The 115343-nt window shown below is 67.5% G+C and carries 101 protein-coding genes, 1 tRNA gene and 9 pseudogenes (2 of these 111 cut by a window edge); 60 read left to right on the top strand and 51 right to left on the bottom strand.

What is annotated here, in order from left to right; genetic code table 11:
- From JL100_RS14760 to JL100_RS14770, 3 genes are all read right to left on the bottom strand, one after another.
- Positions 1–942, bottom strand: partial view of a methyl-accepting chemotaxis protein gene (locus JL100_RS14760; RefSeq protein ID WP_228420717.1) — the start only. Its footprint begins 1038 nt before the window's first position; only the first 942 of its 1980 coding nucleotides appear in the window; the start codon lies at positions 940–942; its stop codon lies off the left edge, out of view.
- Between the two features lie 108 nt (positions 943–1050).
- Positions 1051–2037 (bottom strand): DctP family TRAP transporter solute-binding subunit, encoded by a 987-nt coding sequence (locus JL100_RS14765; RefSeq protein WP_202680435.1) that lies wholly within the window; start codon positions 2035–2037, stop codon positions 1051–1053.
- Between the two features lie 120 nt (positions 2038–2157).
- Positions 2158–2862, bottom strand: coding sequence for a FadR/GntR family transcriptional regulator (locus tag JL100_RS14770; RefSeq protein ID WP_202680436.1), 705 nt, complete (start codon positions 2860–2862; stop codon positions 2158–2160).
- A gap of 155 nt (positions 2863–3017) precedes the next feature.
- Between JL100_RS14770 and JL100_RS14775 the strand changes: the two genes are divergently transcribed.
- From JL100_RS14775 to hydA, 5 genes are read left to right on the top strand one after another with little or no spacing between them, the layout of a single operon-like run.
- Positions 3018–3821 (top strand): transporter substrate-binding domain-containing protein, encoded by an 804-nt coding sequence (locus JL100_RS14775; protein WP_228420718.1) that lies wholly within the window; start codon positions 3018–3020, stop codon positions 3819–3821.
- Positions 3822–3838: 17 nt separating this feature from the next.
- The gene (locus JL100_RS14780; RefSeq protein WP_202680437.1) at positions 3839–4513 is read left to right on the top strand and encodes an amino acid ABC transporter permease; all 675 of its coding nucleotides are present in this window, start codon (positions 3839–3841) and stop codon (positions 4511–4513) included.
- The gene (locus tag JL100_RS14785; protein ID WP_202680438.1) at positions 4510–5025 is read left to right on the top strand and encodes an ureidoglycolate lyase; all 516 of its coding nucleotides are present in this window, start codon (positions 4510–4512) and stop codon (positions 5023–5025) included. The genes JL100_RS14780 and JL100_RS14785 overlap by 4 nt, the downstream gene beginning before the upstream one ends.
- Positions 5026–5040: 15 nt before the next feature.
- Positions 5041–6270 carry a cysteine desulfurase-like protein gene (locus JL100_RS14790; protein ID WP_202680439.1) on the top strand — a complete coding sequence of 410 codons (1230 nt, stop codon included), beginning with the start codon at positions 5041–5043 and terminating at the stop codon, positions 6268–6270.
- Between the two features lie 17 nt (positions 6271–6287).
- Complete coding sequence (gene hydA / locus JL100_RS14795; RefSeq protein ID WP_202680440.1) at positions 6288–7721, top strand: dihydropyrimidinase; 1434 nt, start codon at positions 6288–6290, stop codon at positions 7719–7721.
- A gap of 19 nt (positions 7722–7740) precedes the next feature.
- Here the strand turns inward: hydA and JL100_RS14800 are convergent, their stop codons facing one another.
- Together JL100_RS14800 and JL100_RS14805 are read right to left on the bottom strand one after the other, a co-directional pair.
- On the bottom strand, positions 7741–8658 hold the full coding sequence (locus JL100_RS14800; RefSeq protein ID WP_202680441.1) for a polysaccharide deacetylase family protein: 918 nt from the start codon (positions 8656–8658) through the stop codon (positions 7741–7743).
- Positions 8655–8837 carry a hypothetical protein gene (locus tag JL100_RS14805; protein WP_202680442.1) on the bottom strand — a complete coding sequence of 61 codons (183 nt, stop codon included), beginning with the start codon at positions 8835–8837 and terminating at the stop codon, positions 8655–8657. Before JL100_RS14805 ends, JL100_RS14800 begins: the two co-directional genes overlap by 4 nt.
- Positions 8838–9016: 179 nt before the next feature.
- On the opposite strand from JL100_RS14805, the gene JL100_RS14810 reads away from it, so the two are divergent.
- The 3 genes from JL100_RS14810 (at position 9017) to JL100_RS14820 (ending at position 13860) form a co-directional block, all read left to right on the top strand.
- Positions 9017–9421 (top strand): hypothetical protein, encoded by a 405-nt coding sequence (locus tag JL100_RS14810; RefSeq protein WP_202680443.1) that lies wholly within the window; start codon positions 9017–9019, stop codon positions 9419–9421.
- 152 nt (positions 9422–9573) lie between these two features.
- Entirely contained in the window at positions 9574–12162 is a 2589-nt protein-coding gene (locus JL100_RS14815; protein WP_202680444.1) for a methyl-accepting chemotaxis protein, read from the top strand.
- Between the two features lie 81 nt (positions 12163–12243).
- Positions 12244–13860 carry an MHYT domain-containing protein gene (locus tag JL100_RS14820; RefSeq protein ID WP_202680445.1) on the top strand — a complete coding sequence of 539 codons (1617 nt, stop codon included), beginning with the start codon at positions 12244–12246 and terminating at the stop codon, positions 13858–13860.
- A gap of 9 nt (positions 13861–13869) precedes the next feature.
- On the opposite strand, the gene JL100_RS14825 is transcribed toward JL100_RS14820, so the two are convergent.
- The gene (locus JL100_RS14825; protein ID WP_202680446.1) at positions 13870–14187 is read right to left on the bottom strand and encodes a hypothetical protein; all 318 of its coding nucleotides are present in this window, start codon (positions 14185–14187) and stop codon (positions 13870–13872) included.
- A 218-nt stretch (positions 14188–14405) separates the two neighbouring features.
- On the opposite strand from JL100_RS14825, the gene serA reads away from it, so the two are divergent.
- Positions 14406–15650, top strand: a complete 1245-nt coding sequence (serA, locus tag JL100_RS14830; protein ID WP_202680447.1) for a phosphoglycerate dehydrogenase — start codon at positions 14406–14408, stop codon at positions 15648–15650.
- 18 nt (positions 15651–15668) lie between these two features.
- Here the strand turns inward: serA and JL100_RS14835 are convergent, their stop codons facing one another.
- Entirely contained in the window at positions 15669–17039 is a 1371-nt protein-coding gene (locus JL100_RS14835) for a cation:proton antiporter (RefSeq protein ID WP_202680448.1), read from the bottom strand.
- 189 nt (positions 17040–17228) lie between these two features.
- Here JL100_RS14835 and JL100_RS14840 point away from each other — a divergent pair, with 189 nt between their 5' ends.
- From JL100_RS14840 to JL100_RS14850, 3 genes are all read left to right on the top strand, one after another.
- Entirely contained in the window at positions 17229–19067 is a 1839-nt protein-coding gene (locus JL100_RS14840; protein ID WP_202680449.1) for a DEAD/DEAH box helicase, read from the top strand.
- Between the two features lie 109 nt (positions 19068–19176).
- On the top strand, positions 19177–21792 hold the full coding sequence (locus JL100_RS14845) for an MMPL family transporter (RefSeq protein ID WP_228420719.1): 2616 nt from the start codon (positions 19177–19179) through the stop codon (positions 21790–21792).
- On the top strand, positions 21789–22388 hold the full coding sequence (locus JL100_RS14850; RefSeq protein WP_202680450.1) for an ABC transporter substrate-binding protein: 600 nt from the start codon (positions 21789–21791) through the stop codon (positions 22386–22388). Before JL100_RS14845 ends, JL100_RS14850 begins: the two co-directional genes overlap by 4 nt.
- 17 nt (positions 22389–22405) lie before the next feature.
- On the opposite strand, the gene JL100_RS14855 is transcribed toward JL100_RS14850, so the two are convergent.
- Together JL100_RS14855 and JL100_RS14860 are read right to left on the bottom strand one after the other, a co-directional pair.
- The gene (locus JL100_RS14855; RefSeq protein WP_202680451.1) at positions 22406–22891 is read right to left on the bottom strand and encodes a DUF2442 domain-containing protein; all 486 of its coding nucleotides are present in this window, start codon (positions 22889–22891) and stop codon (positions 22406–22408) included.
- Positions 22888–23160, bottom strand: coding sequence for a DUF4160 domain-containing protein (locus JL100_RS14860; protein ID WP_202680452.1), 273 nt, complete (start codon positions 23158–23160; stop codon positions 22888–22890). The genes JL100_RS14855 and JL100_RS14860 overlap by 4 nt, the downstream gene beginning before the upstream one ends.
- 137 nt (positions 23161–23297) lie before the next feature.
- Between JL100_RS14860 and JL100_RS14865 the strand changes: the two genes are divergently transcribed.
- A complete protein-coding gene (locus JL100_RS14865; RefSeq protein WP_202680453.1) occupies positions 23298–24269 on the top strand; it encodes an NAD-dependent epimerase/dehydratase family protein in 972 nt (323 codons plus the stop codon).
- Here the strand turns inward: JL100_RS14865 and JL100_RS14870 are convergent, their stop codons facing one another.
- Positions 24270–25262 carry a hypothetical protein gene (locus tag JL100_RS14870; protein ID WP_202680454.1) on the bottom strand — a complete coding sequence of 331 codons (993 nt, stop codon included), beginning with the start codon at positions 25260–25262 and terminating at the stop codon, positions 24270–24272.
- The gene (locus tag JL100_RS14875; protein WP_228420720.1) at positions 25259–26380 is read right to left on the bottom strand and encodes a sulfotransferase family protein; all 1122 of its coding nucleotides are present in this window, start codon (positions 26378–26380) and stop codon (positions 25259–25261) included. The genes JL100_RS14870 and JL100_RS14875 overlap by 4 nt, the downstream gene beginning before the upstream one ends.
- A gap of 251 nt (positions 26381–26631) precedes the next feature.
- Between JL100_RS14875 and JL100_RS14880 the strand changes: the two genes are divergently transcribed.
- The 6 genes from JL100_RS14880 (at position 26632) to JL100_RS14905 (ending at position 39541) form a co-directional block, all read left to right on the top strand.
- Positions 26632–27159 (top strand): Uma2 family endonuclease, encoded by a 528-nt coding sequence (locus JL100_RS14880; protein WP_202680455.1) that lies wholly within the window; start codon positions 26632–26634, stop codon positions 27157–27159.
- 73 nt (positions 27160–27232) lie between these two features.
- A complete protein-coding gene (locus JL100_RS14885; RefSeq protein ID WP_202680456.1) occupies positions 27233–28822 on the top strand; it encodes an ABC transporter substrate-binding protein in 1590 nt (529 codons plus the stop codon).
- 12 nt (positions 28823–28834) lie between these two features.
- Entirely contained in the window at positions 28835–29782 is a 948-nt protein-coding gene (locus JL100_RS14890) for an ABC transporter permease (RefSeq protein WP_202680457.1), read from the top strand.
- A complete protein-coding gene (locus JL100_RS14895; RefSeq protein ID WP_202680458.1) occupies positions 29779–31713 on the top strand; it encodes a dipeptide/oligopeptide/nickel ABC transporter permease/ATP-binding protein in 1935 nt (644 codons plus the stop codon). Before JL100_RS14890 ends, JL100_RS14895 begins: the two co-directional genes overlap by 4 nt.
- Positions 31710–32480, top strand: coding sequence for an ATP-binding cassette domain-containing protein (locus tag JL100_RS14900; RefSeq protein WP_202680459.1), 771 nt, complete (start codon positions 31710–31712; stop codon positions 32478–32480). The genes JL100_RS14895 and JL100_RS14900 overlap by 4 nt, the downstream gene beginning before the upstream one ends.
- A 353-nt stretch (positions 32481–32833) precedes the next feature.
- On the top strand, positions 32834–39541 hold the full coding sequence (locus JL100_RS14905; RefSeq protein WP_202680460.1) for an autotransporter outer membrane beta-barrel domain-containing protein: 6708 nt from the start codon (positions 32834–32836) through the stop codon (positions 39539–39541).
- Positions 39542–39607: 66 nt separating this feature from the next.
- Here the strand turns inward: JL100_RS14905 and guaD are convergent, their stop codons facing one another.
- Together guaD and JL100_RS14915 are read right to left on the bottom strand one after the other, a co-directional pair.
- A complete protein-coding gene (gene guaD / locus JL100_RS14910) occupies positions 39608–40948 on the bottom strand; it encodes a guanine deaminase (RefSeq protein ID WP_323378190.1) in 1341 nt (446 codons plus the stop codon).
- A 45-nt stretch (positions 40949–40993) separates the two neighbouring features.
- Complete coding sequence (locus JL100_RS14915) at positions 40994–42190, bottom strand: urate hydroxylase PuuD (protein WP_202680462.1); 1197 nt, start codon at positions 42188–42190, stop codon at positions 40994–40996.
- A 173-nt stretch (positions 42191–42363) separates the two neighbouring features.
- On the opposite strand from JL100_RS14915, the gene JL100_RS14920 reads away from it, so the two are divergent.
- Positions 42364–43287, top strand: coding sequence for a LysR family transcriptional regulator (locus JL100_RS14920; protein WP_202680463.1), 924 nt, complete (start codon positions 42364–42366; stop codon positions 43285–43287).
- Here the strand turns inward: JL100_RS14920 and JL100_RS14925 are convergent.
- The 3 genes from JL100_RS14925 to JL100_RS14935 form a co-directional block, all read right to left on the bottom strand.
- Complete coding sequence (locus tag JL100_RS14925; RefSeq protein ID WP_228420721.1) at positions 43269–44426, bottom strand: cysteine desulfurase family protein; 1158 nt, start codon at positions 44424–44426, stop codon at positions 43269–43271. The genes JL100_RS14920 and JL100_RS14925 overlap by 19 nt on opposite strands.
- Before the next feature lie 8 nt (positions 44427–44434).
- Complete coding sequence (locus tag JL100_RS14930) at positions 44435–45175, bottom strand: RlmE family RNA methyltransferase (RefSeq protein ID WP_202680464.1); 741 nt, start codon at positions 45173–45175, stop codon at positions 44435–44437.
- A gap of 73 nt (positions 45176–45248) precedes the next feature.
- Complete coding sequence (locus JL100_RS14935) at positions 45249–46274, bottom strand: Ppx/GppA phosphatase family protein (RefSeq protein WP_228420722.1); 1026 nt, start codon at positions 46272–46274, stop codon at positions 45249–45251.
- A 483-nt stretch (positions 46275–46757) separates the two neighbouring features.
- On the opposite strand from JL100_RS14935, the gene JL100_RS14940 reads away from it, so the two are divergent.
- From JL100_RS14940 to JL100_RS14950, 3 genes are all read left to right on the top strand, one after another.
- Positions 46758–46831: transfer RNA gene (locus tag JL100_RS14940), tRNA-Gln, on the top strand.
- Positions 46832–46976: 145 nt separating this feature from the next.
- A complete protein-coding gene (locus tag JL100_RS14945; protein ID WP_202680465.1) occupies positions 46977–49133 on the top strand; it encodes a tyrosine-type recombinase/integrase in 2157 nt (718 codons plus the stop codon).
- A 183-nt stretch (positions 49134–49316) separates the two neighbouring features.
- Positions 49317–49748 carry a hypothetical protein gene (locus tag JL100_RS14950; protein ID WP_202680466.1) on the top strand — a complete coding sequence of 144 codons (432 nt, stop codon included), beginning with the start codon at positions 49317–49319 and terminating at the stop codon, positions 49746–49748.
- Here JL100_RS14950 and JL100_RS14955 read toward each other — a convergent pair whose 3' ends face one another.
- A complete protein-coding gene (locus JL100_RS14955) occupies positions 49749–50753 on the bottom strand; it encodes an IS1595 family transposase (RefSeq protein ID WP_202680467.1) in 1005 nt (334 codons plus the stop codon).
- Between the two features lie 205 nt (positions 50754–50958).
- Between JL100_RS14955 and JL100_RS14960 the strand changes: the two are divergent.
- A pseudogene (locus JL100_RS14960) lies at positions 50959–51405 on the top strand (IS6 family transposase); the annotation flags it as partial.
- A 343-nt stretch (positions 51406–51748) separates the two neighbouring features.
- Here the strand turns inward: JL100_RS14960 and JL100_RS14965 are convergent.
- A complete protein-coding gene (locus JL100_RS14965; RefSeq protein WP_202680469.1) occupies positions 51749–52141 on the bottom strand; it encodes a hypothetical protein in 393 nt (130 codons plus the stop codon).
- Between the two features lie 171 nt (positions 52142–52312).
- Between JL100_RS14965 and JL100_RS14970 the strand changes: the two genes are divergently transcribed.
- Both JL100_RS14970 and JL100_RS14975 read left to right on the top strand, forming a co-directional pair.
- Complete coding sequence (locus tag JL100_RS14970) at positions 52313–54931, top strand: restriction endonuclease subunit M (protein WP_202680470.1); 2619 nt, start codon at positions 52313–52315, stop codon at positions 54929–54931.
- Positions 54928–56475: a restriction endonuclease subunit S domain-containing protein gene (locus tag JL100_RS14975; protein WP_202680471.1), complete on the top strand. Its 1548-nt coding sequence runs from the start codon at positions 54928–54930 to the stop codon at positions 56473–56475. The genes JL100_RS14970 and JL100_RS14975 overlap by 4 nt, the downstream gene beginning before the upstream one ends.
- Positions 56476–56808: 333 nt before the next feature.
- Here the strand turns inward: JL100_RS14975 and JL100_RS14980 are convergent, their stop codons facing one another.
- Entirely contained in the window at positions 56809–57030 is a 222-nt protein-coding gene (locus JL100_RS14980; protein ID WP_202685887.1) for a hypothetical protein, read from the bottom strand.
- Between the two features lies 1 nt (position 57031).
- Positions 57032–57223 (bottom strand): annotated as a pseudogene (locus JL100_RS14985) (transposase domain-containing protein); the annotation flags it as partial.
- Positions 57224–57518: 295 nt separating this feature from the next.
- On the opposite strand from JL100_RS14985, the gene tnpA (JL100_RS14990) reads away from it, so the two are divergent.
- The 7 genes from tnpA (JL100_RS14990) (at position 57519) to tnpC (JL100_RS15020) (ending at position 62478) form a co-directional block, all read left to right on the top strand.
- Entirely contained in the window at positions 57519–57845 is a 327-nt protein-coding gene (gene tnpA / locus JL100_RS14990; RefSeq protein WP_202685886.1) for an IS66-like element accessory protein TnpA, read from the top strand.
- Positions 57842–58189 carry an IS66 family insertion sequence element accessory protein TnpB gene (tnpB, locus tag JL100_RS14995; RefSeq protein ID WP_228420724.1) on the top strand — a complete coding sequence of 116 codons (348 nt, stop codon included), beginning with the start codon at positions 57842–57844 and terminating at the stop codon, positions 58187–58189. Before tnpA (JL100_RS14990) ends, tnpB (JL100_RS14995) begins: the two co-directional genes overlap by 4 nt.
- Before the next feature lie 63 nt (positions 58190–58252).
- Positions 58253–59878, top strand: coding sequence for an IS66 family transposase (gene tnpC / locus JL100_RS15000; protein WP_228420725.1), 1626 nt, complete (start codon positions 58253–58255; stop codon positions 59876–59878).
- A gap of 1 nt (position 59879) precedes the next feature.
- On the top strand, positions 59880–60101 hold the full coding sequence (locus JL100_RS15005) for a hypothetical protein (RefSeq protein ID WP_228420726.1): 222 nt from the start codon (positions 59880–59882) through the stop codon (positions 60099–60101).
- A gap of 17 nt (positions 60102–60118) precedes the next feature.
- Positions 60119–60445, top strand: coding sequence for an IS66-like element accessory protein TnpA (gene tnpA / locus JL100_RS15010; RefSeq protein WP_228420727.1), 327 nt, complete (start codon positions 60119–60121; stop codon positions 60443–60445).
- Positions 60442–60789: an IS66 family insertion sequence element accessory protein TnpB gene (gene tnpB, locus JL100_RS15015; protein WP_228420724.1), complete on the top strand. Its 348-nt coding sequence runs from the start codon at positions 60442–60444 to the stop codon at positions 60787–60789. Before tnpA (JL100_RS15010) ends, tnpB (JL100_RS15015) begins: the two co-directional genes overlap by 4 nt.
- Before the next feature lie 63 nt (positions 60790–60852).
- Positions 60853–62478, top strand: a complete 1626-nt coding sequence (tnpC, locus tag JL100_RS15020) for an IS66 family transposase (protein WP_228420728.1) — start codon at positions 60853–60855, stop codon at positions 62476–62478.
- 193 nt (positions 62479–62671) lie between these two features.
- Here the strand turns inward: tnpC (JL100_RS15020) and tnpC (JL100_RS15025) are convergent.
- A pseudogene (gene tnpC, locus JL100_RS15025) lies at positions 62672–63265 on the bottom strand (IS66 family transposase); the annotation flags it as partial.
- Positions 63266–63347: 82 nt separating this feature from the next.
- On the opposite strand from tnpC (JL100_RS15025), the pseudogene tnpA (JL100_RS36815) reads away from it, so the two are divergent.
- The 5 genes and pseudogenes from tnpA (JL100_RS36815) to JL100_RS15045 all read left to right on the top strand — a co-directional run.
- Positions 63348–63455 (top strand): annotated as a pseudogene (tnpA, locus tag JL100_RS36815) (IS66 family insertion sequence element accessory protein TnpA); the annotation flags it as partial.
- A gap of 105 nt (positions 63456–63560) precedes the next feature.
- Positions 63561–63935, top strand: a complete 375-nt coding sequence (gene tnpA / locus JL100_RS36820) for an IS66-like element accessory protein TnpA (RefSeq protein ID WP_407697018.1) — start codon at positions 63561–63563, stop codon at positions 63933–63935.
- Positions 63936–64091: 156 nt separating this feature from the next.
- Positions 64092–65705, top strand: coding sequence for an ISL3 family transposase (locus tag JL100_RS15035; protein ID WP_202685818.1), 1614 nt, complete (start codon positions 64092–64094; stop codon positions 65703–65705).
- Between the two features lie 78 nt (positions 65706–65783).
- Positions 65784–65936, top strand: coding sequence for an IS66 family insertion sequence element accessory protein TnpB (gene tnpB / locus JL100_RS15040; RefSeq protein ID WP_407696851.1), 153 nt, complete (start codon positions 65784–65786; stop codon positions 65934–65936).
- Between the two features lie 198 nt (positions 65937–66134).
- Entirely contained in the window at positions 66135–68219 is a 2085-nt protein-coding gene (locus JL100_RS15045) for a recombinase family protein (RefSeq protein ID WP_202681597.1), read from the top strand.
- Positions 68220–68249: 30 nt separating this feature from the next.
- On the opposite strand, the gene tnpB (JL100_RS15050) is transcribed toward JL100_RS15045, so the two are convergent.
- Positions 68250–68459 (bottom strand): IS66 family insertion sequence element accessory protein TnpB, encoded by a 210-nt coding sequence (tnpB, locus tag JL100_RS15050; RefSeq protein ID WP_202681596.1) that lies wholly within the window; start codon positions 68457–68459, stop codon positions 68250–68252.
- On the bottom strand, positions 68456–68845 hold the full coding sequence (tnpA, locus tag JL100_RS15055; protein WP_202681595.1) for an IS66-like element accessory protein TnpA: 390 nt from the start codon (positions 68843–68845) through the stop codon (positions 68456–68458). The genes tnpB (JL100_RS15050) and tnpA (JL100_RS15055) overlap by 4 nt, the downstream gene beginning before the upstream one ends.
- Positions 68846–69102: 257 nt before the next feature.
- Between tnpA (JL100_RS15055) and JL100_RS15060 the strand changes: the two genes are divergently transcribed.
- Positions 69103–69294 carry a hypothetical protein gene (locus JL100_RS15060; RefSeq protein WP_202681594.1) on the top strand — a complete coding sequence of 64 codons (192 nt, stop codon included), beginning with the start codon at positions 69103–69105 and terminating at the stop codon, positions 69292–69294.
- 48 nt (positions 69295–69342) lie between these two features.
- On the opposite strand, the gene JL100_RS15065 is transcribed toward JL100_RS15060, so the two are convergent.
- The 4 genes from JL100_RS15065 to JL100_RS15080 all read right to left on the bottom strand — a co-directional run bounded on the left by JL100_RS15065 (position 69343) and on the right by JL100_RS15080 (position 73831).
- Entirely contained in the window at positions 69343–69648 is a 306-nt protein-coding gene (locus tag JL100_RS15065) for a hypothetical protein (protein ID WP_202681593.1), read from the bottom strand.
- A gap of 500 nt (positions 69649–70148) precedes the next feature.
- Positions 70149–71219 (bottom strand): site-specific integrase, encoded by a 1071-nt coding sequence (locus tag JL100_RS15070; RefSeq protein ID WP_202681592.1) that lies wholly within the window; start codon positions 71217–71219, stop codon positions 70149–70151.
- Positions 71216–73366, bottom strand: coding sequence for a site-specific integrase (locus JL100_RS15075; protein ID WP_202681591.1), 2151 nt, complete (start codon positions 73364–73366; stop codon positions 71216–71218). Before JL100_RS15075 ends, JL100_RS15070 begins: the two co-directional genes overlap by 4 nt.
- A gap of 273 nt (positions 73367–73639) precedes the next feature.
- Entirely contained in the window at positions 73640–73831 is a 192-nt protein-coding gene (locus tag JL100_RS15080) for a helix-turn-helix domain-containing protein (RefSeq protein WP_202681590.1), read from the bottom strand.
- Positions 73832–74436: 605 nt separating this feature from the next.
- On the opposite strand from JL100_RS15080, the gene JL100_RS15085 reads away from it, so the two are divergent.
- The gene (locus tag JL100_RS15085; RefSeq protein WP_202681589.1) at positions 74437–74586 is read left to right on the top strand and encodes a hypothetical protein; all 150 of its coding nucleotides are present in this window, start codon (positions 74437–74439) and stop codon (positions 74584–74586) included.
- Between the two features lie 398 nt (positions 74587–74984).
- Positions 74985–75476: pseudogene (locus JL100_RS15090) on the top strand (transposase); the annotation flags it as partial.
- A gap of 49 nt (positions 75477–75525) precedes the next feature.
- On the opposite strand, the pseudogene JL100_RS15095 reads toward JL100_RS15090, so the two are convergent.
- The 9 genes and pseudogenes from JL100_RS15095 to JL100_RS15130 all read right to left on the bottom strand — a co-directional run.
- Positions 75526–75894: pseudogene (locus JL100_RS15095) on the bottom strand (transposase); the annotation flags it as partial.
- Positions 75858–76067: pseudogene (locus tag JL100_RS15100) on the bottom strand (IS5/IS1182 family transposase); the annotation flags it as partial. The pseudogenes JL100_RS15100 and JL100_RS15095, both read right to left, overlap by 37 nt.
- A 120-nt stretch (positions 76068–76187) precedes the next feature.
- Complete coding sequence (locus tag JL100_RS15105) at positions 76188–76748, bottom strand: transposase (protein ID WP_202681587.1); 561 nt, start codon at positions 76746–76748, stop codon at positions 76188–76190.
- 104 nt (positions 76749–76852) lie between these two features.
- A pseudogene (locus JL100_RS36825) lies at positions 76853–76972 on the bottom strand (hypothetical protein); the annotation flags it as partial.
- 499 nt (positions 76973–77471) lie between these two features.
- Positions 77472–77576 (bottom strand): transposase, encoded by a 105-nt coding sequence (locus JL100_RS36830; RefSeq protein ID WP_202681586.1) that lies wholly within the window; start codon positions 77574–77576, stop codon positions 77472–77474.
- A gap of 228 nt (positions 77577–77804) precedes the next feature.
- Positions 77805–78131 (bottom strand): hypothetical protein, encoded by a 327-nt coding sequence (locus JL100_RS15115; RefSeq protein WP_202681585.1) that lies wholly within the window; start codon positions 78129–78131, stop codon positions 77805–77807.
- 379 nt (positions 78132–78510) lie between these two features.
- Positions 78511–79220: pseudogene (locus tag JL100_RS15120) on the bottom strand (IS6 family transposase).
- A 112-nt stretch (positions 79221–79332) separates the two neighbouring features.
- Positions 79333–80568 (bottom strand): hypothetical protein, encoded by a 1236-nt coding sequence (locus JL100_RS15125; RefSeq protein ID WP_202681584.1) that lies wholly within the window; start codon positions 80566–80568, stop codon positions 79333–79335.
- Between the two features lie 253 nt (positions 80569–80821).
- Entirely contained in the window at positions 80822–81721 is a 900-nt protein-coding gene (locus JL100_RS15130; protein ID WP_202681583.1) for a 3'-5' exonuclease, read from the bottom strand.
- 449 nt (positions 81722–82170) lie between these two features.
- Between JL100_RS15130 and JL100_RS15135 the strand changes: the two genes are divergently transcribed.
- Both JL100_RS15135 and JL100_RS15140 read left to right on the top strand, forming a co-directional pair.
- Positions 82171–82506 carry a hypothetical protein gene (locus JL100_RS15135; RefSeq protein WP_202681609.1) on the top strand — a complete coding sequence of 112 codons (336 nt, stop codon included), beginning with the start codon at positions 82171–82173 and terminating at the stop codon, positions 82504–82506.
- A gap of 6 nt (positions 82507–82512) precedes the next feature.
- Positions 82513–83919: a DUF6745 domain-containing protein gene (locus JL100_RS15140; protein WP_202681582.1), complete on the top strand. Its 1407-nt coding sequence runs from the start codon at positions 82513–82515 to the stop codon at positions 83917–83919.
- 199 nt (positions 83920–84118) lie between these two features.
- On the opposite strand, the gene JL100_RS15145 is transcribed toward JL100_RS15140, so the two are convergent.
- Both JL100_RS15145 and JL100_RS15150 read right to left on the bottom strand, forming a co-directional pair.
- Complete coding sequence (locus JL100_RS15145) at positions 84119–84463, bottom strand: hypothetical protein (protein WP_202681581.1); 345 nt, start codon at positions 84461–84463, stop codon at positions 84119–84121.
- A gap of 420 nt (positions 84464–84883) precedes the next feature.
- Entirely contained in the window at positions 84884–85330 is a 447-nt protein-coding gene (locus JL100_RS15150; protein ID WP_202681580.1) for a hypothetical protein, read from the bottom strand.
- Between the two features lie 756 nt (positions 85331–86086).
- On the opposite strand from JL100_RS15150, the gene JL100_RS15155 reads away from it, so the two are divergent.
- Positions 86087–87046, top strand: coding sequence for a hypothetical protein (locus JL100_RS15155; RefSeq protein WP_202681579.1), 960 nt, complete (start codon positions 86087–86089; stop codon positions 87044–87046).
- A 461-nt stretch (positions 87047–87507) separates the two neighbouring features.
- Here the strand turns inward: JL100_RS15155 and JL100_RS15160 are convergent, their stop codons facing one another.
- The 4 genes from JL100_RS15160 to JL100_RS15175 all read right to left on the bottom strand — a co-directional run bounded on the left by JL100_RS15160 (position 87508) and on the right by JL100_RS15175 (position 89383).
- The gene (locus JL100_RS15160; RefSeq protein WP_202681578.1) at positions 87508–87747 is read right to left on the bottom strand and encodes a hypothetical protein; all 240 of its coding nucleotides are present in this window, start codon (positions 87745–87747) and stop codon (positions 87508–87510) included.
- Between the two features lie 11 nt (positions 87748–87758).
- Positions 87759–88301: a hypothetical protein gene (locus JL100_RS15165; protein WP_202681577.1), complete on the bottom strand. Its 543-nt coding sequence runs from the start codon at positions 88299–88301 to the stop codon at positions 87759–87761.
- On the bottom strand, positions 88288–88494 hold the full coding sequence (locus JL100_RS15170) for a hypothetical protein (RefSeq protein ID WP_202681576.1): 207 nt from the start codon (positions 88492–88494) through the stop codon (positions 88288–88290). The genes JL100_RS15165 and JL100_RS15170 overlap by 14 nt, the downstream gene beginning before the upstream one ends.
- 472 nt (positions 88495–88966) lie before the next feature.
- Entirely contained in the window at positions 88967–89383 is a 417-nt protein-coding gene (locus tag JL100_RS15175; RefSeq protein WP_202681575.1) for a hypothetical protein, read from the bottom strand.
- Positions 89384–90171: 788 nt separating this feature from the next.
- On the opposite strand from JL100_RS15175, the gene JL100_RS15180 reads away from it, so the two are divergent.
- From JL100_RS15180 to JL100_RS15190, 3 genes are all read left to right on the top strand, one after another.
- Positions 90172–90408 (top strand): hypothetical protein, encoded by a 237-nt coding sequence (locus JL100_RS15180; RefSeq protein WP_202681574.1) that lies wholly within the window; start codon positions 90172–90174, stop codon positions 90406–90408.
- A 355-nt stretch (positions 90409–90763) separates the two neighbouring features.
- Positions 90764–91063: a hypothetical protein gene (locus JL100_RS15185; protein ID WP_202681573.1), complete on the top strand. Its 300-nt coding sequence runs from the start codon at positions 90764–90766 to the stop codon at positions 91061–91063.
- Between the two features lie 106 nt (positions 91064–91169).
- Positions 91170–92144, top strand: a complete 975-nt coding sequence (locus JL100_RS15190; RefSeq protein WP_202681572.1) for a 5'-nucleotidase — start codon at positions 91170–91172, stop codon at positions 92142–92144.
- 127 nt (positions 92145–92271) lie between these two features.
- Here the strand turns inward: JL100_RS15190 and JL100_RS15195 are convergent, their stop codons facing one another.
- The 4 genes from JL100_RS15195 to JL100_RS15210 form a co-directional block, all read right to left on the bottom strand.
- Positions 92272–92442 (bottom strand): hypothetical protein, encoded by a 171-nt coding sequence (locus tag JL100_RS15195; RefSeq protein WP_202681571.1) that lies wholly within the window; start codon positions 92440–92442, stop codon positions 92272–92274.
- A gap of 189 nt (positions 92443–92631) precedes the next feature.
- Positions 92632–93222 (bottom strand): hypothetical protein, encoded by a 591-nt coding sequence (locus JL100_RS15200; RefSeq protein ID WP_202681570.1) that lies wholly within the window; start codon positions 93220–93222, stop codon positions 92632–92634.
- Between the two features lie 42 nt (positions 93223–93264).
- On the bottom strand, positions 93265–93432 hold the full coding sequence (locus JL100_RS15205) for a hypothetical protein (protein WP_202681569.1): 168 nt from the start codon (positions 93430–93432) through the stop codon (positions 93265–93267).
- Between the two features lie 432 nt (positions 93433–93864).
- Positions 93865–94056: an antitoxin MazE-like protein gene (locus JL100_RS15210; protein ID WP_202681607.1), complete on the bottom strand. Its 192-nt coding sequence runs from the start codon at positions 94054–94056 to the stop codon at positions 93865–93867.
- A 380-nt stretch (positions 94057–94436) separates the two neighbouring features.
- Between JL100_RS15210 and JL100_RS15215 the strand changes: the two genes are divergently transcribed.
- Genes JL100_RS15215 through JL100_RS15230 form a run of 4 tightly spaced genes read left to right on the top strand, consistent with a single transcriptional unit; the run spans position 94437 to position 99582 of the window.
- On the top strand, positions 94437–95792 hold the full coding sequence (locus JL100_RS15215) for a 3' terminal RNA ribose 2'-O-methyltransferase Hen1 (RefSeq protein ID WP_202681568.1): 1356 nt from the start codon (positions 94437–94439) through the stop codon (positions 95790–95792).
- Positions 95783–98302 (top strand): polynucleotide kinase-phosphatase, encoded by a 2520-nt coding sequence (locus JL100_RS15220; RefSeq protein WP_202681567.1) that lies wholly within the window; start codon positions 95783–95785, stop codon positions 98300–98302. Before JL100_RS15215 ends, JL100_RS15220 begins: the two co-directional genes overlap by 10 nt.
- Before the next feature lie 13 nt (positions 98303–98315).
- Entirely contained in the window at positions 98316–98711 is a 396-nt protein-coding gene (locus JL100_RS15225; protein ID WP_202681561.1) for a hypothetical protein, read from the top strand.
- On the top strand, positions 98704–99582 hold the full coding sequence (locus JL100_RS15230) for a hypothetical protein (protein WP_202681560.1): 879 nt from the start codon (positions 98704–98706) through the stop codon (positions 99580–99582). The genes JL100_RS15225 and JL100_RS15230 overlap by 8 nt, the downstream gene beginning before the upstream one ends.
- Before the next feature lie 287 nt (positions 99583–99869).
- Here JL100_RS15230 and JL100_RS15235 read toward each other — a convergent pair whose 3' ends face one another.
- Positions 99870–100112, bottom strand: coding sequence for a hypothetical protein (locus JL100_RS15235; RefSeq protein WP_202681559.1), 243 nt, complete (start codon positions 100110–100112; stop codon positions 99870–99872).
- Positions 100113–100503: 391 nt separating this feature from the next.
- Here JL100_RS15235 and JL100_RS15240 point away from each other — a divergent pair, with 391 nt between their 5' ends.
- The 6 genes from JL100_RS15240 (at position 100504) to JL100_RS15265 (ending at position 108192) form a co-directional block, all read left to right on the top strand.
- Complete coding sequence (locus tag JL100_RS15240) at positions 100504–101718, top strand: RNA ligase RtcB family protein (RefSeq protein WP_228420729.1); 1215 nt, start codon at positions 100504–100506, stop codon at positions 101716–101718.
- On the top strand, positions 101715–102338 hold the full coding sequence (prfH, locus tag JL100_RS15245; protein WP_228420730.1) for a peptide chain release factor H: 624 nt from the start codon (positions 101715–101717) through the stop codon (positions 102336–102338). Before JL100_RS15240 ends, prfH begins: the two co-directional genes overlap by 4 nt.
- Positions 102339–102445: 107 nt before the next feature.
- The gene (locus tag JL100_RS15250) at positions 102446–102967 is read left to right on the top strand and encodes a hypothetical protein (RefSeq protein ID WP_202681555.1); all 522 of its coding nucleotides are present in this window, start codon (positions 102446–102448) and stop codon (positions 102965–102967) included.
- Between the two features lie 286 nt (positions 102968–103253).
- Positions 103254–106682, top strand: coding sequence for a TM0106 family RecB-like putative nuclease (locus JL100_RS15255; RefSeq protein WP_202681554.1), 3429 nt, complete (start codon positions 103254–103256; stop codon positions 106680–106682).
- Between the two features lie 35 nt (positions 106683–106717).
- A complete protein-coding gene (locus JL100_RS15260; RefSeq protein WP_202681549.1) occupies positions 106718–107269 on the top strand; it encodes a hypothetical protein in 552 nt (183 codons plus the stop codon).
- A gap of 566 nt (positions 107270–107835) precedes the next feature.
- Complete coding sequence (locus JL100_RS15265; protein WP_202681543.1) at positions 107836–108192, top strand: hypothetical protein; 357 nt, start codon at positions 107836–107838, stop codon at positions 108190–108192.
- Positions 108193–108310: 118 nt separating this feature from the next.
- Here JL100_RS15265 and JL100_RS15270 read toward each other — a convergent pair whose 3' ends face one another.
- The 3 genes from JL100_RS15270 to JL100_RS15280 all read right to left on the bottom strand — a co-directional run bounded on the left by JL100_RS15270 (position 108311) and on the right by JL100_RS15280 (position 109752).
- Positions 108311–108853: a 3'-5' exonuclease gene (locus JL100_RS15270; RefSeq protein ID WP_202681542.1), complete on the bottom strand. Its 543-nt coding sequence runs from the start codon at positions 108851–108853 to the stop codon at positions 108311–108313.
- Positions 108854–109177: 324 nt separating this feature from the next.
- A complete protein-coding gene (locus JL100_RS15275) occupies positions 109178–109411 on the bottom strand; it encodes a hypothetical protein (RefSeq protein WP_202681541.1) in 234 nt (77 codons plus the stop codon).
- Positions 109408–109752 (bottom strand): hypothetical protein, encoded by a 345-nt coding sequence (locus tag JL100_RS15280; RefSeq protein ID WP_202681540.1) that lies wholly within the window; start codon positions 109750–109752, stop codon positions 109408–109410. Before JL100_RS15280 ends, JL100_RS15275 begins: the two co-directional genes overlap by 4 nt.
- Before the next feature lie 884 nt (positions 109753–110636).
- Between JL100_RS15280 and JL100_RS15285 the strand changes: the two genes are divergently transcribed.
- Complete coding sequence (locus tag JL100_RS15285) at positions 110637–110852, top strand: hypothetical protein (protein WP_202681539.1); 216 nt, start codon at positions 110637–110639, stop codon at positions 110850–110852.
- A gap of 1350 nt (positions 110853–112202) precedes the next feature.
- The gene (locus tag JL100_RS15290; RefSeq protein ID WP_202681538.1) at positions 112203–112631 is read left to right on the top strand and encodes a DUF1810 domain-containing protein; all 429 of its coding nucleotides are present in this window, start codon (positions 112203–112205) and stop codon (positions 112629–112631) included.
- Positions 112632–112809: 178 nt separating this feature from the next.
- On the opposite strand, the gene JL100_RS15295 is transcribed toward JL100_RS15290, so the two are convergent.
- Positions 112810–113802, bottom strand: a complete 993-nt coding sequence (locus tag JL100_RS15295; RefSeq protein WP_202681537.1) for a helix-turn-helix transcriptional regulator — start codon at positions 113800–113802, stop codon at positions 112810–112812.
- Positions 113803–113934: 132 nt separating this feature from the next.
- Here JL100_RS15295 and JL100_RS36685 point away from each other — a divergent pair, with 132 nt between their 5' ends.
- Positions 113935–115343 carry the 5' portion of an AAA family ATPase gene (locus JL100_RS36685; protein WP_202681536.1) on the top strand. 331 nt of this gene lie beyond the right edge of the window, so only the first 1409 of its 1740 coding nucleotides appear in the window; it begins with the start codon at positions 113935–113937; its stop codon lies off the right edge, out of view.

Here is a 115343-nt window from a genome sequence, read left to right on the forward strand (position 1 = left end):
CGGCCGGGTGATACTGCGGGCGATCAGGAAGGCCATGACGATCCCGATCAGAAGCGCGCCCGCCGCCACGGCCAGCCCCAACGCCCGCGCCTGCTCCGCAGCACCCGTCATGTCGGAGAAGGTCCGGTTCTGGTCTTCGGTGCTGGTTTGGCGCAGTTGCTCGACGGCGGCTCCCAGCGCCTCGGCGGCTCGGATCCGCTCGGCGCCAGCCGTCGAGAACTGGTCGGTCGCCGAGACGACGCCGTCGAGCGCCTTGCGGTACTCGTCCAGGATCGCCGGCAAGGCCGCGGCGAAACGCTGGAGCCGGCGGCTGTCGGCGGTCGAGGCCGCGAAGCCTGCCAGCGTCTCGGAGAACCGTTCGGCCTCCTTGATGGCGATCCCCACATCGGCAGGATTGCGCGACGAGATATAGCGCGTCGCCGCCTGGGCGCTCGCCTGCCCCGCCGCATCGAGCCGCACCGCCAGCTCCGTCACCTCCGACTTTCCGTCCCGAACCGCCGTCCCGATGATCGCGGACGTGGTGGTGCCCAGGCTGGTGGAAGCCTTGACCAGGGAGGAGACGCCGATGCGCCGATCGGACACCGCGCCGACCACTCCCCTGGCCGCGGCGTCGTGGGCTTCCGCGGCCTTGGCGATGCGATCGACCAGGGCCGTATCCGCATCCAGCACCTCCGCGTCAAGCTTCGCGATGGCGGCGCCAAGCGCCTCAAGCGCTTGATTGGCGGCCGTCAGGTCGCCGTCGGTCTCCGTCAACGCATACTGCGCGAGGGCACCGCGGGCATTCTCCATGTCGATGGACAAGGTCCCCGACACGGTGGCCGCATCGCTGACCGAGCGCAGCCTGCCGATACCGGCGATCGTTTCAGCCGCGTTCCGGTCGGCGACGAACGACAATGCTCCCAGCAGCACGAGCAGAAGGGCGAAGCCGCCCGAGATACGCAATGCTATCGGAATGTTAGAAAGTCTTGCCCAGGCTGTCATTCAAATTCCCCCAAACCCGGCCCCGCTGCGGATCCGCACGGAACACCCCTGCCCATGCGGATGCCGAAGTTACTGGACGTTCCTGATCCGCTCGACCTGAGCCGCGCCGAACTTCTTCTCGAGGTCCGGCATCGCGGGTGCGACGGCCTTGGCGAAGGCCGCACGGTCGATCTCGGTCACGACTTGCAGGCCCTGCTGCTGGAGTATCTTCACGCCGTTGGCCTGGGCGTCGGCCGCCGCCTTGCGCGACGCCTTGCCGCCGGCCTTCGCTGCTTCGACGAACGCGGTCTTGTCTTCGTCCGACATGTCCTCGAACGCGTCGATGCTCATCAGGAAGGCGGCGGGGTCATAGCTGTGGGCCGACAGGGTCAGGTGCTTCTGCACCTGGGCGAACTTGGCCGACAGGATCGTGGCGATCGGGTTCTCCTGCCCGTCGAACTGGCCGCTCTGCAGCGCGCTGTACAGTTCCGGGAACGCCAGCGGGGCCACGTCGGCGCCCAGCGCCTTGAAGCCAGCCACCATCACCTCGCTCTGCGGCACCCGGAGCTTCAGGCCCTTGACGTCCTCCGGAGCGGAGATCGGGCGCTTGGCGTTGGTGATGTGGCGCATCCCGTTCTCGCCCCAGGCGAGGGCCACCATGTCCTGCGCGCGGAACTTCTCCAGGTATTCATGGCCGATCTCGCTGTCGAACACCCGGTGGGCATGGCCGGCGTCACGGAACAGGAACGGAATGCCGAAGACACCCACTTCGGGGACGAAGTTCAGCATGGGGGCGCCGGTCACGAAGGTCAGCTCGATGGTGCCGAGTTGGACGGCCTTGATCGCCTCGACCTCCCCGCCCAGGGCGGCGTTGGGATACAGCTCGATCTTGTACCGGCCGGAGGTGCGCTTGGCGACCTCCTCCGCGAAGGCGGCCGCCCCGGCGCCGAGCTGGGAGTCGGAACCCAGGATATGCCCGAGCTTGAGCGTGCGGGCCTGCTGCGCCTGGGCACTGCCGACACCAAGGAATAGTAGAGCGCTCGCGGCCATGGCGGCCACGCGAATATTCATGAACATACTGAAGATCCCTTATTAGGCGATCCTCGGATCATACGCCCATATCGGTACTCCGAAAAATCCTTCCAAATGTAATATAATGGATTTGTTCCATATGCAATTAGTCAGTCGCCACCTTTATCATGATTCGAGTTTCACGCCGATGCGCCCTGCGGCAGCGTTGATGTGCCGGGCCATCGCCGCAGATGCCCCGGCCCCGTCGCGACCGTTCAGGGCGGTCAGGATCGCTTCGTGCTCGCTGACGGTCTCCCAAATCCGGTCATGATGGATGAAAGGCAGGCGCTGGATCTCGTCCAACACGCCGTTCACCGTGCGGAACAATTCCACGAACATGCGATTGCCGCTGCACTCCACGATGGTTCGATGGAAAAAGCTGTCGCACTCCGCCAACGCGATCAGGTCGCCGGATTCAACGGCGCGGCGCATTCCCTCGACCGAGCGCCCGATCTCCTCCAGTGGCCCGGCGGCTGATTTCACGGCGGCCAAGCCGGCCGCGCGCGGCTCCAGCATCAATCGGGTCTCGTAGACCTCGTACGGTGAGTAACGATCGGCGAACCGCCATTTGGGTTCCGGAGCCCTGTCCGCGGGGTTGCCGCCGGGCTCTACGACGAAGACGCCCCGCCCGACTTCCACCCGGACAAGCCCCAGGGTCTCCAGGACCGACAGGGCCTCGCGCAACGACGCCCGGCTGATGCCGAGCTGCTCGGCAAGCTCGCGCTGGGCCGGCAGCCGCTCCCCCGGCGCCAGCGGTCCCTCCAGGATCATCGCCTGGATTCGCTGAACCGCCGATTGGGGCACCAGCATCCTGCCGCCGACCTTGTTCATTCCCAGGCTCCCGCGCATCCATTTGTCTGCTTGACCCTACCCCGAAAAACAGGTCCAATCCACTGGTCTGGCCGGTCAGACCAGTTGCGGTGAACGACGACGGGCACGCCGGCCCCGGGGATAGCCAACGTCAAAATTCGATGTGAGGAGACGACATGCGCAGGACTTTCCTGAAGACGGCCCTGGTGGCCGTCATCGCCACCGCCGCGACCACCATGACCGGCCCCGCCAATGCTGCGGACCTGACGGTCGGCGCCAATATCGGCAACGTCCCCTGGGAGTTCCAGGACGCCACCGGCAAGAATGTCGGGTTCGAGATCGACCTGATCGACGAGATCGCCAAGCGCATGGGCAAGTCGGTCGAGATCGTCAACATCCCGTTCAACGGCCTGTTCTCCGCCGTGCAGTCCGCACGGATCGACATGGCGATCTCGTCCATCACCATCACCGAGAAGCGGCTGGAATCGGTCAGCTTCGCCCAGCCCTACTATGACAGCGACCAGTCGCTGACGGTGCTTGCCAAGAGCGGCATCGCCAAGGTGGAGGACCTGAAGGGCAAGGCGGTCGGCGTCGATACCGGCTCCACCGGCGACATGTGGGCGACCCAGAACCAGGCCAAGTACGGCTTCGGGGACATCCGCCGGTTCGAGGGGCTCCAACCCGCCATGCTCGATCTGGCGGCCGGCCGGCTCGACGGCTATGTCAGCGACATCCCTGCCCTGCTCTACTTCACCAAGGATAAGCCGCAGTTCAAGGTGGCCCAGCGCATCCAGACGGGCGAACGCTATTCGATCATGTTCGCCAAGGACAGCCCGCTGGCGGCCCAGGTGAACGAGCAGATCACCGCCATGAAGAAGGACGGCACGGTCGCCGCCCTGCACGAGAAGTGGTTCGGCGCCAAGCCGGAAGCGGGCACCAGCACCGCCGAGGTCATGGACATGCCCAAGCCCAAGTCCTGAACCCCGACGCCTGACGCATGGACATCGTCGATACTTTCTTCAACTGGAGCGTGCTGCAAAGCTCGCTCCCCCTCCTGTTGCTCGGGCTGGGCACCACGCTCAGCCTGGGCGTTACCAGCATCCTGATCGGTCTGGTCGCCGGCCTGTTCATGGCCCTCCTCCGGATGTACGGTCCGAAGCCGCTGGCGGTGCTGGCGATCGCCTATATCGACCTGTTCCGCGCGATCCCGATCCTCGTCCTGCTGGTGTTGATCTACTACGCCCTGCCTTTCGTCGGGCTGCGCCTGTCGCCCTTCGCGGCGGCCACGTCGGCGCTGTCGCTGGTCAGTTGCGCCTACGCGGCGGAGATCTTCCGCGCCGGCATCCAGGCGGTCCCGCGCGGACAATTCGAGGCGAGCCGTGCGCTCGGCCTGAAGTTCGGGGGCATGATGTGGCACGTGGTGCTGCCCCAGGCCTTCCGCCTGGTCATCCCGCCGATCACCAACAACTGCATCAACGTGATGAAGGACACGGCCCTGGCCTCGGTCGTCGCCATGCCGGACCTGCTGAAGCAGGCGACCCAGGCGCAGGCCCTGGCCGCCAACCCGACGCCGCTGATCGGCGCCGCCGTCATCTATGTCCTGCTGCTGCTCCCGCTGGTAAGGATCGTCGGCACGCTGGAGAAGCGCTTCGCGATCGGGCGAAGCCGGTGACCGGCATCCCGATCTTTCCCCGACCGCTGGACCCGGCCGGCTTCGCCCCGTTCGGCGACGTGGTCCAGGCCGGCCCGGGATCGGTCACGCGGGTCAACGACGGGCGCGCCGACCGGTTCGACGGCATCGGCCGGCTGGAGCGGGTCATGGGCGAAACGACACCGACCGTCGCCGTCTACCGCATCGACGCCTCGAACCTGCCCCACCGGATCCCCCGGCTCGAACGCCATCCCTTGAGCAGCCAGCTGTTCGTGCCGATGGACGCGGCACGCTACCTCGTGGTCGCGGTGCCGTCCGATGAGGATGGCATGCCGGTCCCGGAGGGAGCCGCGGCCTTCCTCGCCGCTGCGAACCAGGCGATCAACTACCGTCCCGGCGTCTGGCACTGCCCGCTCGTGGCGCTCGACCGGCCGGCCGACTTCATCATGGTCATGGGCCAGGCCTTCGACGCCTCCGCCGATTGTGAATTCTTCGACCTGCCCGAGCCGTTCACGGTCGGGCCGGCCCCCTGACAGGAGTGTAGAGGCATGCTGCCCGCCCTCGATCTCGATTTCGTCCGTTCCCAGTTCCCGGCGCTGGCCGGCGACTGGGTCTTCTTCGACAATGCCGGCGGCTCGCAGACGCTGCGTGGCGTCGCCGAACGGATTTCCGACTATCTGCTGACCAGCAACGTGCAGCTCGGCGCCAGCTACGGCGTGTCGCAGCGGTCCGGCGCACGGGTCCGGGACGCCCACGCCGTGATCGCCGAACTGATCGGCGCCTCGCGCCCTGAAGAGGTGGTGATGGGGCCGTCCACGACGGCGCTGATGTACACCCTCGCGGCGGCCCTGGCCGAGGGGATCGAACCCGGCGACGAGATCGTCGTCACCGACACCGACCACGAGGCCAATATCGGCCCCTGGCTGAAGCTGAAGGACCGAGGCGCCGTCATCAAGGTCTGGGCGGTCGATCCGGAGACGCTGGAACTGGACCTCGCCGACCTGGACGCGCTGATGACCCCACGCACCCGGCTGGTCTGCTTCACCCACGCTTCCAACATCCTCGGCACCATCAACCCGGTCGCCGAGATCACCCGCTTCGTCCACGAGCGCGGCGCGCGCGTCGTGGTGGACGCGGTGGCGCTCGCCCCCCACAGGGCCGTCGAGGTGACGGCCTGGGACGTCGATTTCTACGTCTTCAGCTTCTACAAGGTGTACGGCCCGCATCATGCGGTGCTGTACGGCAAGTACGACCAGCTGCTGGCGCTGCCCAGCCTCAACCATTTCTTCATCGGCCGGGAGGTCGTGCCCTACAAGCTCCAGCAGGGCAACGTGAATTACGAGCTGTCGGTCGGCTGCACCGCCATCGCCGACTATCTGGCGGAGCTGGGCGGCCGCACCGGCGCCCGGACCGACCGGCGCGGCCAGATCCTGGCCGCCTTCGACGCGATCGCCGCGCAGGAGGAGGCCCTGGCCGAACGCCTGCTCTCCTATCTGCGCGGCCGCGACGACATCGGCATCATCGGCCACGCCGCCGCCGACCGGGCCAAGCGGGTCCCGACAATCAGCTTCGTCGCCCGCGGGCGGCAGTCGGACGAGATCGTCACCGGCGTGGACCGCAGCAACATCGGCATCCGGTTCGGCGACTTCTATGCCCGGCGGCTGATCGACCGGCTGGGCCTGACACCAACCAAGGGCGTGGTCCGGGTCTCGATGGTCCATTACAACACCGTGGACGAGGTCGACCGGCTGGTCGAAGCTCTCGACGGAATCCTGTAAGCGGAAAGGGAAACGCCATGGACAGCTTCGACCTGGTGATTCGCGGGGGCACGGTGGTCACCGCTTCCGAGACCTCGCGCTGCGACGTGGGCATCCGCGACGGCCGGATCGCGGCGCTGGCCGACCGCCTGCCCGCCGGCAGCCGGGAAATCGACGCCGGGGGTCGCCTCGTGATGCCGGGCGGGATCGACAGCCATGTGCATATCGACCAGCCCTCGGGCGACGAGACGGTGATGGCGGACGACTTCCTCAGCGGCACACGCTCCGCCGCGGCAGGCGGCAACACGACGGTCATCCCGTTTGCGCTCCAGCACAAGGGCCAGAGCCTGCGGGCCGCCGTGTCCGACTATCACGCCCGCGCCGACGGCAAGTGCCTGATCGACTACAGCTTCCACCTCATCGTCTCCGATCCCAACGAGCAGACGCTGGGCCAGGACCTGCCGGCCCTGGTCAACGACGGCTATACCTCGTTCAAGGTCTTCATGACCTATGACGACCTGAAGCTGAACGACCGCGAGATGCTGGAGGTGTTCGACGTCGCCCGGCGCGAGGGTGCCCTGGTGATGGTCCATGCCGAGAACTACGACGCCATCCGCTACATGACCGAACGGCTGGAGCGCGCCGGCCACACCGAGCCCTATTTCCACGGCACCTCCCGCCCAGCCCCGGTCGAGCGAGAGGCGACCCACCGGGCCATCACCTTCGCCGAGCTGGTGGACGTGCCGATCATGATCGTCCATGTCTCGTCCGGCGACGCGGTCGAGCAGATCCGCTGGGCCCAGTCGCGCGGCCTGAAGATCTACGGGGAGACCTGCCCCCAGTACCTCGTGCTGACCGCCGAGGACCTGCGCGGCCTCAACATGGAGGGGGCGAAATATGTCTGCAGCCCGCCGCCACGCGATCCGGAAAGCCAGGACGCCTGCTGGCAGGGGCTGGTCAACGGCACCTTCGCCACATACTCCTCCGACCACTGCCCGTTCCGCTACGACAGCCCGGCCGGCAAGAAGCGCAAGGGCGAGCGGACGGCCTTCCGCTGGGTGCCCAACGGCATCCCCGGCGTCGAGACCCGGCTGCCCATCCTGTTCTCCGAAGGGGTGGTGAAGGGAAAGATCGATCTCCAGCAATTCGTGGCCCTGACCTCCACCAACCACGCCCGGATCTACGGGCTGGCGGGACGCAAGGGGACGATCTCGGTCGGAGCGGACGCCGACATCGCGATCTGGGATCCCGAGCTGCGCCGCCCGATCCGCCAGGAGAACCTGCACCACGGGGCCGACTACACGCCCTACGAAGGAATGGAGATCACCGGCTGGCCGACCACCGTGATCGTGCGCGGCGGCATCGTGGTGGAGGACGGCACCGTGGTCGGCCAACCCGGCCACGGCGCCTTCCTGAAGCGCGACCTGTCGCCCTTCGCCAAGCCCCGCGGCAGGACCTGGCTACCCGCCTGATCCCGGGCGGGAACAGCGGTCAGGGAACAACTCCCTCCGGCAGACCCCGGCAGTGCTCCGCGATGGCGCCGGCCGTGGTCAGCCAGATACGGTCGCGGTGAGCCTTGATGTGGGACAGCGCCCGGCGGAGGTGGCGCAACCGATGGGGTTGGCCGACCAGATAGGCATGCAGGGCGATGCCCATAACCAGCGGTCCCTGTTCCGCCTGCTCCAGCATCTCGTCGAACTGGTCCACGATCATGTCGGCGAACTCCGGCGCTCCCATGCGGCGCCCGACGATCGCCGGGATGTCGTTCAGCTCTTGGGGATAGGGAACCGCCAGCAGCCGGCCGGCGCGGGTATTCATCCAGACCGGCTGGTCGTCCATGCACCAGTCCAGCACATAGCGGTACCCCTGCTCCGCCAGCAGGTCGGGCGTGACGCGGCTCTCGGAAATCCAGGGACCGAGCCAGCCCGCAGGCTCCCTGCCCTCGTGCCGGGCGATGGCTTGCGTGCTGTCGGCGATCAGGGCGGCCTCGTCGGCTTCGTCCAGGATGCCCTGCCGCTCCGCGTTGGTCCAGCCATGGCCGACGATCTCGTCGCCGCGCTCGCGGAAGGCAGCGACCAGTTCCGGGCAGTAGCCGTAGAGCGCGCCGTTGACCAGGACCGAGGCCGGCCAGCCCAGCTGGTCGAACAGATCCAGCATCCGCCACGCGCCGACCCGGTTGCCGTAGTCGCGCCAGGCATAGTTCAGCACGTCGGGTTGCGGACCGCCCGGGCACAGCTCGGCCCCCATCCCCTCCCCGAACGCGAAATGTTCCAGGTTGAGCCCGACATAAACCGCCAGGCGCCGCCCTCCCGGCCAATCGTAGGGCTTCCTTCCCCGTATCGGCGAGTAGGCGTAGCGGCCATGGCCCGCGGGCGGCTTCCGCTCGGCGGCTCCCCTGTCGCCGGTCAAGACCGCAGCCTCGCGATGCAGTCGGTTCCGATCTGGCCGCCGCCAATCAACGACGCCGCCCCGGTGCAGGTGCGCGCCGGCAGGTGAGCCCACGCGAAGTAGCTCGCGTGCCCGTACGGCGAGAACGGTTTGCCGATCTCCCGGATGTCGTGATGCTTCAGATGCGGGCTTCCGTCCATGGGACCTCCTCGATGCAGCGCCCCCTGACAGTAACCCGGCGCCATCCCCGGCAGCAGGCGGGCAAATCGGCACCCCTGTGACGCGTTAGCTCAGGCGATCCTTCCGAACATCGCGCCGATTGACAGTCCATACCACAATCGGTTTCTCTTATGACAAAACAGCAACAGGAGGGTTCGCCATGAAGAAATCCGTCCGCATTCCCGCAGTGGAAGTTCCAACTGCAAGGCTCGCACGGTTGTCCTTCGCGGCGCTGGCGGTCGCAAGCATCGCCGCCGGCGGTTACCCCGCTTTCGCCCAGCCTGCCGACGCCGCCCCACCGGCCGCGGAAGCGGCGCCCATCGCGGAGCCGGCCCCCGCGCCGGAGCCGAAGAAGGCGGAGGTCGCCAAGGCCGTGACCTGCCAAGTCCTCATCAGCCAGTTCGACGACAGCGTGGCCGCCGCCAAGATCGACGATGCCGCCAAGTCCGGCGCGCGCGCGTTGCGCGGCGACGGCAACAAGGCTTGCAATGCCTGGGATTATGACTCCGGCATCGGCACGCTGCGGGTCGCGCTGGAGACCATCGGCAAGAAGCCGATCCGGTGAGCCCTGCTTAATATCCGGATATACCAAATCCTTATCTGTCTTTTAGCCTGCTGGTTACCACTTCAGTCGCAATCTCGCGGCGACAACAGGGATGGTGCGGTGCCGGTCCGGCGGAACCGCATCAGCCAAGGCATCTACCACGCAGGGACATCATGAAGCTCAAGACCACCATCGCCGCTGGATATTTCACGGTCATCGGCCTTGTGGCGGTGGTCGGTGTGGTGGGATTGCTCGGCCTTTACCGCTATGCCGAGTCGGTCGAGCACGGGACATCCGCGACGCGGCTTTCCCTCGCCCTTGGGGAGGTCAGGGCGCTGGAATGGAGCGCGCTGCGGGGCGATCTCTCGGCATCGGACGAGGCGAAGCGGCGGCTGGTGTCGATCATCGAGCAGTTCGCCCAGGGCGGCATGTTGGCCGAGCAGGCCTCGGCCGACCGGTACGCGCAGGCGTTCCGCGCCTTCGTCGATGTCGAGGAGAAGCTGCTCCAGGGCGACGCGGCGATCGGGCGGTCCGTCCAGCAGCTCGGGATGCTGTCGGACCAGATCGTCACCGCCCAGGTCAAGCTCGCCCGAGCGGCCGGGAACGACCTGGACGAGGCGGAGACGGCGGCCCGGCAGGCGAGCACGATGGCCGACCTCGTCCTGACGATCCGCGACGGCGTGATCGAGGCCCAACTGGCCGAGATGGCTTTCCTCAACCATCCCGATAGCAGCGAGATCACCCCGGCGCTGGAAGCGCTCAGCCTCGCCGCCGAACGGACGTCCGCCATGCCGCCGGAAGATGCCGGCCCCGCCTTCTCGATCATCGAGGCCTACGCGATCTCGATCGGCGAGACCTCGGCGGCCTATGCCGGTTACGAGAGCTACCGGGAGGTGATCTTCCGCCTGCTGAAGGAGATGGACGACATCCATGCCGGCCTGCCCGCCGATACGGAACCCTCGATCCGGGCGGAAGCGGGCGACCTGACCGCCTGGGCTTGGCGCGCCCGTGCCACCGGGGTAATCGAAGACGGCGCGGCGGTGCCCGTGATCACCCACCCCGAACTCGACGAAATGAAGACCCTGGCGCTTGAGGTGATCGACCTGACCCGCCAGATGGCGGTCGCCCGCGCCGAACTGCTTCAGCTTTCCGCGATCGACGAGGCCCAGTCGCGCGGCATCGCCTCGACCATGGAATCGATCAAGGAGCGCTACGTCGGCATCCGGACCGCGGCCGAAACCCGGGCGATCCAGGCCCGGTCCGCATTCGCCAACGCCATGACCGCCGCCGACCGCGGCCGGCAGATCCGGACCGCGGCGCTTCAGATAGCCCTCGCCCTGTCCGACCTTTCTTCCGGCAAGCGGGAGGTGCTGCGGGAAGAGATCGCGGGAACGCTCGCGCGGGTCGTAGGACATCTCGACGAGATCGCCCGGCTGACCGGCGACAGCGACCTGATCTCCAGGATGCGCAGCCTGCTGCCCCCCCTCGAACAGAGCTTCGTGTCCCAGATCGAACTTCAGGCAAGCGCCGTGCGCTTGGCGCGCGACATGAACGCCGCCGCCGTGGAGGCATCGAGCCAATCGCGAGCCCTGTCCGAGACCGGATTGGCGGCGGCCGAGGAAGGCAAGCGGAATTCGGTCGCGATCATCATGACGACCTTGGCGATCGCCATCGCCGCCGCCCTCGCCTTCGCCCTGATCCTCGGCCGCTACGTCTCGGGCGGCATCTCGCGCATGAGCGGGGCGATGGATGCGATCGCCCACGGAATGCTGGAGACCGAGATCCCCAACCAGGGTGAAAAGGGCGAGCTGGGGCAGATGGCCAACTCGCTGGTCGCCTTCAAGGACAATGCGCGCCGGAGGATCCAGGCCGAAGCCAGTGCCGAAAGTGCCCGCATGCAGGCCGACTCCGAACGGCGCCAAGTGCTCGGCGACCTGGCCCAGACCTGCGAGAGCCGGCTGCTGCCCTTGGCCCAGCAGGTATCCACCGCGTCGCGTCAGCAGCTCGACGACGCCCGCCAGTTGCTCGAGGTCGCCGAACAGGCGATGAAGCGGTCCGAGACCGTGGCCGACGAAGCCGGCATGACGGGGCGCAACCTGGGGGCGGTCGCGTCGGCGACGGAGGAGATGGCCGCGTCCATCGCGGGCATCGCCGAGAACATGCTGTCCACCGCCGGCCTCGCGCGCCGCAGCGTCACCGAGGCGGACCGGGTCCGCGCCGACCTGGAGAGCCTGGTGAGGGTCGCCCAGGGGGTCGGTGACGTGGTGCTGCTGATCCGCGACATTTCCGAGCAGACCAACCTGCTGGCTCTCAACGCCACGATCGAGGCGGCGCGGGCCGGGGAGGCCGGCAAGGGCTTCGCCGTCGTCGCCAACGAGGTGAAGAACCTGGCCTCCCAGGCGGCCCGCGCGACAGAGGAAATCTCCGCCCGGATCGACGGCATCCGCCATGAAACCCTGAACGCGACCGAAGCGATCCGGGGCATCTCCTCGATCATCGAGCAGATGGATGTCGCGACCGGGTCGGTCGCCGGTGCCGTCGAGCAGCAGCGCAGCGCCACGCGCGAGATCGCCCAGACCACCCAGAACGTCTCGGGCAGCGTCGACCGAATCGGCAGCGACATCGCGATGGTCAGCGACCATGCCCGCGAGACGGAGACGGTCGCCCGCGAACTGCAGCGGGCTGCCGAACGTCTGGGCGGCGAGGCGACGGAAATGGAACGTACCGTTAACGATTTCATCGCCTCTATCAGGTCAATCTGATGCCGCATGGAGTGTCGGGGCGTTGATCGTCCCGACGCGACGTGGCGAAGCGTCGGATTTCCTTTGGCAGCACTCTTCAGCATGACTTCAGCACTTCTGTCGAACCATCCTCCGGGCCATGACTTCATGGTGATGGGTCATGATCCCTATCTCGTGATCCTCGCCGGCGTGATCTCCCTTTTCTCCTGCTATACCGCGTTGACCCTGCTGGCCCATGCACGGGGCGCCGCGGACGCAAAGCCGGGCAATCGGCCAGCCTTCCGGTGGCCGCAGAGATGGGCATGGTGCGCCGCCGCTGGTTCGGTCGCCGGTTGCGGAGCATGGGCTACGCATTTCGTCGCCATGCTGGCCTGGCTGCCCGGCGTCCAGATCGGATACGACCTGAAGCTGACGCTGCTGTCGATCGTCGTCGCGATCGCCGGCGCGGGGCTGGGCTTCTCCCTTGCTCTGCCTCGGCATGCATTCGCCATGCGGGGCGGTGCCATCACGGGCGCCGCCGTGGCCGCCATGCATTTCATCGGCATGGCGGCGATCCATGCGCCGGCCCGGCTCTCCTACGGCTTCCTGGAAGTCGGCGTCTCGGTGGCGCTGAGCGTCGGCCTCGGCATGGCGGCGTTCCACCTTATCGCCCGTCCGGGAGCGTCGCGTCGGTACCTTGGCACGCTGACCTTGGCCGCCGCGATCTGCAGCCTGCATTTCACGGCGATGCTGGGCGTCACGGTCGAACCGGATTCTTCCACGGCAATACCGGACTATGTGATCGCGCCGCGGTCCCTGGCCATAGCCGTGGCGGCGGTGACCATCACCATCATCACCTTCGGCCTCGCCGGCTCGCTCCTCGACCAGCATCTCGCGTCCCGGGCCGAGCGTGAGGCAAGGCGCCTGCGCCGCTACGTCGCGGAACTGGAGGCGACCCAGCGGGAGCTGCGGTCCACCGCCCGCGACCTGACCGAGGCGCTCGATGCCGCCGCCGCCGCGAGCCAGGCGAAGTCGCAATTCCTCGCCACCATGAGCCACGAGTTGCGCACGCCGCTGAACGCGGTGATCGGCTTCGCCGACCTGATGGTCAAGGAAGCATACGGGCCGCTGGGAGACGAACGATACCGTGACTACTCGGGCATCATCCGGGACAGCGGCTCCCATCTTCTCAGCCTGATCAACGATGTGCTCGACATATCCAAGCTCGACGCCAACCGGCTCGAACTGGTCGAAGACACGGTGGATGTCCGCCGGATGCTGACCGACGCCGTGCAGATGATCAGCGGGCAGGCCGACAAGGCGCAGCTGACTCTTTCCTGCCGACCGCCGTCGCCCGGCGTCCGGCTCCGCGCCGATGCCCGCCGGATGCGGCAGATCCTGTTGAACCTGCTGTCGAACGCCGTCAAGTTCACGCCGTCCGGCGGGTCCATCAGCATCACCGCGGAATCCTGCGGCGAAGGTTTCGAGATCGCCATCCGGGACACGGGGATCGGCATCGCCTCGGACGACATCCCGATCGCCCTGGAGCGGTTCGGCCAGATCGACAGCCGGTTCTGCCGCCGATACGAGGGTACGGGCCTGGGGCTGCCGCTGGCGAAGCGCCTGATGGAGCTCCACGGCGGAACGCTGGACCTGGTCAGCGAAGTCGGATCGGGCACGCGGGTATCCTGCCGTTTCCCGGCGGAGCGGATCGTCGCCCTGGCTGAGGCCGGCTACTGACGGCCGGCCCTATCCGACACTGAAGAAGCGACGTTTGGGCAGCCGCAGCACATGGTCCGGTGCCGTCGCGTGGAAGGCCCGCACGGCTTCGGCGATGCGGCGCGCGAGGATATCGGTCATGTCCAGATGGTTGGCCGCCTTGTCCGGCAGGACGATGTCGATGTTGTGGTCGCGGCCGAACGCGGTCGTCTTCACCACCACATGCTCGAGCCGAGGCTGAAGATGGAGGGCGAGCTTCTGGGCATAGTCCAGGGGATCGAACTGGTCGTCCCGGTGTCGATCCGCATTCAGCTTGGCCGTGCTGAGGGTTATTTCGATCTTGATCATGTCGTTCTCGACATCAGGTGCCGCGGGGTGCCCACCATCCCTGGATTATCGACCCGATCCCTCAACAAATCCTTTCCCGCCGGCCCAAGTCCCCCTTCTGCCATGCCCAGGAGTCGCAGCAGCCAACCACCGTTTGATTCGACGCCTGAAATAAGCAGAATGACGCGCCCGTGGCGCACCCCTTCCGCCCCGATCCGGCCCATCGCGTGGAAACTGAAATGTCCAGACTGTCGTTCCCCAAGGAAAAGATCTCGATCCTGCTGCTGGAAGGGATCCACGAGAATGCCGTCGCCGATCTGGCGGAGCACGGCTACACCAACGTGACCCGGCTCCCCAAGGCGCTGGACGAGGCCGACCTGATCGAGCGCCTGTCCGGCGTCCACATGGTCGGGATCCGGTCGCGCTCGCAACTGACGGAGACGGTGCTGCGCCAGGCCGACAAGCTGATGGCGATCGGCTGCTTCTGCATCGGCACCAACCAGGTGGACCTCAACACCGCCCGGCGGCTCGGCATACCCGTCTTCAACGCCCCGCACAGCAACACCCGCAGCGTCGCCGAACTGGTGATGGGCGAGATCATCATGCTGATGCGCGGGATCTGGGACAAGTCGCGGATCGTCCACGAGGGCGGCTGGGTCAAGTCGGCGAAGGACAGCTACGAGATCCGCGGCAAGGTGCTGGGCATCGTCGGCTACGGCCACATCGGCACGCAGCTCTCGATCATCGCCGAGGCGCTCGGCATGCGCGTCCGCTTCTTCGACATCCAGAAGAAGCTGGCCCTGGGCAACGCCCAGCAGTGCCGCACCCTGGACGAGCTGCTGACCCTCTCGGACGTGGTCAGCCTGCATGTTCCCGACACCCCGCAGACCCGCGACATGATCGGGCCGGAACAGCTCCGCGCCATGAAGAAGGGTGCCTACCTGATCAACGCGGCGCGCGGCAGCATCATCGACATCGACGCGCTGGCCTCCGCGCTGAAGTCGGGCCATCTGCGCGGCGCCGCAATCGACGTCTTCCCGGTCGAGCCGGCGAGCGACGCCGAGGAGTTCGCCAGCCCGCTCCGCGGCCTGCCCAACGTGATTCTGACCCCGCATATCGGCGGATCGACCATGGAGGCGCAGGCCAACATCGGGAACGAGGTGGCGCGCAAGCTGATCGAGTATTCGGACAACGGTTCCACCATGGGCGCCGTCAACTTCCCGGAAGTCCAGCTGCCCGTCCGCGAAAGCGGGGTCCGCTTCCTGCACATCCACGCAAACGTTCCCGGCGTTCTGCGGAAGCTGAACGAGGTCTTCGCGTCGCGCGGCCTCAACATGGCGGCCCAGTATCTCCAGACCGATCCGTCCATCGGTTACGTCGTGTTCGACGTCGACGGCGAAGTGGACGACCAGGAGATCCTGGCCGACATGCGCACCATCGACGGCACGCTGCGCAGCCGCGTGCTCTACGACCGGCGGCGCTGAACCAGCCCGGGATCGTTCCTAAAGCAGCCGCTCCGCCGTTCCGACCCGCTCATCTTTCCCGGCCTCGACCTCGTCCTCGGGTTCGTGCAGCGGGCTCCGCACCGACACGCCGTCGGGGTTGGCCCCGGTGCCGACCCGACGGGGATCGCGCCGGCGCCAGCGGGCTTCCAATCGGTTCATCACCGGGGTCACGGAAACACCGTGGACCAGGATGGACACGGCGACGACGAACCCGGTCACCGCCCACAGCAGTTCCTGTTCGGCCAGTTCCGTGTGGTTGACCGCATAGGCCAGATAATAGAACGACCCGATGCCCCGGATGCCGAAGAACCCGATGACGGCACGTTCCGACAGGGGCATGTGGGTTCCGGCAAGGCCGATCAGGCCGGCCACGGGGCGGACCACGAACAGGAACGCCAGCCCCGCGACCACGGCCTGCCATGTCAGGGCACTGAGCAACCCCCCGGCGATCGCCCCGCCGAACAGGACCAGCACGACCATCATCAGCAACTTCTCGATCTGTTCGGAGAAGGTGTGCAGCGACTCATTGAAGTCGTGAGACCGCTCGGTGTGCCGGAGCGTGGTGGCGGCGACGAAGACCGCCAGGAACCCGTAGCCGTGGACCAGCTCGGTCACGCCATATGACACCAGCGTGATCCCGAGTGCCGCCAGCCCTTCACGCGTATCGGCGATCCGCGCCTGGTCGGGCAGCCTGAACACCAGGAAACCCAGGAAACGGCCGACCGCCCATCCGACCGCCACGCCGGCGGCGAGCTTCCACAGGACATCGTCCAGCAACCATTCCACGGTCCACCAGCCGGGCCCGGCACTGCCCGCGGCGGAGGCGGCGGCCATGGCGATCGCGAGATGGGTGAAGGGAAAGGCCAGCCCGTCGTTCAACCCTGCCTCGGATGTCAGGCTGAAGCGAATCTCGTCCTCGCCGCCCGACCGGGGAGGCCCGACCTGGATATCGGAGGCCAGTACCGGATCGGTCGGAGCGAGCACCGCTCCCAGCAGGATGGCCGCCGGCAGCGAAAGCCCCAGCGTCCAGACGCCGATCAGCGCGATGCCCGCGATCGACAGCGGCATGGTTACCGCGAGCAGCAGCCAGGTCGTGCGCCAGCGCCTCCAGCCTACCGGCCTGTCGAGCTTCAGCCCGGCGCCGAGCAAGGCGATGATAACCACCAGTTCGGTGATGCGTTCGATGAAGGTGGACTGGGCGACGAAGTCGGGATCCGAATTGACGCCGGGAGCGATGAACAATCCCAGTCCGAGCAGTACGCAGAAGATCGGCAGCGACAGGGGCAGGCCACGCAGCAGCATCGGCAACCACGCGATGCCGAGGATGACCAGGCCCAGGCCGGTCAGCAGGGTGATGTAGGGATCCATGAACCTTTTTGCGCATTCCGGTGATGTACCACTTCCAACACATGGCGCGCCGCTCTGTGCCGCGAGATGCCACCGTGCCCGTACTCCCGGCACTTCCCCACAACAGTTAGTGTACCGCAACCTTGAATAATACTATGTTCATGGTATGTTGCAGCCTGCCCTCGCCTTCCGGGAGCCAGTCCGAAGCGCATGACCCGGCCCTTCCGCCGTCATCAGGAAATGGTCAGCAACATCGTCCGCGCCATCGCCGGGCGCCAGACCGATGTGCGCGACATCCTCGCGGCGGTAACGCCGGGCGGCGGGAAGAGCCTGCTGCCGGTCATCGCCGCGGCCCGCCTGATCGAGGCGGGCGTCGCCGAGCGGGTCTGCTGGATCGTCCCCCGCGACAGCCTAAGGCTTCAGGCGGAAGAGGCGTTCATCGACCCGGTATGGCGTACGGCCCTGGGACACCGCCTGACCGTGCGGGCGGCCGAGAACGCTCCCGATCCCTGCCGCGGCTTGCAGGGCTACGTCACCACGTACCAGGCGGTCGCGGCCGCGCCCGAGCTTCACCTGGCCGAGTTCCAGCGCCACAAGTACCTGCTGGCGATCGACGAGCTCCACCATCTGCCGGCCCTTTCGGACCACGACAACCTGATCAATGCCGCCGACGAAACGGCATGGAGCCACAGCATCCTGCCGCTGCTGGAGCTGTCGGCGGTACGCCTCCTTATGTCCGGCACCTTGCAGAGGACGGACGGCAAGGCGATCCTGTGGTTGCCGTACAAGCAACCCCAGGGAGCACGGCGGACGCGCGAGATCGACTTCAACGCCGAAAGCTGGGCGATCGTCGGATACAGTCGTCGGCAAGCCCTGGCCGAGCGCGCCGTCCTGCCGGTCACCTTCGGGGCCCTGGACGGCGATGCGGAATGGCGCGACCCGCTGTCCCAGCAGCGCACCGTCGACTCCCTGTCCCAGTCGGGGGAACTTGCCCATGACGCGCTTTTCACGGTGCTTCGGACGGAGTTCGCGGACTCCCTGTTGCGGGTCGCCTACCGGGCCTGCCGCGACCATCGCGCCGCCCGTCGTAAGGCCATGGGCGCCGGCCCGGGCGACGATACCCGCGGGCTCGGCAAGCTGCTGGTCGTTGCCCCCGACCAGGCGACCGCCTGGCGCTATGTCGAAAGCCTGCGGTCCCGGTTTCCGATAGACCTGCGAGAGATCATGGTGCGGGCCGCCATGAGCGACGTCGCGGACTCCCAGGAGGCCATCGCGGAGTTCCGCATGCGCCCTTTCCCGGCCATCCTGGTCACGGTATCGATGGCCTACGAGGGGATGGACTGCCCCGAGATCACGCACATCGCCTGCCTGACCCACATCCGGTCGCGGCCCTGGCTTGAACAGATGATCGCCCGCGCGACGCGGGTGGATCCCCATGCCGGTGACTATGACGGCCAGTCCGCCCTGGTATACCACCCCGACGACCCGATGTTCCGCAGCTTCCGCCACCAGATCGAGACGGAACAGGGCACCAAGGCCCGGGTGCCCAAGCGCCGCGCCCAGCATGCCCTGCCGCTCGAAGGCCTCGACCGCGAGCGGGTGCCGGCGATCACGCCGCTGCACTCCAACGCCACGGCGCTGCGGTTCGACACGGTGGCGCCCGGCCCCGATTTCGGCTCGCCCAGCCCTTCGACACCGGCGGACGGCCTCCACGCCCAGCCCGGCCTGCCGCTGATCGAGCCGCCTTCGATCGCCGAGCACCGGCTGCGCCAGCGCATCGGGCAGATGGTCGCCGCCCAGGTGATCGAGGACGAGGACGCCCACCTGATCCGCCGAAACTCCGGCTATCACGCCTACAACGCGATCCTGAAGCGGGTATTGGGCAAAAGCCGCGCCGAAATGACGCTGGCCGAGCTGGAGGCTGCTGTCGGCTGGCTGGAACGCAACCGGCTGAGCGACCACTCCGCCCTGATCGACAACGACCCGCAATACCGCTGGTCCTCCTCCAAGCGGGGTGGCACGATCCGCCTCGGCCCCCACAAGTTCTGATCCCCTCCATTTACGGGGCACTCCGCCGCATCGACTTGTTTTAGCAGCCGTGGGCGGCATCTTTGCGCCGTGATCCCGGCCCCGCCATTTCCTTGCCTGGAGCGAGTTCGTGCAAGCAGGACGATTGCAGACCTTCGGCCGCCACATGCTGGAACGCTGGGTGACGCTGGTCTGCCGCTGGCCGGCCGCAACCGTCCTGCTCTCCCTGGTCCTCGCGGGGGCAGCCGGCTGGTACGCCTCCACCCACCTGGGGATCAATACCAGCACGACGGACATGATCTCCCCGGACGTCCCGTTCCGGCAGCATACCGAGACCTACCGCAAGGCCTTTCCCTTCGGCGACGACCAGATCGTCGTGGTGGTCGATGCCGACGGGCCGGAAAGGGCGGACGCCGCGGCGCTTCGGCTGGCGGATCTCCTGCGGCAGCGCACCGACGTCCTGCACGGGGTCGAGGTGCCCTCGGCAGATCCCTATTTCGACCGCTACGGCCTGATGTTTCTCAAACCCGAAGCGCTCCAGGACCTGGTCACCCGCCTGGCCGGCGCCCAGGCCGCTCTCGGCCTGCTGAGCGCCGATCCGTCGCTGGACGGGGTCGCGAAGATGCTCGACCTGGTCCTTGGACATGCCGACGAAGGGACGCCGGCCGAGTTGGGCCGTCTGCTGGACTCCATGGCTGCCGCCACGGAACAGGTCGCCCAAGGACAGCCGGCCCATCTGTCGTGGACCGGGCTGGTCGCGGGCGACGGCCTGGGCAGGCTCGGCAACCGGCGCTTCGTGCTCGTGCGGTCGGTGGTGGACAATTCCACCCTGGCGCGCGGCCGTCCCGCCCTGGACGCGGTGCGCGCCGCCATCGCGGACCTGCGCGGGGAGGAGGTGGGCCAGGGCGTCACCGCACGGGTGACCGGAAGCGTGGCGCTGCGCCAGACCGAGCTGGACACGGTCGCGGCCGGCGCAACCACCGCCAGCGTGCTGTCCTTCATCCTCGTCTCGCTGGTGCTGATCGTCGGCATCAGATCCGCGCGGATGATCTGCGCCATCCTCGTGACGCTGGTGATCGGCCTGCTCTGGACGTCGGGGCTCGCGGCCCTGACGGTCGGTCAGCTCAACCTGATCTCGGTGACCTTCGCCGTGATGTTCTTCGGCCTGGGCGACGATTTCGGCGGCCATCTCGGCCTGCGTTACCAGGAGGAACTGGTCGCGGGCGGCACGCCGGCGCGGCGCGGCGCCGAACGCGCCGCGGTCGCGGTCGGCCCTGCCCTGACCCTCAGCACCCTGTGCGCCGCCATCGGGTTCGTCTCGTTCGTGCCGACCGACTACAGGGGATTGGCGGAATTCGGCATCATCTCGGGCATGGGCATGGGGGTCGCGTTGTTCACCAGCGTGACGGTGCTGCCGGCACTGCTGACGCTGCTGCGCCCGGGGCCGGGTACCCGCTCGGAGGCCCGCGAGAACATCGCCTTCGCCGATTGGATCGACCGCAACAGCCGGGGAGTCCTCGCCGTCGGCGGCTTGGCGTTCCTGGCCGCGGCCGCTTTGGTGCCGCAGGCCCGGCTGGACGCCAACCCGTTGAATCTCCAGGACGGGACGGCCGAGGCCGTCCGGACCTACCGGGATCTGGCGAACTCCCCCGACACGTCGCCTTATGGCGTCAACATCCTGGCGGACGACCTCGATTCCGCCAATGCCGCGGCGGAACGGCTGCGCGGCCTGCCCGGCGTCGGTCAGGTCCGAACCGCCTCCAGCTACATCCCAGCGCAACAGGAGGAGAAGCTGGCGGCCATCGGCGACCTCGCCCTGATCCTGGCCCCCAGCCTCTCGGCGGCAGGCGCCCCGCCTCCCGGGGATCCCGTCCGGGCACTGGAACGCCTGCGCGCGATCCTGTCGCAGCACACGGACCTGCCTGAAGCCAGCCGCTTCGCCGAAGCGGTCGCGCGTTTGCCGGCGGAACCGGAGGCGGCGGCCGCCCTGGACCACGCGCTGACCGGCAGCCTGCCCGCCCTTCTCGACAGGCTCGCCCGTGGTCTGGAGGCGGAGCGTCCAGCTACCCTGGAAGATCTGCCGCCGTCGCTGCTGCGCCGCTGGATCGCCGACGACGGGCGGGCGCGGATCGAGGTCCTGCCCGACCGGGACATCTCCGACGGCAGGGCCATGGCGGACTTCGCCGGGCCGATCCTGGCGATCGAGCCGGCCGCCGTAGGCGCCCCCGTGACGGTCACGGAGGCCAGCCGGATCATCCTGGCCTCCTTCGGCGAAGCGGTCGCGGTAACGCTCGGCGCGATCGTGCTGCTGCTGATCGTGGTCCAGCGCAGCGCCACCGGCATCGCGCTGATCCTGGCGCCGCTGATCGTCGCGTCGGTCTACACCCTCGCGGCGTCGGTCCTGTTGGGGATGCCGTTCAATTTCGCCAACATCATCGTGATCCCGCTGCTGTTCGGCCTTGGCGTCTCCAGCAGCATCCACATGGTTCTGCGCGGGCAGGATCTGCTGGGCGAGCGGGCGCCCGGCCGGCGGTTTGGGGTCGACCTGCTGGTCACCAGCACGCCCAGGGCCGTCCTGCTGACCGCGCTGACCACCAGCACCGCCTTCGCCACGCTCGCGGTGTCGAGCCACCAAGGCTTGGCGAGCATGGGCATCCTGCTCGCGGTCGCCATACTCGCCACGGTCGTCTGTGCCTTGGTCCTGCTGCCGGCGCTGATGATCCAACTGGAACGGATGAGACGATGATCGCCTTCATCACCCGAACCGCCCTTTGCCTCCTGCTCATCGTGACCGCCGGCGCGGCGCATGCGGACCGGCCGGGCGACCCGGTCAGCCGGCTCAACGACGGCATCCTGACCCTCATGCGCGCCGCCGAGTCCGGCGTCCCGGCCGAGGCGCGCCTGCGCGACGTCGAGAGTGTCATCCGGGAGAGCTTCGATCTGGAAACGTCGCTCCGCGTCGCCGCTCCCGGCTACGACCGGGCGCCGGAGCCCGAGCGCCGCGCGCTGCTCGACGCCTTCGCGCGCCGAAGTGCTGCCCAGTATGTCAGCCGCTTCGACGGCTACTCCGGCGAAACCATCGAGATCACCGGGGAGCGGACCGGCCCACGCAACACCACCCTGGTGGAAACTCGCCTGCTGCGTCCGGGAGGGAACCCCGTCGTCCTGACATACGTCCTGCGCGAGACGGAAGGCCGCTGGGGCATCGTGGACGTCCTTCTGAACGGCAGCGTCAGCCAGTTGGCGGTCCAGCGCTCCGACTTCGCCGCGACCCTCCGCTCCGGCGGCATCCCCGCCCTGACCCGGGAGCTCAATGCATATGCGGATGGCGTGACAGGGTGACTTGGACGGGGCAGGTTTCAGCCGGCCGGCTGCTTTCTCGGCCGCCCGGCCAACCTCGGCCGAAAATGGGCGAGGAACGTCTCCCGATCCTTCCGCATCGCGCGGCAGGCGATCTGCCACGCTATCGGCAGCCGCTGGGCCTTCCGGTACTCTTTGACCGTGCTCGGCGCGACGCCGAACAGATCGGCTGTTTCCTGGATCGACAGGCCCATCTCTTCCTGCCACTCCCTCAAATCTGGACCGGCCATATCGCGCTGTTCCTCGGCGAGATGGGCCAATGAATCCGAAGAGTAGTCCAGGCCGTTCCGCCATTCGATCCCGCTGCCCCAGTCAACTACTTCCACCGTCGCGAAAAGCTCAGGGTCTTTTAAGGGAGCGAAGATGTCGAGGCCATTGACGACACCGGTCATGTCCACCTCGTCGTCTCCTCCATCCCGCCAAGTGACATGCAGCAGATAAGGCGCCGAAGCGGATATCTTGTCGATTCTGCGCAAGGTGTTCATGGCGTCCTCACCGGTATCGTCGGATTTCCTATATTCCAGGCATCGATCAGGCGTTGCAGGTTCTCCGTTGCCCAGTCCAGGACCCGGTCCCTGTCTTTCGAAGCAATGCTACCCTCGATGATGTCCAGCAACGGCAATCCGACGACGATGTTATCGTCCGGTCCCACGGCATGAAAATGAGGCCGCCTGTGTTTTTTCGTATCGTCCGGATAGACGCGTATGACGACATTTCCAACCTGCCCCATTCTCATTTCGAGCGTCCAAAACATCAGCCGGATTCCGGCTCGAGTCAATAACTAGGGCGATGATCGGCCCGGATTTGCTAAGACCAAGTGAAGCATCGGCACGCTGTCAGCCAACGGGAAAGGGACGGGATGACGAGCATTCACATCCTTGATATCCCATCATGACCGCCTCGCTGGTCACCGGAGGATGCGGCTTCCTTGGCCGGCATCTCGTGGCCTTGTTGGTGGCCCGGGGTGAGCGCGTCCGCGTGCTCGATATCGCCGAATCCGCTCCCCTGCCCCCCGACGTCGATATGGTCGCCGGGTCCGTCACGGACGCGGCGGCGGTCGCCCGGGCGCTGGACGGCATGGACCGTCTCTATCATCTGGCAGGAATCCCCGACCTCTGGCTGCCCGACAAGTCAAGGTTCGACACGGTGAACCGCGTCGGCACGGAGATCGTGCTGGAGCAGGCCGCGCGCCGCGATCTGCAACGTATCGTCCATTGTTCGACCGAAGCCGTCCTGATCCCGTGGCCCGCCAGGGGATCGCGGATGGTCGATGAAGCTATCCGCACCGGTCCCGACGACATGGCCGGCCCCTACTGCCGCTCGAAGTTCCTCGCGGAACAGGCGGTGCTGGAAGCGGCCCGCGGCGGGCTGCCGGTGGTGGTCGTCAATCCTACCGCCCTGGTCGGTCCCGGCGACCCCAATGGTACGCCGCCGACCCGGATGATCCGGATGCTCGCCGCCGGCGCGATGCCGTTCCACCTGCCCTGCCGGCTGAACCTGGTCGATGCGCGGGACGCCGCGCTGGGCCACATCCTGGCCGCCGAGCAGGGGCGCATCGGCGAACGCTACATCCTGGGCGGCGAGACCGTCGCCATGGACGACCTGATCCACCGCGTGGCGGCACTCACCGGGCGCTCCCGCAAAAGCCGCGCGATCCCGGGATGGCTTGCCCTGGCCGCGGGCCACTTTTCCGAATGGCTGGCCGACCACGTGACCCATCGTCCGCCCCAGGCACCCTTGACGGGCGTGAGGCTGGCCCTGGCCGGGGCAGAACTGGACACGTCGAAAGCCAGACGCGATCTCGGCTTCGCGCCGCGCCCGCTGGCCGAGACCCTCGCCGACACGCTCCGCGACCCGGCCTGATCAGCGGCACAGCCACAGGTGGTCGCCCAGCACCGACCCGATCAGCAGCCTGTCCCGCCAAGCGACCGCCACCGTCGCGGCCGACAAGCGGGTGCCGTCGTCCTCGAACACGCGTCGCGCACCTCCAGCCATGTCCAGGGACTCGATCCGCGACGGCGCATGCTCCCCCCCGGGCAGCCCGTAGCGGTGCAGCGCCAGACGCCACAGCGCCGGATGGAGAGCCACGAGAATGCGGCCATCATCCGTCACGGACAGATTGTCCGGCGCACCGTCAAGCGGAAGCCTGCGCCGGGCCGGCGCGCCCGCCAACAGCTCCGCCTGCCCATAGACCAGCAGTTCCCGGCCGCGCGTGGCGGCCACCACGACTTCGTCTCGCCGCCGGTTCACCGCGATGCCGTTGGGGAAGTCCAGGCCGGAGGCGACCGCGCGCACGGTCTCGCCGTCGAAATACCCGACGAAGCCCCGCGCCAGTCCCAGGATGTTCTCGACCGCGACGCCGATGCGTCCGCATGCACCGTGGTCGGCGGTGAACAGGAATCGGGTGCTGTCCAGGGCCGCGATGTCGTTGGCCCGGCAGAGCAACGGGTTCTCCACGCGGCGCCTGCCTCCGCCGGCCAGATCGATGATCCACACCGCCGTGGAGCCGATCTCCCCATCCCCCCGATCGACCACGAAAAGGGTCTTTCCCTCGTACAGGTCGATCCCGTGGGGCCGCCGGACCGTCCCGTCCGCCAGGTCGCGCACCCGCACCCCACCTGTTGCGAGGTGCCCGAGGTCCAGTCCATACAGCCCGCCCCCGGGATCGGCCCCGGCGAGCCGGTCGTGGGCGGACACCACGAGCCGGCCGCTGTCCTGATCGAGCGCGATATCCTCCGCCCCGACCACCGACCGCCCGGTCGCCTCGTCCACCAGGGTCACCGGCTCGCACGGCCCGGCGCCCGCCGCCGGCCCGGTCGCCAGCATCATCACCAGGGCGACGGCCGCGAGCCTCAACCGGCAAGCCCAGCCGTCTCGCGACCGAAACGCTCCACGAAGGGCGCCCAAGCCTGCCGGACCCGCTGCCGGACGGCATCGTCCTGCCGGTAGCTGTTCTTCGAATAATTCTTCACGGTGCCCAGGTAAGCCTCGAACAACGGCCGGTCCTCGTCATATCCAGGCAGGTCGAGCGTCCCGTAGATCCGTCCGACCTCGCCCAGCGGATCGCGCTCGAACCGGTCGAAGGCGACCTCGACGAACCGGTCGGACGGCAGGTCGCGGGTCTGCTCGATCAGGGCGGACATCATCCGCGGGTAGGTTTCCAGCACGACGCGCTCGACATCCACATGATCGTATGGCTGCAACGCGAACTGGGCCAGCAGCTTCCGATAGAAGCCGACGGTGGAGACGAAGACCTCGTGCGGATCGCGGTGGATGTGGATGAACTTCGCGTCGGGCCAGATCGCCCGCAGCAGATCGACCCGCGCCGTATGGACGGGGTTCTTGATCAGCAGCCAGTCCCGCCCCTGTTGGAGCGCCACCTTGCGCAGGAAGTAGACGAAGGCGTCCCGCCAACGCCGGATATCCTCCTCGCCGCACCCGTCGAGGAAGATCCCGGCCCCGTGGTTCTCCTCGAACCGCCGCGGGAAATAGATCCCGTGGTAGAAGGACAGCGGGATCATGTTGGCCAGCCCGATCTCGTCCTCCTGGGGACTGTCCGGGTTCACGGCGACATTGTCGATATAGCGGCGCTCGGGCAGCGCCCGCTCCAGCCAGGGCCGAAGCAGCCTGCCGAGCGTCAGGACGTCCCAGGGCAGCCCCACCGCCAGCGGCGGCACGAAGCCGAACCGGGGCGACCGGCTCATCACGTTGTACAGATGGGTGGTGCCGCTCCGCCAATGCCCCAGGATGAACAGGGGCGGCGGAAGGTCCCGTTCCCGGCGGAGCCGCACGGCCGTCCAGGCCCGCTCGACCGCCGTGAACGGCAGCCGTCCCAGCGCCGATCCGAGGATCGCCGCGATCTGCGGCATGCTGGCGGCCGGTACGGGACCGTTGCGCGTCAGCACGGTCGCCAGCGTCCGAAGATCGGCACCGCACAGCGGATGCTTCATCAGGGCATGTTCGCGAGTCGCCACGCTGCCTTCCCGGTCTTTCTGGTAGCTGCATACGGGCGAAGAACAGGAACCGCCCACTCAAGCATACGAGGGTATCGATAGCGTTTTATCAAATCATTCGTGGTTCATAGAAGTCTAAAGGATCATTGTCATCCCGTTCGATACGTGCCACGTTACTTGTCCCCTGCCGCCCCGTAAGCACCATAGACACGATGGATGGGCGGCACGGTCCGCGCACGCGGATTTCACGTACAGCAATGGATTCAAGTACCATGCCGGGAAGCCTCATTCCCAGTCGCTCCGCCATGCGAGGGAGCGGCACCTTTCACTTCGACAACGGCCAAGGCGACGACGGCGGCCGGCTGTCGCACGCGGCGGTGTCGGCCAACCTGCTGGTCGCCATCCATCGGGCCTGCCCGATCCGACAGGATTTCCACGTGCTGAGCGGCGGCATCGTCATCCACGGCCCGGCGGGCGAGGAACTGTGGCCCGACGTGGTGGTCGTGCAGGGGCACTGCTCGCTCGGCCGCAGCCGGCCCGCCGCCCCGATCCTGGCCGTCGACGTGGACGAGGGAGACCCGAGCGACCTGCGCTGGCGCGCCCGGCGCGATGCCTACCTCAAGGTCCCGTCTCTCCAGGCCTATTTCGCCGCGTCCTGCTCGGACAAGCTGGTCGAGGTCCACCGGCGCTTCTCCGGCTCATGGACCAGCCTCCGCTTCGAGGGGCATGGGCTGGTCGGCTTGCCCTCGCTCGGCTGCTCGGTGGACCTGAAGGCGATCTATTCCGGCCTGACCTCCTGACACCCTCGCCGCCCGGAACAACCGCCAGTTCCAGTCGTTCCCGAAGGGACGGCTGGATGAAGGGAGGTCCGGGATGGCAGGAAAGACGTGGACGGCGGCAGCCACCGGCATGGCCCTGGCGGCCCTCTTGCTGATGGGGGGAGCCATCCGGAACCCGGCGGCGTCCCAGATCCCCGACGAGGTCCTGGTCGTCGGCCAGATCGCCGAACCGAAGTCGCTGGACCCGCACGCCGTGACCGCGACCAACGATTTCCGCATCCTGATGAACCTGTATGACGGGCTGGTGCGGTTCCGGAGCGGCACCCTGGAGGTCGAGCCTGCCCTGGCCCGCTCGTGGGAGGTTTCGGAGGACGGCAAGACCTACACCTTCCACCTGCGCGATAGCGTCTCGTTCCACGACGGAACCCCGTTCGACGCCGAGGCGGTCAAGTTCAACTTCGACCGCATGCTCGACGACAAGCACCCGCAGCACGATACCGGCCCGTTCCCGCTGGCCTTCTTCTTCAGCGCGGTGGAGCGGACCGAGGCGGTCGATCCGCTGACCGTCCGCTTCCACCTGACGGAACCCTACGCCCCGCTGCTGTCCAACCTGGCCTACCCGACCGGCCTGCTGGTTTCCCCCGCCGCGGTCCGCGCCGCCGGCAAGGAGTTCGGCCGCCAGCCCGTCGGGACCGGCCCCTACAGGTTCGCCCAGTGGGAGAGCAACGCCAAGGTGGTGCTGGAGCGCAACGCCGACTACTGGGACGGCCCGCCGACGCTCCAGGCCGTGATCTTCCGCCCGCTGACCGACGCCAATACCCGGCTGACCGAACTGCTCGCCGGCGGCCTGGACCTGATGGTCGAGGTGCCGCCCGACGCCGTGGACCTGCTCCAGAAGGCGGGCGGCTTCACCCTTTACGAGCAGGCCGGCCCGCACCTCTGGTTCCTGATCCTCAATACCCGGGAAGGCCCCTTCAAGGACCCGCGCGCCCGCCAAGCAGTCAATTACGCGATCGACAAGCAGGCGCTGGTCGACCAGGTGCTCCAGGGGACCGCGACGGTCGCCGACAGCATCGTGCCCGCCGCTTTCGACTGGGCCCACGACGACACCCTGGAACCCTATCCCCACGACCCCGACCGCGCCCGCCGGCTGCTGCGAGAGGCCGGGGCGGAGGGGGCCGAGCTGACCTTCCTGGTCGCGGAGGGCGGTTCCGGCATGCTGGCGCCCATTCCCATGGCGACCGCGATCCAGGCCGACTTGGCCAAGGTGGGCCTGAAGGTGAACATCCAGACGTACGAGTGGAACACCTATCTGGGGCTGGTCAACCAGGGCCTCGCCGGCAAGGCCGACATGGCCCAGATGGCCTGGATGACCAACGACCCGGACACCCTGCCCTTCCTGACCCTGCGGACCGATGCCTTGCCCGAGAGCGGCGGCTTCAATTCCGGCTACTATTCCAACCCGGAAGTGGACCGCCTGCTGACGGAAGCCCGCCGTTCGACCGACCGGAACGAGCGGGCCGACCTCTACCGGCGGATACAGCGGATCGTGCGGGAAGAAGCCCCCTGGGCCTTCGTCGCGAACTGGAAGCAGAACGCGGTCACGACGGACCGGGTCAAGGGCTTCGAACTCCAGCCCTCGTTCCTGCTCAACCTCGCCCATGTCTCCAAATCCGGCGGATAGGGGACGGGGCCGATGCTGTCCTATGCGCTGCGCCGGCTGGCGATGATCGTCCCGGTCCTCTTCGGGATATCGGTGATCGTGTTCCTGATCATGGCGCTGATTCCCGGCGACCCGGCGCTCGCCATCCTGGGAAGCTTCGCCACGCCGGAGAACGTCGCAGGATTGCGCCAGGAACTGGGGCTCGACCGGTCCCTGGTCGAGCAGTACGGAATCTGGCTCGGCAACCTGCTGCACGGGGATTTCGGCCGGTCCTACAGCCTCAACCGTCCGGTCCTGGACGAGATCGGCGACCGGCTCGGCCCCACGCTGCTTCTCGCCGGCGCCTCCCTGGTCCTGTGTACCGTCCTCGGTCTGGCGGCGGGCGTGGTCTCCGCCGTCCGGCAATATGGCTGGCAGGACAAAATTCTTACATTGCTGGTGCTGGTCGGCCTGTCCACGCCGTCCTTCTGGCTCGGCCTGATCCTGGTGCTGGTATTCTCGGTCCAGCTCGGCTGGTTTCCGGTCAGCGGCATGTACGCGATCTATGGCGGCGGCGACCTGGCCGATCTGCTCCATCATCTGGCGCTGCCCGCGATCACCCTGGCGGTGGTCGCGACCGGCGTGATCGCGCGCCTGACCCGTTCCACCATGCTGGAGGTGCTGCGCCAGGACTTCGTCCGCACCGCGCGCGCCAAGGGCCTTGATGAAGGAATAATAACCTATAAGCACGCGCTCCGCAACGCCCTCGTCAACATCGTCCCGGTGATCGGCATCCAGACCGGCTTCGTGCTGGGCGGCGCAGTCTATATCGAGACGGTGTTCCAATGGCCGGGCATCGGCAGGATGCTGGTCACCGCCATCTCGACCCGCGACATCCTGCTGGTCCAGGGCGGCGTCCTGGTGGTCGCCGCCTGCTACGTCCTGATCAATCTGGCGGCCGACCTGGTTCAGCACATGCTCGACCCGAGGATCGGCACATGACCGCGGCGGAAGCCCCCGCGGCAGCCGATACCGCCGGCGGCGGCCGTATTCGGCGGCCCGGCTGGTGGGCGCGGCTCCGGCGGAACCACCTGGCCGTGCTTGGGTTGGCGATCCTGGCGGCGATCGTGCTGGTCGCCGTCGCGGCGCCGATCCTGCCCCTGCCCGACCCTAACGCCACCGACCTGCCGGCCCGGCTGGCGGCCCCCTTCAGCCCCGGCCATCCGCTCGGCGCGGACCAGCTCGGCCGGGACATGCTGTCGCGCATCGTCTGGGGCACCCGGGTCAGCCTCGCCGTCGGCGCGGTCGCGGCCCTGGCCGCCGCCCTGGTCGGCTCCCTGATCGGCATCGTCGCCGGCTTCTACGGCCGCTGGGTCGACACGGTGCTGATGCGGGCGATCGACATGCTGATGGCCTTCCCGTACCTGCTGCTGGCCCTCGCCATCGTCGCGGCGCTGGGTCCGGGCCTGCTCAACGCGCTGTTCGCGATCTCCATCGTCAATATCCCGTTCTTCGCCCGTTCGGTGCGGGGAGTCACCCTGGGCCTCGTCCGCCGGGACTATGTGGACGCGGCGCGCCTGGGCGGACAGGGCGACTTCTCCATCCTGACAGGCGAGATCCTGCCCAACCTGCTGCCGGTCGTCGTGATCACCCTATCCACCACGCTCGGCTGGATGATCCTGGAGACCGCCGGCCTCAGCTTCCTCGGCCTGGGCGCGCAGCCGCCGCAGGCGGACCTGGGCTCCATGCTGGGGGAGGCGCGCAGCCTCGTGCTGGTGGCGCCGCACGTGGCGCTGATCCCCGGGCTGGTGATCCTGCTGCTGGTGATCGGCATCAACCTGGTGGGCGACGGCATCCGCGACATGCTGGACCCCCGCCTCCGATCGGGCGGGCTGGTCCGGCCCGGCGCCGCGACCGAAGCGGCCTCCGATGCGGGATCGCTCGCGGGCGACCCGCCCGATCCCGCGGCACTGCTGAGCGTGCGCAACCTCAGCACACACTTCCTGCTGGGGGAGGAGCGCTTCAAGGCGGCCGACGACGTCAGCTTCGACCTCGCCCCCGGCGAATGCCTCGGCATCGTGGGCGAGTCCGGATCGGGCAAGTCGGTCACCGCCCTCTCGCTCCTCGGGCTGGTCCCGACGCCGCCGGGCCGCATCGTCAAGGGCCGCATTCTCTATCGCGGCCGGGACCTGCTCGGCCTGAAGCTCGCCGAACTCCAGGAGCTGCGCGGCAACCGCATCGCCTATATCTTCCAGGACCCGCTGGGAACGCTCAACCCGCTGATGACCGTGGGCGAGCAGATCGCCGAGACGATCCGGCGCCACCAGGGCAAGACCCGGGCGGAAGCCATGGCCCGCGCGGTCGGGCTGATGGACAGGGTCCGCATCCCCGACGCCGCCGGGCGGGCCTCCTCGTACCCGCACGAGCTGTCGGGCGGGCAGCGCCAGCGCATCGGCATCGCCATGGCGCTGGCCAACGACCCCGACATCATCATCGCGGACGAGCCGACCACGGCGCTGGACGTGACGATCCAGGCGGAGGTGCTGGACCTGCTGCGCGACCTCCGCCGCGAGCGCGACACCGCCCTGCTGTTCATCACCCACGACTTCGGCGTGGTGTCGGACCTGTGCGACCGAGTGATGGTGATGTATGCCGGCCGCGTCGTGGAGACCGGCACGGTCGCCGAGGTGCTGCGCGACCCGCGCCACCCCTATACCCGCCGCCTGCTGTCCTGCGTGCCGGTCCTGGGCCGGCCCGAACGCGCGCTGGACGCGATCCCCGGACTGCCCCCGGCGGTCAACCGCCTGCCCCGCGGCTGCCATTTCGCCGACCGCTGCGACCGGGTCGTCGACCGCTGCCGGGCCGCCGACATCCGGCTCGACCATCTGGCTCCCGGCCGGGCCTCCCGTTGCATCAGGGCGCGCGAGGAATGAACGCCCCCCTGCTGGAAGCGCGCGACCTGCACAAGAGCTTCGGCGGCGGCGGCTGGTCCCGCAAGCCGGCGATCCGGGCGGTGGACGGCGTCGGCCTGACCGTCCGCCCCGGCGAGACGCTGGGCATCGTCGGCGAATCCGGGTCCGGCAAATCGACGCTCGCCCGCATGCTGGTCGGCCTGGAGGAACCCACCGCGGGCACCGTCCTGATCGATGACGCCGAGGTCGGCCGGCGCCGTTCCAGAGAAATCCACCGCAAGGTCCAGTTCGTCTTCCAGGACCCGTCCGGCGCGCTCAACCCGCGCAAGACGATCTCCCGCATCCTGGAAGCGCCGCTGATCCACCTGCTGGGCACGCCCAAGCCCGACCGGCGCCGCCGCGTCGAGGAGCTGATGGACCTCGTCAACCTGCGCCCCGAGTTCCTGGACCGCTATCCCCACGAGCTCTCCGGCGGGCAGGCCCAGCGCATCGGCATCGCCCGGGCGCTTGCCGCCGATCCCCGCCTGATCGTGCTGGACGAGCCGGTCTCCGCCCTGGACGTGTCGATCCAGGCCCAGATCCTGAACCTGCTGAACCAGCTGAAGACGGACCTGGGCCTCGCCTATGTCTTCATCAGCCACGACCTCGCCGTCGTCGAATCCCTGTGCGACACCGTCGCCGTGATGCATCGAGGCCGGATCGTCGAGCAGGCCCCGCGCCGTACCCTGTTCGGCGCCCCGAAGCATCCCTATACCCGCACCCTGCTGGCCAGCGTGCCGAAGTTCTGACGCCCCCCGCCGCCCCGGCGATCCGGTCAGTCCAGCAGCTCCACGGCCGGCTGCCCAAGGGCATCCCTCGAAGCCGTTGCTGTCCGAGCGCTGGATCGGTGCAGTCGGCTCCGTCGCCAGCACGACTCTCGTGACCGTGCAGGCGGCCCGACCTGCCCGCCACCCTGATGTCCCTCATCCTGCGCAGCAACGCCCTGCTCGGCGTCGGGCTCGTGGCCCTGGACGTCCATCCCGTCCTCACGCTCAATTTTATTGACCGGAAGCCCGCATTTTATATCCTCAAGATAATACTACTATTATTCAGTACAATTCCAAGAAGCATAATCGGCATATTCTGCGATGGAGAGTTTCAGGTGATCGACGCCAAGCTACCTTCCGCGCTTACCCTCCATGTAGCAGTCGGTTTCGCCATCGGGGAACTGGTCGCGCCCTCGCCGGTCCTGGCGCAATCGGTCGGTTGCGTGAACAGCGGGACGCCCGTCACGTGCCTTACCGACAATCAGAGCTGGACCACGATCGACACCAGCGGCGGCGCCGGTTGGGACAGCGACGACAACGATGATGCCGGCGGCACCGGCTCGACCGGTGGCACGGCCCTCATCACCAATCCCGCCGGCAGCACGTCGGCCTTTGCCCTTTATGCCGTCTCCTACGGCGGTGCGGGCGGCACCGGCGCCCCCGCCGGTGAGGACGGCGGGCATTTCTTCAACGGTCCATCCGCGGGCGGCGCCGGAGGCCAGGGCGGCACGGCAACGGCGACCAACGACGGCGTTGTGTCGATTCCGAACATTTCCGCCACCGCCAGTCGGGCCGCCCTGAATGCGCTGGTGGATGGCGGTGCGGGCGGCGCGTCGGGAAACGGGTCAGGCCTGAACGGCGGGCAGGCCGGCGGTGCCGGCGGCGATGGCGGCACCGCTTCCGGGACCAACGGCGGTCAGATTACCACGGTGGTCGATTATGCCGCCGGCATCTTTGTCCACGCCGCGGGTGGAGCCGGCGGCGCCGGCGGTGGGGCCGGTGATTTCTCCAGTGCCGGAAACAGCGGCGCCGGTGGAAACGGCGGTTCGGCGACGGGAACGAACAATGCCGGCGCGACGATATCGACATCGGGCAGTTACTCCGCAGCTCTCGTCATACAGGCCGATGGCGGTGCCGGGGCCGACGGCATCGGCAGCGGGAATCTCGACTCCTCCGGGAACGCCGGCAGCGGCGGAAACGGTGGCACGACCCAAGCCTCCAACGCCGGATCCCTTACCGTTACCGGCGATACGTCGGGCGGCATTTGGGCGACCGCGGTCGGAGCGGCAGGCGGGACCGGCGCCTCCAACGGTAACCAGGGATCGGCGGCCGGCGACGGCGGCAACGGCGGCACCGTGACGGCGCAGAATTCCGGCACCGCTTCGACTGCGGGGACATGGTCCTACGGGGTCGGCATCACCTCCGCCGGCGGGGCGGGCGGGGCCGGGGGGACCAGTGACTTCGAAGGGGAGACCGGCTTCGGCGGCAACGGCGGCAATGGCGGGGCCGGCGGCTCCTCCACCATCAGCATCAACGCCGGCTCCTCCATCACCGCCACGGGCGCGAATTCCTTCGGCGTCTACGCCGACGCCAACGGCGGGGCCGGCGGGGCCGGCGGCACCGGCATGACCACCCCTGGAAACAGCGGCAACGGCGGCTCCGGCGGCACCGTGCTCATCAATGCGGTCGGCAGCGTCACGACGAGCGGTTCCAATGCCGCCGGGATCATCGCGTTCAGCAATGGCGGGGCCGGCGGCACCACCAGCAGCGGCAACGGCCAGACCGGCGGCGCCGGGGGAGCGGGCTATTACGCCGCGGTCACCTTCGGCACGTCGCAGGGAGCCCAGGCGTCGGTGACCACGTCCGGTTCCGGTTCGCCCGGCGTCGCCGCCAGCGGGACCGGCGGAGCCGGCGGCGACGGCAGCCTGCCCTCGACCTTCAACACCGGGAAAGGCTCCGGCGGTGCCGGCGGCTATGGTGCGGGCGCCAACGTGACCACCTATGGCGGGACCACGATCACGACCAGCGGAAGCAATTCGCCCGGCGTCTCCGTCTACAGTTCGGGAGGTGCCGGGGGCGACGGCGCGGACCAGAGCGGGGTCGCCAACGGCAGCGACGGCTCGGCCGGCAACGGCGGCGACGGCGGCACCGGCGGCATCGTGGGTGCCGTTTCGGCATCGACGATCACCACGTCGGGCACGAACTCGGACGGACTCTACGTCGCCAGCTTCGGCGGCAACGGCGGCGACGGCGGAGTTTCGAACGAATGGGTGAATGCCGACGGCGGCAGCGGGGGCATCGGCGGCTCCAACGTTTCCTGGAACTATAGCATCGATCCCTATATCGCCGCCGCGACCAACAACGGATCGATCTCCACCTCCGGCACCCAGTCTTCCGGCATCGACGTGGAAAGCTGGGGCGGCACCGGCGGCACCGGGGGCGGCGCGAACGGCTTGGTCTACACCACCGGCGGCAATGCCGGAAGCGGCGGCACCGCCGGGGACGTCCTGGGCGTCAACAACGGGACGATCAACACCTCCGGCGACGAATCCTACGGCATCTTCGGCGTTTCCGTCGGCGGCGGCGGGGCCAACGGCGGCAACACCAGCGCCGGCGGCCTGATCACCATCTCGACCGGCGGCAACGCCAGCGGCGGCGGCGACGGCAATGCCGTCGTCCTGACCAATGCCGGCACCATCCTCACCAGCGGCGACACCGCCGCCGGCATCTTCGGGGAAAGCATCGGCGGCGGCGGCGGCAACGGCGGCACCGTCGCCAGCTATTCAGGCTCCTTCGCCATTCCCAGCGTCTCCGTCTCGATCGGGGGCACTGCCGGCAACGGCGGCGGCGCGGGCGACATCACCCTCACCAACAACGGGGCGCTGACCACCCTCGGCCTCAACGCCTACGGCATGGAGGCGCTCAGCGTCGGCGGGGGCGGCGGCGCCGGCGGCGGCGCGAGCTCGACCTCCTACAGCGCCGGCTACGGCGATATTCCGAGCATCTCGGTCGCGGTCGCCATCGGCGGAACGGGCGGAACGGGCGGCGACGGCGGCACCATCGCCGTCACCAACGGAGGCACGGTCGCGACGGCCGGCGATCAGTCCATGGCGATCGCCGCCTACAGCATCGGCGGCGGCGGCGGCGACGGCGCGAACGCCGCCACCCAGACCTACACCTTCGGCACCGCGCCCGAGATCAGCGTCGGCGCCAGCGTCGGCGGAACCGGCGGCAGCGGCGGAACCGGCGGCGCGATCACCGTCGCCAACACCGGAAACCTGTTCACGGCCGGCTTCGCCGCCGACGCGGTCTATGCGCTGAGCGTCGGCGGCGGCGGCGGCAACGGCGGCACCGGCACCGCCCAATCATCGACCAGCCTGCCTTTCTCCAACGACCTCAAATACATCCCGGTATCCTTCGGCACTGCCCTGTCGGCCAACGTTTCGGTCGGCGGCGGCGGCGGATCGGGCAATACCGGGGGCGACATCGTCGTCACGAACTCGGCGAACATCAGCACCTACGGCGTCGATTCCCGCGGCGTCTTCGCCCAGAGCATCGGCGGCGGCGGCGGTATCGCGGCGAGTGGAAACAGTTCCGGAGCCACCAAATTCACCGTCAACGTCGCGGTGGGGGGCACCGGAGGTACCGGTGGCGACGGCGGCACCGTCACCCTCACGAACAGCGGTGGCGCGATCGCCACGGCCGCGGACGGCGCCCACGGCATCCATGCCCAGTCCATCGGCGGCGGCGGCGGAAGCGGGGGAACGGCCTCGGCCGACTCCGGCGGCCTGCAGATCGAAAGCGTCCTGAAGTATGTCGGCGTGAACGAGGCCAAGATCCTCGCCCAGTCCCTGTCGAAGCAGATCTCGACCCTATTGAACGCGGTAAGTTCGAAATATGGGCCGAGCCTGGTCAGCAAGCTCGAAAAATCCACCACCCCGAACTGGACGCCATCGATCTCGGCCAGCGTCGCGATCGGCGGCAACGGCGGCCTGAGCGGCGACGGCGGCGTGGTCGAAACCACGAACGGCGCGGTGATCGCGACGGGCGGTGACGTAGCCTTCGGGATCTTCGCACAGTCGGTCGGCGGCGGCGGCGGCAACGGCGGCGCGGCAACGATCGCGGGCGGCAACGTCATCAACACCGGTGTCGCCGTCGGCGGGTCCGGCGGCGCTTCCGGCGATGGGAACACGGTGACGGTCACCAACAACGGGCAGATCACCACGGCGGGCGATGCCGCCTTCGGCATTGCCGCGCAGAGCGGCGGCGGCGGCGGCGGCCTGGGTGCCCTCGGCCTCAACGACTCGATCTTCTCGCTGAACGCCATGCTGACCCTGGGCGGCTCCAGCGGCACCTCCGGCAATCCCTCCGGCCAAGGCGACACCGTGACGGTCACGAATGCCGGCTCGATCATGACGTCCGGTTCGGAATCGCACGGCATCGTCGCGCAGTCGCTCGGCGCGGGCGGCGGTCTGGCGCTGCTCAATCCGGGCGGCACGACCTCCCCGTCGGACGACCCGGATGTCCAGGCTATTCTTCAGGATCTGGCCTCGCAGGTGTCCAACCTGTCCGACGTGGCGACCGCCTACCAGCAGGCGTTGTCCAGCGCCTCGGGCACGGTCGCTCTCAACCTCGGCGGTTCATCCTCGGCGAGCGGCGACGGCGGTCCGGCGATCGTCAACGCGTCCGGGCTGATCTCCACGTCCGGCGACAACGCCTTCGGCATTGTCGCGCAGTCGCTCGGGGGCGGGGGCGGCCTGGCGGCCGACGGCGCGGGACTCGACATGAGCCTGGCGGTGAGCGGGACCCTGGGCGGCGGATCCGGCGACGGCGGCAACACCGCGGCCACCCTCACCGGCGGTTCGATCGCGACCACGGGCATCGGGTCGGTCGGCATCTTCGCCCAGAGTATCGGCGGCGGCGGCGGCTATACCGGCGCCTTCGCGGCGAGCGGCACCGATTTCCAGACCTTCCTGTCGAACGGCAGCGTGTCCGACGGCGTCGGCGGTGCGGTGACCGTCACGACGGCATCGGGCACCAGCATCACGACGACCGGCTCCAACGCCCACGGCATCTTCGCCCAGAGCCTCGACGGCGGCGGCGGCGCGGTCGGCTCGTCCAACGGCATCGTCATTCCAAACGCATCGGGCAATGCGGGGCGAGCCGGTTCGAACGCCTCGACGAGCCTTCCCGGCAGCATCACGCTCGATCTTTCCGGCATCATCTCGGCGACCGGAGCCAACTCGGTGGGCGTCTACGCCCAGAGCGGCACGCAGGGGACCAGCGGCGCCATCATTTCACCGCAGTCCTCGAACGGAAACATCTCGATCACCGCTTCGGGCACCCTGTCCGGCGGCAGCGGTACCGGCGCGGCGATCCAAATCGACGGCGGCAACCTCAACACGGTCACCATCGCCAGGGGAGGCGCGGTCAGCGCGTTGTCGGGCACGGCCATCATGGGCTCGCTCGGTTCCGAGGCGGTCACCAACAACGGCACCTTGTCGGGCAGCCTTTTGCTCGGCGGCGGCGGCAACGCCCTGGGCAACTACGGAACCTTCAATGCCGGCGCCATCGTCGATCTCGGGGGCGGCGCGCTGACCAACGCCGGCATCCTCAATCCGGGCGGAGCCGGCGCCATCGCCATTACCGCGGTGAACGGGACGTTCGCCCAGACCGGCGGGGGCATCTATGCCCCGGACATCGATGCCACCACCGGCGCCGGCGACCTGCTGGTCGTTTCCGGGAACGCGGCCGTCGCCGGCACCATCGCCCCGGTCGTCACCGATCCGCTGCCCGGAAAGTCGTTCATGGTGCTCCAGAGCACCGGGGGCACGGTGGACGCCTCGGCCGCGCAGGTTTTATCCGGCCAGGCGGTCTATTCCTTTTCCCTTGTACCGGCAGCCAGCAGCCTTTCGGTCGGGCTCGACGCCAACTTCCTGCCGGCATCCGCCAATCTCAATCCCAAGCAGACCCAGGTCGCCCAGCACATCCAGTCGCTGTGGAGCGGCAATGCCACTGATCCGGCATCGGCCGCGCTCTACGACAGCCTGGCCGGCGTCACCAGCGGCGCCGCGCTGGGCACGGCGCTGAACAGCCTTTCCAGCCAAGCCGGCCAGGGGGCCAGTGCCGGCGCCGTCACCCAGACGCAGCAATTCGCGGACAACATGCACAGCTGCCCGACCTTCGCGGAATCCGGAGCCAAGTTGAACGAGAGCGACTGCGTCTGGCAACGCACCCTCGGCCACTTCACCACGCAGGACGCGACCGTCGATGCCGGCGGCTACACCTTCCGCTCGGCAGTCGCGCAGTTCGGCGGCCAGAAGATGGTCGCGCCGGGCTGGATCCTGGGCCTCTCCGGGGCTTACACGCTCAGCCGGAGCAAGGACGACACGGGGCAGGCCACCAGCAAGGGCCAGGGTTTTCTCCTGGGCGGGGTGCTGAAGCGCGAGATCGACGACTGGACGCTGTCCACGGCGCTGCATGCCGGCATGAGCTGGCACGACAACAGCCGGTCCACGTCCATCAACGGCCGGCCGGCGGAGGCGACCTCCACGACCCGCGTCCAGCATGTCGGCGGACGCCTGAGGGCGGCCTACCAGATGGAGATGGACGGCTGGTACCTGAAGCCCTATGCGGATATCGACGTGGTCTATTCCCATGTACCCGGCTTCAGCGAAAGCGGACTTGGCGCACACGGCATCAAGACCCTGCCCTCGGACCAGGTGACCGTTTCGGGCTCGCCCAACCTGGAACTGGGCGGTCGGATCGATCTGGAGGACATGCGCGTCCGGTCGTTCCTGTCGGTGGGGCTGACGGTGCTGTCGGACGGAACGCGGACGGTCGAGCAGCGCTTCGTGGGCTCGCCCGCCTGGACCCCGTCGTGGCGCAGCACGACGACCTCCGCCGACCGGCTCGGCAAGGTCACTGTCGGAGTCGACCTGGCCCATGTCAGCGGATTCGACCTGAAGGGCGAGTACGGAGTGCGCTTCGCGTCCGGATATACCAGTCAGACCGGCAGCCTGCGCCTTTCTTACCGGTACTGAAACTCGTCCCGGCACCGTCAGCCGCCAGTCGCACGTTCGTCCGACGCAGCGCGGGCCGCCCTCTCGTCAGGTCCCCGGATCCACCCCGCGGTCCCACGCCCGCCGCCCCTGGACATAGGTCGCGGCGACCGCACGGTCGTCGCCCAGGGTCATCAGGACGAACAGCTCCTCCTCCAGGTCGCCGTCCACCGTCTCCATGCGGTGCGCCATGGCGGGCGTGGCGCGCGCGTCCAGCACCGCCAGGTCGGCGAAGCAGCCGGGCTCGATGGTGCCGATGGTGCCGCCCAGCCCCAGGCTCAGGGCGTTCCCGCGCGTCATCATGTGGAAGGCCGACAGGGCCGGCAGGTTCTGCCCGCCGAGCTGGAGCACCTTGTAGCCCTCCGCCGCCGTGCGCAGCATGGAATAGCTGGTGCCGCCGCCGACGTCGGTCGCGATCGACACCCGCACCGGGTCCCGGCCGCGCGCCAGCCGCCGCAGGTCGAACAGCCCGCTCCCGATGAACAGGTTGGAGGTCGGGCAGAACACCGCGACCGACCGGCTCTCCGACAGACGGCGGACCTCGTCGTCCTCCAGGTGGATGCAGTGGCCGAACAGCGAGCGCTCGCCCAGCAGACTGTAGCGGTCGTAGACGTCGGTATAGTGGCGGGCGTCCGGGAACAGGCCGCGCACCGTCTCGATCTCCTTCAGGTTCTCCGACAAGTGGGTCTGCATGTAGACGCCGGAGAACTCCCGGTTCAGCGCCCCGGCCGCCTCCAGCTGCGCCTCGGTCGAGGTGATCGCGAAGCGCGGGGTCACGGCGTAGAGCTGCCGGCCCCGCCCGTGCCAGCGGCCGATCAGCGCCCGGCTCTCGTCATAGCCGGACTGCGCCGTGTCGCGCAGGCCGGGCGGCGCGTTGCGGTCCATCATCACCTTGCCGGCGATCATGGCGGTCCCGCGCCGCTCCGACTCCGCGAAGAGGGCTTCGACCGAACCGGGATGCACGGTCGCGTAGACCACCGCCGTGGTCGTGCCGTTGCGCAGCAGCTCGTCCAGGAAGAAGGTGGCATTGCGGGCCGCGTGATCGGGGTCGGCGAAGCGCTGCTCCTCGACGAAGGTGTATTTGTTCAGCCATTCCAGAAGCTGCGCGCCGTAGGACGCGATCACCTGGGTCTGCGGGAAATGGATGTGGGTGTCGATCAGGCCGGGAACGATCAGCCCGTCGGGATGATGGTCCACCGGCGTTCCCGGAGGCAGGCCGGGAAGCAGAGTCGACGCCTCCCCGACCTCCGCGATCCTGCCGTCCCGGACCACCACCAGCCCGTCGCCGATCAGGCGGTAGCTCGCCGTGTCACCCGGCCCGGACGGTTCGGCGGTGAAGCTCAGCAGCCGTCCCCGGATAGCCTTCGGCTTCGGCGCCGATCCTGCCATGTCCCTCATCCTCTCACCACCCATCAATGAAAATAATCCTATACCCTATCTGGCGCCGTTGGTCCAGGCAGCCAGCACCTGCCGCTCCTCCGGCGTGATCATGGTGATGTTGCCCGGCGGCATGGCGTCGGACAACACGGCCTGCAGGCGGATCTGCCCGGCATGGCGCCGGATCTCCTCCGGCGTGTCGAGCCGGACGCCGCGCGGCGGCGCGGGCAGGCCCTCCCAGGCGGGCATCTCGGCGTGGCACATGCTGCACCGGGTCAGGATCACCTCCTCGGCCTGGGCGAACTCGACCGGCTCGGCCGCGTTCGCGGCGGAGGCCACCGCGTCGGCGTTGGGACCCAGCGCGCTCAGCCAGATGATGCCCGCGACCCCGGCGACCGCGACGCCCCAGGTCCACCACGGCGTCGGCTTGCCGGCGTGGCGGCTGTTGAAGAAGTGGCGGATCGTGGCGCCGACCACCAGCACCAGGGCGACGATCTCCGGGATGTGGCCGGTCCCGAAGGCCAGCGGGTAGTGGTTGCTGACCATCAGGAACAGCACCGGCAGCGTCAGGTAGTTGTTGTGCATGGAGCGCTGCTTGGCCTCCTTCCCCAGGGCCGGATCGGGCGTGCGCCCGGCCAGCAGGTCGGCCACGACCTTCTTCTGGTTGGGGATGATGGTGTGCGCGACGTTGGCCGCCATCATGGTGCCGATCAGCGCGCCGACCTGAAGCATGGCGCCGCGCCCGCTGAACACCTCCGAGAAGCCCCAGGCCGCCAGCACCAGCAGGGCGAAGCCGGTCAGGATCAGCGCCGTGTCGTTGCGGCCCACCGGCGACTTGCACAGCCGGTCATAGACGACCCAGCCCAGGACCAGCGACCCGGCGCTGATCGCGATCGCCTGCCACTGGGACAGCTCCATCACGGTCTGGTCGGTCAGGAACAGGTCGGCGCCGCGGTAATACAGCACGACCAGCAGGAAGAAGCCGCTGATCCAGGTCGCATAGGCCTCCCACTTGAACCAGGTCAGTTCGTCGGGCATTTGCGCCGGGGCGACGTTATACTTGACCATGTGGTAGAAGCCGCCGCCGTGGATCTGCCACGCCTCGCCGTGGGTGCCCTTGGGCAGGCCGTCGCGGCGGCGCAGGCTGGCGTCGAGATGCACGAAGTAGAAGGACGACCCGATCCACGCTATCGCCGTGATGACATGGAGCCACCGCAGCATGAAATTTACCCATTCCCAAACGATCGCGTCCATCTCGCCCTCTCCGCTGTTCCCTGCCCGCGCCCTTGCCGATGGATGCGGTGCGGCATGAACGGTAAACGCGTTCGCGCCGGCCGGGAAGCGGGGCCGTGCGGCAGGACCTTCAAAGAAATCGGAAAGATCGGGCGTCCCCCTGAGGCGGGCCCGGACAGGAAAGGGTAGCGGGCGTGTCATTGCTCGAGAACATGCGGACCTTCGTCCGGGTCGTGGACATGGGCAACCTGTCGGCCGCCGGCCGCAGCCTCCGCATGTCGCCGGCCGTGGTCAGCCACCGCATCCAGCAGTTGGAGCAGCACCTGGGCGTGCGCCTGCTCAACCGCACGACCCGCCAGCTCCAGCCGACCGAGCACGGCCACATCTTCTACCGCGACTGCCTGGAGGTGCTGGACGCCGTCGAGCGGGCCGAGACCAACCTGGCCTCCGCGACCGGCGTGCCGTCCGGCAGCCTGCGGGTGACCGCCCCGCTGGGGTTCGGCCGCCGCGTGCTGGGGCCGATGATCCCCCGGTTCCGCGAGGCTTATCCGCTGGTCGATGTGCGGCTGAGGCTGTCGGACCACCTGATCGACCTGCTGCACGAGGCGGTGGACATCGCCATCCGCATGGCGGTGCTGCGCGACAGCGCCTTCGTGGTGCGCAAGATCGCCGACTGCCCGCGCGTGCTGTGCGCCGCCCCGGCCTATCTCGACGCCGCCGGCGAGCCGGAGCGGCCGGAAGACCTGGCCGGCCACAACTGCCTGCTGCTGCGTTTCCCCGGTTCCCAGCAGTACCAGTGGAGCCTGAACACGCCCGACGGCCCCGCCAAGGTGGCGGTGACCGGCAGCTTCGACGCCGACTATGGCGACGTGCTGACGGACTGGCTGCTGGACGGCCAGGGAATCGCCATGAAGCCGGTGTGGGAGGTGGCCGGGCATCTGCGCAGCGGCGCGCTGCGCGTCGTCCTGCCCGACTTCCCGCCGGAACCGGCCGTCCTCGCCGTGCTCTATCCGCACCGCACCTTGCTTCCGGCCAAGGCCCGCGCCTTCGCCGACTTCGTCTTGGCCGAGACGCGCGCCGCGCTGGCCGACGTGCTGGATTACGACCCCCGGGGCTGAGTCCCGCCCGGCACGCCACCGAATGCCTCGACCAGCAGTGCCGCCGCGCGGTCGACCTCGTCCTCCGTCGTGAAGCGCCCCACCCCGATCCGGATGCTGCCGAAGGCCTCCTCCGCCGACCGGCCCATGGCGAGCAGCACATGGGAAGGCCCGCCCTCGCCGCTGGCGCAGGCCGACCCGGTGGATAGCGCCAAGCCGGGCAGGTCGAGCAGCCGGTCGGCCGCATCGGCGCCGGGAATCGTCACGTGGAGGCAACCGGGCAATCCGCCGTCCCCCGCCGGACCGTTGCGCCGAAGCCCCGGCAGGCCGGCCGCCAGCGCCGCGAACAGCCGTTCACGAAGCCCCGCAAGCCGCAGGGCGTCGGCTTCACGCCGTTCCCGAGCGATCCGGCATGCGGCACCCAGCCCGACGCACAGGGCGGTCGGCAGCGTTCCCGGCCGACGCCCGCCCTGCTGCCCGCCGCCGAACAGCAGCGGCCGGAGCGCCACGCCCTGCCGCACGAACAGCGCGCCGATGCCCATCGGTCCATACAGCTTGTGCCCGGACAGGCTGAGCAGATCGATGCCCAGCGCCGCGACGTCGATCTTCCCAGTGGCGAGACGCTGGACCGCGTCGGTATGGAACAGCCCGCCGGCCTCGCGGCAGCGCCGCGCCAGGTGGCCGACGGGCTGGATCGTTCCGACCTCGTTGTTGGCCGCCATGACGGAGACCAGCGCCGGCCCCCTGCCCTCCAGCGCTCCGGGATCGACCCTCCCGGCCCCGTCCACCGGCAACAGCCGGACCGTATGCCCCCGCCGTGCCAGTTCGGCGACGCAGGCCAGCACGCCGGGATGTTCGACGGCGGACGCCGCGACCGGCCACCCTTCCGGCACGCCGCCCAGCAGCGCCAGGCAGTTCGCCTCGGTGGCGCCCGAGGTGAACAGGATCTCGCCGGGCCGCGCACCGATCAGCGCCGCGACCTCGCCCCGCGCCCGCTCGATCGCCTCCGCCGCGTGCCAGCCCGCGCGGTGGCCGGCGGAATGGGGATTCCCGGCGCCGCCCGGAGACATCCAGGGCAGCATCTCGTCCAAGACGGCCGGGTCAAGCGGCGTGGACGCCATATGGTCCAGATAGATCGGGTCCGGATAGATCGGGTCCACGGGACGCCCTATTCGCTCCCGTCGTCCCCCGGACCCTGGAGATGGTCGGCCGACGCGCCGCGGAAGCCGGTCGCCACCACGTAGGTCTCCGCGGAGTCGGCCCGGCTGGCCGGAGGCTTGGCGTGCTTGACCGACGCGAAATCGCGCTTCAGCCGGTCCAGCAGCTCCCGCTCGGTGCCGCCCTGGAACACCTTGGCGACGAAGGCGCCGCCGGGCGCCAGCACCTGGGCGGCGAAATCGTAGGCCAACTCGGCCAGGGCCATGATCCGGATATGGTCGGTCTGGGGATGGCCGGTGGTCGGCGCCGCCATGTCGCTGAGCACGATGTCGGCCGGCCCGTCCAACGCGTCCTTCAGCCGGTCGGGCGCGTCGTCGTCGTTGAAGTCGCACTGGAAGGTGATGGCGCCCTCGATCGGCTCCATCTCCAGTATGTCCAGGCCGACGACCTTGCCCCTGCCGGCCTGAGGCTTGACCCGCTCCACCGCCACCTGGGTCCAGCCGCCGGGGGCGGCGCCCAGGTCCACGACCCGCTTGCCCGGCGCCAGCATGCGGAACCTGTCGTCGAGCTGGAGCAGCTTGAACGCGGCGCGGCTGCGGTAGCCGCGCTTCTGCGCCTCCACGACATAGGGGTCGTTGAGCTGGCGCTGAAGCCACAGGGTGGACGACAGCGAGCGTTTCTTGGCGGTCTTCACCCGCACGCCGAAATTGCGGCCGCTGGGGGTGTTCGGTCCGGAGGATTTGCTGGTCATGGTGCCTGATATAGGAAGTGCAAGCCGGTTGCACCGGCAAATTTCACCTCGGGCCCGGCCCTGGGGTCCGGAGTCACACCCCGTTGGCGGCGATCAGGTCGACCAGGATGCCCTCGCGCAGGCCGCGGTCGGCGATGCGCAGCCGGGTGACCGGCCAGGTGTCGCAGATTGCCTCCAGCACGGCGCAGCCGGCCACGACCAGGTCGGCGCGTTCCCGCCCGATGCAGGGATAGGCGGCGCGGCCTGCGAAATCCAGCTCCAGCAGCCGGCGGCTGACCGCCCGCGCGTGGTCGATCTGGAGATAGCTGCCGTCCACCACCGACCGCTCGTAGCGCTGCAGGCCGAGATGGATGCCAGCCAGCGTGGTGACGGTGCCGGAGGTGCCGAGCATCTGGACCTCGCCGCGCTCCACCGAACCGCGGATGCCGTTGCGCGCCTCGAACGCGGCCAGCGCCTCCGCGATCTCGTCCACCATGGTGACATAGGTGGAGGCCGACACCCGGTCGCCGCCGTAAGACTCGGTGAGGCCGACGACTCCCTGGGGAACCGAGATCTGGTCGATCATGCGCGGCCGCCCGCCGCCGCCCAGTTCCAGCCACATCAACTCGGTCGAGCCGCCGCCGATGTCGAAGACCAGCGCGTTGCGCACGGCGGGGTCGAGCAGCGGCGCGCAGCCGGCCAGCGCCAGCCGCGCCTCCTCGTGGGTCGAGATGATGTCGAGCGGGATGCCGGTCTCGCGCTCCACCAGGTCGATGAAGTCGTCGCAGTTCTCCGCCCGGCGGCACGCTTCGGTCGCGACCGCCCGCACCGCCGTGACGCCGCGCCGCTCCAGCTTCGCGGCGCAGATGCGGAGCGCCGCCAGCGAGCGCTCCATGGCGGCCTCGGACAGCATGCGCGTGCGGCTGACGCCCTCGCCCAGGCGGACGATCCGCGAGAAAGCGTCTATGACCCGGAATCCGCCGCCGACCAGGGGCTTCGCCACCAGCAATCGGCAATTGTTGGTGCCGAGATCGAGCGCGGCGAAAACCGGCCGCGCGTACGGAGCCGGGCGCATGCCCGCCGCCGTCCCCTGCCGATCGATGCCCAACTCGATGTTCACGCTGCCCCCAACCGTCTCCGCGGACGCCTTGATTGGCCGACCATGGCTGAACATGGCCGAACCGGGCCGAATGCCCGGATTGATCATGGTAGCGCAATCCTCCCCCGCGATGAAAGGACGCCTTTCGGCGGTCCCCCGGGGAATGTCATCATCCGTCATCATCGGGACGCATTCCGTAGCGGATTCTTGCGCCCGCGACAGGGTCCCGGGTAACCGTCGCGCGGTGCATGATGACGCCCCCTCCCCGGTGGACGTACGCATATGTCAACATGGAGCCGCCGCTGCCTGCTGTTCACGATAAAAAGATCCGGCGCCGAGACGCGGAACCCTCATAGCATGGCAGCGGTAAAGACAATCTTCCTGATCGGCGACGGGAGCGAAAAAAGTTGGAAAAAAGGGCTTTCGCACGCCGAACCGCTTTGCTATACACCGGCACCCGAGCAGGGGACGACGCCGAAACGAAACGGCCGCACCCGAGCTTGTTGGGGGATCGTCTAGTGGTAGGACAGCGGACTCTGACTCCGCCAGCCTAGGTTCGAATCCTAGTCCCCCAACCAAACCTCCTTGAGAATCCTGCTTCCTCCTAGGCTTTGAGCCGCGCGACTGGCACGCCGTCCCGACATCCGGCGCGGTCCGGCCAATCGCCTGTGCCAATTTCCTGTGCCAGCGATCCCCGGCGCCGCGCCCGGCCAGGAGACCGGCATGGCTTCGCTGACCCATCTCGCCCGCCGCGGCGCCACCTACGTCTGGCGCCGCACCCTTCCCAAGGCGTTCGCGGGTTTTCGAAAGATCCCGGACTACCGGATTTCCACGCGAAGCCCCCATCTCCGCGAGGCGGCGCGGCGGGCGCGTCGCCTGGACGTCGCGTTCGACGCGATCGTGGAGTCGGTCGGGATCATGATGGCGAGCGGTCTCACGCTCTCGTTCGAGGATGTGAACGGCATCGTGCGTGCCGCGCTGCAGCGCGTGCTCGACGAGGCCGAGGCCGCGCGCGCGATCGCGGGGCCGCGCAGTGCCGAGGACGCGCGAACCGCCGCCGCGGCCCACGGAGCGCGCCGCACCGCACTGCGCCGCGCCCTTGTCACCAACGACCTCGGTGCCCTCCCGACCCTGTGGCCCGCCGCCGCGGCCCTGCTCACCGACCGCGCTCCCCAGGATGCCGCCCTGCTCGGCCGCGCCCTGCTGCGCGCCCTGGAACGGGCCTGCCTGATCGAGGCCGCACGCGAGGACGGCGCCTACGATGACGACATCCTTCACTGGCTGCCCTATCCGTCCGCCGCGCCCGTGACGACGCTAGCCGCTTCTTGCAACCCGGCCTACGCGCTCCCCACGACGCTGGCTTCGACCCGGTCGGATCCTCTGCTTGGTTCCGGCGCGCCGCCGGCGCCGACCGTCCCGTTCTGCGCACCGGTCGCCGCACCGCCGCCCGGGAGGTCGGGCGTCTCCGCCATGGCAACGCACGCACCGGCTGCCGCGGCATCCCTGATGCCGGCTTCCGCCCCGACCCTGGCGGAGTCCTCCGCCGTCGTGCCTGAGAAGCCTGTCGCGATGACCACCCCCAGCACGCCGATGACACCTGGGGGCCTGCGCGTCAGCGACTTGCTCGATGGCTTCCTCCTTCACCTGACCGGCCGTGTCCATCCGGAAACCATCGTCGATTATCGACAGTCGGTCGGCCTGTTCATTGAACTCGCCGGCGACCGGCCGGTCGCCGGCGTGCGCCTCGACCATGTGCTGGAGTTTCGCGACCACCTGCGCAAGCTGCCGGCGAAATACGGCCAGCGCCGCGAGTTCAAGGGCAAGCCGTTGCGTGAGGCCATCGCCATCGCCGATGTGCTCGACGACAGCGTCGGGCAGCGGGTCGACGAGAGCATCGCCCGGGGTGAAACCCCCGCGGCGAACCGCATGTACGCGGTCGGCGAAGCACGGGTCCCGCGCCTGTCGATGAAGGCAGCGAACAAGCACCTGACGGGTCTCAAGGCGTTCTTCGACTACGCGTCCAGCGCCGGCCACACGACGGGCGACAATCCCATCGCCAAGGCCTTCTACGCCAAGAAGTTGACCGGCAAGAAAGCCAAGGATGAGCGCGAATCCTGGCAGCCGGACGCCGTGCGCGCCGTCCTGCTTTCACCGGCCTGGACAGGCTGCCGATCGGCGGCGGAGCGGGCGGAACCCGGTCCCAACATCATACAGGACGATTTCTACTGGGCATGGCTCGTCCTCACCCATCACCCGTTGCGCCTGGAGGAAGCCTGCCAGCTCATGGTCCGCAACATCGTCCGGAAGGACGGTGTCTGGTGCCTGCACATAGCCGAGGATGAGCAGGGCAACCAGCAGCTCAAGACGGAGAACGCGACACGGCTGGTGCCGATTCACCGGCTGCTGCTGGAGGCTGGGTTTCTCAGCCGCGTCGAGCAGTTGCGGAGAGAGGGCGTACGGGCGCTGTTCCCCTCCTTCCAACCGACCACGGCCAGCCGCGCCAAGCAGCTGACCGAAAATGTTTCCATTGACGTCCGCCAGCGCTTCGGCCGCCAATTCTACAAGAAGATCGTTGCCTACCTGCAGGATCTCGATCAGCACCAGGAAGGCCGTGTCAATCACTCACTGCGCCACACGATCGATACCATGCTTCATAACGAGGACGTGGCATCGGTCCGCATCGCGGAGCTGCTTGGGCACCAGAGAATGACAGGCGGTGAGACAACCAACCGTTATTACAAAGGTGCGACGCTCGCCAAGTTGAAGGAGGCCGTCGACCGCATAGACTACGGAGTGGCCGTCGACGCTGACGGTCGCCTGACTATCCACATCGAGGCTGAAAACAGGAATACGGTGGTTCGCCTGGAACGTCGGCACTGAACGTTTGTGTCCGGCTGACCTTGCGCCGCTACGGTATACGCGGATCGATGAGCCGCAGGGGAAACTGCTGGGATAACTCGGTGACGGAAACGCGGTCTTATGTAGCTGCCGCCACCAAGAACGGCTTGCAGAACACCCTCGGCATGAGGAGCATAACCCTGTATTTTCAAGAGGATACGGGTTATGGCCGAACCGCATGTCGTTGCCGCTTTGAAGGACAAGCGGGCCGAGTTGTCCGGCAGCATCGCCGATCTGGAGAAGCGGATCGGCCAGCACCGGGCCGATTTGCTGCATGTTGACGCGGTCTTGCGGCTGTTCGCGCCCGAGTTCGAGCCGGCAACGATCTCTCCAAGGGCGGTGCGCCGGCCCACCAGCTGGTTCAAGCCGGGCGAACTGGCCCGGTTGCTCCTCGAGGTGTTGCGAACGGCGCCGGCGGCGTTGTCAGTTCGCGAGATCACCGTGCAGATCATGGAGCGCCGGGGGCTCGATCCCCAGGACGGCCGAACGGCGGAGCTGCTGCGCAAGCTGGTCAGCAATGCCCTGAACCGGCAGGCCGCCGATCTGGTGGAGCGGATCCAGGACGGTGTCCTGGTCAGCTGGCAGGTGCGCGAGTGATCAGGCGGCGGGGCGGCTGCGTTGCCAATAGCCGCAGAAATCGACAGACGGACCGGTGCGGGTGACCAGCACGAGGACGGTGCGCACTTGCAGGCCGTTGCTGTCGCGCCGGTGATCTTCCTTCCAGGAAGCCTCCCGCGCGTACCGAACCAGATAGACACCGGAGATGCGATGGTGATGCCCCATCTCGCCCCGGCGAAGTCTTGCGAAATAAGCCTCCGCCTGGTTGGTGCAGGCCTCGTCGGTGGCGTACTCGACCGAGTGGTTGATCCGCCGGGTGTCGAACCGGGCATGCAGGGCGTTCCAGGCCGAAGACTCGTCGGCGTGCACCGTCGAGGCGCGATCGACCCTGGCCTTGATGAAGCTAGCGGCGGCATCCTCGCTGTCGAACACCGCCGGGACCGTGCCGCCCAGGCTGGTGCCGGACAGCGCGCGTTCCCGGATCACCACGACGACCCGGCGCTTGCCGCTCCGGTTCTCCGCCAGGCGCCGGTCCCGGCGATCGGCCTTCCGGTTCCCGGGCCGGACGTGGCCGCCGACATGACAGCCGTCGATCTCGACATGCCGCCCGGCGCCGCCCAGCCGCAGCTCCCCGACCTCCAGCGCCATCGCCTCGCGGAGCTTGTGGGCCAGCACGAAGGCGGTCTTGTACTGCACGCCGAGATCGCGCGACAGCGCGAGCGCCGCCTTGCCCTTGACCTCGTCGCAGAAGATCACGACCGCCGCCAGATAGTCGCGGATCTGCAGCTTGTGGAAGGCGAACAGGGTGCCCGAGGTCGGCGTGAAATCCCGCCGGCACGCCGTGCAGCGGAACCGCGGCGCCCCGTTCGGCCGCGGGCAGGCCCAGCAGGTCGGGCAGTCGCACCGCGGACAGACCGGCGCGCCCCTCGTCTCCGGCCAGTGGATCGCGCAGAACATCGTCCAGGCATCCGCCTCCTCCATCCGAAGCACCTGCTTCAGGCTGATCGTCCGGGCGGCGGCGGTGAGAAGGAAGTGTTGGGGCATGGGCGCTCTCCAGGCCGGGAACTGCATGAGTTTACCGGATCGGAGCCCTCGCCGACGCTATTTGTTCGTGTTATGTTCCATTGTGCCGCCTGCCCATATCGGTCGCGATCACCGACCGGCCGGCATCGTTCCCAACTTGGTGGCGGATGCTACATAAGGCCGCCCTTTCCTGCTGAAGGACACCTCAGGAATTGGCCGACAGTATCAGATGGTGGTGCGGATCAATGGACGGCAAATGTACCTGTGACGGGCCGTCGATGATGAAGGCGAGGTGCTGGAGGTCCTGGTCCAGCGCCGGCGGAACAGGGCCGCCGCCCGTAAGCTCATCCGTAAGCTGCTCCGGAAGCAGGGCTTCGCCCCGACCCGGGTGACGACCGATAAGTTGCGCTCCTACGGGGCTGCGTTCAAGGAGGTTGGCCTGGGCGCCGACCACGAACAAGGGGTTTGCCGGAACAACCGGGCCGAGGTCTCCCACCAGCCGCTCCGCCGACGCGAGCGCAAGATGCAGAGGTTCAAATCGCCGGGTTCCGCCCAGCGTTTCGTCTCCATGCATGCCGCCACCTACAACACCTTCAACGTCCAGCGCCACCTGGTTTCTCGAAATTCAGAGTCTTTGCGCACCGGCCAAGTTCCCGTGACAATGCCCTGGCGAAAGTTCAATCACCAGCGGGAACCCGTACTTGTCCACGGAGAGTTGGATCTTGACGCCCTGGTTTTCTTGCCGCCGTCGAAGCCGCGCCCAAAGCAACTCGGCGCCGAATCATTCCGACTTCCGGTTCGGTCAGAATCGGGCTACTGTGGCACGAGACAAGGGCGGATAAGCCGTCCATATGAGAAACGTCGGATAAATGTTCCGGGTATACACATTGTTGATGCGGCCGAGCACGACTCCAGCACTATCGCCACCCTGGAGGTCGGCGACATGGGAGGACACCGAGCAGGAAGCTCGATGTAGCGGAGATGTGGCGTTTGCACCCCATACCTTCTTGGCCACGTCATTGCCCTGCCTCTCCCCTTTTCGTTGTCTTGACGATTTGGGTGTAGATGGTTGCGGGAATGAGGCCGGCTTCCCGTCCTTCCTGTTCACGCAGCATGACGAGCAGCTGGTAGTACATCGATTGCGACATGTTCGTCCTCGGGAAGGCGCGCATATAGTCGTCCACCGTTGCCACGGCGGAAGGACCGCAGGTGGCGAGAAGCGGCGCCATTAGCAGCCGGTTCGCATGCCGAAAAAGAAACCCTTCAACATGCGCCATATTAGCGGTCCGCGACCATGCACCCCGCTTCGGCAGCGGAATCACCGGCTCAAGCAAGCGATGCTGATCGTCACTGGGCGCCAGGCCGGAGCCGAAGTCCCCTACCACTACGCGATCTCCGGATATCGGCATCAGCTGTCTCCAGCAGGAAAAACTCCCCTGCTGAACAGCCGCCAACACCAGCCTTCGCCGCGGCTTAACGTTGTCTGCATACCGCTTTTCTGGTAATACGAAATCGCAATCCTGCTTAGCCCAAGTGGAGCGGCCCATACGCCGTTCATCAAATAATCGGAGCCTCTGTCTATGACCCCTTTGGGAGCTGCCGGCATAAAGCATGTCGCAGATAAGATACTTGCGCTTGATCCCGACGGGAAATACGCAAAGCTAAATACCGCTGAACGAAATGTAGAGTATTCTAGCGAGTTTGAGTTTGGGGAGGCTATTGGAGACTACGAGGGCGAGGAGGAGGTCTGTCGAGCATTCATTGTTTGTTGGCTTTGCACCGTCGGAGGATACCTCCCCGGCAACATTGCGCTTGAGCGCCGTTACTCAATTGGCCGGCCGAAGGTTGGCGCAGAATTGGATATCCTGGTCCGCCACCCGGATGGCACGCCGTATGCGCTCATTGAAGTCAAAGCTCCTGGTGAATACGAGGTTGATCAGGATAAGTTCATCAAAGGGCAGCTTTTTGATATTGCTCCATTCGAGCAGGGAGCAAGCATCTTGTGCTTTGCTACGATATCCATTGATAGCGCAGAGCCCCTTATCACATCAAAGACAATAGACCACAAAATCTATAAAAAGTATGAAGACTGGAGTATTTCTCGCGCGGCTTCAAATGATATTCCATCGAATTACGGCGAACCCACGCATGTTTATTTGGTGAATGGTGGGCCGCGAGATCTGCGGAAAGACGTCAGCCTTATTGAATTGAAGCGCGTGCGCAAGCGTCTTCATGATGTACTGTGGCGTGGCTCCACACCTGACAACACAATCTACGCATACGTAGTAAAGCTGTTTCTCGCCAAAACTCATGATGAAAAAACAATGAGGCCGGGCGGTAAATACAAATTCCAAATCGGTTACCCGGGTAATCAGAGGGAAACGCCCTCTCAAACGTTTTCTGAAATCAACGCTCTATACAAAGTAGCGTATAAGAAATACATGAGTCTTCCCGACGATGCTTACGTCGAGGGGCTTAATGACCGTGAGTTTTCTCATGAGCAGACAGCTTTTGTCGTTGAGCTTATCCAAGACATATCTTTGTCAAAGGCAACTGGCGGCCATGCCGACATTCTCGGAGCCTTCTTCGAAGGTATAACGCGAGATGGGTTTAAGCAGACCAAAGGATTGTTCTTCACTCACCTCAACGTCGTTTCGTTCATCATTCACGTCCTTGATCTTGCAGGACTTACCAAAGCTAAGATATGCTCTGACCGCCTATCTTCGGAGAAACTCCCCTATGTCATCGATCCGTCTTGCGGCTCGGGCACATTTCTCTTGCACGCTATGGCCTACATCACCGGGAGCATAGAGCGTGAAAGAGAGCAGATCGAAAGGGAGGAAAGCGACGAAATTAGAGATTTTATTCGATCCCATTTCCCAGTCGGACAGGAAAATCTTTGGGCCAAAGATTTTCTGTATGGTATTGACTACACGGAGGTGCTTGCACTTTCGACAAAAGTCAACATGCTTCTGCGGCGTGATGGGCAGACGCATATCTACCATGCAGATGGCCTCGCGCCACTGTCATCCTACAATGAATCTAGGCTGCGGGGCAAGCCACACGACGACCCATCAGTCTATTCTAAGAGTGTTGCAAACAGCTTTGACGTCGTAATTTCAAATCCACCATTCTCAATTACTCTTGATCCTCACACTGTCAATAGCCTTCAATCAACCTTTGAGCTCGCAAGCAACAGCAATTCTGAGAACTTGTTTTTAGAACGCTGGTACCAACTGCTGAAATCGCGAGGGCGTCTGGGCGTGGTGCTGCCTGAAAGCTTTTTTTCTACGCAAGAAAACCTGGACGCGCGCCTCTTCCTTTTCGCTCATTTTAATGTGAAGGCTGTTGTGGCTCTTCCCAAAGAAGCGTTCGAACCGTGGACGCCGACACGAACCTCTCTCCTGTTTGCGGAGAAAAAGACCGTCGATGAGGAACGTCTGTGGAAAAACCGTGCGGTCAAGTGGGAGGCTCGCGGACAGAAAGTTCTTAGCGAGGCGCTCAGGGCCGTTGCTGGGGTCCTTAAAGCTGCGTCCGAGCTGCGAAGCGCGGTAGAGGACGGATCTATAGCATCCCTGAGGGAAGAGGTCAGCAGAGTTGGTATTTCGCTACCGGCACTTAGCCTAACTGAGTGCGCCGTAGATATCGAGAATGTGGCTGCTGATTGGGAGGCAACTACGGAGAATATCAAGCCAGAACGTAACGAATTCGAAATGCGAGATATCGTTAAGCGGGCACGTGCTTGTGCTCGCTGGATGTTGCGTCGTGCCCAATCGATCAGCGTTGGCTGCGAAATCCTTCCGAAGGCAAACAAAATATTAGGACTGGGTAATGATGTGCCTTCAGCCGAAATGCCGTTGGAAAAAATTGTCAGTATTGTTTCACAGTACTCTCCAACTTTGAAACGCCTTGATGTACGCGTCTGGGCATTCAGAAAGATTGCTGACCATTTTCCTGCACCGTTCTATGTGGCCGGTGCGGATCAGGTGGGGTACCGGCGCACCAAGCGCGGGGAGGCTGAGCGTCCAAACGACTTGTTTGTGGCCTACAAAGGGACCGAGGTGCCGAGTGAGGGAGCAGGGGAGAGGGTATTTGACTTGGAGCTATGCGGCGGTCAGTGGGTGATTGACACGTCTGCAGGCGTGCCACGTAATCTCGCTTCTCAGCTATGCAAAGCTATTGCTTGGAGCAATGAATGATGTTTGCTTCGTCACTTACTCAGGTTTCTGAAACGAATGAACTGCGAATCGATTACCATTTTCGTGAGCTTACATCGGCTGTGAGCAAAGTAGTGTTTGGGATCGCACAGGGGTACCCCTTGGCAGAACCTTTCTTCCTAAGAGTGGCAAACGGTGAGAACCTGCCTGCTTCGACATACGCTCGTGAGGACGAAGGTTCCTCGCTGCTCTACGCTTCTGTCGGGGCCTTATCCCAGTTTGTGCTCAGGCCTGATGCCTGCACCCCGCTTCGTGACGGTGCGCGGGGAGTCGATGCTGGGTTTGTTGAAAACGTGAAATGCAAGCCTAACGAGGTTCTTCTCACAAGGTCAGGAACTCCCGGCATTGCATGGACCTCAAGTTTTTGGAATATGGCTGAAGAAGGCGTTGATGCTCTAATTCCTTCTGGCTTCCTGATCCGGCTGGCGTGTAACGAAGACTATTTCTATCCAGGCTTTGTAAGTGCAATTCTCAACCATCCAACCTGGAGATTGTGGAGCTCTGGATTCGCAGCCGGAAAGCGCCAAAGAAACATTTCTCAAGAGCACCTTGCGCAAATCAGACTTCCAGCTTTGTCGCTTGGGGAGCAGCAGGAGGTAATTGCAATCTATCAGGAATTTCTTGCTAGCGCGAAGAACATACTTTCGTCCCCTTCAGGAATAACCCAAAGTTGCGACGAAGTTCTAACTGCTGAGTGCAATCTTCAGCTGCCTAATATTCTGCGCTCTTCAGGCGTTTCTGAGAAAAATTATATGATTGACGTAGCTGAGAGCGACGTACTTCGAATTGACCATCGTTTCTTGAGGAGCGATAATAGAGCAATTTACACCTATGTTCGCAATATGCCTGGAGTAAGTTTGGGCAGAGCAATGGCATGCCCGCTTATTAAGAATTCCCAGCCAGAAATAATGGTTATTGATGAGGAGAGCGGGCCTCGAGTGATTGCCACCGCCTCTATCCAATTTGGGCAGATAGTCAAGCAACTTACGAAACCGACATCAGATGAGTACATGGCCAGAGCGAGATCACGAGCTGTGACAGAAGGCGACGTTCTGATCGCCATGGATGGTGACGGATCCATTGGTAAAGCAGCTGTCTTCACCGGAGACTTTGAAGCCGTGTGTGACAGCCACGTGGGTATCATTCGGCCCGCTCATAACGAGCTGGGAGCCGCTCTAGCTTGTTATATCAACTCTTCGTTTGGGCAGGCGCAGATTTCAAGAAAAATTAGTGGTTCTACTGGTCAGGTGCAGCTTTCGGTTGACGATCTTTATCAACTGCTTGTGCCCCAGGTGGTGATCGCTCAGGCTCAGTCTGTCGGCTCTGCTTATCTTGCCCTTCTCGATCGATATGAAACTCCAGTCGCGCGTGTTAGAAGGAGCCTATGTGAATATTCAGCAGGAATTTCCGAAATTATCGCGGATTCAGGATGTTTGACGCCTGAGGCGGAAGCTGAAATGCGCCGAGCAATAGTACCAGCATTTTTGAGATCACAACTCGGAATGCTCAAACCAAAAATGTTTTGACGGGATCAGGTGACCCTGCCCCCAACCTTGGTCCAGGGATTATGAGAGTCCTTCCGGTTGATGCCTTGTCGCAGGGCTGACATCCGGCCCCGCGATCAGACCTGATAGATCCGAACTTCCTGATGGCTGGCCCTGTGGAGTTGTGGGCAAGCCGACAGGCTTGTCCAGCAAATCCACAGGGCATCCCCGCGCCGCGACCTCGGCCGGCGTCCGCCAGCCGAGCGCGCCATGTGGTCGGACATGGTTATACAACGAAGCAACACAATGCCCATGGGACCGAGGTACGGGAAGTTCTTTATCCGTGGCATCCTTGGTTTGGCCGTAACCGGCCGCTCAAGACCCAGGGGCGGGTTTTTTGTAGAGGGGGATGAGGTCGCGCAGGTTTTCGATGCCGAAGGCAGTGAACGCCAGGACTTCCTCGCCTCGGACGCCGTAGATCCAGAGGACACCGTCCTCGGGTTCCATGTCGAGACTGACCTCGTGCAGCAGATCCTCGTCCTCACCGAGCATCTCGGCGACGCGGGCGATGGTGAAGACGGAGCTGATCGCGGCCATGTCAGGCGGCTTGTGCCCGGAGAGCCTCGGTGGCGGCCCAGTTCCAGGGCAGGAGTTCGTGCAGGCGGCTGACCAGATGGTCGCCGATGCGGTCGAGCACCGCCGCGAGATAGGCCTCGGGGTCGAGGCCCGAGAGCTTGGCCGTCTCGATGATCGTCATCGCGTCCGCGATCACGGCGCCGCCGGCGTCCGAGCGTAACCGGCCGGTCCAGGCCGCCTTACAAGGACTTTGCTATCGAGATAGCTTACGTCGTTAACGACGTCGTTATGGACGTCAACAGCGAGGTGAGATATGCGGGTGGAGGTGCTGAGCAGGGGAGAGCGCCGGCGTCGCTGGTCATTGGTAACCGGCCGATCCAGGCCGCCTTACGAGGATTTTGCTATCGAGATAGCTTACGTCGTTAACGACGTCGTTATGGACGTCAACAGCGAGGTGAGATATGCGGGTGGAGGTGCTGAGCAGGGGAGAGCGCCGGCGTCGCTGGTCATTGGACGAGAAGATGCGGATTGTCGCCGAGGCTGCCGCTCCCGGGTCCAGCGTCTCGGAGGTGGCCCGCCGGCATGACATCTCCCGGCAGAACATCTATCAGTGGCGCTGCGAGTTGAAGCACAAGGCTGTCCATCCAACGGGTAAGGCCGTATTCCTCCCGGTCGAAGTGACGGAGGACGAGCCGAGCCCGGGCGCTGGATGCGGCGGGGATGTGCCAGGCCACCCTGTCGAGATCGGGCTGCGCAGTGGCCGCACCCTCCGCTTTGCCGCCGACATTCCGGATCGCGTTCTGATGCGGCTGATCCGGGCCGCGGAGGCGGCATGATCGGCCCGGGCACCGGCGTTCGGGTTTATCTCGCCTGCGGGGTCACGGACCTGCGCAAGGGGATCACCGGGCTGGCGGCGGTCGCGCAGGAGCATCTCCGGCAGGCCCCCGGCTCGGGTGCCGTCTTCGCCTTCCGGGGGCGTCGGGGCGACAGGATCAAGCTGCTCCACTGGGACGGCCAGGGGTTTTGCTTGTATTACAAGGTTCTCGAGCAGGGCCGCTTCCCCTGGCCGGCACCTTCGGACGGATCGGTACGGCTGACGGCGGCACAACTCGCAATGCTGTGGGAGGGAATTGATTGGAGACGTCCCGCCTGGACTTCCCGGCCGACGCGGGTCGGGTGACATTCTCTGGTCATGACTGAGGGATTACTGTTACCCGCCATGAAGTTCTGCTAAACTTGATCCATGCAGCCGCAGCCCGATGTTCTGCCCGACGACCCAGCCGCCCTGAAGGCGATCATCCTCGCCCAGCGTGAGGAGATGGCTCGCGCCAGGGCGTCGGCGCTGGCCTTCGAGGCCCTGGTCCAGGCGCTCCGGATCCAGATCGCCAGGCTGCGGCGGCAGCGGTTCGGACCGAGTTCGGAGCGGATCGGCCGTGAGCTCGAGCAGCTCCAGCTGACGCTCGAGGATGTCGAGGTGGCGATGGCCGCCAACGACGCTTCGGCCGAACAATCCGATGCCGGTGACGCCGGGGAAGAGCCGGCATTGCCGAAGGCCGAACCCCGCCGACGGGGTAAACCGCGCCTTCGCGACGACGCGCCGCGCGAGCGGATCGTGCTCGATCCCGGCGACCACTGCCCCGACTGCGGAGGCCCGCTTCGTCTGCTCGGCGAGGACTTGTCCGAGGTTCTCGAGTTCGTCGCGGCCAAGCTCAAGGTGATCGAGACCAGGAGGCCGAAGAAGTCCTGCCGGCTGTGCGAGAGGATCGTCCAGGAGCCGGCACCGCCCCGGCCGATCCGGCGGGGAATGGCGGGTCCCGCCCTGCTGGCCCATGTCCTGGTCTCGAAGTTCGACGATCACCTTCCCCTGTACCGCCAGGGCGAGATCTTCGCCCGGATGGGGGCCGACATTCCCCGGTCCACCCTGATCGACTGGTGCGGCCAGGCGGTCGCGGCGCTGCGGCCCCTGACCGACCTGATCCGCGCCGAGGTCATGCGGTCGGACCGGCTGCATGCCGATGATACGCCGATCCGCGTCCTCGATCCGGGACGCCGCGCCGTCGAGGGCAAACCCCGCGGGGTCAAGGAAGGGCGGATCTGGGTCTATCTCCGCGACGACCGGCCCTGGGGCGGGAGCGATCCGCCCGCCGTGACCTACTTCTTCTCGCCCGACCGCAAGGGCGAGCACCCGCAGGCCCATCTCGCGGGCTTCGAGGGCGTGTTGCAAGCCGATGCCTACGGCGGCTTCAGGAAGCTCTACGAGCCGGGCGCCGAGGGCCATCGGCGCATCCGCGAGGCGGCATGCTGGGCTCATCTGCGCCGCGCCTTCCACGACGTCTGGAAGTCCACCGGCTCCCCGATCGCCTTCGAGGCGCTGGAGCGGATCGGCGTCCTGTACGACATCGAGCGCGAGATCGCCGGGCGGCCGGCGGAGGAGCGGCGCCGCATCCGGCAGGAGCGAAGCCGAGGTCTGGTCGAAGCCTTCCAGGCCTGGTGCGAGGACCGGCTTCGGCGCATCCCCGGCAAGGGCGACCTGCCGGCGGCGATGCGCTACTTCCTCAAGCGCGTCGAGGCCTTCTCCCTGTTCCTCGAGGACGGGCGCGTCGCCATGGACAACAACCCGGCCGAGCGGGCGATCCGGCCGATCTCGGTGGGCAGGAAGAACTATCTCTTCGCCGGCTCGGACGCCGGCGGCGGCATGATCGCGGACGCGATGACGATCATCGAGACGGCCAAGCTCTCGGGTCTCGATCCCGAGGCTTATCTCGCGGCGGTGCTCGACCGCATCGGCGACCAGCTGGTCAGCCGCCTGCACGAACTTCTGCCCTGGAACTGGGCCGCCACCGAGGCGCTCCGGAAACAAGCCGCCTGAAGTGGCCGCGATCAGCGCCGTCTTCACCATCGCCCGCGTCGCCGACATACTCGGCGAGGACGAGGATCTGCTGCACGATGTCAGTCTCGACATGGAACCCGAGGACGGCGTCCTTTGGATCTACGGCATCGGAGGCGAGGAAGTCCTGGCGTTCACTGCCTTCGGCATCGAGAACCTGCGCGACCTCATCCCCCTCTACAAAAAACCCGTCCCTGGGCCTTGAGCGGCCGGTTACGGTCATTGGACGAGAAGATGCGGATTGTTGCCGAGGCTGCCGCTCCCGGGTCCAGCGTCTCGGAGGTGGCCCGCCGGCATGACATCTCCCGGCAGAACATCTATCAGTGGCGCTGCGAATTGAAGCACAAGGCTGTGCATCCAACGGGTAAGGCCGTGTTCCTCCCGGTCGAAGTGACGGAGGACGAGCCGGGCCCGGGCGCTGGATGCGGCGGGGATGTGCCAGGCCACCCTGTCGAGATCGGGCTGCGCAACGGCCGCAGCCTCCGCTTTGCCGCCGACATTCCGGACCGCGTTCTGATGCGGCTGATCCGGGTCGCGGAGGCGGCATGATCGGCCCGGGCACCGGCGTTCGGGTTTATCTCGCCTGCGGGGTCACGGACCTGCGCAAGGGGATCACCGGGCTGGCGGCGGTCGCGCAGGAGCATCTCCGGCAGGCCCCCGGCTCGGGTGCCGTCTTCGCCTTCCGGGGGCGTCGGGGCGACAGGATCAAGCTGCTCCACTGGGACGGCCAGGGATTTTGCTTGTATTACAAGGTTCTCGAGCAGGGCCGCTTCCCCTGGCCGGCACCTTCGGACGGATCGGTACGGCTGACGGCGGCACAACTCGCAATGCTGTGGGAGGGAATTGATTGGAGACGTCCCGCCTGGACTTCCCGGCCGACGCGGGTCGGGTGACATTCTCTGGTCATGACTGAGGGATTACTGTTGCCCGCCATGAAGTTCTGCTAAACTTGATCCATGCAGCCGCAGCCCGATGTTCTGCCCGACGACCCAGCCGCCCTGAAGGCGATCATCCTCGCCCAGCGTGAGGAGATGGCCCGCGCCAGGGCGTCGGCGCTGGCCTTCGAGGCCCTGGTCCAGGCGCTTCGGATCCAGATCGCCAGGCTGCGGCGGCAGCGGTTCGGACCGAGTTCGGAGCGGATCGACCGTGAGCTCGAGCAACTCCAGCTGACGCTCGAGGACGTCGAGGTGGCGATTGCCGCCAACGATGCTTCGGGCGAACATTCCGATGCCGGTGACGCCGGGGAGGAGCCGGCATTGCCGAAGGCCGAACCCCGCCGGCGGGGTAAACCGCGCCTTCGCGACGACGCGCCGCGCGAGCGGATCGTGCTCGATCCCGGCGACCACTGCCCCGACTGCGGAGGCCCGCTTCGTCTGCTCGGCGAGGACTTGTCCGAGGTTCTCGAGTTCGTCGCGGCCAAGCTCAAGGTGATCGAGACCAGGAGGCCGAAGAAGTCCTGCCGACTGTGCGAGAGGATCGTCCAGGAGCCGGCGCCGCCCCGGCCGATCCGGCGGGGAATGGCGGGTCCCGCCCTGCTGGCCCATGTCCTGGTCTCGAAGTTCGACGATCACCTTCCCCTGTACCGCCAGGGCGAGATCTTCGCCCGGATGGGGGCCGACATTCCCCGGTCCACCCTGATCGACTGGTGCGGCCAGGCGGTCGCGACGCTGCGGCCCCTGACCGACCTGATCCGCGCCGAGGTCATGCGGTCGGACCGGCTGCATGCCGATGATACGCCGATCCGCGTCCTCGATCCGGGACGCCGCGCCGTCGAGGGCAAACCCCGCGGGGTCAAGGAAGGGCGGATCTGGGTCTATCTCCGCGACGACCGGCCCTGGGGCGGGAGCGATCCGCCCGCCGTGACCTACTTCTTCTCGCCCGACCGCAAGGGCGAGCACCCGCAGGCCCATCTCGCGGGCTTCGAGGGCGTGCTGCAAGCCGATGCCTACGGCGGCTTCAGGAAGCTCTACGAGCCGGGCGCCAAGGGCCATCGGCGGATCCGCGAGGCGGCATGCTGGGCTCATCTGCGCCGCGCCTTCCACGACGTCTGGAAGTCCACCGGCTCCCCGATCGCCTTCGAGGCGCTGGAGCGGATCGGCGTCCTGTACGACATCGAGCGCGAGATCACCGGACAGTCGGCTGAGGAGCGCCGCCGCATTCGGCAGGAGCGAAGCCGGGGTCTCGTCACAGCCTTCCAGGCCTGGTGCGAGGACCGGCTCCGGCGCATTCCCGGCAAGGGCGACCTGCCGACAGCGATGCGCTACTTCCTCAAGCGCGTCGAGGCCTTCTCCCTGTTCCTCGAGGACGGGCGCGTCGCCATGGACAACAACCCGGCCGAGCGGGCGATCCGGCCGATCTCGGTGGGTAGGAAGAACTATCTCTTCGCCGGCTCGGACGCCGGCGGCGCCGTGATCGCGGACGCGATGACGATCATCGAGACGGCCAAGCTCTCGGGCCTCGACCCCGAGGCCTATCTCGCGGCGGTGCTCGACCGCATCGGCGACCATCTGGTCAGCCGCCTGCACGAACTCCTGCCCTGGAACTGGGCCGCCACCGAGGCTCTCCGGGCACAAGCCGCCTGACATGGCCGCGATCAGCTCCGTCTTCACCATCGCCCGCGTCGCCGAGATGCTCGGTGAGGACGAGGATCTGCTGCACGAGGTCAGTCTCGACATGGAACCCGAGGACGGTGTCCTCTGGATCTACGGCGTCCGAGGCGAGGAAGTCCTGGCGTTCACTGCCTTCGGCATCGAAAACCTGCGCGACCTCATCCCCCTCTACAAAAAACCCGCCCCTGGGTCTTGAGCGGCCGGTTACGTCCGAGCCGGCGAAGAGATAGTTCTTCCTACCCACCGAGATCGGCCGGATCGCCCGCTCGGCCGGGTTGTTGTCCATGGCGACGCGCCCGTCCTCGAGGAACAGGGAGAAGGCCTCGACGCGCTTGAGGAAGTAGCGCATCGCTGTCGGCAGGTCGCCCTTGCCGGGAATGCGCCGGAGCCGGTCCTCGCACCAGGCCTGGAAGGCTGTGACGAGACCCCGGCTTCGCTCCTGCCGAATGCGGCGGCGCTCCTCAGCCGACTGTCCGGTGATCTCGCGCTCGATGTCGTACAGGACGCCGATCCGCTCCAGCGCCTCGAAGGCGATCGGTGAGCCGGTGGACTTCCAGACGTCGTGGAAGGCGCGGCGCAGATGAGCCCAGCATGCCGCCTCGCGGATGCGCCGATGGCCCTCGGCGCCCGGCTCGTAGAGCTTCCTGAAGCCGCCGTAGGCATCGGCTTGCAACATGCCCTCGAAGCCCGCGAGATGGGCCTGCGGGTGCTCGCCCTTGCGGTCGGGCGAGAAGAAGTAGGTCACGGCGGGCGGATCGCTCGTAAGCGGGACCTGACCGCACATTCCGGGCGCTGATCGTCTGTGGAATATTCTGCCGATTTGGACCGGCGGAGGACTGTGCATGAACGGCAAGGAGGGGGCGGCAGTTTGGCGCGAGCGTGTCGAGGCCTGGAAGCAGAGCGGACAAAGCCGAACGGCATTTGCCGCTGGACATGGGATTGACCGGTGGACGCTGGGTCGGTGGATCCGGCGGTTGACGTCGGATGGGTCGAGCGCCTCCGGTCATAGGGATCGTCCTAGGAATATGCCTATGACGCAAAGTGCTCCGCTGGTGATGGAGATCCTCGACCAAGCGTCCCGCAGGCGGCGCTGGTCGGAGGAGGAGAAGCTCCGGATGGTGGCGGAGACGATGGAACCCGGCATGTCCGTCTCGCTGGTCGCCCGACGCCGGGGCGTCAGCGCCAGTCAGCTGTTCCGCTGGCGCCGACAGTTTGTCGGCGAGGCTGGAATACCTGAGCAAACGCCGGTCTTTGCCCCCGTGCACCTGCTGCCCGAACCCCTTGCGTCGCCGCCGGCATCCGAGCCGAAGCCCTGTCACGGCGGCATCATCGAGATCATGCTGGGCGGCGGTCGTGTCGTGCGGGTGGACCGGCACGTCGATGCCGAAGCGCTGCGCCGGGTGCTTGGCGTGCTGGAGGAAGGGCGATGATCTCGGTGCCGGCCGGGGTACGCATCTATCTGGCGCTGGAACCCTGCGACATGAGGAAAGGGTCCATCCGCATTCCCGGTGCAGGGCGAGTGCGCCGAATGGTGGAAGTAATTATATGAGGAGAAACGCTTTTTCTCCGAGAGTGCCGCCTTCTCCGTGTCCAATTCGCTGTTGTCCCTGCTCCCCGCCGGTCTCGCGGTTGAGCGGGTCGTCGTCCACCCGGATCGTGTCGTCTTCGCCGTCCGCGCTCGCGCCGCCACGGCGCCCTGTCCCTTGTGCAAGCGCCGCTCGCATCGCGTCCACAGCCGCTACACCCGGCACCTTGGGGATCTCCCCTGGCAGGGGAGGATCGGTCGGCTCGATCTCCGAGTCCGTCGCTTTCGCTGCTCGACCCCCAGGTGCCCGCGCCGGATCTTCGCCGAGCGCCTGCCGGAGGTGGTCCTACCGAGGGTTCGGCGGACCGTCCGCCTCGCCGAGGCGCAACGCCGCATCGCCCTGCATGCGGGAGGGGAGTCGGGCGCCCGCCTGGCGGATCGGCTCGCCATGCCGGTCAGCGGCGACACGCTGCTACGCCTGATCCGGGCCGTGCCGATCGAACCAGCCCCGCCGGCACGCGTCATCGGCATCGATGACTGGGCGTGGCGGCGGGGCCAGCGCTACGGCACGATCATCGTCGATCTGGAGCGCAACCGACCGATCGACCTGCTGCCCGACCGCCAAGGTGACACGGTCGCGGCCTGGCTGAAGGATCATCCCGGCACCGAGATCGTTGCCCGTGATCGCGCCGGCAGCTATGCCGACGGCATCCGAACCGGCGCTCCGGATGCCCTCCAGGTCAGCGATCGGTGGCATCTCCTGCGCAACCTCAACGATGCCGTGGCCCGAGTTCTCGATCGGCATCATCGTGACCTGCGTGCGGCAACGGCGGCAGCGACCGCAACAAGCAAGGCTTCGGACGTGCCGCCATCGACACCGTCGGCGTCCGAGCCGTCCGTCATGCCCGTTCCCGAGCCGTCGCACCCGGATCGGCATGCCATCCGGCGAGCTCGCTTTGACGAGGTGATGGCGCTGCATCAGAGGAACTGGCCGATCAAACGCATCGCCCGAACGCTCGGCCTCAATCCGAAGACGGTGCGCCGATGGCTGCGATCGGGTCAGCTGCCGACCTGGGACCAGCGGTCCCGCGGCAGTGCGGTCGATGTTCACGCCGAGTATCTGCACCAACGCTGGAACGAGGGCTGCCGCAACGCGGCACAGCTGTGGGAAGAAATCCGCAGGCGCGGCTTTCGAGGGCAGCTCCGGACAGTGCAGCGCTGGGTCAGACGCCTCCGGGGTGCCGACCCGTCATCATCCGGAACGGAGCCTTGCGGGAGGCTGTGGAAGATGCCGTCGAAACGCCGGGCCGCGTGGTTCGTGGTGGCCGATTACGAGACGATCGACACGACGGAGCAGCGGTTTGTCGAAGCCCTGATTGCCGCGTCGCCGGAACTTGGCCGGATCATCGCACTGGCGCGCGCGTTCAACGGCATGGTGCGATACCAACAAGCGGAGCGGCTGGATTCCTGGCTGGCAGCGGCGAAGGACACTGCCCTGGCCGGGTTCGCCGATGGTCTTGTCCGCGATCTTGCGGCAATCCGGGCAGCTCTGTCGCTGCCGTGGAGTACCGGTCCTGTCGAGGGGCAGATCAGCTACCTGAAGACGATCAAGCGGACCATGTCCGGTCGTGCCAAGTTCGATCTACTGCGCCACCGTGTTCTCGAAGCGGCCTGAAATGGTCGTGCTCCAGCCCGATACTGCTGCACCGGGAATGCGGATGGACCGAGGAAAGGGTTCGACGGCCTGTCCCTGATGGTCCAGCAGAGCCTGGGCAAGGATCCATTCTCGGGCCACCTGTTCCTGTTCCGCGGCAAGAGATCTGACAGGCTGAAAATCCTCTACGCCGATGCCAATGGTATGGCCATTCCCACAACAAGGAACCTCTTCAAAGAAGGTTTGGTTTGATTCATTGCCCGGCGTTGGCGTAGAGGCCCTGCAGGCGCTGGCGCAATGGGTGGCCAGACACTATGCCCGAACCAGCAACGGCAACCGAGATGGTAACTTGGAGCGACCTGCCGCGAACGCACCGGCAGAGGCTGGCAGTGCTGGTGGGGCAGTTGGCTTGGCGGATGACGCAGGGCCGCAATCCGGCGGAGGCCGGTCATGAGCCGCTGGAGGCGGACCAGCGGGATGCTGCCGAGCAAGGTCGAGGGCCGGCATCTTGACCGTCAGGCCGTCGTCTACGTTCGGCAGTCGACGCTGCAGCAGTTGGAACACAACAAGGAATCCACCGCGGTCCAGTACGCCCTGGTCGAGCGCGCCTGCTCGCTCGGTTGGGCTCGGCCCCGGATCACCGTGATCGATGAAGATCTCGGCTGCTCCGCCGCGTCCGCCGCCGGACGGCCTGGTTTCCAGCGCCTGGTGGCGGAGGTCGGGCTCGGGCACGTCGGCCTGATCCTCGGGTTCGAAGTCTCGCGGCTCGCCCGCTCCTGCCGGGACTGGTATCATCTTCTGGAGATCTGCGCCCTGGCGGGCACGTTGATCGGCGACAACGACGGCGTCTACGACCCAGGCCTTTACAACGACCGCCTTCTGCTCGGGCTCAAGGGGACGATGAGCGAAGCGGAACTGCACATCATGCGCGCCCGCTTTGAGGAAGGGCGCTGGAACAAGGCCGAGCGCGGGGAGTTCGGGTTTCCGATGCCGCGCGGCTTCATACGACGACCCTCGGACGAGGTCATCCAGGACCCTGATGAGCGGGCGCGCGAGAGTTTGCAGTTGGTATTCGAGGTTTTCGAGCAGCGGCGCAGCATCCACGGCGTCGTGCGTTATTTCCACGCCCACGGTCTCATGTTGCCCGATCGGGTGCGGACCGGGCCGGCCAAGGGCGATCTCGTGTGGACGCCGGTTACCCGGAACGCGGTGCTCAACCTCGTGACCAATCCCGCCTACGCCGGAGCCTACGCCTACGGTCGGCAACGGCCACCCCCCACGGGATCGTCGGGACGCAGTCGGGCGACCAGCCCCGGCGAGTGGCAGATCCTGATAAAGGACCGCTGGCCGGCCTACATCAGTTGGGACATGTTCGAGAGGAACCAGCGCCAGTTGAAGGCCAACCAGAGCAAGCACATCGGCGTCGCGCGGGGCGGACCGTCGCTCCTGACCGGGATCCTGATCTGCGGCCGTTGCGGTTCCCGCATGGTGACGACCTACCGCAACAACGGCCACAACTTGCGTTACGAGTGCACTCGCAGGATGATCAACCGTGGAGAGGAGCATTGCCAGGGGTTCGCCGGTGAGACCCTGGACGCTCTTGTCGCCGATCTGGTCCTGGCGGCACTACAGCCCGGCGCGGTCGACGTGGCTTTGCAATTGGCCGAGGATCTGGAGATCGAGCGCACCCGGGAACATCGGCAGTGGGAGTTGCGGCTGGAACAGGCGCGCTACGAGACCGAACGGGCGCAGCGCCAGTACGACGAGGTCGAGCCGGAGAACCGGCTGGTCGCCCGCACGCTGGAGCGACGCTGGGAGGCGGCGTTGCAAGCCGAAATACAGATCAAGGAGGAGCACACCCGCTTCCTGGCCCGTCAGCCGGCCCGGCTGAGCGCGGCGGATCGGGCCGCCATCGAACGGCTCGCCGCCGACGTGCCGGCGATCTGGCGGGCGTCGAGCACGACGCCTGCCGAACGCAAGGAGATCGTCCGCCTGATGCTGGACCGGGTGGTGGCCACGGTGAAGGGGGAGACCGAGAACATGGAAGTGGAGTGCCACTGGGCCGGTGGCCGCCGGACCCGTCACCTGTTGCGGCGGGCAGTGCGGCGCATGACCCAGCTGGCCGGTCACGATGAGCTTCTTGCCCGGACCACAGCTTTGTTCGCCGAGGGGCTGCGTCCACCGGCCATCGCCCGGACGCTGGCAGCCGAGGGCTGGCTGTCGCCCCGCGGACACTCAGTGACCGAAGGCGGCGTGCGCTCCTGGTTGCAGCGCCGGGGCCTGTTGCCGGACGGTAGACATCGACCGACGCTGGTGGTGGAGCGCGAGCCGGACGAGTTCACGGTGGCAGAGCTGTCGGTCCGCTTGGGCGTGCCCGAGGGAACGATCTACCGGTGGCTGTACAAAGGATTGGTGCCGGCGCGCAGGGCGACGGCGGTGAACCGCGAACTCTGGCTCGTTCGCCTGGACGCCGCCCTGGCCCATGACCGACAGCGTCGCCCCCGTAAGCCGACCAAGGTCAAGCACGTACCCTAACAACACCGACAAACCTGCTTTGGAGAGGCATCATGAAGCCAGGACGCACAGCCCTTGCCCGTCCCAGGCCAGAACCTTCAGCAAATCCCCGCGCCGGCCCCGGAAGACGAAGAGGTGGCCGGAGAACGGGTCCTTGTCCAACTGCTCCTGGACGATGGCGCTCAGCCCGTCGAAACCCTTCCTCATGTCTACCGGCCCGGCCGCGAGCCAGACCTTCATGCCCTGCGGCACCGCGATCATGACCGGCTCCTCAGGGCGGCGACCAGGGCCTGGAGCGCGCCGGCCGGGTAATCGGCTCCGACCTCCAGGCGCGTCCCGTCGGAGAAAGTGACCGATGCCCGCGCTGCCATGCCCGCGGACCGCGGCTCCGGTTCCTGCCCCGGCGGAGCATCGAGCATGACCGGGATCAACAGCGCCGTGCCGCACCCGCTGCGCGCGTCACCGATTCTCCCGCCGTGCAACTGCTTGCGCCAGGCGTAAAGGCAGCTCTCGGCAACGCCGTGGCGCCGCGCCACATGCGAGACGATCGCACCCGGCGCAAATGCCTCCCCGGCCAGCCGCGCTTTCTCCTCCAGGCTCCACCGCCGGCGGCGCTCCCGCCCGGTGACGATCTCGACACGCTGCATCCTTGTGGGCCTCCGTATGGACTCCAGTGGAGCCTCCGAAAGCCCGCTCTTCCCATATCATGTTTCCTGTGAACAGCCGGCTTTGCCCGGACGCTTACCCGCATGCCTTCATCTTCATTCTGCACAGACGCCACAGGTGAACCGGGCCGCACTGGATAACTTAAAAACACTGCTGTCGGACATCACCGGTCGGGTGCCGGTGGCCCGTTCAGTGATAGGAGCAAGGCATTCCTCCCATCAGAGCCGAGGAGATGCCGATGCCACGCGCGAACCAGCCTTCCTTGACCCGACAACTCACCTTGTTCCCGCCGTCCTGCCCGGGACCCGATCGGACCAGCCTGCCCAAGGAGACGCTCGACAAGGCGGCGCGTCTGATGGCGCGCATGCTCATGAAGGAAGCCGCGGGCAACGCTGCCGGCGGGGCACGGGGAGAATGCGACGATGATTGACAAGATCCAGCCGCACCACCTCGGGCGCAAGGCGGTACTCTATGTTCGTCAATCCTCACCCCACCAGGTCGCCCACAACCGCGAGAGCCGCGCGCTGCAGTACGCCATGAAGGATCGGCTGCGCGCCCTGGGGTGGTCGGACGTCGAGATCGTCGATGAGGACCTTGCGGAGCGACCGGTTCCTGCCTCAGGCAGGATCACTGTCATCGGAGGCCTTTCGAACAGCGCCAGGGCGCCGTCGCAGGTCTTCACGGCCTGCTCCAGGGCGGCGATCTCGGCGCGAAGCACGATGATGCGGCCGGTCAACTCAGCCCGCTTGTCCTTCAACGCGGAGACGACATGGGGGTCCGCCATCGTGTATCATCGCCGTTGCCTGAATCATCGGCGCCAACATGGCGGGTCTCGGCGGGAAAGGCGATTATTGGGTGGGGGACTCTGCTCCACAATTCCGCAAATTTCTAAAAGATTTCTCGTTCGCTGACGGCGTTTTTTTCTGGACCAGCGCGTGTCGCCGCCTCCACCGGCGCTGGGCGGGGCCACCATCGCCGTCCACCCCAGCGGCGGCGCTGCCGCCGGCCCGATCCGGGTCCGTCGGCGCGCCTGCTGGGTCGATCACCGGCATTGCCCCGCCGCAGGTGGTCCGGCCGCGCCGGTCCCCCCGCCGCTCCACCGATGTTACCGCCGCTCATCTACCGCGGGGCCAATCTTCCTTTCTTGTCCGGTATCTGGACAGTGCCGGCCGGCTCCCCTGCCCTGTCGCACCGCCATAGCACCTATTTGGGTTCGCTTCGCTGAATGCGGTCAGCAAGGGAGCCTTCGATTTCAGATTTATTCCGAGCAGGAAATCGGCAGGTTCACCGGCATCTTCGGCGATCACGATTACCGGCCACCCTCAGGCGGCGGCCGACCGCGGCGTGCGCCGCCGACATGATACGCGTCACGTCCCGCGATGCCGAAAGCCGCTTCGCGGTTTCGGTGTACTCGCGCGTGGTCGCCTCGCTGCGATGCCCGAGCAGGATCTGCGCCAGCCGCGCGACCGCCGGTGACTCACGGACGAGCAGCGTCGCGGCGGCATCGCGCAGGCGGTGTGGCGTGATCGGGTATCCCCACGGTGCACGTGACGTCGCTGAGCGCATCGCGTGCGCGAGGGCGTCCTGTCCGGCCGGGCCGCCGCCCTTCGCGATCCACAGGGCGTCATGATCGCCGGCGTGAACCGGACGCCAGACGTCGATCCACTCCCGCAACAATCGCAGGACGAGATCAGGGTATGTGCGCACTTCGATTCTGCGCGTTTTATGCTGCTCTTGCGGCACATGCCAGATCCCGACCTCTGTATCCAGGTCGGCGATCCGGATGCCCGCCAGTGCCCGCAACCGCTCCGGGCCGGCTATTCCGACGGCGATGAACAGCCCGTCGCGATACGCCTGGACCACGTGCCAGCCGGCCCGAGGTCCCGCCTGTCGGGCCTCGCCGATTAGCTGCAGCGCGAAGTTGAGGATTTCTTCCGCGGGCGCGATAATTGCTGACTTGCGCTTCACCGTCAGGTTTGCCTGTTCCTGTGCGGCCAGGCACGAGCGGTACAGCCAGTCCAGGTGATCGACCGGATCGAGGACCCGCATGACCTTAAAAATAGACCAGAGATATCCTGACACGGTCCGCGCCGACGCTCCCCCTGCCTCACAGCCACGGACGAAAGCCCTTACGCCCGCCGCCGTCACCCGCGGCGGCAGGCCATTGCGCACTGCGCAATTGAGATAGCGGCTGTACACCCGGCCGTTCTGGTACTGCGTCTGCCGCACCCACCGCACCTTGCCCACGTCCGGGTCGAACGCCGCCAGCCATCGAGCCTGCTGGTCGGCCGGCCAGCTCGCGCAGTCGCGCAGCAGATGGTCCCGGGACACGATTGTGTTGATCCGGCCCATCATATCCCCTTCCGGAACCGCAATGTGCGAAGACGGCCGAGCAACAGGTCATGGTACCGCCGCTGCACGAGAATGCTGTTGATTTCCGCATAGTAACGCCGCGTCGTTTGCTCCTTCTTATGACCCAGCAGTTCCTGGACGAGCGGCATCGATTCCGGTTCCTGGTCGAGCACGATCTTGGCGGCCAGATGGCGCTGGAGGTGAAGATTCAACTCGAACCCGCCGATCTTGCGGTTGCGGTCGACGAAAGCGCTGTTCAGCAGCGTCGGCGCCCGATGCGCCATGCCGGCAGCGGGAAACAGGTACGGGTTGGCACTGTCCGCCCCGACCGCCCGCATCAACGCCGGACGGTAGACGTCGATCCAGCGCCGCAGGACGCGGACATACTCCTCCGGGATTTCCACGTCGATGGCTCGCCTGTTCTTGACTTCCTGCCAGTCGACGTGGAGGTAGCCGACCCCGTGCTTCGGCGGCAGAACCAGGTTGCGGTCGGGACCCAGGATGCGGAGTTGCGTGAGGTTGCGCCGGCGCATCGGACAGCACCGGGTGATCGCGTGGAGCACGCAGACGATCATGTCACCGACATCCTCCAGCGTGGGGAGTCGGCCGGATGCGGCGACCGTTTCCGAGCGCCGGATGAGCTCGTCCAGGACCTCGAACCAGGCCAGCAGCTTGGTGTCGGCTCGGAACTGTGCCAGCCTTTCCCGATGCCGGGGACCGATCTGCACTTCCGCATACTCGCGCCGGATCGATCCGTCCCTCTGGATCTTGCGCCTGATCAGGCGGGGATCGACATCGTCGCGAAGCTGCACCAGATCGTCCATCACGTCGTCCATCTCCAGGCACCGCGCGAGGGTGACGAAGCCGGTCGCGGCATGGAGCAGGTAGCCATTCTTCATGCCCGTGGCATTGACGGCGACATCCCGGTCCCGGGCTGTCTGCACCTGCCGCCTGGCGATGCGCTTCAGGGCACGGCGTGCGATGTCGGCCGTCACCAGATCCTCAATGGACGCCGGCATCAGCCCGAGTTGGGCGATTGCGACATTTGCCGCATGAACAATCACCGTCCGCAAATTGAGGAGCCTTGCAGCCGACAGGCTGTCACCGGTCGAAGGGGCTGTGCCCAGGCGCACATCGTCGTCGTCGAGGATGAGGTCGGCGAGCGATGCAACGGCGGTGTCTCGCGGTGCTCCGAATTCCGCGATGAATGCGGCCCACGACTGCCGCAGCGGCTCCGGAAGGTCCTCGAAACGCAGATCGCCATTCGCCGCGGCCCGTGCATAAAGGCGCGACAGCCGGGTGGCCGGCCACTCTGGATGGGCCTTCTGGAGGCGCTCCCAGCCATAGACGACGTTGCGGGCGACGTCGAAGGCGTTCCGGCTTCTGGCGTCCAGTTCCTGCCGGAGCCGCCCGATGACGGCATCATCGACGGCTTCGGGTGGAATCGAACGGCGGTGGCAGAACGCGACGAGCGGCCAAACCTTCGCCAGGTCGCCGCGCGACGCGTCGCCGCGCGACGCGTCGCCGGACCGCTTGACGGCCCCGAGCAGGAGGCGCCATGGACCGGTCAGCATCGACTCGGAAAGGCGCTGGCGGGCGTGGACGTCGACCAGCCTGACCGCGCGGCGGACCCGCGACTTGAACGCGCTCCAACTGCCCGGCTCGAGGCCGAAGTCACCGTGGGTAAGCCGCGCCAGGAGGTCGTCGACCACCGACTCCGTGGCGCGCAGGTCGGCTCTGCCGAAGCGCGCGAGCGCGATGGCGGCGAGGCGGGTGACAGCGCCGGCGATCCGGACGCGCTCGGCACCCCAGCTCTCCTGGCGCATGACAACCGCGATCGCGTCGTCGAGGGTGGCCTCGCCCGTCGAGATCCGCGCGACGAGGTCGGCGGGCAGCAGAGGCAGCACCTCGGCTTGGCGCAGGGCCGCCTGCTCGTCGCGGAGAGCTCGGGCGTTGATCGTGCCGGCCAGCGCGGCATGCCGGAGCCGCACGTCGGGCTGAGGAGCATCGGCCAGGTCCCGCCCTTCCGCGACGCTGACCCGCACCAACGCCTTGCGCGCGGCGTGCCGTGTCGCCTTGGACAGAACGCCGGCGTGTCCGGCTATGTGGATGACGACGTCGAGGTCGGCGAGCGAGGGCGGCTGTGACATGGTCGGTTTCGTCCGGACAGGTGGGCGTTCATGTGATGCCTGTCGCCGTGGAGGACCCGGCGGCAGGACGGCGTGGATGTGGGTGCAATCCGATCGGGAGGACACAGGAGGACAAAAAAGACCAGGACCGGACACGTTGGTCGCGGGGTAAGGACGGGGTCGATCCATAAGATCCGGATGGGTCGACCGCGTCTTTACACCAGCCACGGAAGTCCATGATTTTGCTGGACACGGCAGGACAATCCGGACCACACGGCCCGGACTGCGCAGTGGTCACGACAGGTACGCGTCGAGATCGGTCTGTGCGATGAGGTAACGATTCCCCTCGGCCCGGGCTTTCAGCGTACCGGCTGCGATCCGGCGCAGGATGGTCCTACTCGAGCAGCGCAGCAGGGAGGCGGTCTCGCCAACGGTGAGGAACCGTGGCACGGCTTGGACAGGTGGCGGTGACTGGCGTCTGATCATGGTCATCTCGCTGGGAGCGGAAAAGGTCGTCGACGTCGACCTAGTCACGCAAAGGAGGTGATCAAACGGACATCGCGGTCGACGCCGAGGAGCCCCGCCTTCGGAACAAATTTCTGTTCTCGCCTCTCCCGGACGGCCCGCACGAAGTGCGGGTAGATTCAGAGTTTAGGATTAGAGAGTTGGGGGGCGAAATCGTATGAGAATTCAATCGTTTGACCATGCTGGTATCGACCTGGCTGCGGGGCGGCGGTGACCTGGCTGCGGGGCAACAGTGACCTGACTGCGGGGCAGCGGTGACCTGGACAAGCGCATTTCGCGACAACCGCCCATCGTTTGCCAGATCGCCGCGGTTTCGCCGTTGGCCGCCACATCTTCAGATCGCGTTAATCTCCCGGCCATGCAAAGACTTATATCATGCTTGTTCGCCGACAGAAACTCGAGCGGGATCTAGAGTCTTCCAGGCATAGATCATCGGTCTTTCTGTGATACGGCAAAAAGACCGACGACCCCTCAGTCCGTCTACCAAAACATGACGGCCATCGCTGCGCTCAGGACACCGGGCCGACTATCTATCGCCATTTTTTTACATTAGTGAGGATTAGACGATGACCATCAAGAGCGCCTTGAGCATTCAGCAGATCAATAGGCAGACTGTGATCTTCGACGGCGAGGCGTTTGGCACCATTTGTGGATCGGCGTCCAAGCTTGGACCACGAGCTGGACCGGCTCAAGCTGCTGAATTTTTAAGGAAATAAAGCTCTTAGGTGGCTCTTCATCGGCGCCGACAGAAGGTCACCGCTTGATGCAAATCTGCAATGTGAATTAACAAGATATGCGCCGCACACCCATGGCGCAAGCTTGGAAGCTGATCCACATCCCGTCCACCGTTAACTCCACCTGCATCACGGCGCCATCAGCACGGCGGCCGATGGTTCATGCCTTTACAGCTGTACATCGAGAATCTCCGATCGATAGTCAGGCTGCGAAGTGCCTCGGTACATAAAGAAGGCTAGCCCGGATTATTGATGACGGGTTTGGGAGAGGCGATTGCGGGTGAGTCAAAAAGGCGCAGCGGGCGCGCTCAAGCCATTGGTTTCGTGTAGAATTTTGGTGTCTAGACAATTTCCGCACGAGCCCCGGAGGCGCACCCGCCGTGTCGAGCAATACAAGATTCCATCCCGGTTTGTCATCCCTTTCCGGCAAACCGGTGGTTGCTGCGTTGGACGGCGGCCGGTTGTCATCTGACAGCGGTGTTCTGCTGCTGGGCGGGATTGACCGGCACCTCGGGATTAGCGAGCGATTGGCGGGTTGCCTGCGCGATGACCGGGCGCCGGAGCGCGTCACGCACAGCTACGCCGAGATGATCCGCTTCCGCGCCTTGGCTATCGCCTGCGGCTATCCGGACGGCAACGACTGCGACGCGCTGCGCGCCGATCCGGCCTTCAAAATGGCGGTCGGCCGATTGCCGGAGAGCGATGGGGATCTGTGTTCGCAGCCGACCATCTCGCGGCTGGAGAACAAGCCGGGGCGGGTTGCGCTGCTGCGCATGATGGCGGCGATGATCGACCTGTTCTGCGACAGCTTCGCCCAGGTGCCGCGCCGCGTGGTGCTGGATATCGACGACACCGAGGACAAGGTCCACGGAGAGTGCGGGAGAACCGGAATTTCGTGTGAGGGCGGGCGGTTTCGCATGATCAGGCGAATGCCTTTGTGAAGCGCTCACCGAAGAGGACGGCGAACTGAGCCTTTGCCATGGCCCATTCGCGTGCCGGCATGGTCCACTGTTTATCGGTCCTGTGCAAGACCAGGAAGATCAGCTTCAGGGCGGCATCGTCAGTCGGGAAGTGACCTCGGGCGCGAACGGCCCGGCGGAGCTTGGCATTCAAGGATTCGATGGCGTCGGTGGTGTACAGGATGCGCCGGACCTCGGCCGGGAAGGCGTAGAACGGCACCACCTCGTTCCAGGCGCGGCGCCAGCGCGGGCTGATGGCCGGATACTTGCGTCCCCAAGCGCTGTCCTCGAAGAGGCCTGCAGCAGCAGCGCCCGCAGCAGCTTCTCCGGCGGGATCGATGGTCGCCCAATCCTGGAGTACAGCCCCTCGAAGGCCGGCGACATTACCTCCAGCGCCTCGTCCACGATGGCCCGGATCGGCCGCAACGGATGGCTCGCCGGAACCCGCGCTTCACAGCTCACGTAGCTGAACAGACCCTCGCTGCGTTCGTCCAATCCCCGCATCGTCCCCTCGCCGGCCGCAGTCTCCACCACCGAAGAGAATCACGACCGCCCGGCCGTGCACAGCCCTTTTTCCGCAGCCTGCTATATCCGCCAGTCGACCTTCCAGCAGGTCGGACACAATCAGGAATCGACCCGCCTGCAGTATGGCCTGGTCGATCGGGCGCGGCAGCTCGGCTGGGCGTCCGAGCGCATCGTCGTGATCGACGAGGACCTCAGCCGCTCCGGCGCCTCGGCCGAGGCCCGGGCGGGCTTCCAGCGCCGGCTGGCCGCGGCCGGGCCGGCTGCCAGGTCGCGGCGCTGCCGGGCCACCGCCGCCTCGGCCTCGCGCAGGCAGTCGCGCAGGATCGGCGGGCGCCGGAACGACGCCGCGCCCGCGCCGGCCCGCACCCGCATGCCGTCCTGGACGACCGGGCCCAGGCTGGCAACGCCGGCATGCCGCAGGGCGGCGAAGCCTTCGGTGAGCAGGCGCTCGATCACCTCGGCATGGCCGACCCGGAAGTCCGCCAGGGTCTTGTGATTGACACTCATGCCGCCGCACAGCCACTGGTAGGCCGCGTGCTCGTCGTACAGCCGGGCCAGCTCGCGCGCGCTGCCGACACCCTCGACGGTGGCGTAGAGCCACAGCGCCGCCAGCACCCGCGGGTCCGCCGGCGGATGCCCCGGCCGGGTCGAAAGATTCACAGGCTCTGAGAGCTTGGGAGGCCTTGCGGCTCTCCGCAGGGGTCTCCCGCTTGTTCTTGCAGATGTGAGTTGAGCGCTGCTCCCCTGACTGCCCGTTACGAGAGTCAGGGAGGAGGCAGGCGCTTTCGGTTCGGGTTAACGAGGCGGTCCAGCATGATGCGGATGGCGGCGAGGGTGACCATGGCCTCGGAGACCTCCGGCAGTTCCTCGTAATCCTTTGACGGGCGCCGCCATCGCCCAAGCCAACCGAGTGGTCTTTCGACGACCCACCGGCGCGGGACGACGACGAAACGAGGTGCCGGCGATCCGGCGGACGATGATCAGTGTCAGGTCGAGCAGGAAGCAGGCGAGCAGAACCGGCAGTCGGTTGGAGATGCTGTGGGCGAAGATCGCCTTGAGCCAACGGTACTGACCCTTGATCCGCGTCAGCAGATCGCCGGCGTTGTCGGCATCCTGGATATTGGCGGCATGGACGAGAACACCGAGCAGGAAGCCGGAGGTATCGACCGCGACGTGACGCATCGATCGCGGAGCTTCAACGATCCATCCCTTGATCCTCTTGGCCGCATCGTAGCCGCGCGGCCCCCCTTTTCCGTCGTCCTGACGGTTCGTGTATCGAGGATGGGCACCGCCGAGCTTGGCTCCCGACCCTCCTCCCGCGGCAGTGTCAGCAGATGATGGCGCATGGTCTCCCAGACGCCGGCCTGCAGGAAAGCGCGGAAACTAGAGATACACCGTAGGCCATGGCGGAAAACTGGGCGGCGGCCAATGCCGCCACTGGCAGCCGGTCCGCACGACGTAGAACAGGCCGTCCAGTAACTGCCGCATGTCATCGTTCGAGGCCGCCCGCCCGGCTTCGCAGGCGGAATGAACGCCTCAAGCAGGCGATACTGGTCACAGCTCAAGGCTTGGCCGGAGCCAAAATTCCCAACCGGCGCGCGATCTTCGGGCGTCCACATCGGCAGCCTCCACCATCAGGATTGCCCTCGTGAACAGTCGTACCGCAACCCCATCGCCGACGCTTGCAGACCTGCGCCTTACTTTCGAAACGGGCAGTCAGTCATCTGCTTGGCCCAGCCCTGCTGGAGCGCCGCCGAAATACAGGTCGAGGGCTGCCAGGATTATCGGCGTTCGCCGCAGTCCGGTCACGGCGCTGATCCGGTCGATCATTTCGACCGTCCCAGGCGTCAGCCACAGCTTCTTGGATACCCCCACCTTCAGCGTCGGCCGGTAATGGATGTCCCGGCCGGCGCTTCGTGCTTCGACCAGCATCGGAATCGCCTTTTCTACGATGGCGCCCGGCTGATCCTTTATCCGCTCCCAGCAGGCCGGCGAGATCCGCCCAAAATGGATACCGACATCTCTCTCGCCGCGTTGGGGCATTTCCGCTTATCTCCCCGGTCCTGAACTCGTCCATCAGCACGTGCTGCGCGAGAACGATGCTGATCTCACGCGGCGGCACCTGTATCCCCCCAGCTGCACCTTCCCGCGATGCTCTGCCTTCGGTTTCCCAAGGCCGGGCAGGTAAACCCGACCCGCCGGCCTTCGGCGCCGACCTGAGCCACTGCTCGATCAGCGCATCCTTGGCCTTCGCCAATGGCACCTTGAAAGCCACTTCCACCCCCTCGCGAAACAGACTACTGTTCCGCGGAAGTCTACCCTACGTTAGGGACACGCACCAGCAGCTGGGGACACCGAAATGGCATTGTCACGTTAACTTGGATTTGCCGTGCGAAGACGTCAGCGGTCGGTAAGTCGGCCTTTATGCCGTCATCCGGACGCAGGTTTCCTGCTTCCAGACCTCGAACGCGTTGGTACGGTAGGCGCGGTACTCGGCAGCACTCATAAGATGCCGACGGGGATGGCTGTGCTGGAGAATGGGACCGTGGGCGGACAGGAATTGCTGGGCCTGCCGGGGTGACTTGAACCGCTTCATCCGCCGTTCGCGCTGGCGGGTCGGCAGATGCGAGTTCTCGGCGCGATTGTTCAGGTAGCGGCTTTGCCGGTGTTCAACGTGTGGGATGACCTGGCGCTTGGCCGCGGCGTAGCTTTTCAGCTGATCGGTGACCACCACCCGCAGCACATAGCGCAAGCCCTCAGCAGCTTCTTGAAGAAGCGCTTGGCCGCCCTGGTGTTGCGCCGGCTCTGCACCAGCACGTCGAGCGCCACGCCGTCCTGATCGACCGCACGCCAGAGGTAGTGCTGGACGCCGTTGATCCGGATGAACACCTCATCCAAATGCCAGTGATCGCCCGGCCTTGGTCGGCGCCGCCGCAGTCGGTCGGCGAAAGTCTGGGCGAACTTCCGACACCAGCGCCGGATCGTTTCGTAGGAGACTACTACGCCCCGCTCCGCCAGCATGAGCTCGATGTCCCGGAAGCTGAGACAGAACGTGTGGTACAGTCAAACGGCGTGACTGATGATTTCGGCTGGGAAGCGGTGACGATGATGAGGATCAAGGACGCGTGTCATTCCGCCACCGTGCCCCACCCGAACATCAAATGCCATCTCAGTCCGTTAACGTGACGATGCCGGGTTAAGAGCCGGCGACGCACCTGTTGATGAGCCAAATCGCTGATGGCGCTCAGAGGACGGGAACCGTCAGCGCCCGTGCGGCTCGGTCAAGCAATGCCATCAGCTCATCCAGTTGATCGCGACCGGAATGAAGATCGAGCCGGCTGAGCATTACCGAGTCCGTCGAGGAGGCAATCTGGTCGGGGCCGAAGCCGCACTGCCGGCATGCCGCGACATCGGCAAGAACCTCGCACCTCAGCCGCTGGCTCCGCGGCTGCCATTTCATGGTCAACAGAGTCCGTGCCCTGCGGTCCGGCACGCTGTACCTGATCCGCAAGTCGGCCCCTCCCGCCGCCGTGAAGTAGACCTCCAAATCATCCGACCGGGTATCGCAACACTCGCGCAGTTGACCAACGAACCCTCTGGCCCACGGATCAAGAACGTCAAGGAAACGCTCCTCATTGCGGTCAAAATCGTCAGGACTGACACTCATCCCCTCCGAGGACGGATGATTGCCGCCGTCTCGACCGCCTTCCGGCCTCAACCGTCCCGCGGACTCCGGATCTTCACCCCTGAGAAGTGCTTTCCGCAAAACCTCCTGAATGCGACCGTCTACAAGACTGGCCGGAATGGCTTCATATGGATAGGTTCTGTCGCTCTCATTGTTACAAACCGGAAGAAATTCCCGGATGAGCGTCGTTTCCGCAGCGGACACAGCCGCACGGATCTCCTCCGTGTTTCCAGCCGACAGGTCGGGGCTCGGAAGCACCCGCACATAGACGGCCGTAAACCGGGCAAGCGTCTCTTTGTCCAACCGGGAAAACGCCTGCCAGTTTTCGAGTGCGAAGCGCACCCGCTTGAACCCCGCCACCATACCGCGATCCCGCTCGATCGTCTCGGGAGCGCCCCGGCCGATCTGATCGATCAGGTCACCACTGAAGGTGGCCAGTACCCGCTCGAGCACGGTCGGCGGCAATGATACGTTGCGGCCGCGCATCGTGAAGGTACCAAGATGCTTGTCCCACCGGAACCGTGACACATCGCCGGAAAAGGGATTGTTTTTCCTCCCACGATACTTCCCGATATAGATCAGGCCCTCATCGAAGAACAAAGCATAGATGCCGGGACCCGCGAACGAGGCAGTATCATCAAGGTGCTTGAACCGGATAACCGAATCGAACGGCGAGGGGTTGCCGGGCCAGGGCTTCTTTTCTACCAGATCGAAGAGATCGGTCCAGGAATAGTTTTGTACCTGAAGCATATGTTTCCCCAGCTTGACGCGGCCATCTTGAGTATCACGACGCATTACGGACACCATGGCTGAGAAATAGTTGAGTCGAAGTTAATGGCTTGACCAGGAACCGGGTCCTGGAACTCCTTCGAACGTCCGGGGTGGAGAGGCTCCGCCGATGGATCCAGGGTCGCTGTCGAAGTGGTTCAAGCGGCCCCCATTCATCCGACCGGCGTGGCCGGGCGGGTGCAACGACAAGAAAGAGGATTGGCCGCTTCCGGCCGCCGGCAGGCAGGGACCATTGCGCCGCGCCCGATTGCCTCCTCGATCAGGGGATCAGCATCGCCCTCGCGGCATGGCGGTCCCGCGCCGTCAGCCGGACCGGAACGCCCGTGCAGCCGGCATTCGCCCTCAGCCACTCCAGTTCGGCATCCGCACCATCCTCCTGCAGGTCGCGGAACCATGCCCTGGCGCTGCCCGGGATCGATCCGTCGTTCCACCGGTATCCGCGCCGCTTCAGCGCATCCTTGGCGTCGAACGGGCTGCCGATCGCCCACACCCTCGACGTCAGCATCCGTGCCCGCGCCAGCAGGCTCGCCATCGCGAGCGTTCCCGTCACCGGCAGCGTCCGGCTCAGAACCTCGACGCCCGCCAGGCAATCGACCTCGCCTCGATGTGCTCCGGCGAAGATGAAGCCCATGCGGAAGGCGACATAATCGAGCTTCGCCGAGCCGATGCCTTCGGCCTTCCAGTCGATCTCGGCCGCCGTGCAGGCCCAGGGCCTCGCCGCGAAAGCCGGCAGCCGCGCCTCGAGCTTCGGACGATCGAAGGACGCGTTGTGCGAGACCACCAGGTTCGAGGCGGCCAGCAGGTCGAGCACGGTCGCGTCGTCGATCCGCTGCCCGGCGACCATGTCCGTGGTGATGCCGGTCAGCGCGGTCACTTCCGCCGGCACTTCGGCGCCGCCGGCCGGCTGCTCCAGCCACGAACGGGCGGCCAGGATCCTGCCGAGCCTGCCGGTCGACGGGTCGTATTCCACCTGCACGGCCGCCAGTTCGATGATCTCGGCGTCGTGCTCGAGGCCGGTCGTCTCCGTGTCGACGTAGAGCAGCCGGCAGACCGTCGCATCCGGCGGCAGGTCGCCGTACCCGTCCGTTTGGCGGTAGACGTCGAAGACGCGGTAGCGGCCGGTGTCCTCCAGGGCGGCGGCCATTTCGGCCGGGGTCATGGCAGCGCTCCTCTCTGTGCCGGCTCACGGGCCGGATGCATCCGGTCGCCGTTCGACCAGCAACCAATACACGACCGAACATGGTGGAGGGAGTATGAAAACTTGGTTGAACCCGCGCCGTCCGGGGCAAACCGGTGGGGCCTGCGCCGAGGCGGCGCTCTCACGTCCCGTCCGGCTGTCCTGCGACGCCTGCCGCTCTCCCCTTGCCCACAGGCTTTCCTTACCCGAACTGCCGGATTTGCCGGCCCCGGCGGAACGCCGCCGTTCCCGAGCCGCCCGCCGCACCTGACCGGTCAGGCATCCGGCCGGCTGGTCACAGGACGTCGACATCAGCTTGCAGCTGCCGTGCCGGCCCGGCCTGCTCCGGCCCGCCTATACGATCGATACCTCGCGGCGATCAAACGGCCGGCGGTAGGATGATCGGCCAGGACTCCGGGGAAGGATGCCGAATGCAGTTCCTGCAGGGTGACGTGCTTCTCGAACGCGTCGACGCCGTGCTGGCGAACGCCATGCCGAAACGGCCGCCGGCCGGCCGGCCGCTGCTCGTGGCACCCGGCCGCGGGGGAACCCGGTCGCACGTCCTGGCCCCGGGTTCCGACGTCGCCGCCTGGAGCCTCGCCGCCGTGCCGGACGAAACCCCGGATTATCTCGTGGTCGGGCTCCACGGCGCGCGCCTCGTCCACGAGGAGCACGCGCCCATCGATCTTCCGCAGGGAACCTACCGGGTCGTGCGTCAGCGCGAGTTCGACCCGGGCCTCGCGGCCGTCCGCCCCGTGCTGGACTGAACGGCCTTGGCACTCCTGATGGACGGCACCCGATCGACGGCCGGAGCGCCTGACGACGCGGTTCGGCGCCTTTACGCGGCATGCCACCTGAAGCCTCCCGTCGTCGTGACCGCCCGCAACGCCGCCGAGTTCAGCGTGGTCTGCGCCGCCGCGACCGCGCGCACCGGCCCGCGGCGAAGCCTGGCGATCGTTCATCTGTTCGCGCTGTGCTTCATGTTCGCGGTCACGGCCGCCCTCGCGGCGACGGCTTTCTCCGGCCCGGAGGAGAGGATCGGCCATGTTCTCGATGGCGGCACTCTCCTGATGTCCCTGCCGATGCTGATCTTCATCGCCCTGATGCCGGTGCAGACCGGGAACAGGCGGACCGAAGCGACGCCCGGCATCGGCTGGCGCCTTGCCGGCCTGCTCCTCTGCCTCGGTGCGACCGTGCCGCCGTCGCTCGCCTTCGTGCCGGGACCGGTCACCGCGGCCCTGGCGGTCGCCGCCATGGCAAGCCAGGCGATCGTGATCGTGGTTCTCCTCGGCATCGTGCTCTGGCCGTGCTGGCGCCGTCGCGAGATCGCCGCCGACCTCGGCGCTCCGGTGCCGCTGCGCGGCGGCGAGCCGGTTCTCGGCATCGTGGAGCATCGGCTGGCCTCGGCCCTGGTCTCCGTCGACACTGCCGCTCCGCCGCCGCGGCGTGCCGGCCCGGATGCGCTCGCCCCTGCCAGGCGCGCGGAGACTGCGCGCCTCATCCAGCGCGAGGGAACCCGTGCCGCCGAGTTCTGGCACGATGTCCGCCCCGTGCTGGGGCGCGCCGTGGCCCGGTTCGGGCCGGGCTGGGAGGTCGCCCGGCTCGGCGTTGAGAACAGGGCAGAGGCCGAACTGCCCGAGATCCTGAACGCCGCCGTCATGATCGACCGGACGGCGGATGCCCTGTGCGTGCTCGACGGCATCGCGGTGGTGCTTCCCGCCGATGCGCCGCTGACGTTCCCGACGGAGCACGGCGCGCCGGGGCCCGGCCGCCATGCCCGCGGCGCCGTGTTCGACTGGCTCGGGTACCGGGGCGTCCTCGCGGCGGTCCTGCGGCTCCTGCCGGCCCGGGCCGGCGACCGGCTGCTCGCGCGCTACCTGACCCGGATACCCGATGCGCCCCGCCGCACGGGAGCGATCAAGGCCTTCGGGACGGCGCGGTTCTTCGAGGTGCTCTGCTCCCGCCCGGTGCAGCAGGACCGCTTCGGACGGCTCCACGTCCTCGGCCGGAGGGAAGACCCCAGCGTTTTCGTCGAAGTGGAGGATCCCGCCATTCTCCCGGACGGCTCCCGGCGGCGCTACTGGCTCGCCGTTCCGCCACATGTCGCGACGGCGCACGAGGCGGTCGCCGCGACGTTCGGAAGGACGGCGGGAGCCTACCATCCTGCCGTGGAAAGCTAGAACGCCGACGTCCCACCGGAGAATACCCGGGTCGGCCAGGGCGGCGGACGCCTGTCGGCAGCGTCAGGGGCTTCTCCTGCGGCATCGTCATCCGGCCGACGGGATGGAAAGCCGTCGCGAACCGCATCCGGGCCGATAAGCCCGCCGGCACCATGCCTGCGCATCCCTTCCCGCCCGCACACGTCCCGGGCCGCGGAGTTCACTCCTCCTCGAACAACATCCGGTGGATATCATCCTCCGTCATGTCGTCGGTGATCGTGTAGCGAGCCACCGGCGGTTCCCTGGCGGCTCGGAGGAGATCGGCGGGTGTCACCCGCACGCCGCCGGTCAGGCTGGTGTCGTCGGGATCAAGGATATAGCCCCGCCGTTCGGCGGCGGTGGCGACGACAGGGCTCGGTCGTGTGAGCTCCGCCCCATGCGCCGCGTCCCGCCGGTGCGCATGAGCAAGGGTCCCGCTCGTTCCCTCCGGCGGGACGCCCTCGTCCGCCCCCGGATCGGCCGCAGGGCCCGCCCGGGCCGGTTCCGTTCGCCGAACGTGATCCATCACGCGCTCCCCTTCCGAAGTTTCGCCGAGCTTATCGTCGGCGCCGCGTCAGAACCGGACGCGGCGATACCCCGCGGTCCAGGCAAAGAGCCGGGAACACTCCTGCATTCCGCCGGTCGACGATCACGTCACCGGCCCGGCCACGGCGACGCGGCCATCACGCCGTCTTCGGGTACGCCGCCCTGTCCGATGCGGAAGGGAGAGCAGCCGCGCCCCGCTCCGGCGACAGGACGGACCGACGGCACCCTGCGGCGTCGAGCCCTTCGCCGGGTTCGGCGTCACCGGCCGCCAGCCAGGTTCATCGCATCGAAGAACGCCGCCGGCTCCCGCGCCGGAAGAAGCAGGGGTGCCCTGCGGGAGTAGGTGCCGCGGGGCCCGGCCGGCCATGCCCTGTGTCGGATGCACCGGGCGCCCGACGCTTCAGGATCCGGGCGACGGGTCCGGTCCGGGTTCGCCGGGATCGGCGGCTTCGCCGCGCGCTGCCCGCCGGAGCTTCCAGTCGGCCCTCCTGCGCCGGAAGTGCGGCTCGTAGAGCTCGTATCGGCGCGGTGTCGGTCCGGGATCCGGCCACAGCTCGGCAAACGGCCGGGCGGCGGGCCCGATCGTCGGCCAGCGCGCCTCGAATTCCCGCGCCTCGGCCTCCGACGCGAAGCGGACGCTTAAGATCACGTCGTAGTGATCGAAAACGATCCCGGCCAGGGGCCCGAACGTCAGGTGATCGAACTCGGTGATGCCGACACGGGCCCCGGGATGGGTGTCCGCCATCCAGCGGTCGAATGCCTCGAGGCTCGGCGGCCAGCCGAGCACGGCGAGGAAGACGTCGCTCCCGAGGCGGACGAGAGCATGATCGCGAAAGACATGGTGCATCGTCTTGCCGGCCGACAGCCGGCTGCCGGGCAGGATCCTGCCTGTCAGGGCCGGCCGCCATAGACCGCGCCACGGTTCCCTGCCGGACCGAGCATCCTCACCGGCGCGACCGCCGCTGTAAACATCGTTGTTCCTTCCGGCAAGTCGCGGAGACCCGATCGCGACAGCATCGGTGCCGGTCCGCGAAACGCTTCGGGCGTTGAAGGGGGGCCCGGTGTTCTGGGAACATCCGGCGTCGCGCGCCGCCAGTCCCTGATCGGTTCGGCCGCGGCGCCTGTCTCGCCGCCGGCCCGCGCCCTGGTGCCACCCCTGAACTCCCGTCCCGGACCCGGAAAGCGTCGGAACCGATCACGGCGCCCCTGTTCCCTGCCCGCCGGCCGGCAGGACCCGGCTCCGCCGCGACGAACCCGAGCGACATGACCCTGGATCGGTGGAGGGTCTGCCCGGCGAGCCTGACAGGATCCGAGCGGCGGCCTGACCATTCCGGGCTCCGGGGCCTCCCGGGGGAACTCGGCGCCCGGACGGCCTCTTCCGGCGGGTTTCCGCGCCGTCGCGTCGGCCGGCCCGTCAGTTTCTGACGGCCCGGCAGGCGATGATGGACCGGCCGAACCCGACCTTCGGGACAGGCCCGTGGCGGTCCGCAGGGTGCCGGCCGGAACCTCCGGCACGCCTGCCGCCGAGTTTCCGGCAAAGGCACGGGCATCGACAGGATCCGGCCGTCTGCAGGAACCCGGAGCCACTCTGGGGAATACCGCCATGCTGCTGGACCTGAAGGATCTTGGATTCCGGTGGTGGAGACCGGCCGCTACCGATGCCGATGGGCAAGCAATTCCCCGGCCCGCGCTCGGCTTCGGCATCCCGCTGGCCGAACTGGGATGTCCCGTACTCGACTCGAATGAAGATCCGGCCGAAACCGCCAGGTTCGAGGACGCTGTGCGCAAGTGCTGGGCGGGGAAGTCATCCGATGATCGCCTGGTCATCCTGTCAGCCTTCGGCATCGCGTGCCCGATCGAACCCGTGGATGAGTATGCACCCTTGGACGATCCCGACCTCTACAGGGAGTTCGCCGCCCTGACCCCGACAGCCGAGGCGGTGCGCGCGTTCGCCGGCAGGAGAGGACGGCTGGCGTTCGACGAGTTGATCGTCGCCGTGGACGCCGGCGGCACCCCGATCGTTTCAGCCGAGGCGGACAGGGCTGTGGACGTGCGGGGAACCGGCCGCGGAGCACTGGTCTACGGCGAGCCGGTGTCGCTTTGGCGGGACGAAGTTTTCGCGCTGCGCCTGTGCCTGGAGATCGATGCGGTCCTCCGCGCACGGGATGTCGGGGCCATGCGGCAGTTCGTCGAAATCGGAGAGGACACCTTCAGCTGGCTCCTGTCCGAGGAAGACCATCGGAGACTGTTGAGGGGGCCTGCGAACAAGACTGCCTTCCTCCTGCCGGAAACGCGGTGGCGGCGGATATTCGGCTCGAGCCGCGAGGTGCCGCCGGCAGCGCGCACGCACGGCAACGAGGTCAGCGCCCTGGAGCGCATGCTGCGCGGTCTCGTCCGGAGCGCGGTCTGCGCGCGCCTGAAGGATCGCGCACTGGGTCTCCAGCCGCGCTTCGAACCTGCCGCGCCGGTTCGGGGAGCGCCAGGAAGCGCCAGCCTGGAGTGCGGGTGTCTCCTGACAGCGATCTGGGCCCAGGCAGCCGCCGCCATGGCCCGGCGCCCCTGAAAGGCGCACTGAAGCGGCCGGCCCGACGATGCCGGCAGGCCCCGCGCTGCAGTCGAGCGCAGACGCCCTGCATGACGAAGGTGCCTTGTCCTGAAACGGTGGGGACAGCTGCCTGAGGTTCGATGACGGACCGGCCGGCGGGGCTTGGCCCATGGGACAGCCGATGCGGCGCCGCGAGGTCGTCGGGCAACCCGACATCGGGTCCCTGGTGCCGGCGCGGACAGCAGCCTGCATTCGGGTATGCGGAGTTTGTAAGCCGGAAGATCATTCGGCATGCAAAGTTGCGTCCTTCGTTCTTTTGTATGCACGTCTCATGGTTGAGTGATTGGATCAAGCCGGCGGTCTGCCGGGAGGGATGCCCTGGCGCGTCAGGCGTCTTATATGTGGAGAGCATTTTCGACAGCGACGCCGACTTTCATTAATCACCCTCGACCCTTCAGAGTTCTTACCAAGTCTCCACATCATCGATCGGATCGATCATTAAAGTCCCCGCCTGACACTCCAAGTACAACTGAACCAGCGTCATCAGGAGGAACCCAGACCACGGCCTGGATCTCGCGCGCCATGACGGTATCAACCCGCGGCGGATCGCTGAACTCGACCTCGTACGCCTCGCCATTGCCGTGGATGTGGACTGTCGTCCCCTGCTGATCGAATACCCTGACGATCGACAGTTCGGGAACGGGTGCAGCCAGGGTCATGCCGGGATCCTCTACAATGACTTTTTGAAAATCTCAACTTTCAGTTGAGGTATTCGTTCGCCTTCCTGCACCAACCGAGCCTCTGTCGCTCCGTCATAGTCGATGAAGGCAATGCCGGCCGACGCCGCAAGCTTCTCCAACCAGTCGCGGAAGGGTTCCAACGTGTGTTCGGTCCACACGGCCTCGGGCGACGCATAGGACGCCGGTTTGGGGTAAAGTCCCTGTTGCCAGGCATCGATGCACAAGCCGCAACCCCAGCCGTTGTCGAACTCCTGCAGTGAAATGTCGGAGTCCCAGATGATGTCCCAGCACTCTCCACCACGCACGGCATAGATTTCGATTCCGCGGTGGTTGAGAGAGCATCGAAGGCAGTCCCAACCCTCGATACTGAAGCTGACCTGGTTGGGATCGATGTCGGCGACCCTCAGCGGCAACCGAGTGCGTTCGAGCCACGCCAGAAAGATTGCCGAGACATCGATCATCGCGATTTCCTCGATGCTGTTGTCGTAAGCAGCTTGCGGCCTGGAAATCCAGTGATGGTCATTCATCATCATCCACGAAAGGTTCTGACGTGCTGACTCGAATCGAGTATCCCGCTGGAGTGCGACGCACCCGGTAATCCACTACTGCCTTGCCATCGACAAGGAACTCATCAGCCTGATGGAGAACTTCGTCGGCGAGCCGACACTGTTCATCGGCCGGCAAGGCGATGAACAGGACCACAAGAGATCGGTAATCTATATCCATCGGTTTAGCACCTTTCGATGTTTCGTTAGATTCCCAGGCATGAAGATGATTGCGACGTCAACGATCATTTCAGAACGATCAGGGTTGTCAAATCCACGGCCGAGAAGGCGTGCGTCGCGAGAATTCGACCCTGTCAGCGGTCTCGCGTTCCTCCACAGCGACAAGGCCACGATGAGGTCCGAGACGTAGACCAGCATTCACCCGGTCAAAGGGCCGACCCTCCCGGCGGTCTCTGCTCTGGCCTCCGATCCGGTGGCGGACCCGCGATGGGCCGACATGGAAAGGGCGGTCAATCCGGCATCCGTTTCCGCTTCCCTGACGCTCTCCCCGGCGGTGCACCGGAAAGAGCGGAGGCCGCCGAAGCCATGCCCCGGCATGGCTGGAACGATGCCGGAAGCGCCGATGTCATGAAGGCAAGTGCGGATTTCAGCCGGACGGAAGCTCGCGATATCCGGAGCGGCCGATTCCTGCCTCAGGCGGGATCACTGTCATCGGAGGCCTTCTTCCGTCGCCTCTCCATTTCCGCGACGCGGCGCAGAAGTTCCGGCCGGAACGGCACCAGCGTCGGCGGTGTCGGGCCGCGGTCGGGCCACAATGATGCATAGGGTCCGGCCGCGAGGCCACGCGTCGGCCAGAGCGCCTCGAATTTCAATGCTCCGTCTTCCGTCGGGAAGCGGATCCGGAGGATCACGTCATAATTGTCAAATACGATTTCTGCCAGCGGACCGAACGGCAGATAGTCGAATCGGGTCATCTCGACACCGGCTTCGGGATGAGCATCGGCGATCCAGTGGTTGAAAGCCTCCAGGCGTGCCGACCAACCGATGACGGCTAAAAGGATGTCGCACTCGCGGCGAACAACCGCATGATCGGGGAAGATGTGGTGCATTGCTTTTCCGGCCTGATGCCGGTGATCCGGTTGAACCCGGGATTGACGCTTCGACAGGGAAGCGGGGCACCGAGATAGCACGCTTTGCTCGAGAGCGGGAGCCCGGCGGCACGGACACTGCGTCAGATCCTGGCGCACCGTCGGTTGACGTCGGTAGCCTCCGTGCCAGCATGGACAGCTGCGGCAAACCGTGAGGAGCCCTCCGATGCAACGACCGAGCCCCCGCCGCCTCCGCGGCAGGACAGACGATCCACCCCGCCGGACCGCGTTCCCGACAGCGATGCGGCGCGACTTCTTCCGGACGGCCGACCCGCCCTTATGCCGCAGCCCGGTCATCGAGCACGGAGGATCCCGGACAGGCTGCCGGCATCGCGCAAAGGCTCTCCGACACCGTGAGCCGGACCATCGTCACCGCCGCGGTGACCGGCACCGGCACCGGCAGCCGGTGCAGCGCCGGCATGGGCAACGCCGCACAAGTCCGGCGGCTGCGCCCCGCCAGCACCCGACCTGCCGCGGATCCGGCGCGGCCTGATATCCCTCTGCGCCACGGACCGTCTGCGTGACGGACCGTCTGCTCCGCGAGGCTCCGGGCTGGACTTGACCGCGCTCCGATACCTGCCACACTGCCGGCCGGGGCTGCCGCAGCCCCGGGTTCGCGAAACGTTTCGGACGTTTGAGCGGGGGATCCGGCTCGCCGGGGTGCATCCGGCGTCGCGGCCCGCCCGGCGGGTATCGGGTCCCGCCGGGAGAATATTCGGAAACAACGTCAGGGCGGAGCTGTCGTTTTCATGACCGAGAACGCATGCAGAATGTGCGGGCGCCTGCTGGATCAGCCGTCCGACCCACTCTCCCCCGACTGCGGCGGCGACTGCTGGGGGTGCATCGGCGAGATCGAGGCGGTCGGCGGATATAACCCCAGCCTGCGCGCGGTTCGGGCGGAGATCGCCGCGGGCATCCGCAAACCGATAGCCGACCTTCCTGACGACGACGGCCTGGACGATGATGACTGGGACGACGGCTCGTGAGCTTTTTCACGCTTCACATCCGCCAGCGGGACTGCAGCAACGAAAAAGAACTCGGTTCAGCCTCACCCGCAAGGGATACGCGGCACTCCTGGTCTGGATAGCCCGGGGCGACTGTGTCCCTTCCATGTCGACTGGACGTCCTTCAGCGAGTGCGAAACGTCCCACAAGGTTGACGTAATGCTCTTCGTCGTCCGGAACAACGTCAGGGAGGCGGTCTGCCGCCTGAACATGAATACCCACGGTGAGGTCAGCTACGGGCGGGTCGGCCCCGGCGAAACGCTTGCCATGCGGGAAGAGGCTGAGGACACGGAGCCGTTCGCGAACGATGGAGGCAGGATCGGCAGCACGGTTCCCCATGTCACCGCGAACGACGACGGCGACATGGGGAACCGGTTCCGCCTGCCTCGGCAAGACAATGCGGCCTTGGCGGCATGGCTGGCATCGCCGTCCCCGCCCGCCGGTGGAATGGCGGACCGCCGGCGACCGAGCGACCGCCGGCGGCGTCGATGTGACGCTGCATGCCGGATCGGCGGACGGAACCGCCGTCCCGGAGGCGCTGGACAGCCTGGCCTTGAAGATGACGCCTCACTTCGATGTCCCGTTCGATCAGGTCCGGAGCGGCAAGGGCGCCGGTGAGGAACCCCGCGTTCCGTGAGACAGGCGGGCGGATTCCACCGGGTGTGGCGCGGAGCAAACCGCCCGTTAACGTCCCGATAAACGCAGGGGATCTATGCTCGGTCTCTTCGTAGGAGGCTTCCCGCATGCCGGCCGATCTCTCGAACATGCTGTCCGTCGCGGTGTCCGCCCGCGCGCTCTTCGACCTGGAAGAGGATCACCTGTTCTTCGAACGCAACGGCGTCGACGCCTACCGCGCTTACCAGAAGGCGCGCTTCGACGCGCCTCCCGGGCCCGGGACGGCGTTCCCGCTGGTCAAGGCCCTGCTCGGCCTCAACGCGACCATCGGGCGCGAGGTCGTGACCGTCACGCTGGTGTCGCGGAACTCGCCGGATCTCGGCCACCGGCTGACGCGCGCCGCCGCTTTCCACGGGATCGCCATCAGCCGCTGGGCGTTCACCAGCGGCGAATCCGTCGGCCGGTACCTGCGGGCCTTCCAGGCCGACATGTTCCTGTCGCGCGAGGCGGACGCCGTCGAGCAGGCGCTCGAGGCCGGAATCGCCGCGGGCGTGGTCTACCCGGCGGCCCGTGCCTACGAGGTGTCGGATGCGCTCACCTTCGCCTTCGACGGTGACGCCGTGCTGTTCGACGGCGAGAGCGAAAGGATCTATCGGGAGCAGGGCCTCGAGGCGTTCCAGGCCAACGAGTCGCTGTTGGCCAGGACGCCCATGGGCGCCGGCCCGTTCGGCCGGCTGCTCAAGACGATCTCCAGCCTGCAGAAGCTGATCCCGGCGCACGATCCGCCGATCCGGGTGGCGCTGGTGACGGCGCGCAACGCGCCGGCCCATGAGCGGGTGCTGCACACGCTGGACGCCTGGGACGTCCGGGTCGACCAGATGTTCATGCTCGGCGGCCTCGAGAAGAGCTCCTTCCTGGCGGTCCTCAGGCCGCATATCTTCTTCGACGACCAGGACCATCACGCCGGCCCCGCCGCCGCTCACGTTCCCTCCGTGAGGGTGCCCTACCGCGCGGGCGCCTCGGCGCCGGACCTTGCAGGCGCCAAGATCCTGGGCACGCCGGCGCCCCTGATTGCTGAAGCGGCCTCCCGTCCGGCATCCTGACCGGCCCCTTTTCCGCCGGTCGAAATCCGCGGCAACAGGGCGGAAGCGGAGCACTCCGCTGAGCGGACGGTCAGGTCGACGACGCCGATATGATGGCGGACGCACGGGATCGCTCAGGCGGCGCGCACTACCTCACCTTGGGGTGGACCAGATCCATCCGGCTCACCCGCCCACTGGCGAAGGTGTGGATCTCGACGTGGTTAAGGAAAAATTTGGTGACGTCCGGCGACGGCAAGTCCTTGGGCGGCGAAAAGCCCCACTCGTCGCCGCCGTTCAGGGTGCCGGAACTGTTCAGCACTGCATATGTTCACGAAGCCGACCGGCATTGATCCGGCCAATCCTCCGATGCCACCGGATACGAAGTTGGAGCCGTTTCGACCCTATCTGATACGATGCATCAGGGAGTTTGAGGTCAGTCGGGCAGCAAGAACGGCTGGAGCCAGGACGCCTGAGTGATCTCAACCGGAAATTCCAGACTTGTGCTCGATCACCGCATGTGCGGCGGTAACTCGTAGACCATGCCCTTGAACCTGCGGTGCGGCACCAAGCCGGCCTCTTCGTAGATGGGTGTCGGGTCGGGGGAATCGATGCCGATCCGCTGGGTGATCCAGACCATGGAGACGCCGTCGTCGGGGTCGCCCGGTTCGATCCAGGTCAGGGCCGCTCCGTTGCGGCGGAGTTCCTGGAGATAGCCGAGGGCCAGTTTGAGATCTCCCAATGTCGTGAAGATCTTGATCCCTTCCTCGATGTCGTACCATAACTCGCCGCCCGGCACCCGTTTGAGAAACGCGTAGTCCCAATCGCCATTGGGCTCCCAAGTGCTGACGATCTTACCCCGGAGGCGAGGCTTCCAGCCCTCGAGTCGAATGCGTTCCCAATACTCCTTGTCATCGCTGTAGTAGATCGGCAGCTCGATGTCGAGGCCGGCGGCCCAGGCAATGGGGTTCGGGTCACCGTGGATGCTGATCGTCAGGGGGAAGAGTTCCGGATGGGCCAGGTAATCTCCGTTGGTACGGTCAAGAAAATACAGACTTTCCGGATTGCTCGGGTTGTCGGGCGTGTCGATGCCGTCAGTCATGGCGTTCTCCGATCCGCTGGGACGGAGATGGTCGCCCGCCTGTCACCGGGCATCAAGCCCAATCTGAATTATCAGACGGGCTCCCGAGACCTTCGAGATCGCCTCACCCCCAGTAGTTACAGCAAGCTGTACCAGATCATCAATCGGGAGAAGAAGCAGGGGATTGGCACGATTGCGATAGAGGAACTGTGCCAGATCATCGACCAGCATGGCCACCGGATCGTCCTGTCGCCAGGCCAGCGGGACATTGGGCACGGCACTACGTCACGGTCGCGTCTCGTCCGGCTCCATAGGATGCTCGGCTTCATCGAGAACAAGGGTCGGAACAAGGATTTCACCTTCTTGGAGGGAGTGTACCGGGAGCCTGGGCCAAATACCGGCCGAGGGGTTCCGTTATGGCCGATATCCGCCGCTACATCGGTTGTGTCGACTGCTCCGCCATTCTCCTGGAGGGCATGCAGCATCCCGACGGTCTCGCCCTGAGCGTAACCCCTGGGCGGCGTGCGGACCTTCGTCGTCCTTCACGGTCCCTCCAAGACCCTGCCGGGCTGCATCCTCCCGGTCTGCACCATGATGCCGTTCAAGAACGATCTCTCGATAGTCGGCAGTGTGCCGGCGACGCACGACTACAGTCCCCTGCTCTCAATCCTCATCCGCCCAGTCCAGCGAGACGGCATCGATGAAGGTCCGGCCCTCCTCGTCGTGCGGGCTACGGGAAACCGGCGGCGACTGGCGCCGCGCTTCCGCCGCGAACCCCGGAGCCCGAACATCCGGCGCTCCCGGGGTGACGGGACGCAGCCCCTGCTCCCTCAGGGGGTTCCGGCCCGGCCGGATCGTGCAACGCTTCCCGTCCCTCCATCACGGCGAACCCTCGCAAACCGACACGCGGCCGGGCGTGCCGGACCGGTGCCGGATGATCGCGGTCCCGGCCGCGGCCGGCAAGGGGCTCCCCGGCCTTCCGTCCGAGCCACCCCGCCCCTCACGTCAGATCCTGGCGCCCGGCCGCTTGACGGCCGCAGCGATCGTGACAGCATGGGATCGACGGCGGGCAAGTGCGGCGCCCGCCGGAGAATCGATCCCGCCGTTCCGGAGCCCATCCTGACACACGCAAGCCCCCGCGCACCGAGCATCCTCGAAACCGGGTTTTCCCGATCGCGCCCTGAACCGTCCAGGCAGGAGCCGGAACGCGACCGGCGCGGCGGGGAACTGAGCGCATGCTGCTGACCCTGAGCACGACCCACCGGCCGGCGACCGACCTGGGATTCCTGCTGCACAAGCACCCCGACAGGGCGCAGCAGGAAAGCCTGAGCTTCGGCACGGCGCACCTGTTCTACCCGGATGCTGGCGAGGAGCGCTGCACCTTCGCCCTGCTGCTCGAGGTCGATCCGGTGGCGCTGGTGCGCGGCCGCGACGGCGCCGGGCCGCTCGACCAGTACGTCAGCGACCGGCCCTACGTCGCATCCTCGTTCCTCAGCGTCGCCCTGTCCCGGACCCTGGGCACCGCGCTGGCCGGGCGCTGCGCCCAAAGGCCCGGGCTCGCGGCATCCAACCTGCCGTTGGAGGCGCGGATCGTGCCGCTGTCGTGCCGCGGCGGTGCCGACATCGTCCGCCGGCTGTTCGACCCGCTCGGCTACGAGGTCGGGGCCGAGCCGCTGCCCCTCGACCCTCTCCACCCGGAGTGGGGTCTGGGCTGCCTTTACGCCGTGACCCTGAGGGCGGACTGCCGGCTGGCCGACCTGCTCACCCACCTGGCGGTCCTGGTCCCGGTGCTCGACGACGCCAAGCACTACTATGTCGGCGCCGACGAGGTCGAGAAGCTGCTGCGCCGGGGCGAGGGCTGGCTGGCCGGCCACCCGGACCGGGACCTGATCGCGCGGCGCTACCTGCGCCACCAGCACGGCCTCGCCGCGGCCGCCCTGCTGCGGCTCGACGCGGACGAGGCGCCGGTCCGGGCCGGCGACGACGAGGACGCGCTCGAGGCACCGATCCGCCTCAACGACCTGCGCCTCGATGCCGTGGCCGCCGAACTGGAGGCCTGCGGCGCCGCCACCGTGCTCGACCTCGGCTGCGGCGAGGGCCGGCTGCTCCGGCGTCTCGCGGACCAGGGCCGGTATGCCTCGCTCGTCGGTGTCGACGCCTCGCCGGTCGCCCTCGAGCGCGCCGGCCGAAGGCTCGGCGCGCGGACCGGGGTCAGGCTCCGGCAGGGCGCGCTGACCTACCGGGACCGCCGCCTCGCCGGCTTCGACGCGGCGGCGGTGGTCGAGGTCGTCGAGCACATCGACCCGGAGAGGCTGCCCGCCTTCGAGGAGGCCGTCTTCCGGACCGCCCGCCCCGGCACGGTCGTCCTGACAACGCCGAACCGGGACTACAACGGCAGGTTCGCGACCCTGGCCGCCGGCACGATGCGGCACCCGGACCACCGCTTCGAGTGGAGCCGGGACGAGTTCCGCGCCTGGGCGGACGGGGTTTGCGCCCGCTTCGGCTACACCGTGCGGCTCAGTCCGGTCGGCGAGCCCGATCCGGTGCTCGGGCCGCCGACCCAGATGGGAGTCTTCACCCGATGCAGCTGAGCATTCCGGACTTCTCCCTGGTGCTCCTGGTCGGGCCGTCGGGCTCGGGCAAGTCGACCTTCGCGCGCCGCTGCTTCACCACGACCGAAATCGTCTCCTCCGACGCCTGCCGCGCCCTGGTCGCCGACGACGAGACCGACCAGGCGGCGACACCCGCCGCGTTCGAAGTTCTCCGCCTGATCGTCGCCAAGCGCCTGGAGGCGCGCCGCCTGACCGTGATCGACGCCACCAATGTCCGGGCCGAGGACCGGCGGGGCCTGGTCGAGCTGGCCAGGACCCACCACGCGCTCGCCGTCGCGATCGTGTTCGACGTCGGCGAGGAGGTCTGCCATGCGCGCAACCGCGACCGCCCCGACCGCCAATTCGGCCCGCACGTCGTGCGCAACCAGGCGGCGGCGCTGCGCCGGTCGCTCAAGGGCCTTGGACGGGAAGGATTCCGCTTCGTCCACCGCCTGGCGTCCGCGCAGGAGGCCGACGCGGCCGAAATCGAGCGCCGGCCGCTGTGGACCGACCGGCGCTCCGAGACCGGGCCCTTCGACATCATCGGCGACGTCCACGGCTGCCACGACGAGCTGGTCCGGCTGCTGCGCGACCTCGGCTACGTGGTTGAGGACGGACCCGAGCCCCGGGTGGTGCCGCCGTCCGGGCGCAAGGCCGTGTTCCTCGGCGACCTGGTCGACCGCGGCCCCGCGGCACCCGCGGTGCTGCGCCTCGTCATGGGCATGATCGAAGCCGGCGACGCGCTGTGCGTGCCCGGCAACCACGAGGCCAAGCTGCTGCGCGCCCTCAAGGGCGGCAATGTCAAGCCGACCCACGGGCTGGCCGAGACTCTGGCGCAGTTCGCGGCGGAGCCGCCGGAGTTCGCGAGCCGGACCGCGGCCTTCATCGACGGTCTGGTCAGCCACTACGTGCTCGACGGCGGCCGGCTGGTGGTCGCCCATGCCGGGATGAAGGAGTCGATGCAGAACCGGGCGTCGGGCGCCGTCCGCGCCTTCGCGCTGTTCGGCGAGACCAGCGGCGAGAGCGACGAGTTCGGCCTGCCGGTGCGCCACGACTGGGCGCGGGACTACCGGGGTGCCGCATCGGTGGTCTACGGCCACACCCCGGTGGCGGAGGCGCACTGGGTCAACCGCACGATCTGCATCGACACCGGCTGCGTCTTCGGCGGCCGCCTGACGGCGCTGCGCTGGCCCGAGCGCCAGCTGGTCTCGGTGCCGGCGGCCCGGACCTGGTGCGAGCCCGTCCGGCCGCTCGACCGCGGCGATGCCGACGGCGGCACGCTCGACATCGGCGACGTGCTGGGCAAGCGCATCATCGAAACCCGCCTGCACCGGACCGTCACGATCCGCGAGGACAACGCCGCGGCGGCGCTGGAGACCATGAGCCGGTTCGCGGCCGACCCCAGGTGGCTGATCTACCTGCCGCCGACCATGTCGCCCTCCGAGACCTCGTGGGAGCCGGCGCTGCTCGAGCACCCGGCCGAGGCCTTTGCGTACTACCGAAGCGCCGGCATCGGCCGCGTGGTCTGCGAGGAGAAGCACATGGGCTCGCGCGCCGTCGTGATCGCCTGCCGCGACGCCGACGCGGCGCGGCGGCGCTTCAGCGCTGGCGCCGGTACGGGAATCGTCCACACCCGCACCGGCCGACCGTTCTTCGCCGATGCGTCCCTCCAGGAGGCGCTACTCGACCGGGTGCGCGAGGGTCTTGATCGGGCCGGGTTCTGGGACCGGTTCGGGACCGACTGGGTGTGCCTGGATGCCGAGCTGATGCCGTGGTCGGCCAAGGCGCGGGCGCTGCTCGCCGGGCAGTACGCCCCGGTCGGCGCCGCCGCCCGGGCCGGCCTCATGGAGGCCGAAGCGCTGCTCGCCCGGACGGCGGCCCGCGGCGTGGACGTCGCGGCGCTGACCGACCGGACCGGACGGCGGGCGGCGGCGGCGCGGGCCTTCACCGACGCCTACCGCCGCTACTGCTGGCCGGTCGGGTCGGTGGAGGATCTCCGGCTGGCGCCCTTCCACCTGCTGGCGACCGAGGGCCGGACCCATGTCGACCGGGACCATGCCTGGCACATGGAGACGCTCGGCGACATCGCCGCGGCCGGCGCGCCGTTCGCGCCGACCGCCTGGCGTTCGGTTGACCTCGATGACGCGGCGTCCTGCGCCGCCGCGGTGTCCTGGTGGGAGGCGCTGACGGGCGCCGGCGGCGAGGGCATGGTGGTCAAGCCCGCCGCCTTCGTCGCCGCGGGTGCGCGGGGGCCGGTGCAGCCGGCGCTCAAATGCCGCGGCCGCGAGTACCTGCGCCTGATCTACGGGCCGGAATACGACTTCCCGGAGAACCTGGAGCGGCTGCGCGCCCGCGGCCTGGGCGCCAAGCGCTCGCTGGCGCTGCGGGAGTTCGCGCTGGGCGTCGAGGGACTGGAGCGCTTCGTCGCGGGCGAGCCGCCCGCGCGCGTCCATGAATGCGTCTTCGGCGTGCTCGCCCTGGAGAGCGAGCCGGTCGACCCGCGGCTTTGAGGAGGAAGACAGAGTGGGTTTCGTCTATCTGCAGGTCAAGGCGCGCCGCTACGTCGAAGTGGGCCCGGGAACCTACCGGCGCCAGGATTTCTTTCGGAGGCCGGACGCCGACATGGACGAGGAGGATCTGGCCGTCCTGATGCATGGCATGAAGCAACTGGCGGACGGCGCCGGCGCGGAGCCGAACCGGCCGCTCACCGGCATCGGCATCCGCGGCTTCAACGACCTGAGGCACACGCTTCACCTGGAGTTCGACTGCCAGGAGGTCGTCGGCGAGACCGGGACGGAGTTCCTCGACCTCATGCGCTGCCGCCACGTCGTCACGGGCGAGGTGATCGGGTTGTACAACCTCGTGCCCAGGCCGATCCTCCGCGATACCTTGAGCGCACCGGGTGCGACTGATGACTGAACTCGGCCGCCGGACGGTCCTGGGATGGCTGGCGGCGGGCGGCGGTGCTGCCAGCCTGGGTGCGGGCACCCTGCCGCGGCCATTCCCTGGGGACCGTCACTTCCTGAAGGCGACCGAATGGCTGCAGCGCATCCCGCTGTCCGGCTTCGGCGAGGCGGCGTCCCGTGCCGCCCGCGCCGTCGCGGCCTCGCCGCTCGCCGTCCCGTGGGAGGAAATCAGCAAGACTCCGGGCTTTGTGCCGGACGACCGCGATGAAGAGTGGGTGCGGCCGGCCCTTGCGGTGTTCGCGGTCGACAGCACCGGCTGGTACGCCCTGCCCGAAGCCGTCGACCGCGCCCGGGCAGCGGCGGCAGCCGGTGCGCGTGCCGCCGTCTTCACCGCGTCGGACCGCGGCCTGTCCTGGCCGGGGCCGGCGGCGCCCCGGCTTGCCCGGATCTGCGTTCCCTGCCAGGCAGGAGGCGACGAGGCCGCCCTGGCGGCCGCCATGCTCGCCCTCATCGGGCCCGCGCGCGGCGTCGGCTGCATCGGGATCGACATGGCCGACCTCGATGACGTCGTGTTCCCGGGAGGAGACGGCCTCGCGCTCGGCGCCACCGTGGCTCCCGGCCTGGCGGGGGATGCCGGCGGGCTGATCGCGGAGCAGGCGCAAGCACTCGGCATCGGGCTTGGAAGAACGAGCCGCGCCCTGATCAGCGCCGTCATGACAGAGGACTGCACCCTCCGGCACCTCGATGCCGCCATCGGATCGGTCAGGGACGTCATCGGGGACGTTGCCGGTCGCGAGGACATCTCCGTCGCCTGCTCCGCACAATTCCTCACCCACGCGCACTCCCGGCTGGCAGCGACGCTGCTGGCGTTCGTCGACCTATGACAGGCGGAGAGCATTTGGACACCCCATGCCCCGCTGCCGGACGGATGCGCCCGGCAATCCCGGAAAGCGCCGGCGACGATTCCGGTCCCGGCCTCAGGAACGCCGTGGCGGTCCGGTTCCGAACCGCAGCCGGTGCTGCGGTCCGCCCGGTGATGAGCCGGGGCGAACGACATCGTCTCCGACGGCCGGCCGATGCCGCTTGCCGTCGCGGTGCGGCCTCCCGGATGCCCATGACATGCCGGCCCGAGGCCTCGCCCGGGCACCGGGCGCGCGGCACGCTGCCGGTCTCAGGGAGTGTTCCCGCCCGGACCTGCGGACGCTTCGGGAAAAGAGGCGCCGATGCCCGGCCCGTTCAGGATGCGCATCTGGTCGTCGCGGGCCGGCGCACCTGTCAGGCCGAGCGGGACGATTTCGCCCCGGCTGAGGCGACCGGCGGTTTCATGCGCCGCCCGCAGCCCGAGGCCCCAGCCGGACAGCGTCCTGATCAGGGTGACCGGTTCGGGAACCTCGCCGCCGAGACGCAGGATCACATCGCCGGCAATCTCCGGCGTCCGGGGAATGGACTCCGTATGCCGTCGCGTCCGGTATCCGTCGTCATTCGCCCCTCCTGTTCACGCCGGCCGCTCCCCGACGCCGGGAACGCCCGGCTGTCATCATGACGCGCGGGCTGCTCCGGGTAAAGCGGGCGCCCTGGTCACCACCAGTGAAGGCCCAGCTCCCTCAGCCCCGGCCGCGGCAGCCGCAGGACCAGGACGGTAAGCCGGGGCAGGCACCTCGCGGCGCCCGTCCCGCCGGCTCGGAGCCGGAACTGCGTAGCCTCGCATCGAGCCCGGCAGGAGGGGCCATGGTCAACCGCAGCACCGGCGAAGCGGGCATCGCGCCCGCCTGCCGGCAGCACCAATCCCTGCCTGGAGGGGAAGCATGAATAATCCGGTCATCACCGAGCGCGGACCCGGGGTCCGCCTGATCGCGTCTCCGTCCACCTGGATCGAGGGCGAAGCCCTGCGCCAGCTGGACGAGGTCGCGAAGTTCCCCGGCATGCGCCTCAGCGTCGGCATGCCCGACCTCCATCCCGGCAAGGGATCGCCGGTCGGGGCCGCGTTCCTGTCGGAGGGCGCCGTCTACCCGTCGCTGGTCGGCTCCGACATCGGCTGCGGCATGTCGCTGTGGGCGACCGACCTGCCCGCCCGCAAGGCCCGGCCGGAGCGCCTGGCCGGCCGGCTCGACGGCATCGACCGGCCCTGGGAGGGCGACACCGCCGCCTGGCTCGTCGAGCGCGGGCTGGAGCCGACCGAGCACGACGCGGCACTCGGCACGCCCGGCCGCGGCAACCACTTCATCGAGATCCAGCAGGTCCATGAGGCCCGCGACCGCGACGCCCTGGCGGCGCTCGGCCTCGCGGAGGACCGGCTGTGCGTGATCGCCCACTCGGGCTCGCGCGGCCTCGGCGAGGCCGTCCTGCGCCGCCATGCCGCCCGCTTCGGGGCGGCGGGTGCGGCACCCGGCTCGCCCGAGGGCGCGGAGTACCTGGCGGCGCACGACCGCGCCGTCCGCTGGGCCGAGGCGAACCGCGACCTGTGCGCCCGCCGGGCGCTGGACGCGATCGGCGCCGGGGGAGTCCGCGTCCTCGACGTCTGCCACAACAGCGTGACGGCAGCGCTAATCGACGGCTGCGCGTGCTGGCTTCACCGCAAGGGAGCCGCCCCGGCGGACCGGGGGCCGGTGGTCATCCCGGGCTCGCGCGGCGACCTCAGCTTCCTGGTCCGGCCTGACCCTGGCCGGGAGGATGCGCTGCGGTCGCTGGCGCACGGGGCGGGCCGCAAGCTCGCCCGCCACGAGGCGAAAGGCAAGCTCAAGGGCCTCCACCGGCGCGAGGACCTGGAGCGCAACCCGTTCGGCGGGCGCGTCGTCTGCGGCGACGAGCTGCTGCTCTGGGAGGAGGCCCCGGAATGCTACAAGGACGCTTCCTCGGTAGTCGGCGACCTCAAGGCGGCGGGCCTGGTCTCCGTCATCGCCGCGTTCCGGCCGGTGGTCACGTTCAAGACCTCGCAGGGTGCCCGCGACGAGACCCGCGGGAACCGCGGCGGCTGGAAGCGGGAGCGCCGGGAGGCCCGCGACGCCGGGCGGCGGCGATGACCTGGCTGCTGCTGACGGCCGGGCGGGGGCCGGCCGAGTGCCGGATGGCGGTGGCGGGCCTGTCCAGGATCCTGCTCGCCGAGGCCGCCGAGGCCGGCGTCGCGGCCGAGGTGATCGGGGCGGAGACGGCGCCGCACGGCCTGATGTCGGCGCTCGTCTCGCTGCGGGGAGACGGCGCCGAGACCCTGGCGCGCTCCTGGGAGGGCACCGTCCAGTGGATCTGTCCGAGCCCGCTCCGGCCGGGCTGGGGACGCAAGAACTGGTTCGTGGGAGTCTCCAGGCTCTCGCCGCCGCCCCCGTCCCCGGATCTCGGCGACCGGGACCTCCGGATCGAGACCATGCGGTCGTCCGGACCCGGCGGCCAGCACGTGAACACGACCGAGTCGGCGGTCCGGATCACGCACCTGCCGACTGGAACGGTGGCACTCGCCCGCGAGGAGCGCAGTCAGCACCGCAACCGCGCGCTGGCATCGGCACGGCTGGCGGCGGCGCTGGATGGGCTGAAAAGCGAGGCGGACCGGGTCGCCGCGCGCCGGCGCTGGTCCCGCCACGACGCGCTGGAACGGGGTAACCCGGTGCGGATCTACGTGGGCGAGCGCTTCACGCGGCGGGCGCCATGAGGCGTGGGACAGCCATTCGGCGCTCCCGGTCGGGTCGAGCCTGCAGGACCGGCCTGCACGGCCCCGGTCGGAAGGGAACATGGATATGCCAACACGGGAGATCAGGCTTGGACAAGCTGACGGTTGCCGCGGTTCTGGACCGCATCGTCTTCGCGGAACCCGACACGTTCGACGCGGCCGACGGCAGGCTGCTGGCCGCCCTGATCCCGGAGCGCCGGCGTCGCCTGTTCGGCGCCAGCATCGCGGCGAAGATGCCGGGAGGCACGACCTCGGGCAGTGCGGCCGGTGTCGGCAGCGTCGACCTGAAGAACGACGACCGGGAGTTCACGGCCGAGGTCGGGGCCGACGACTTCGTCCGCGTCGGCCAGTACAAGCTCCTGCGCGACCGCGACGGCATCGAGATCTGGCAGGTCATGAGCGATACGCTGGACGACGAGCCGAAGGGCGCGCTGCTCAGACTCGACTCCGCCGGCGAGCCGACCGCCCTGCTGATGTTCGCGCCGAGACGCCTGCGCCTCCCCTTCCTGATCGGCAACCTCATCCTCCAGCGCGCAGGATGGAGAGACTGGAAGCGCCCGGTCCGGGCCGGCGCAGCCGGTGGCGCCTGTGCCGGGCGGACCCCGGGTTGACGGGGTGCCCCACGGCCGGGTTCACGGGCCCGCGGCGCTCGCCTGCAGCAACCGCGCGGTGATGCCGGCCGGGACACGGCGGCGCTCGCGGGCCCGCGGTTCCGGCGCCTGTGCCGGAGGATCCCGGCGGCATCCGGACGTCGGTACCAGACGCCGCCGTCCTGCCGGGCGCCTTAGCACAAAGCTAACCCGATTGCCCGACCATGCCGGGAGCGGCCCCTGCCGCATCGGACGGGGGACGCACAAGCAATGGCACGCAGCACCGGCGTCGAAACAGGAGAAGGTCATGCGGCGGTACCGGGGAAACATCCTGCTCTCGGCAGGCGATCTGGTGACCTTCGTCGGGTGCCGGCATGCCAGCGCCCTCGACCGCCGCGCGCTCGACGAGGATCTCGAGCGTACCGCCGACGACGCCACGCTGAGACTGCTCCAGGAGCGCGGGATCGAGCATGAACGCGCGTTCCGCGACGACCTGGCCCGCCGGGGCCTGCGGGTGGTCGAGATCCCTGACGGCCCCGACCTCGCGGAGCGCGTCCGGCTGACGCTCGCCGCCCTGCGCTCCGGCGCCGACGTCGTCTACCAGGGCGCCCTGCTCGACGGCGGCTGGCACGGCTTCGCCGACTTCCTGATCCGCACGGATGAGGGCGTGGCGGGCGGCTACGGCTACGAGGTCGCCGACACCAAGCTCGCCAGGACCGCCAAGCCCCGGCACGTCATCCAGCTCGCGGTCTACACCGAGCTGCTGGCGCGCGTCGCGGGTGCAACTCCCCGGCTGATGCGGGTTCGCCTCGGCAGCGGCGAGGAGGCCGTGGTGCCGTTCCTGGACGTCGCGGCCTATGTGCGCTACGCCCGGGCAAGGCTCGAGGACTTCCTGTCCGGCGGGACGCCGGCCGGCACCACGGCCGAGCCCTGCGCCCAGTGCGACGTCTGCCACTGGCGCGGGACCTGCCTGGACGCGTGGGACGGCGCCGACCATCTGAGCCTGGTCGCCAACATCAGCCGAACCCAGATCCGCAGGCTGTCCGCGGCCGGCATCGGCACCGTGGCGGCACTCGCGGCATTGCCCGAAACCGCCGCGGTTCCCGGCATGACGGAAGAGACGCTGCGGCGGCTACGCTCACAGGCCGCCCTGCAGGTTTCGGTGCGCGGGCGGGACGACCGGCGGTGGGAACCGCTGCCGGCAGGCCCCGGGCGCGGCTTCGGCCGCCTGCCGGCGCCGACCGCGCACGACCTCTTCTTCGACATGGAGGGCGACCCGCTGTATCCCGGCGGCCTGGAATACCTGTTCGGCGTCCAGGCCGGCGACGCCGCGACCGGGCGGTTCCAAGCCTTCTGGGGCCACGACCGGGCCGGCGAGAAGCAGGCGTTCGAGGCATTCATGGACTTCGCCGAAGACCACCTCGCCCGTCACCCGGACGCCTTCATCTACCACTACAACCACTACGAGGTGACGGCGCTGAAGCGCCTCGCGATGGGCCACGGCAGCCGCGAGGCGACGCTCGACGGGATGCTGCGCCGGCACCGCTTCGTCGACCTCTACGCGGTGGTGCGCGAGGCGATCCGCACCTCGGAGCCGGGATACTCGCTCAAGAACATCGAGCGCTTCTACCTGGGTCCGCGCGGCGGCGACGTCGCCAACGCCGCCGACAGCATCGTGGCCTACGAGGAGTGGCGGCGGGGTGGCGACGACTCCCTGCTGAGGCGGATCGAGGACTACAACGCGGTGGACTGCCGGTCGACGGCCGGGCTGCGCGACTGGCTGGTGTCGATCCGTCCGGTAGGGCTTGGGTGGTTCGACGCGGAACCGGACGGTGCGGACGCGGCGGCGCTGGAAAGGCAGCGGGCGGCGGAGGCCGAGCGGCAGGCGCTGGAAGCCCTGCTCCTCGGCGGAGCGCCTGACGGGGAGCTGCCGGTCCGCCGGCTGATCGCCGACCTCGCGGAGTTTCACCGGCGCGCCCAGAAGCCGGACTGGTGGGCCCTGTTCGACCGCCAGACGCGCGCCGAGGACGAACTGGTCGACGATGCCGAGTGCCTGGGCGCACTCATTCTCGACGGCCGCTCTACTCCGGTGGGCCGCTCCCTTCTCTATACATACCGCTTCCCGCCGCAGGACACGAAGCTGCGCGCCGGCGACAGGCCGACGGTCGCCGCCACCGGGAGCCCGGCCGGGACGATCGAGAGCCTGGATCTCCGCGGCGGCACGGTGGTGATCCGGCGCGGAACCCGGCAGGAGCCGCTGCCGTCCGACCTCTGCCTCGGGCCGCCGCTCCCCGTCGAGGACACGGTGCTGCGCGCCGCGATCCGGCGCTTCGCCGGCAGCGTCGCGGCCGGCGACGGCCGGTTCGCGGCGCTGGAGGCGATCGTCCGGCGCGAGCCGCCCCGGTTAGCCGGCCGCGCGCCGGGAGCCCCGGTGGTTGCCGCCGGTTCCGGCCTGCTCGAGGGCAGCGTCGCAGCCATTGCGGCGCTGGACGGGAGCTACCTGGTCGTCCAGGGCCCGCCCGGCACCGGCAAGACCTACACGGCGAGCCACGCCATCCTCGACCTGCTCCGGCGCGGCCGGCGCGTCGGCGTGTCCTCCAACTCGCACAAGGCGATCAACAACCTGCTGGCCGCCGTCGAGAGGCTCGCGGCCGACACCGGCTTCACCTTCCGCGGCGTCAAGAAGTCCGCGGCCGGCGACGGCTCCGCCCTGAACGGCAGGCTGATCGGGGACGTCTTCAACAACGCCGAGGTCGATGATGCCCTCGATGGCGGCGCCCGGCTGGTCGCCGGCACGGCGTGGCTGCTGGCCCGCCCGGAACTCGAGGGCAGGCTCGACACCCTGTTCGTCGACGAGGCGGGACAGGTGTCGCTCGCCAACCTCGTGGCCATGGGGACCAGCGCGGGCAACATCGTGCTGGTCGGCGACCAGATGCAGCTGAGCCAGCCGGTCCAGGGCACCCACCCGGGGGGCTCGGGCGCCGGAGTCCTCGAGCACCTGCTCGGCGGCCACGCGACGGTGCCGCCCGACCGCGGCGTCTTCCTGGACGCCAGCCACCGCATGCACCCGGATGTCTGCGGCTGGGTCTCGGAGACCATCTACGACGGCCGGCTGATTGCCGCACCGGGAACCGCGTCCCAGGTCCTCGAGCTCGGGCCCGGCGCCCACCCTGCCCTGGCGCCCGCGGGCGTGCGCTTCGTGGCGGTCCCGCATGCGGGGCGGGCGCAGCGCTCGCCCGAGGAGGCCGAGGTGGTGCGGGCGGTCTGGTCGAGCCTGATGGGGCAGCGCTACCGCGACCGCCACGGCCGGGCCCACGCCTTCGGGCCGGACAACGTCCTCGTGGTGGCCCCCTACAACGTGCAGGTCAACCATCTGGCGGAGATCCTGCCGTCCGGCGCCCGGGTCGGCACGGTCGACCGCTTCCAGGGCCAGGAGGCGGAGGTGGTGATCGTCTCGATGACGACGTCGAGCGGCGACGACCTGCCGCGCGGCGTCGAGTTCCTGTTCTCGCGCAACCGCCTGAACGTCGCGCTGTCGCGCGCCCGCAGCCTCGCCGTCGTCGTCGCCAGTCCGCGCCTGCTGGAGGTCCAGTGCGCCACGATCGAGCAGATGCGCCTGGTGAACACGCTGTGCCGGGCCTACGAATGGTCGCTCGGCCTCGATCCGGCGCAGGCGCGCCGGCGGGCAGCGCTTCCCGACCCGCCGCGTGGAGAGGCTTTGGCCGCCGCCGGCTGAGTCCGGACGCGGCACGACGGAGAGGAGATGATCGCTTGGCGGTGCGTCCCAGGATCCAGCGTGCGTTCCTCGCCTGGTACGCGCGGGCCCGCTTCCGGTTTCCGGCGCCGCTCGGGATCGCGCGCCGGACGGATCGCCGGATCGAGCTGGTGTCCCCGACCTCGTCGCCGGACCTGTCGGCGGTGCTGACCCGCTCGGCCATCGTGGTTTTTGTCGAACCGGCAGGCGCCGGCCGGAAGGTTGTCAGGATCTTCGAAGCGGAGCCCGTCAGGGTGCCCGGAGGCTACGCCTGCCGCCGCGCCGCGCGGGAGCCCGGGCGGCTGTTCCCGAACCGGGACGCGCTCTGGACAGAGCGGTTGTTCGAGGCGTTCCTCGCCTGGACCCACGGGAACGCGGCAGGGGAGCACGGGGTCCGCTTCGACCGGAGAAGCGGTGGCGCGGCCTGCGCCAGGCTCCTGACGGACGATCAGGGGCAGGAGGCATCGCCCGGGGCGGGAACGCTGCCGAAGAGCAAGCGGCGGCTCTCCAGGGCGCAGATCGCGATGATGACACCGGACGACCTGCTCCGCTGGCTGGACGGCCGATGACGGATCAAGGGTGTCGCCCCGGTGGCGGCGGCGAGCACTTCGCACCTCTCCGCCGCCTACGCATCCCGGGCCTTCGGTTGCCGTCCCTGGAGGGGAGCGGGGCGACGGGGCAGGATACGATGCCGTGTCCCGGCCGGGAACTCCCCGCGCAGCGGTTCAGGATTTTCTTCGGCCTTGAGGCCCCGCGCGATCTCGCGGGCTCGGGAGGACTGACCTGCGGGGATTACGCCGTTGTCCGGCGCCGCATGGAATTCCACGGAGGCGGGGCACATGCGCCGTCCCTGTGCCGGTGGCTGGGTGAGGAACTGGCGCTTCGGGACGACCCGCCCTGCCGCATCGGCTATGTTTGAGAGAGGAGGCGGAAATGCGCGCCCATGCTTTCCGGGCAGTGACCGGCACCTGCAGGGCATCCACGGCCGATCGCCGCTCTTCAAGGGACGGGTTACCGCGGGGTGTGCCGGGTTGACGGGAACAAGCAGCGATCGGGCTCTCGTCACCCCCGGCGGTCGGCCGGCCGGAGTGGGAGCGGCGGCGGGTCCGCGCATCGGCAGCACCGAACGGTCACGATGCTTTTGATCCGCAACCCGGACAGCCCTGACGGAATGCCTCCGGGCGACGGTCCGATCCGCTGCGTCGCGCGGCCGGACCAGCTCATCTGCTGGCGCGGAGTAAAGCCGGGCCACGCCGAGGTCATGGCAGCCACCGGCGTCGAGGGCGTGCGCATCGTTCTGCCGAGGCGAGGATTGGTCGCCGTGAACATGGACGTGATCGAGCAGGCTGACCGTCTGGACTGGTTGTTTGAACCGGAACATCGCGGGGCCGATCCACCGGAGCTGCAAGAGATCGTCGAGGCGTGGCTGCGCGCCCATCCCCGTCTCCAGCGGCTCGTGCCGCCGGCCTTCAGCCTGGTCTGGTATTTTTGATGGAAAGATGGACTTCACCTTGAGGGTCGGGAGCATCGTGCACCCTGCCGGTCTCCCGGCATCGGTTCGGCTCCTCGGGCGTCGTGCAAGCAGGCCTTGAGCCGAAGCTGGGCACCAGTCACATCGCCGGGGCGTCGGCCTTGCCGAACGGCCGGTCGAGCAACAGGCTGATCGCACAGGCGATCCGCCGCGCATCCGGTGCGGCCCGGTGCCGCGCCGGATGGCGCCGGTACGCTTCGGCCAGCGCCCGTTCGCGCTCCCGGGAAGACGCGAGCGGTTCCGACCACCCCCAGAAATCCGTCAGGTGGAACGGTGGCGGACGGATGCGGGCAGCCGCGCAGAGGACGCCGAGCCAGTAGCTGTCTGCGGCGATGTTGTCGGATAGTACCCGTCGGCCGCGCACGGCCGCGGCGACCTGTTCGAGCACGTCGCCGGGCGGCTCTCCTTGACGCTGCAGCATTGCCCTGGAAAGCCCGTGGAGACCCTCCGCAGCGGGATCCCACGTCCCGTCGCGCAGCCAGACCGGTGCCGGCCGGATGAACCAGGCTGATACGCTCGCGTCCGGAAATGCGACGGCGACCTCTATCGGATAGCTTTGTGGCGGTAATGCGCTCGCCTCGAGGTCGAGAACGGCCCAATCCTGATCGGGAACGCAGGTCATGACGGCTCTCCCCGGCGCGAGAATCGCTGTGCGGGATGTCGCAAGAGCAGGGGGCCCGGGTTAGAGGGGACCCGCTGTCCCAGGGGACCGCGATAGGTGGTCAAGCCCGCAGCCGCCGCGGGGCCAGGCTCGAGGGTCCACCGCGGTCAAGCGCATCCGGTAGACGCTCCGGCTTACATAAGCGCCGGTCAAGGTGAGCATCGACAGATACCCGATGAACACTCTCCACGGGCTGAAATTCTCCATCGCCGCTCAGGCCAGCAGCATACCGAGGTCGACTGAGCCGAGCGCCGCGACGACAACGGCCGGGACGTAGCGCGGCTTTCACGGCAAGTCCTCAAGCCGCGTTCGGACCCGACAGCGCAGCTTCCCGATCAAATATTTTGAGCGTACCAGCTCGACCATGTCCTTCGTCGTCATCAGGGTATGGACGGCATCGTCGCAGGCATCGGCCACGGCGGGCCGGAAGTCCTCCGGTTCAAGCACGACCGTCGCCGTCATTATCGCCATCGCGGCGACCCAGATCGATCCGGTCACCCACCAGGCGGTGGCGCTCACGGCTTCGGCTTGAACTCGGGAAACGGCGGAAGCGGCGGTTCCAGCTTCCGCTCGATCGCGTCCAATCGCTGATTCAGCCGGTCCATACGTCTCTGCAGATTGGCATACATCTCCCAGGTCGTGGCCTCATCCCGCAACCGGTCGCTCAGCGACGGCTCAACCGGTGCCCTGCGCATGATGGCGCGGTTCATCTCCAACAGCGTGACGCTCATCTCGCGGCGCTCCAGCACCAGTTGGCGCAGATCGGCCGCCATCGTGTCAAGCCGTCTGCTGATCCGGAGCAGATCGGCGGTGGACAGCTTATCGTCGTTCTCCGCACCGGTCGTGAGGTTGTCGTCCATAGTCCCCTCCCTCGCTCTCGCGACACCACGCTACCCGACCTGACCGGCATCTGGAGCCGTCGCCGGCGAGCTAGCTCGGACGTCTGGTTGTCGCAAAGGATATACGGCAGGTCGGGCACGGGGTGGTTCGTGGTCCGCTGGAAGCCCGCTGGATGCGTCCTGAGCCTCCGGAAGGGCTTGAGGCCAAACGCCGGCACCGCGTCCGGTGACTCGGAAATCGGCGGCCGTCGCTGGGATGAACCGCACCGGTTTTACGGTGGACGGTTGGTTGAGTTACGCCGTCATGGCGGCTTCGTCAGTTTGGGCATATATCGGGAGGGGCATCCCTTGAACGAAGCCGCCCCTTGGGGAGAGCTTGTCGCCGGCACGGCCGCATCAACCTGATCAGTCCAGGGAGCCCGGCCGGGTCAGGCCTGTTCCTCCAGGCAGGACGATACGCGGCAGCGAATTCCAGACGGGGAGAACTCCATGACTTCATATTCAATCCCGCTCGCCCGGCAGGTCAGCGATCATCTCGATGAGATCTGCCGGAGGCTGAGCCTCCTATCCGCCGAACTCCTTGGACTGATCCTCGCTAGGCTGATCGAGGTCGACCGGACGTGGCGCTCGAGCGGAATGGCCGGAGTCATGCCGAACCGGCGTCCGGAAACCGGTGATCCCGACCGTCAGGAGCCTGAGGCGGTGCGGCTCGTCGTCGAGGTGAGCGATGACGTGGCCACGGGCTACGGCGATATCTGTTCGCGTCTCGGCGTATCACCCGACGCTTTCCTGACAATGATGGCGGGAGGGCTGGTCGAGCAGGACGCCGGGCTGGTGAGCAAAGGCCGCGGGGGGCTGGACACCTTCCGGCCCCCGGATGGGAGGATTATGCGCTGGAAAGGACGGTGGAGCACGGCATCTACCCGGCGACCGGCGACATCCGGCCAGGCACCAGGCTGGTCTGGCCTGCCGATAAGCCGTTCCCGCTCAGCGACGGCCAGTGTGCGGCCCTGGTCCGCGGCCACATGGTCCGCTGGGGCGGAACGGTGGACGAGTACCTGACGGAATTGCCCGGAAAGTACGAACTGGTCGACGGCTTCCTGCGTGTCCATGAGACGTGAGGCCGTTGCAGGCCCGCTCCGGGCGGACGGCCGGCGCCTTCTTCCGCTTGGGCGGGTCCTCCCTTCCAGGACCTGCCATGGCTGGATCGCCGTGCCTGTCCTTGCAGGATGATCGGGCGAAGCAGGCTTGCCGGCCTGAATGGCGAACAAAGGCGGGCTGGGGCAGCTGCCCGATGCGGGCCGGCGACGGGGCCGGACCAAGTCAGCCGCCCTGCGCGGCACGGTCGCAGCGCTTGCCCGACGGCATCGGGATGCTGCGAAGCGGCGGAGCGTGCCGGCCGGTGCCTTGGCGATGGGCGGCGCAGACCTTCATCCGCTGGATTCGGTCCAACGTCCGGGAGCGGCTTTTCGACCGGTCCCCGGAGCGTGGCTCGGCGTCGACAGGGACGGGGCTGCTCCCGGAGGCCCCTCCATCAGAGCGCACCACAAGGCGGCCATCTCCGCCCGGAACGACTCGGTCATGGTGTTGTCCCAGATCAGCCTCCGCTTCCTGCGCATCGATGCAAGAAGGCGGTTGTCGTGGGGCCACCGCCGGCATTCGCAAGGTTCTCCACGATACCGCCGGCGCGGCGAATGCATCGGCCTGATGACCTGAAGATGCCACGACAGGATGGACAACCGGCGGACCAGCCGGTTGCCCGCACCCGGGATACCATTCCCGCAATGAAGGCAGATCCGCTCGAAAAAGCGCTTTCCCTTCCAAAGACGTATCCTGCGCCTTTCGTTCAGCCGGGAAAATCCCCGGCGCTGAGGCCGCCGGCGTCCTCTCTTCAGCTGCATCCGCACCCTCCACCTCCCGATGCCGCAGACGGAAACGCCGCGACTGGACGGCGCCTCATCGCATGCGGGCGAGCCGGGCACAAGACGAGCACGCCTGACATGCTTCGGCGCGGTCATGTTCGCGGCCTTCCTTGCCGCAGAAACTCCTCGATCTTACGCCCCCGTGGTCTACCCGCCGTGATCGACCGGAAAGTGACCGACCGCTCCCGGGTCGCCGTTGCGGTCACGACCAGACGGCGTACGGGACTTCGTGTCGACCAGCTGCATCGAAGGGGTGCGCGTGACCCTGGAGCCGGGCTGCCTGTTATGAGGACATGCGGCGCCTGATAATCTGTCAGGGCGGAAAGCAGGGGGTCGTCATGCTGCAGGCATCGGGCACGAGAGAAGGCGATGAAGCGCGTGCAGGCTACTTGGGTGGGCAATGATGTACGGACAAATAATTTCGGCCCGGTCCCGCAGGATCAGCGCCCGAATTGGAGTCTCCGGGATCCTGGCATGGACACCCGGTGCCTGAAGGCTCTGGGAAAGAGGTTCGCTCAGCGTTGATGGTACAGCATTGAAGGACGGACAATGGCCGACGAATTCCATTTGGACCGATTTGTCCGGGCTCAGGAGCCGGTCATCGCACGGGTTCGGCGGGAGCTTGCCGCCGGGCGGAAAGACAGCCACTGGATGTGGTTCGTGTTTCCGCAAATCGCCGGGCTGGGGTACAGCGCGATGGCTCGCCGGTATGCCATCCAGTCACTGGCCGAAGCACGCGCCTACCTGGAGCACCCGGTTCTCGGCTCACGGCTGGTAGAACTCACAAGGGTGGTCAACCAGGTGAAGGGCCGATCGGTCCACGAGATCTTCGGGAGACCGGATGACTTGAAGTTCCACTCGTCAATGACCCTCTTCGCCCTGGCCAAGCCTGACGGCTCGGCTTTCCACGACGCACTGCAGAGGCATTTCGGCGGCGCCCTGGATAGAGGTACCGTCGAAAGGCTCGAGCACTCCTGACCGGAACCGCCGGAGATCCCTGGATCGGGTCGTGCGCGCCGGACGGACGACCGTCAGCAGCGGGGCGCCGCACGGCGATGCAGCGGGTCGCGCTCCCGGCCGCTTTCCTCCGCAATCCGCCGGGAACGTGGACTTCCGCCACTGAAGCTCGGAGCCGGGGTGAGTCTGCCGCTCCACCTCAGACGGCACCGTGGCGGACCGATGCATCCGACAGCATCCGGGCATAGTCCCGACGTAGGGAAATCGGCTCGATGATCTCGACATGGGGTTCCCAGGTGAACAGGTGCCAGCAGAGCTCCTTGAGCCCGCCGGCGCGGAACCGGACGAGCAGCGCGCCGTCCGGCCCGGCTTCCTTGGCTTCGTCGTCATGGAACCGGTGCGACGCGGCGTCGGCGGCACGGGCCGGATCGAAGCGCAGCACGATGTCGGCCGGCTGCTCCTGGAAGATGCCGAACGACTGGGCGGCGTAGCGGCGCAGGTCGAAGTCCGGGGGGCGGTCCGCCGTCTCTGCCAAGGGCTCCACCTTGCCGATGTTCGGCAGGCTGTACAGCCGCGGCTGGGTCCTGCCGTCCGGCACTGCGACGAGATAGTGCCGAACGCCGTAGAGCAGGCCGAGCGGCGACACGGTCCGCCAGCCCGCCTTCCCGCCGCCGCGCGGCGAATAGTACAGGCGTACCCGCTCCATCGCCTTGAAGGCATGGCGGAGCGGGGCGAGTACCTCGGGCGTCACGACCGGACGGGGTCCCGGCCGCGCGGCAAGCCCCTCGGCCTCGATCAGGGCCGCGAGGTCGGGCTCCATGCGGGCGAGTTCCCGAGGCCGTAGTGATGCCCGCAGCTTGACGGCAAGCCGGCCCAGGATGACGGCCCGCACCTCGAGTCCCTCGCGCCGCAGCGCCTGCTCCGCCGCCTCCATCTCGAGCAGCTCCTCCGGGGTGACGGCGACCAGCTCGCCGAGCGTGCCGGGGGCAATGCGCCAGCGCTTCACCGGTTCGTCGGAGGGAACCACTTCGACGCGGTCGCCGAATGCCCGGACCACGACATCGCGCATGCGCTCGGCCGTGCGCCGGCTGACGTGGAATTCCTCCTGGATGTCCTGCAGCGAAACGCCCAGGCGCGTTCCCTGCATCATCAGCAGGAGCTGGAAGATGTTATCGATCTGGCCGTAGGCCAAGGATGCCTCCGTGACTGCGCCTGGCGGCGAATGCCGGGCCATCCTATGCGTCAGATGTTGACGGACCGTTTCTTGACGACCGGCGCAGGCGTGAGACCATGCGACCGGATTCAACGGCATGGAGCCCGGCTGGTGGACGTACCCGACTTCGACGACCTTTGCGAACGGCCCCTATCCGCGCCGGCAGTCCGCACCGACAGCCGGATCGCCGGCGACTACCTGCGCACTGCGGTCACCGGTCCGTTCGGCCCCGCCGTCGTGCCGGTGCTCGCGTCCTGGCTGGCCAAGTGGCGCGGTTTCCTCGGGCTGCCGGCCGGAAACGACCTTGACGAAGCCCTGAGCCGGTTGGCGGACTGCAGACACGGCGGCAATCCGGATCCGGGGAAAAAAGACGACAAGGCATTGCGCAGGGCTCTCGATTGCATCGGCGCGGTGACGGGAGCCGGCGAGGACGACCCGGTCTCCCGCAATCTCACGCTGCTCGGCGGCATGCTCGCGGCCGATCCGCGCGACATGGAGATCCTGGGCCTGCTGCTGAACTGCGCGCGCATCGACGCCGTCCGCAGACTCGCCGACGCGCTGGGCCGGGATCTGGGCAGCCCCCCGCGCTGTATAGCGGCACTGCTCGGCCGTGATCCCGAGGATATCCGCCGCCGGATCCTCCCGGGGGCCTGGCTGGTCCGGTCGGGGCTCGTCATGAGGGTGGAGGGATCCGGGGGCTTGGTCGGTTACGGCTGCTTCTTTGATGTCCCCGAGCGGGTGGAGACGGCCCTGACAAGGTGTTGGCCGGATGCGGAGAGCCTGCGCCGGGTGCTGGTCGGGCGCACCGCCGCGCCGACGCTCGATTGGGACGATTTCTCCTGGCTGCCCCAGGCGGACCAGCTGGCGCGCCTGCTCGCCGGTGCGCTGGACGCGCGGGCGCGCGGCGTCAGCGTGCTGCTGGTCGGGCCGCCCGGCACTGGCAAGACCGAGCTTTGTGCGGCGCTGGCCGCCCGGGCAGGTGCTGTCCTGCATGCCATCGGCGAGAGCGACGACGAGGGATTTGAGCCCGGGCGCGGGACGCGGCTGGCCGAGCTGCGGATGGCGCAGCGGCTGCTCGCCGGAAGAGGCCGAAGCCTTGTCCTGTTCGACGAGATGGAGGACCTGCTGGCCCTGCCCCGTGGCGAGCAGGGGGCAAAGGTCTGGCTTAACCGGCTGGTGGAGGATAACCCCGTCCCGATCCTGTGGACCAGCAACAAGGTCGGCCGCTTCGACCCCGCGTTCCTGCGCCGGATGAGCATGATCGTCCAGGTCGAGACTCCCGGCCCTGCGGCGCGGTCGGCCGTCTGGCGCCGGCTCGCCGGCCGCGAGCAGCTGGACCGGCTCGATGAGGCCGAACTCGTCCCGCTGGCGCGGACCAGCAACGCCGCACCCGGCCTCGTCGCCACGGCGCTGCGTTCGGCGAAGCTGGCCGGGGGCGGCCGGGACGACATCGCAGCGGTGCTCGATGCCATGGTGCCGCTCGTGACCGGTAGGGAACGGCCAACGATGCGCAGACACGG

The sequence above is a fragment of the Skermanella mucosa genome, from assembly GCF_016765655.2.
Taxonomy (GTDB): domain Bacteria; phylum Pseudomonadota; class Alphaproteobacteria; order Azospirillales; family Azospirillaceae; genus Skermanella; species Skermanella mucosa.

Bases quoted from the DNA above. Each gene is read 5' to 3' on its own strand.
- JL100_RS14765 (WP_202680435.1), bottom strand. From the start codon at position 2,037: ATGTTCATGAATATTCGCGTGGCCGCCATGGCCGCGAGCGCTCTACTA.
- JL100_RS14770 (WP_202680436.1), bottom strand. From the start codon at position 2,862: ATGAACAAGGTCGGCGGCAGGATGCTGGTGCCCCAATCGGCGGTTCAG.
- JL100_RS14775 (WP_228420718.1), top strand. From the start codon at position 3,018: ATGCGCAGGACTTTCCTGAAGACGGCCCTGGTGGCCGTCATCGCCACC.
- JL100_RS14780 (WP_202680437.1), top strand. From the start codon at position 3,839: ATGGACATCGTCGATACTTTCTTCAACTGGAGCGTGCTGCAAAGCTCG.
- JL100_RS14790 (WP_202680439.1), top strand. From the start codon at position 5,041: ATGCTGCCCGCCCTCGATCTCGATTTCGTCCGTTCCCAGTTCCCGGCG.
- hydA (WP_202680440.1), top strand. From the start codon at position 6,288: ATGGACAGCTTCGACCTGGTGATTCGCGGGGGCACGGTGGTCACCGCT.
- JL100_RS14805 (WP_202680442.1), bottom strand. From the start codon at position 8,837: ATGGACGGAAGCCCGCATCTGAAGCATCACGACATCCGGGAGATCGGC.
- JL100_RS14810 (WP_202680443.1), top strand. From the start codon at position 9,017: ATGAAGAAATCCGTCCGCATTCCCGCAGTGGAAGTTCCAACTGCAAGG.
- JL100_RS14815 (WP_202680444.1), top strand. From the start codon at position 9,574: ATGAAGCTCAAGACCACCATCGCCGCTGGATATTTCACGGTCATCGGC.
- JL100_RS14820 (WP_202680445.1), top strand. From the start codon at position 12,244: ATGACTTCAGCACTTCTGTCGAACCATCCTCCGGGCCATGACTTCATG.
- JL100_RS14825 (WP_202680446.1), bottom strand. From the start codon at position 14,187: ATGATCAAGATCGAAATAACCCTCAGCACGGCCAAGCTGAATGCGGAT.
- serA (WP_202680447.1), top strand. From the start codon at position 14,406: ATGTCCAGACTGTCGTTCCCCAAGGAAAAGATCTCGATCCTGCTGCTG.
- JL100_RS14835 (WP_202680448.1), bottom strand. From the start codon at position 17,039: ATGGATCCCTACATCACCCTGCTGACCGGCCTGGGCCTGGTCATCCTC.
- JL100_RS14840 (WP_202680449.1), top strand. From the start codon at position 17,229: ATGACCCGGCCCTTCCGCCGTCATCAGGAAATGGTCAGCAACATCGTC.
- JL100_RS14850 (WP_202680450.1), top strand. From the start codon at position 21,789: ATGATCGCCTTCATCACCCGAACCGCCCTTTGCCTCCTGCTCATCGTG.
- JL100_RS14855 (WP_202680451.1), bottom strand. From the start codon at position 22,891: ATGAACACCTTGCGCAGAATCGACAAGATATCCGCTTCGGCGCCTTAT.
- JL100_RS14860 (WP_202680452.1), bottom strand. From the start codon at position 23,160: ATGTTTTGGACGCTCGAAATGAGAATGGGGCAGGTTGGAAATGTCGTC.
- JL100_RS14865 (WP_202680453.1), top strand. From the start codon at position 23,298: ATGACCGCCTCGCTGGTCACCGGAGGATGCGGCTTCCTTGGCCGGCAT.
- JL100_RS14880 (WP_202680455.1), top strand. From the start codon at position 26,632: ATGCCGGGAAGCCTCATTCCCAGTCGCTCCGCCATGCGAGGGAGCGGC.
- JL100_RS14885 (WP_202680456.1), top strand. From the start codon at position 27,233: ATGGCAGGAAAGACGTGGACGGCGGCAGCCACCGGCATGGCCCTGGCG.
- JL100_RS14890 (WP_202680457.1), top strand. From the start codon at position 28,835: ATGCTGTCCTATGCGCTGCGCCGGCTGGCGATGATCGTCCCGGTCCTC.
- JL100_RS14895 (WP_202680458.1), top strand. From the start codon at position 29,779: ATGACCGCGGCGGAAGCCCCCGCGGCAGCCGATACCGCCGGCGGCGGC.
- JL100_RS14900 (WP_202680459.1), top strand. From the start codon at position 31,710: ATGAACGCCCCCCTGCTGGAAGCGCGCGACCTGCACAAGAGCTTCGGC.
- guaD (WP_323378190.1), bottom strand. From the start codon at position 40,948: ATGGCAGGATCGGCGCCGAAGCCGAAGGCTATCCGGGGACGGCTGCTG.
- JL100_RS14915 (WP_202680462.1), bottom strand. From the start codon at position 42,190: ATGGACGCGATCGTTTGGGAATGGGTAAATTTCATGCTGCGGTGGCTC.
- JL100_RS14930 (WP_202680464.1), bottom strand. From the start codon at position 45,175: ATGACCAGCAAATCCTCCGGACCGAACACCCCCAGCGGCCGCAATTTC.
- JL100_RS14945 (WP_202680465.1), top strand. From the start codon at position 46,977: ATGGCTTCGCTGACCCATCTCGCCCGCCGCGGCGCCACCTACGTCTGG.
- JL100_RS14950 (WP_202680466.1), top strand. From the start codon at position 49,317: ATGGCCGAACCGCATGTCGTTGCCGCTTTGAAGGACAAGCGGGCCGAG.
- JL100_RS14955 (WP_202680467.1), bottom strand. From the start codon at position 50,753: ATGCCCCAACACTTCCTTCTCACCGCCGCCGCCCGGACGATCAGCCTG.
- JL100_RS14965 (WP_202680469.1), bottom strand. From the start codon at position 52,141: ATGCCGATATCCGGAGATCGCGTAGTGGTAGGGGACTTCGGCTCCGGC.
- JL100_RS14970 (WP_202680470.1), top strand. From the start codon at position 52,313: ATGACCCCTTTGGGAGCTGCCGGCATAAAGCATGTCGCAGATAAGATA.
- JL100_RS14975 (WP_202680471.1), top strand. From the start codon at position 54,928: ATGATGTTTGCTTCGTCACTTACTCAGGTTTCTGAAACGAATGAACTG.
- JL100_RS14980 (WP_202685887.1), bottom strand. From the start codon at position 57,030: ATGGCCGCGATCAGCTCCGTCTTCACCATCGCCCGCGTCGCCGAGATG.
- tnpB (WP_228420724.1), top strand. From the start codon at position 57,842: ATGATCGGCCCGGGCACCGGCGTTCGGGTTTATCTCGCCTGCGGGGTC.
- tnpC (WP_228420725.1), top strand. From the start codon at position 58,253: ATGCAGCCGCAGCCCGATGTTCTGCCCGACGACCCAGCCGCCCTGAAG.
- tnpB (WP_228420724.1), top strand. From the start codon at position 60,442: ATGATCGGCCCGGGCACCGGCGTTCGGGTTTATCTCGCCTGCGGGGTC.
- tnpC (WP_228420728.1), top strand. From the start codon at position 60,853: ATGCAGCCGCAGCCCGATGTTCTGCCCGACGACCCAGCCGCCCTGAAG.
- tnpA (WP_407697018.1), top strand. From the start codon at position 63,561: ATGGAGATCCTCGACCAAGCGTCCCGCAGGCGGCGCTGGTCGGAGGAG.
- tnpB (WP_407696851.1), top strand. From the start codon at position 65,784: ATGGTCCAGCAGAGCCTGGGCAAGGATCCATTCTCGGGCCACCTGTTC.
- JL100_RS15045 (WP_202681597.1), top strand. From the start codon at position 66,135: ATGAGCCGCTGGAGGCGGACCAGCGGGATGCTGCCGAGCAAGGTCGAG.
- tnpB (WP_202681596.1), bottom strand. From the start codon at position 68,459: ATGATCGCGGTGCCGCAGGGCATGAAGGTCTGGCTCGCGGCCGGGCCG.
- tnpA (WP_202681595.1), bottom strand. From the start codon at position 68,845: ATGCAGCGTGTCGAGATCGTCACCGGGCGGGAGCGCCGCCGGCGGTGG.
- JL100_RS15060 (WP_202681594.1), top strand. From the start codon at position 69,103: ATGCCACGCGCGAACCAGCCTTCCTTGACCCGACAACTCACCTTGTTC.
- JL100_RS15065 (WP_202681593.1), bottom strand. From the start codon at position 69,648: ATGGCGGACCCCCATGTCGTCTCCGCGTTGAAGGACAAGCGGGCTGAG.
- JL100_RS15070 (WP_202681592.1), bottom strand. From the start codon at position 71,219: ATGATGGGCCGGATCAACACAATCGTGTCCCGGGACCATCTGCTGCGC.
- JL100_RS15075 (WP_202681591.1), bottom strand. From the start codon at position 73,366: ATGTCACAGCCGCCCTCGCTCGCCGACCTCGACGTCGTCATCCACATA.
- JL100_RS15080 (WP_202681590.1), bottom strand. From the start codon at position 73,831: ATGATCAGACGCCAGTCACCGCCACCTGTCCAAGCCGTGCCACGGTTC.
- JL100_RS15085 (WP_202681589.1), top strand. From the start codon at position 74,437: ATGACCATCAAGAGCGCCTTGAGCATTCAGCAGATCAATAGGCAGACT.
- JL100_RS36830 (WP_202681586.1), bottom strand. From the start codon at position 77,576: ATGCGGCAGTTACTGGACGGCCTGTTCTACGTCGTGCGGACCGGCTGC.
- JL100_RS15115 (WP_202681585.1), bottom strand. From the start codon at position 78,131: ATGCCCCAACGCGGCGAGAGAGATGTCGGTATCCATTTTGGGCGGATC.
- JL100_RS15125 (WP_202681584.1), bottom strand. From the start codon at position 80,568: ATGCGTCGTGATACTCAAGATGGCCGCGTCAAGCTGGGGAAACATATG.
- JL100_RS15130 (WP_202681583.1), bottom strand. From the start codon at position 81,721: ATGACCCCGGCCGAAATGGCCGCCGCCCTGGAGGACACCGGCCGCTAC.
- JL100_RS15135 (WP_202681609.1), top strand. From the start codon at position 82,171: ATGCAGTTCCTGCAGGGTGACGTGCTTCTCGAACGCGTCGACGCCGTG.
- JL100_RS15145 (WP_202681581.1), bottom strand. From the start codon at position 84,463: ATGGATCACGTTCGGCGAACGGAACCGGCCCGGGCGGGCCCTGCGGCC.
- JL100_RS15150 (WP_202681580.1), bottom strand. From the start codon at position 85,330: ATGCACCATGTCTTTCGCGATCATGCTCTCGTCCGCCTCGGGAGCGAC.
- JL100_RS15155 (WP_202681579.1), top strand. From the start codon at position 86,087: ATGCTGCTGGACCTGAAGGATCTTGGATTCCGGTGGTGGAGACCGGCC.
- JL100_RS15160 (WP_202681578.1), bottom strand. From the start codon at position 87,747: ATGACCCTGGCTGCACCCGTTCCCGAACTGTCGATCGTCAGGGTATTC.
- JL100_RS15165 (WP_202681577.1), bottom strand. From the start codon at position 88,301: ATGATGATGAATGACCATCACTGGATTTCCAGGCCGCAAGCTGCTTAC.
- JL100_RS15170 (WP_202681576.1), bottom strand. From the start codon at position 88,494: ATGGATATAGATTACCGATCTCTTGTGGTCCTGTTCATCGCCTTGCCG.
- JL100_RS15175 (WP_202681575.1), bottom strand. From the start codon at position 89,383: ATGCACCACATCTTCCCCGATCATGCGGTTGTTCGCCGCGAGTGCGAC.
- JL100_RS15180 (WP_202681574.1), top strand. From the start codon at position 90,172: ATGACCGAGAACGCATGCAGAATGTGCGGGCGCCTGCTGGATCAGCCG.
- JL100_RS15185 (WP_202681573.1), top strand. From the start codon at position 90,764: ATGTCACCGCGAACGACGACGGCGACATGGGGAACCGGTTCCGCCTGC.
- JL100_RS15190 (WP_202681572.1), top strand. From the start codon at position 91,170: ATGCCGGCCGATCTCTCGAACATGCTGTCCGTCGCGGTGTCCGCCCGC.
- JL100_RS15200 (WP_202681570.1), bottom strand. From the start codon at position 93,222: ATGACTGACGGCATCGACACGCCCGACAACCCGAGCAATCCGGAAAGT.
- JL100_RS15205 (WP_202681569.1), bottom strand. From the start codon at position 93,432: ATGCTGGTCGATGATCTGGCACAGTTCCTCTATCGCAATCGTGCCAAT.
- JL100_RS15215 (WP_202681568.1), top strand. From the start codon at position 94,437: ATGCTGCTGACCCTGAGCACGACCCACCGGCCGGCGACCGACCTGGGA.
- JL100_RS15220 (WP_202681567.1), top strand. From the start codon at position 95,783: ATGCAGCTGAGCATTCCGGACTTCTCCCTGGTGCTCCTGGTCGGGCCG.
- JL100_RS15230 (WP_202681560.1), top strand. From the start codon at position 98,704: ATGACTGAACTCGGCCGCCGGACGGTCCTGGGATGGCTGGCGGCGGGC.
- JL100_RS15240 (WP_228420729.1), top strand. From the start codon at position 100,504: ATGAATAATCCGGTCATCACCGAGCGCGGACCCGGGGTCCGCCTGATC.
- prfH (WP_228420730.1), top strand. From the start codon at position 101,715: ATGACCTGGCTGCTGCTGACGGCCGGGCGGGGGCCGGCCGAGTGCCGG.
- JL100_RS15255 (WP_202681554.1), top strand. From the start codon at position 103,254: ATGCGGCGGTACCGGGGAAACATCCTGCTCTCGGCAGGCGATCTGGTG.
- JL100_RS15265 (WP_202681543.1), top strand. From the start codon at position 107,836: ATGCTTTTGATCCGCAACCCGGACAGCCCTGACGGAATGCCTCCGGGC.
- JL100_RS15270 (WP_202681542.1), bottom strand. From the start codon at position 108,853: ATGACCTGCGTTCCCGATCAGGATTGGGCCGTTCTCGACCTCGAGGCG.
- JL100_RS15280 (WP_202681540.1), bottom strand. From the start codon at position 109,752: ATGGACGACAACCTCACGACCGGTGCGGAGAACGACGATAAGCTGTCC.
- JL100_RS15290 (WP_202681538.1), top strand. From the start codon at position 112,203: ATGGCCGACGAATTCCATTTGGACCGATTTGTCCGGGCTCAGGAGCCG.